The sequence below is a fragment of the Pseudomonas sp. RIT-PI-a genome (assembly GCF_001187875.1).
GTDB classification, from domain to species: domain Bacteria; phylum Pseudomonadota; class Gammaproteobacteria; order Pseudomonadales; family Pseudomonadaceae; genus Aquipseudomonas; species Aquipseudomonas coleopterorum.
Map to the genome: position 1 here is coordinate 55,950 of NZ_LGIR01000033.1, position 115,343 is coordinate 171,292.

Below are 115,343 nucleotides of genomic sequence, written 5' to 3' on the forward strand. Positions count from 1 at the left end.
GCCGGCAAGCGCCGCATCGGCAAGATCGAACACGCCGACCAGGGCACGCTGTTCCTCGACGAAGTGGAAAGCATGCCCATCCCCTTGCAGATCAAGCTGCTGCGGGTGCTGCAGGAACGCACCCTGGAACGCCTGGGTTCGAACCAGAGCATTGCCGTGGATTGCCGTCTTATCGCTGCCACCAAGTCGGATCTGGACGCGTTGAGCCGGCAGAACCAGTTTCGCAGCGACCTGTATTACCGCCTCAACGTGGTCACGCTGGAGTTGCCGCCGCTGCGCGAGCGCCGTGAAGACATTCTTGAGCTGTTCCAGCATTTTCTGCAGCTGGCCGCCTTGCGCTTCGACCGCGAGCCGCCGGAACTCGATGCGCAGACCGTGTCGCGCCTGATGAGCCATGAGTGGCCCGGCAACGTTCGCGAACTGCGCAACGTGGCCGAGCGCTATGCGTTGGGCCTGCCGGCCTTCAAGAAGAACGGTGCGGCCAGCGTGGTCAGCCTGGGCTTTTCCGAAGCGGTGGAGGCATTCGAGCGCAACTTGCTGACCGAGGCTCTGCAGCGAACGGGGGGCAACCTCAGCCAGGCCAGCCAGGAGCTGGGCATGGCCAAGACCACCCTGTTCGACAAGGTCAAGAAGTACGGGTTGAACTGATAGGTGTGGTTGGCTTGCCGACCTTTTCGCGGGCAGAGACCCGCTCCCACAGAGACCTGGTGAGCCTTTACTTGTGGGAGCGGGTCTCTGCCCGCGAAGAGGCCCTGCCCGACACCCCACAACCCACTACAACCCGGCCAACACCCCTTCCCGCTGCCGCTGCTGCGCCAGGTACGGCAGCACCGCCCCCAACAGCGGCGCCTTGAAGGCCTCCTGGAAGCGATGCGCCAACCCCGGTATCAGCCGCAACTGGCTGCCCTTGATATGCGCCGCCAGATGCACCCCGTGCATCACCGGCAGCAGCGGATCGGCCGTGCCATGCACCACCAGCGTCGGCACCCGCAGGCGGTTGAGCAAGGCCACCCGGCTGGGCTCGGCCAGAATCGCCATGATCTGTCGCTGCACCCCCAGTGGATTGAACGCACGGTCGTATGACACCTGCGCCTGATGCAGCAGCTCGGCGCGATCGTCGGCGATCTGCGGGCTGCCCAAGGCTGCCAGCAAGTCAGCCTGCTGCTGCAGCGCCAACTCCCGGCTCGGCGCGCTGCGCTTGGCCAGCAGCTGAAGCAAGGCCGGACGCGGCTCCGGCAGGCCCGGCGCGCCCGAACTCGACATGATCAAAGTCAGGCTCTGCACCCGCTGCGGCGCACGATCGGCCAGGTGCTGGGCGATCATCCCGCCCATGCTCGCGCCCAGCACGTGAAAGCGTTGCACCTGCAACGCATCCATCAAACCCAGCGCGTCATCGGCCATGTCGGTCAAGCTGTATGGCGCCGACACCGCCAGGCCCAGCTTGTAGCGCAGCACCTCGAAGGCCAGGTTGGCCGACGGCGGCGGCTGTGACCAGGTCGACAGGCCGACATCGCGATTGTCGTAGCGAATCACCCGAAAGCCTTGCTCACACAGGGCGCTGACCACTTCGTCGGGCCAGTCGATCAGTTGCCCACCCAGCCCCATCACCAGCAACAGCGCTGGGTCCTGGACGCGACCGATACTTTGATAGGCCAGGTTGACCTGAGCCAGTGGAGCGTGTTGAAGCGGAACATCGACATCGCAGCGTGCAGCTGCAAAAACCCACTGACCGCACAGCAGCGCGGTCAGAAACACCCATAGACGCATGACTTGCACCAGAACGCAGAACCCCATTGAGGCGCGAGTCTGATGACTTTTCGTACATCGCGCTGCCACACTTCTGTGACCGTTTGATGAACTCCGCTGTACGGTCTGTGGTTCGCGCTCAGGCCAGCCGCTGCCGGGCCTGGCGCGCGGCCGCGACCATGTTGACCAGCGCCGCTTCGGTTTCGGGCCAGGCGCGGGTCTTCAGCCCGCAATCGGGGTTGACCCACAACCGTTCGGCCGGGATACGCGCTGCGGCCAAGGTCAGCAAGCGCAGCATCTGCTCGGTGGCAGGCACCCGCGGCGAATGGATGTCGTACACGCCTGGACCAATGTCATTGGGATACTCGAACGCTTCGAAGGCCTGCAACAACTCCATGTCCGAGCGCGAGGTCTCGATGGTGATGACATCCGCGTCCATGGCGGCGATGGCCTCGATCACGTCGTTGAATTCGCTGTAGCACATGTGCGTGTGAATCTGCGTCGCATTGGCCACTCCACTGGCGCACAGCCTGAACGCCTGCACTGCCCATTCCAGGTAGGCCGGCCACTGTGCCCGACGCAGCGGCAGCCCCTCGCGAAACGCCGCCTCGTCGATCTGGATGATGCGGATCCCAGCGCGTTCCAGGTCCTGCACTTCGTCGCGAACCGCCAGGGCCAACTGCCGTGCCTGGACTTCCCGCGGCAGGTCTTCGCGGGCGAACGACCACATCAGCAGGGTCACCGGGCCGGTCAGCATGCCCTTGACCCACTTGCCGGTCTGTCGCTGGGCATAGGTGATCCAGTCCACGGTCATGGCGCGCTCGCGGCTGATGTCGCCGTAGATGACCGCCGGTTTGACGCAGCGCGAACCATAGCTTTGTACCCAGCCGAAGCGGGTGATCAGGTAGCCATCCAACTGCTCGGCGAAGTACTCGACCATGTCGTTGCGCTCGGCCTCGCCATGCACCAGCACATCCAGGCCCAGACGCTCCTGGACCTGGATCGCATGGCGAATTTCGACGTGCATCGCGTCGGTGTAGTCGTTGGCCGAGAGCTTGCCGGACTTGTACGCCTGGCGGGCCAGACGAATCGATGCGGTTTGCGGAAAGGAACCGATGGTAGTGGTAGGAAACGCCGGCAAGCGCAGGTGCGCCCGCTGTACGTCGATGCGCGTGGCGAAGGCCGAAGAACGTTGCGTATCGGCAGGCGTCACCGCAGCGAGACGCGCTTGCACGGCCGGCTTGTGAATGCGCGGTGAGTGCTCGCGACTGACCCTTACCGCCTGGCTCTGAGCAAGCGCCTGCTTTACCTGGAGTGCTTCGGGTGTGTTCAGGGCCTGCACGAGCACGGCGATTTCCTCGCACTTCTGCACGGCGAAGGCCAGCCAGCTCTTGAGTTCGGCATCGAGGCGGTCTTCGCGGCGCACATCGACCGGGCTGTGCAGCAACGAGCAGGAACTGGCCACCCACAGATTGGCGCCGAAACGCTCGCGGGCCTGCTGCAGGTGCGCAAGCGCCGCCTCCAGGTCGCAGCGCCAGACGTTGCGGCCGTTGACCACCCCGACCGAGAGGACCTTGTAGGTGGGCAGGCGATCGAGCACCGCCGGCAGCTGCTCGGGCGCGCGCACCAGGTCGACATGCAGGCCATCTACCGGCAGGCCCGCAGCCAGGCCGAGGTTGTCGTCCAGGCTGGCGAAGTAGGTCGCCAGCAGCTTCTTCAGCGGTGAGTATTGGAGAATGTGGTAGGCGCGCTCGAACGCATTCTTCCAGTCCTGGGGCAAATCCAGGCCCAGGATCGGTTCGTCGATCTGCACCCACTCCACCCCCTGCCAGGCCAGGCGCGAAAGGATCTCACCGTACACCGGCAACAGGCGTTCGAGCAGGTCGAGCTTGTCGAAGGCCGAGCCCTTGGCCTTGCCCAGCCACAAGTACGTGAGCGGCCCGATCAGCACGGGCTTGACCTTGTATCCGAGCGCGACGGCCTCGTCGACCTCTTCGAACAACTGCTCCCAACTGAGCACGAAGCGCTGGTCGGCAGAAAATTCAGGCACCAGGTAGTGGTAGTTGGTATCAAACCACTTGGTCAGCTCCAAAGCATGCTGGGTCTCGCCCGCTGCACCGCCGCAACAGCTTCCGGCACCACGCGCCATGGCGAACAACGTGTCGAGCGTGGGCCTGCCATCGGCACCCAGGGCATCGGCGAAACGGCTGGGCACCACGCCGAAGGCAGCCGAGTGCGCGAGCATCTGGTCATACCAGGCGAAGTCGCCCACCGGCAGCAACTCGATGCCGGCCTGCGCTTGCAACTGCCAGTGGCGGGCACGCAGCTCGCGGCCGGTCTGGCGCAGGGCTGCCTGGTCGAGATCGCCTTTCCAATACGCTTCGAGCGCCTTCTTGAGTTCGCGGTCGGCGCCGATGCGAGGAAATCCGAGGGTGTGGGCCAGTGCCATGAGTGCAGCTCCTTGTAAATGATGGCGCCATTGTCGACAACCACACCAACATGAGACAAACTCAATCTTTTCGTGTTGATCACAAGTTCTACTCATGGAGACCAAGGTGCTCGAAATCCGTCACCTGAAAACCCTGCACGCCCTGCGCGAGGCCGACAGCCTGGTGGAAGCCGCGGAGCGCCTGCACCTGACCCAGTCAGCGCTTTCCCACCAGTTCAAGGAACTGGAGGAGCGCCTGGGCATGCAACTGTTCGTGCGCAAGACCAAACCGATTCGCTTCACCAGCGCCGGGCTGCGCCTGCTGCAGCTGGCCGATGCGACACTGCCGTTATTGCGCGGCGCCGAGCGTGACATCGCTCGTCTGGCCGGCGGCACCGCAGGCCGGCTGCACATGGCCATCGAATGCCACAGCTGCTTCCAATGGCTGATGCCGACCATCGACCAATTCCGCGATGCCTGGCCGGAAGTGGAACTGGACCTGGCCTCCGGCTTCGCTTTCGCGCCCTTGCCGGCCCTCGCCCGTGGCGACCTGGACCTGGTGGTGACCTCCGACCCGCTGGAGCTGCCGGGCATTACCTATGTCCCGCTGTTCACCTACGAGGCCATGCTGGCGGTGGCCAACCAGCACGCACTGGCGAGCAAACCCTTCATCGTGCCCGAAGACCTGGCCAGCGAAACCCTGATCACCTACCCGGTGGAGCGCGACCGCCTGGACATCTTCACGCGCTTCCTGGAGCCGGCCGACATCGAGCCGGCGCAGGTGCGCACCTCCGAGCTGACGGTGATGATGATGCAACTGGTGGCCAGCGGTCGCGGCGTCTGTGGCATGCCTCACTGGGCGCTGCACGAATACAGTTCGCGCGGCTATGTGAAGGCCAAACGCCTGGGCGACAAGGGCCTGTTCGCGACGCTGTATGCAGCGGTGCGCACCGACATGCTCGACGCGCCCTACATGCGTGACTTCCTGCTGACTGCCAAGGACACCTCGTTCTCGACCCTGGACGGCGTCAGCGCGGTACGCTGAGTCCGGCAGACGAGGCACTATCTAAGTAGCGCCCTGGCGCCTCGCTCACGGTTCGTAATGGCGAGCGCGATGACCCTGCCGGTCATCGCCTCGACATCAGGAAACCGTCTACATGAACGATGCCCCTACCCCCTTCGTTGCCCGTGCGCTGACCTACCTTACCTATCCGATGCGCCACGACAACCTGTTGCAGGAGGGCTCCCTGCTCTGGGAACGCGCCCGCACTCGCCTGCAGACACTGCTTGCGCACGCGCCGCGCGCGAGCGACGCCCTCCCGGCGCAGCAGCCACCGCTGGACGATCAGGCGCTGGAGGATCGACGCAGGCAACACTGGATCGACTATTGGAACGGCCGTGCGCCCGATTCGGCGGTCTCGCGTCGAGCGATGGCCGAGCAAGCCTTCCTCGACCACCTGCAGGCGGCTGCGCAGCTCGCCTACTATCATGGCCAGCTGAACCACACCCAGCTCCTGCCGCTGTTGACCCTGCTCGAAGGCGGTAGCGAAACACACTCGCGACAGATCTATGTGGAAACCGTCGCCTTGCAGACGGCCGACGGCACCCGCTTGAAAACTGCCGGAGCCCTGCTGCTGACCCCGGACAGCGATGCGCCTGTCGCGCAGTTGCTCTATCTGCCCTCACACGATCCCGCATTGCTGGCTTTTGCCGATCGCCAGGCGTTGCAGACCTACCTGCTGCAGAATCGTTCTCAGGTCTGGCCCCCCGCACCCCCGCCCGCCGATGCCGCCGTGAAGCTCAGCTACCAACCCGCGCAGCTTTCCAGCGCCTGCAAGCAATGGTTGAGCCACAGCCGCACGCGTTATCTGGAAGCGGCGCGCACCTTGCCGCGTTCCGACGATGAGGATCCGTCTGCAGAAAAAACCGACGCTGCAAGCCTGCCCGCAACCGCACTGCCGTTCGCCAACCTGACCGCCTTCGACCCCCCCGAGCCGACGCACAGTGTCGACAACTTCACCACGTTCGGCAGTCTCAGCCCTGACATTCCGCAGAGCCATCGCTGGGCCGAGCTCAAACGCCAGTATCAAGCAATGCTGAAGCTGCTCGGGGACGAGCTGCCAGCCGGCTCCGACAGCCCAGGTTGGGTGCGCCTCAAGGGCCTTCTCGTCGCCTTGACCGCCGCCCAGCAGCGCGCGGCCCAGGCAGCGGCCGGGCTGCTGGGCGCCGAACGGCTGGAAGACCTCTACCGCCTGCGCTATTTGCCCAACGCGCATTATTCGTCCCTGTACCAGGCGCGCCTGGAAGGCTTGCGCGCCGAAGTGGCCGTGCAACAGGCGCTAGGGCTGCTGACCCTGCCCCAAGTACAATTGATGCACGCGCTGCTCGCTCACCCGCAAGCAAGCACGCGCGGCACCGAGAGCGGCCTCGCTTGCGCGCTGGCACTGTCCGTCGCCAGTCTGAGCGGTACCACCACCACGACCCTGACTCAGGAACTGCCCGGCGTGGTGGCGTTCATGCCCACGCAAACACCAGCGAGTGACGGCTCCGTGCTGGTGTATTGGCCAGGCGTCGGCGGCGGCCTGGAGCCGTTCGAATCCGTGGCCCACCTCAAGCGCACACTGTTGCGCCTGAGCGCGGGTACCCACGACGTCACCCTGCACCTGTCCCCGGTGGCCGGCGACTTCTTCGACTATGGCCTGCAGAATCAACTGTCCGCGTGCGAGCAACAGGCCAGTGAGCTCATCGAGCGTCTGCCGGCCGCCACTCATGCGCCGGAGCGCCTGGAAGCCCTGCAGCAACTGACTGCATCCACCTACGAGCAATTGCTGGTACCTGCCCACGCCGCACGCGACCGTGCCTATGTGCAACTGGCCCAGGAAGGTTTCAGCGAGCGCCTGGAAGGTGAACTGCCCGGTTGGTTGAAAACCCTTGCACCTGAGGACCGTGGGCGCCTGAAGGCTTTACTCAGCGACTACGCGCGCGCGGCGCGTGCAACCAATCGGCAACTGGAACGGGATCTGCCGGACCTCGATCGCTACGCCCATGTGCTGCTGCAGCAGCGACTGCGCACCGACTTCAAGCTGACCGACGACGTGGAAGTGGTGATCGACATCCCCGACCGGGTCATCCATCGCAAACAACCCGTGTCCGGTTCCGGCGCGCCTGGCACGCCGCAGCAGACCGTCGCCAGCGCGGGCCCGGAACGCACGCCATGGCCGCTCGCCCGGCTGGCGCAGCACAACATCGACGACGACATGCTGCAACGCCTGGGCTTCATGCAGGTCAAGGTCAGCGGCGCCGATGCCGAGCAGCGCGCTCGGGTCGTGGCGGGCATCGACCTCGACTACCTGCGTCGAACGGTGCGCGACCTGGACCTGGCGCAGGCATGCGAAGACAAGATCCGCCAGGCGTTCCTGGGTCGCGTTGGACAGCCTGCCTATGCCCAGGCCCATCAGCGCGAATGCCTGCTCGAACCCGTGCGGCTGATGCTGCACATGCAAAGCGACTATGCCCGTCATCGGGGCTGGATCAGCACCCGTGGCCACGCCCTGGCCGTACTCGCCATCGACGCCAGCGCAGCATCGGCCTGGCGCGCTGGCGGGCAAGACGTGCAGTTACTGCCCGCGCGGTTCACGGTCGGCGGCAGCGATACCGATGACCGACCCACCACGCTGTCCGGGCTGACCTTCATTCACGATCGCAGCGGCGGCCCAACCCTGCTGTACCTGCCCGACGCTCCCGACCATCGCTGCCTGCGCGAATACCCAAGCCTTGAAGCCGCACGCCTGGGGCTGTTCAACCTGAGCTTCGACAGCACGATGGCCGACTACCTGGCCGATCGGGCCATTGCCGGCAGCGCCGCCAGCCACAAGGCGCGAATCGATCAGGCAGGGTTGCGCAACTTCGACGCGTTGATTGGCGTCGGCCACCCTTGGCCAGCCACCACCTCGCTGGCCAGTCATCTGCTCGACGCGCACATGGGTCGGCTCATCGAAGCCCAGCGCCGGCGAGGGCGCAGCAATGATGCCCTGTACCTGCAGCAAGCAGCCCTGGCCCACGGCAACGTATTCAACTACCTGAAAATGGCCCTCGGCGTCCTGCCCTTCGTCGGCACCGCAGTGGCTTTGCTCGATGCCTGGACGGCCGCCAACGCCGCAGTCGGTGCGTGGCGTGCTGGCCATGTGAGCGAAGGGTTGGACCAGCTGGAAGCCATGCTCGGTGCCCTGATCGATGCGGCCATCGATATCGTCCCGGGCGCCGTTTCGCTCCCCGCCGGCGGCCGCTTGCGGGCCCGCGCAAGACAGTGGTCGATGCTGGCCAGGCGCGCAGGCGGCCCCCGCGCAGTGCAGTCATCCTCGGCAGGCAGACCCGACCCTTTCATCGGCTATGGCTATACCTTGCCGCTGGACCTGAGTGACCTGCAACCGGCCACACAGGGTCTGTACCGTGGTATCTACCGCCATGCCGACGGCGATTTCATTCTGCGCGACGGCCAACCCTACCGCGTCACGCTTCACGCCAGCCCGCAGACCTGGCGCCTGCACGGCACGGCCAGCAAGAGCTACGCGCAGCCCATTGCACTGGATCCCAGCGGGCGCTGGCAGACCCATGGCGCGCTCTACGGCACGTTGATCAAGGAGGGGCTGGCGGGCGGCGGTGGCGTGCTGGGCTATCTGGGCCATCGCGCCGCCGATGGCTTGCAGCCGCTCTGGCCTGCCGCGGTCCGCGAACGACTGCCGCGCTGGCTGGTGGATCGCCAGTACCGCCGTCACTTCGAACTCTCCGGTAGCATCGAGCACCAGAGCAGACAGCTGCACGCGCAGTTGGACCGCCATGAACCGCTGATCATGACGCAAGCCGCCGACCCGCAGCGGCGCGCCAGTGCCGAAGCGGCGTGTGCCAGCGACATCCAGCGCGCCGAAACGCTCTACCTGCTGTTGCAGGAACACGAAGGCCTGGTCTCCCGTGACTTCCTCAAGCGCAACAAGCAATTCCAGAGCGAGGTCGCCTATATCGTCGCAGGACGCAAGATCAACCATGCCAACCTGGCCCGACGCACGATCAACGAGCTGATCGAAGCGCTCGACCAGGTCCGTACCCCGGGGGAGCTGTTCGATCTACCCGTGGCGAAAATGCTCGAACAACGCCGCATGCGCCTGGCCATGGACCAACAGTTCGAACTCATGAGGCAGCGCCTGCAGCAGGCCGAGACCTGGACCGGCCGGGTGACCCAGCGTAGCGACCGCGCCCAGTTGCGCGAAGTGCTGGACGCCTTGACAGACGCGGACCTGGAAATCGGCCGCGCCTCCAACCTGACGCAATTGGCGCACAGAACTGCGGACGTCAGCGATGTATCGCAGATGTATCACCTGCTTGATACCCGGCCGTTGAGAAACCGCTTCCATAACGGTCTGGAGAGCCATTATCAGCTGCTCGAGACCGCAGCCGACCTGCGCGAGCGACAGAGCGTGCTTCGCAGCTCGCGGCAGATCTACGTCGATTATCGCAACCAGATGAACATCTGGCGGCGCAATCGGCCGGATCGCTTCGACCTGGAAGCGTTCGAGCGGATGATGCAGTCTCTGGACCGTCTGATCGACCATGCCGACCGGATGATGCCGCAACTGGGCAGCATCGCCCGGCGGCCCAAACGACCCGGCCCTTCGAGCCGCAGGGTGTTCGAAACCCACGAGCATGATTTCTTCATCGGCAACCAAGGCCGCGGGGCGGACGGAGAACAGATCTTCACCCTGACCGGCGCTGGCGGCAGACAGGAAACCTACCGACGGGTGGGCAACCAGTGGCGTCTGCAGGACGATGCACCGGGCACCACGTTGCCGGGCCCTGCGCAGCCCCTGAGTGAACTGATCGCCGAAGGCCGGAAATGGCTGGATGCCAGCGATGCCCACGAACGACGAGTGGCCCGCTACGCCGTCCCAGGCGAAGCACCGGCCAATCTCGAAGACTTGATGGTCAACCAGGGCAGGCAACTGGAGTTGCGTGCCTCGGCCATCGAGCAGCGCCAGCCTGAGCATGAACTGGCACAGCGCCTGCGCACGCGGGCCAGGGAGCTGCGGGCCAAGGGTCGGGCCTTGCGCATCCAGCAGGCGATGAGCAGCCAGACGCCCACCGAGGGATACCTGGACTATCTGCTCGAACAACGCCAGGTGGACATCGTCAAAGTGGGAAATCGCACCCCCATCGGCACCGGACGGGCCGAACCCGATTTTCTTCAGGAGTACGTCATCCGTGACCTCACCGCCGAGCCACCCGTCCCGCTGTGGTACGCACACTTTCACTACCGTCGGGAGCGGGCGAGGTTCGAGCAGTTCGAAAAAGCCCACATCAAGCGGCCGGATCAACGCATGCAGGGCTTGCGCTGGCAGCAGGAGCAGGGTGACGAAGCGCAACGCATCTGGCGCGGGCCCATCGGCAAGCCGCTGGCGATGAAACACTTCGAGGGGGTGCAGGCGTAGAGTAAAGGGCACGCAAGCACGCGCCCTACCCCGTTACCGGATGCGAGGCGATCCGACGACAGGGTAACGGGCCTACATCAGGAACAGGGTGGCCAGGCCAAGGAAGATGAAGAACCCACCGCTGTCGGTGACGGCGGTGATCATCACACTGGCGCCCATCGCCGGGTCGCGACCGAACCTGGCCAGGGCCATGGGAATCGACACGCCCATGAACGCGGCGAGCAGCAGGTTCAGGGTCATCGCCGCGGTCATCACCACGCCCAGTGACCAGCTGCCATACAGCAGATACGCCACGACCCCGATCACACCGCCCCAGACCACGCCATTGACCAGCGCGACGCCCAGTTCCTTGCGCATCAGGCGCTTGGTATTGCCATTGCCGGGGCTGACCTGGTCCAGGGCCATGGCGCGCACGATCATGGTGATGGTCTGGTTGCCGGAGTTGCCGCCGATACCGGCCACGATCGGCATGAGCGCCGCCAAAGCCACCAATTTTTCGATCGAGCCTTCGAACAGGCCGATCACCCGCGAAGCCATGAACGCAGTGATCAGGTTGATCGCCAACCATGACCAGCGGTTGCGCAGCGAACGCCATACCGAGGCGAAGATGTCTTCTTCCTCGCGCAGACCGGCCGTACGCAATGCTTCGCTTTCGCTTTCTTCACGAATCAGGTCGACCATGACATCGATGGTCAGACGCCCGATCAACTTGCCGTGCTTGTCCACCACGGGCGCGGAAATCAGGTCGTAGCGCTCGAACGCCTGAGCGGCTTCGTAGCCGTCTTCGTCGGGATGGAAGCTGACCGTGTCGCTGGCCATCACCGCGGCTACTTGTTTTTCCGGATCGTTGACCAGCAGGCGCTTGATCGGCAGCACGCCCTTGAGAATGCCGTCGGAGTCGACCACGAACAATTTGTCGGTGTGGCCAGGCAGCTCCTTGAGACGGCGCAGATAACGCAGCACCACTTCCAGGCTGACGTCTTCGCGGATGGTGACCATCTCGAAGTCCATCAGCGCACCGACCTGGTCGTCCTCGTAGCTCAGGGCCGAACGCACGCGCTCGCGCTGCTGGGCATCCAGGGTTTCCATGAGCTCGTGAACCACGTCGCGCGGCAGTTCGGAGGCCAGGTCGGCGAGTTCGTCGGCGTCCATTTCCTTGGCCGCAGCGAGGATCTCGAAATCGTCCATGTCCGCAAGCAAGGTTTCGCGTACCGAGTCCGATACTTCGAGCAGGATGTCGCCGTCGCGCTCGGCCTTGACCAACTGCCAGACCGTCAGGCGCTCTTCCAGGGGCAAGGCTTCGAGGATGTAGGCGACGTCGGCGGAGTGAAGATCGTCGAGCTTGCGTTGCAACTCGACCAGGTTCTGCCGGTGAACCAGATTTTCGACCAGATCGTTGTGCTGGCCTTCCTGGCGATGAGCCAGGCTTTCGACGATACGCTGGCGCTGCAACAGGTCGATGACCTGGGCCAGACGATCCTGCAGGCTTTCTTGCGTTTTTTTTGCTTCTACTTCAGACATAGGCGAACTCCACTCCCAGCAGTGGGCCCGCCGGGAGAATCAATCGGTCGATTCTTGATGTGTATACAGCTTTAGCGAGTAACTACTGGGTAAGTCCATGGAGGTTTTCCAAAGCCCCGGCGGGGCTGACGGGCGCAATCATACACAAGTTGTACGGATTCATAGCGAAAAAAACAGGGTGAAACAACTGCTTGCGTGCAACGCTCGCAAATCATGCCTCAACGGGGGTGGGACGACGCATTCGGTAAACAAAGCACAAAGCGTGCGTCGCCAGGGCTGACTAGTCTGCAAGCCAACACGATCCACAACCCAGGACGGACACCGGTGTACAGATCCTTCTCCACGCTTGTGCTGCTGGCTTCGCTGGCGCACCCGGGCGACGCCGCCGTCGTGCAGCGCTGCCAAGGCCCGCAGGGGCACATTACCTTCACCCACTCGAACTGCCCCGAAACCCAGCCCTGGGTGCGTCAGCGAGCGCTGAACCCGGCATCCGGAAGAAAGCCCATGGCGCGCAAGGCGGCGCCCCGGCGGTTGCCGGTCACGATCGTCGAGGACGGCACACGTACACGGTTGGCAGCGCCACCCACGCCGCCCGTCAAGGCACCGAAAAAAGCCAGTCGCATGAAGAAAAAGAGAAGACCCAAGTACCTGGCTGAGGAGCAGACGCCGTCTTCCAGAACACTCAAAACGCAGAAAGCAAAAAGCCCGCAATAAATGCGGGCTTTTCACTTGTATGGTGCACTCGACAGGATTCGAACCTGTGACCGCTCGGTTCGTAGCCGAGTACTCTATCCAGCTGAGCTACGAGTGCAGGTGGCATTTTGTTGGACCAGGTTACCACTGGTTGAAGCAGAAGCTGCAGACATTGCTGAAAACAGCTTCTTGTATGGTGCACTCGACAGGATTCGAACCTGTGACCGCTCGGTTCGTAGCCGAGTACTCTATCCAGCTGAGCTACGAGTGCATTTGTTGCCGCGCATTATAGGCCGTCGATTTCTTTTGTAAAGCGCTTTTTTCAGTAATTTCAACAACTTACAGAAAAAGCCAGATTCAACGTACTACGCAAATAATGGCGGAGAACGGGGGATTCGAACCCCCGACACCCTTTTGAGGTGTACTCCCTTAGCAGGGGAGCGCCTTCGGCCACTCGGCCAGCTCTCCGCAACACGGGGCGTATATTAACCACCTTCTTCCCCGTTTGCAAACATAAAAAACGATAAAAATTAATGGCTTGGTTCGTCGTCCTTCTCGTTCTTGATCCGCAGGTAGATTTCTTCGCGGTGGACGGCCACTTCCTTGGGTGCATTCACCCCGATTCGTACCTGGCCACCTTTCACGCCAAGCACCGTGATGGTGATTTCACCGTCGCCAATGATCAGGCTTTCCGCGCACCGACGAGTCAGAATCAGCATACCTTTCTCCTTACGCTTTCATTTCAGGGACAACACAGTCTGCAAAAAAAGGCACTCACCCATGGTGGGAAGCCATGGACATCGCCCGAAAACAAAGAAGGGCGCGGTTAGCCGCGCCCTTCTTTCACTGCACGTTACTCACCCTGTCGGGCGGCATCGAGCTCGAAGGCCGTGTGCAGCGCACGCACGGCCAGCTCCAGGTACTTCTCCTCGATGACCACCGAAACCTTGATTTCGGAAGTGGAGATCATCTGGATGTTGATGCTTTCCTTGGCCAGGGCCTCGAACATGCGGCTGGCTACACCGGCGTGCGAGCGCATGCCGACACCAACGATGGACACCTTGGCGATCTTGGTATCGCCCACCACCTGACGCGCACCGATCTCGCTGGCGGTCTGCTCCAGCACGGCCAGAGCGGCCTGGTAATCGTTGCGGTGCACGGTGAAGGTGAAATCGGTGGTGTTATCGTGAGAAACATTCTGCACGATCATGTCGACTTCGATGTTCGCCCCGCTGATCGGGCCGAGGATCTTGAAGGCCACGCCGGGGGTGTCTGGCACGCCACGGATGGTCAGCTTGGCTTCATCGCGGTTGAAGGCGATGCCGGAAATGATCGGCTGTTCCATGGATTCCTCTTCGTCAATGGTAATGAGGGTGCCCGGACCCTCCTGAAAGCTGTGCAGGACGCGCAGCGGGACGTTGTACTTGCCGGCGAATTCCACCGCGCGAATCTGCAACACCTTGGAACCGAGGCTGGCCATTTCCAGCATTTCCTCGAAGGTGATCTTGTCCAGGCGCTGAGCCTGGGCAACCACGCGCGGATCGGTGGTGTAGACACCATCGACGTCGGTGTAGATCTGGCATTCGTCGGCCTTCAGCGCAGCCGCCAGGGCAACGCCGGTGGTGTCCGAGCCGCCGCGCCCCAGGGTGGTGATGTTGCCGCTTTCGTCGACCCCCTGGAAACCCGCCACGACCACCACTCGGCCGGCCTTGAGGTCGGCGCGGATCTTCTGGTCGTCGATCTGCAGGATGCGCGCCTTGTTGTGCGCGCTGTCGGTGAGGATGCGCACCTGATTGCCGGTGTACGACACCGCATCGACGCCGCGCTTGATCAGGGCCATAGCCAGTAGCGCGATGGTGACCTGCTCGCCGGTGGAAACGATCACGTCCAGCTCGCGTGGTACCGGCTGGTCGCTGATCTGCTTGGCCAGGGAAATCAGGCGATTGGTCTCGCCACTCATGGCCGACAGCACGACCACCAGGTCATCGCCAGCATCGTGGAATTTCTTCACTTTGTCGGCGACCTGTTCGATACGCTCGACAGTGCCCACCGAGGTGCCGCCAAATTTCTGTACGATCAAAGCCATTTCAAAGCCGCCTCAGCCCGTGAAGGGCGCCCATTAAATACAACACCGGGCTCGTCGCGAAAGGCACGAGCCCTGGCGAGGGTTGAATCAGTTCGCGTTTTCCACGAACGGCACGGCCAGGGCCAGTGCAGCGTCCAGGGCGCTGGCGTCGACGCCGCCGCCCTGGGCCATGTCCGGACGACCACCGCCCTTGCCGCCGACGGCTGTCGCCGCCTGCTTCATCAGGTCGCCGGCCTTGAGCCGGGCCGTCAGGTCCTTGGTCACGCCGGACACCAGCACGACCTTGTCGTCGTGCACGCCGCCGAGCAGGATCACGGCCTGGCCCAGCTTGTTCTTCAGTTGGTCGACCAGCGCAAGCAGTGCCTTGCCGTCCTGACCGTCGATGCGTGCAGCAAGGACCTTCACGCCCTTGACCTCGACCGCCGAGGCGGACAGGTCGTCGCCGGCAGCGCTGGCGGCCTTGGCCTGCAACTGTTCCAGCTGCTTTTCCAGGGCACGGTTGCGCTCGATGACTGCCGAGAGCTTGTCGATCAGGTTGTCGCGGCTGCCCTTGACCAGCTGCGCGGCTTCCTTGAGCTGCTCTTCGGCCTGGTTCAGGTAGTTCAGGGCGGTCGCGCCGGTGACCGCTTCGATGCGGCGCACGCCCGAAGCCACACCGCCTTCGCTGGTGATCTTCAACAGGCCGATGTCGCCGGTGCGCTTGGCGTGAATGCCCCCGCACAGCTCCACCGAGAAATCGCCACCCATGGTCAGCACGCGTACGGTGTCGCCGTATTTCTCGCCGAACAGCGCCATGGCGCCTTTCTTGCGCGCCTCGTCGATCGGCATCACTTCGGTCTGCACCGGGGTGTTCTTGCGGATCTCGGCGTTGACGATGTCTTCCAGCGCCTTGATCTGCTCGGGCTTGATCGCCTCGAAGTGGCTGAAGTCGAAGCGCAGGCGCTGACTGTCGACCAGCGAGCCTTTCTGCTGCACGTGATCGCCCAGCACCTGGCGCAGAGCCGCGTGCAGCAAGTGGGTCGCGGAGTGGTTCAGGCCGGTGGCCCGCTGCAGGGTTTCGTCGACCACGGCACTGACTTCGACACCGACCGCCAGGTCGCTGAGCACGGCCACGCCGTGGTGCACAAAGGCGCCGCTGGTCTTGGTGGTGTCGCGCACGTCGAAGCGCGAACCGCCGGCCAGCAGGTAGCCACGGTCACCGACCTGGCCACCGGATTCGCCATAGAACGGCGTCTGGTCGAGGATGACCACGCCCTCCTCGCCCTCTTTCAATACGTCGACCGCGACACCGTCCTTGTACAGCGCAATGACCTTGCCATTGCCGTGATTGGCGTCGTAGCCCAGGAACACGGTGGGTACATCGACCTTGATCAGGCTGTTGTAGTCCATGCCGAACGAGCTGGCCGAACGGGCGCGTTCGCGCTGTGCGTTCATTTCGCGCTCGAAACCGGCCTCGTCCAGGGTCAGCTCGCGTTCGCGGGCGATGTCACCGGTCAGGTCCATCGGGAAGCCGTAGGTGTCGTAGAGCTTGAACACCACATCGCCCGGCACGACGCTGCCCTTGAGCTCGGCCAGATCCTGTTCGAGGATCTTCAGGCCCTGCTCCAGGGTCTTGGCGAACTGCTCTTCCTCGGCCTTGAGCACGCGTTCGATGTGCGCCTGCTGGCTTTTGAGTTCCGGGAAGGCATCACCCATCTCGGCCACCAGGGCGGCGACGATCTGGTAGAAGAAGCTGCCTTGGGCACCCAACTTGTTGCCGTGACGGCAGGCCCGGCGAATGATGCGGCGCAGCACGTAGCCACGGCCTTCGTTGGACGGCAGCACGCCGTCGGCGATCAGGAAGCCGCAGGAGCGGATGTGATCGGCCACGACCTTGAGCGAGGCCTGGCCCTGGTTGGCGCAGCCGATGGCGCTGGCCGAGGCTTCGAGCAGGCTCTGGAACAGGTCGATTTCGTAGTTGGAATTGACATGTTGCAGGACCGCGCTGACCCGCTCCAGGCCCATGCCGGTGTCCACCGACGGCGCCGGCAGTGGGTGCAGAACCCCGTCGGCGGTGCGGTTGAACTGCATGAACACGTTGTTCCAGATCTCGATGTAGCGATCGCCGTCTTCCTCGGGCGAGCCGGGTGGGCCACCCCAGATGTCGGCGCCGTGGTCGTAGAAGATCTCGGTGCAGGGACCGCAAGGGCCGGTGTCACCCATGGTCCAGAAGTTGTCGGACGCATAGGGAGCGCCCTTGTTGTCGCCGATGCGAACCATGCGCTCGGCCGGCACGCCGATTTCCTTGGTCCAGATATCGTAGGCTTCGTCGTCGCTGGCGTAGACCGTGACCCAGAGCTTTTCCTTGGGCAGGTTCAGCCACAGCTCGGACGTCAGGAACGTCCAGGCATAGGTGATCGCGTCACGCTTGAAGTAATCGCCAAAGCTGAAGTTGCCCAGCATCTCGAAGAAGGTGTGGTGGCGGGCGGTGTAGCCGACGTTTTCCAGGTCGTTGTGCTTGCCACCGGCGCGTACGCACTTCTGGCTGCTCACGGCACGGGTGTAGGCGCGCTTCTCCTGGCCCAGGAAGCAGTCCTTGAACTGGTTCATCCCCGCGTTGGTGAACAGCAGGGTTGGGTCGTTGCCCGGGATCAGGGAGCTGGAGGCGACTCGGGTGTGGCCTTGCTCCTCGAAGAAGCGAAGGAAGGCTTCACGGATTTCTGCGCTTTTCATAGGTTCTTCCACGACAGGCTGCGGCCAGAGGCCAGTGCGCACGCCCGACGGGCGATGCGACGGCAAAGGGCCGCATTATATAGGCCCTGCGGCCTGGGTACAGTGTGTTTATACGATTGGTCCACTCAATTGGACAGCAAAGCGTTCAGCTGCGCGCGAAATCGGCGAATACACCGACGACCTGCTCGATCTGCTGCGCATCGACACCCAGATGGGTGACCATGCGCAGCCGCGGTGCGGCCGTCACAGTGACGCCACGGGCGGCTGCGAATTCCTTGAACGCGCCGGCGCGCGCATCCAGGTGCACGTAGACCATGTTGGTCTGCACCGGCTCGACGGTGTAACCCTGTCCCTGCAGTCCCTCGGCCAACCGCGCGGCATGGGCATGATCCTGCGCTAGGCGCTGTACCTGGTGATCCAGTGCGTAGAGCCCGGCCGCGGCCAGGACCCCGGCCTGACGCATGCCGCCGCCGACCATCTTGCGCAGGCGCCGCGCCTTGGCGATGTAGGCTTGCGAACCGCACAGCACCGAACCGACAGGTGCGCCAAGCCCCTTGGACAGGCACACCGAGACCGAATCGAAATACTGAGTGATCTCACCGGCCGGCACACCCAGCTTGACCGCAGCGTTGTACAGCCGGGCGCCGTCCAGGTGCAGTTGCAGGCCCTGCACGCGGGTGAAGTCGCGGGCCTGGGCCAGGTAGCTCAGCGGCAATACCTTGCCCTGCATGGTGTTTTCCAACGCCAGCAAGCGGGTGCGGGCGAAATGGAAATCGTCGGGCTTGATCGCCGCCTTGACCTGATCCAGGTCCAGCGTGCCGTCAGGCTGGAATTCCAGGGGCTGGGGCTGGATGGAGCCGAGCACGGCAGCCCCGCCGCCTTCGTATTTGTAAGTGTGGGCCTGCTGCCCGACGATGTACTCTTCGCCACGTTCGCAGTGGGCCATGAGGGCGAGCAGGTTGCTCATGGTGCCGCTGGGCACGAACAGCGCCGCCTGGAAACCCAGACGGGTTGCCAGCTCGGCTTCGAGGCGGTTGACCGTCGGGTCTTCGCCATAGACATCATCGCCGGTCGGTGCTGCGTGCATGGCCGCGAGCATGCCGGGCGTGGGCTGAGTAACGGTGTCACTGCGCAGGTCGATGATGGACATGATGGCCTCGGGTTCGTGTCAGCTTCTATTACTGCGGGTTGCGCGGCCACGAATCAAGCCTTGTCGAAACAATTGTCCAGGCCGCTGTTCAGCGCGTCCGCAAGTATGTTACAAAACTCGCGCCGCCCCATGGGGGGGTGGCAAACGTTCTCAGGGCGGGGTGCAACTCCCCACCGGCGGTGATGACGCGCAACGCGTCGAGCCCGCGAGCGCTTGTGAGCCGGTAACGGCCTGCAAGGTCAGCAGACCCGGTGTGATCCCGGGGCCGACGGTCATAGTCCGGATGAAGAGAGAACGGGATTGCGACACCTTCAAAAGGCCAACGCAGGGCCGTGCCATACGCATGTACCCACAGATCCCCTTCGATCCACATGCCCTGTTTTTTTCTTGAACAGGAATGAACCGATGCAACCCACTGCAATTGATAGCAAGAGCCACACCCACGAACGGATCGCTTTCGTCCAGGCTTGCTGGCACAAGGATATTGTCGATCAGAGCCGCAAAGGTTTCGTCGGAGAAATGCGCGCGCTGGGTTATCAGGAAGCCGATATCGACTTCTATGAAGTCGGCGGCGCCTTCGAAATCCCCCTCCACGCCAAGCTGCTGGCCAAGACCGGCCGCTATGCCGCCGTGGTCGGCGCGGCCCTGGTGGTGGACGGCGGTATCTACCGTCACGAGTTCGTCGCCCAGTCGGTGGTCAGCGCGCTGATGCAGGTGCAGCTGGAAACCGAAGTACCGGTATTCTCGGTGGTGCTGACCCCGCACCATTTCCACGACGGCGAGCAGCATCACACCTACTTCTTCAACCATTTCCTGCACAAGGGCGCGGAAGCCGCGCGCACCGTGGCCGATACCGTGCAGAAGGTACGGGCCCTGCGTCGCCTGCAGCAGCAACAGAAAAGCGCTTGAGGCTCAGGCCTGCGCCGTCGGCACGATGAGAATGCCGGCGCGCAGGCCATTGGCAACCTTGGGGTTGGGGAAGATGATGCGCGCCCCCTGCTCTTCCACGACCCAGCGCTGCTCACGACCGTCCTCGGCCAGCAGATAGCCGGGGGCCAGTTCGGTGAAATTCTCGATATCGTCGTCCAGATGCAGACGGAAGGCATCCGTGTGCTTGATGATTTCGCGCGAAACCGAAAACAGCGCCAGCTCATCCAGAGGCTGTTCGAGGTCCGTCTCGACCCCCTCGATCAAGTGCCGCAAGCTGGCCTCCAGACGACTCAGATCAACCTCGGCGTTGTGCCCGAACGGCCTGGCCTTGCCCAGCTCCAGGGTGAAGGCTTCGGCGTCGAGCTGCTCGTAGGTGAACGCGCTGAACGTGATGGAAGGCTTGTTCTGCAGTAACACGGCGCGCATGCCTGCCGTCTGCAGGCGCGCCAGTTCCTGCCGGGAATGCTCACGGCCCTGCTTCCAGGGATAGAGGGCGAACTGCTCGATCCGGGAGCCACGGATGGCGGTGTGCAGGTCGTAGTGCAGACGCGTGCGCTGCGGCAGGCTGAAGAAGGTCGTGGCCAGGCGTTCCAGTTCGCAGGCACGCAGGGCTTCGTTGCCGCTGACAGCATCGTGTCGGCCGTTGAACAGTCGGTTGACGTCGCGCTCGATGTAGCGGACGCCACGGCGCATCGCTTCGGGATTGCCGAACAGGAACAGGATGCGTGCGCGGGGAACCAACTGGCCGCGGGCGATGGCCTGAACAAGCGTGTCGAGCAATTCGATGGGCGCGGTTTCATTGCCGTGCACACCGGCCGACAGCAGCAAGTCGAGGCCGCTGTCGGTGTTGGCCGCGGGGCGCACTTCCAGGGCGCCTTCCCCGAGCCAGCGCAGGCTGACGCCGCCGGTGGTCAGCTGGATCTTCTGCGCCGGCTCGCGGCCGGCCAAGGTCAAGTCGAGCAGTTTGCCAAGAGCGAGCATGGGGCGGCGTCCCTGAAGGATGGAGTTTTAGTGGTTGCAGTCCGGACCGTGAACGTGACCGTCCTCTTCTTCGGCGCCCGCATCGGCCGGTTCCATTTCCAGCTGCAGGCTGACCAGGTTGGTCGCCAGGGGTCGCAGCAACAGGTTGGCGTATTCGGCATCGCCTTCTTCGACGTCCACGCCGATCAGCAGCTGGCCACGGCCGTCGTGCTGGATCCAGACTTCCTTGCCCTGCCAGACCACGCAGAAGCGGGTGCAGGAGGTTTCCAGTTGGGTGCCGTCGGTGTCTTCGAGAATCAAGCGCAGGGCGTCGGACATACAGTTACCTCAATGATATTCAGTGTTGAAAAAATGGTCAGCGCTGGAAAGGATAGACCGAACCCAGTGCCAGGATCCGAGTCAGCTCGTCCAATGCCTCGCGGCATTCGATCAGCAGTTGCGGGTCAGCCATGTCGGCCTCGACCAGGCGGTCGCGGTAATGCCGCTCGACCCAGTCGTTCAGCGTTTCGTACAGCGCAGGCGTCAGGATCACGCCAGGGTTGACCGCTGCCAGCTCCTCGGGCTTGAGCGCCACGCGCAGTCGCAGGCAGGCCGGCCCGCCACCATTGCGCATGCTTTGCTTGAGGTCGAACACCTTGACCTCAGCAATGCCGGTGCCTTGCCCGGTCAGGCGCTCCAGATAACTCCAGACCCGCGGGTTGGCGCGGCATTCTTCCGGGACCACCAGCAGCATGCTGCCGTCGGCACGGCTGAGCAACTGGCTGTTGAACAGGTAGGTGCGCACGGCGTCGTCCACCGAGACCTCGGCGCGGGGCACGCCGATCGCCTGCAAGCGCCCGCCACGCGCAGCGAGCTTGGTCTGCAGTTCGGCCAGCACGCGGTCGCTGTCGAGGAACGCGTCCTGGTGGTGGAACAGCAACTCGCCATTACCGACCGCGATCACGTCGTTGTGAAACACGCCCTGATCGATGACGTCCGGGTTCTGCTGGGCGAACACCACGCCCTCCTCGCCCAGCCCATGCAGCCGGGCCACGGCCTGGGACGCTTCCAGGGTCTGGCGCGCGGGGTACTTCTGCGGCGCGGGCAGGCGCGCGTCGAAGGCACTGCGACCGTAGACGAAGAATTCCACCCCGGCCTCGCCATAGTCCCGGCACAGGCGGGTGTGGTTGGCGGCGCCCTCGTCGCCGAACTGGGCAACGGCAGGCAGCGCCTGGTGATGAGCGAAATAGGTCGGGTTGGCGAACATCGCCTGCAACACACGGCTTGTGGTGGGGTGCTCGATGCTGCGGTGGAACTTGCAGTTGAGGTTGGCGGCGGTGAAATGCACGCGGCCATCGGCGGTGTCCGCGCTGGGGCTGACGGTCGCCGCGTTGGCAACCCACATGCTCGACGCCGAGCAACTGGCCACCAGCAGCGGCATGGCGTCGCGCGCGGCTTGGGCGATCACCTCGGCATCGCTGCCGGTGAAGCCCAGGCGCCGCAATGCGGCCACATCGGGACGCTCCTGAGGCGCCAGCACACCCTGGGTGAAGCCCAGCTCCATCAGCGCCTTCATCTTGGCCAGGCCCTGACGCGCCGCTTCGCGCGGGTTCGAGCCTTGCTGGCTGTTGCTCTGCGACGCCACGTTGCCGTAGGACAACCCACCGTAGTTGTGGGTCGGCCCCACCAGGCCATCGAAATTCACTTCACAGGGTTTCATCGGTTCGGCTCCGTGGATCTGTTCTTGTACGCAACGTTGCAACGACGTTCTACAGCGTGATGCCCGGACTCAGGGTCGCCGGCAGACTGAGCGCAGGGGTTTCCAGCGAGGCCACCGGATAGGCGCAATAGTCGGCGGCGTAGTAGGCGCTGGCGCGGTGGTTGCCGGACGCGCCGACACCGCCGAACGGCGCGCTGCTGGCGGCGCCGGTCAGTTGCTTGTTCCAGTTGACGATACCCGCCCGGCTGCGCAGCCAGAATTCACGATAGCGTTGTTCGGAATCCGAGAGCAGCCCTGCGGCCAGCCCGTATTGGGTGGCGTTGGCCTCGGCGATGGCGGCATCGAAATCAACGTAGCGCACCACTTGCAGCAGCGGGCCGAACAGCTCTTCGTCCCGTCGACCGTGGGCTTGGGTGACGTCGAGGATACCGGGGGTGAGCAAGGCCGCGTCGGCCCGTGGCTGGGTCATGCTCAGCAGGCTGACCGCGCCGCTGTTCAGCAGGTGTTCCTGCGCCTCGAGCAGCGCCTGCGCCGCTTGCAGCGAGATCACCGAACCCATGAAGGGCGCCGGCTGACGGTCGTATTCGCCGACTTCGAGGGTGGCGCAGACCTCTACCAGACGCTCGAGCAACCGGTCGCCCCACGCCCCGGCGGGTACCAGCAAGCGCCGCGCGCAGGTGCACCGCTGCCCGGCGGAAATGAACGCCGATTGGATAATGGTATAGACCGCCGCATCCAGGTCCTGGACCTGCTCGATCACGAGCGGGTTATTGCCACCCATTTCCAACGCGAGGATCTTGCCTGGCTGGCCAGCGAACTGCTGATGCAGCAGATTGCCGGTGGCACTGGAACCGGTGAAGAACAGCCCGTCAAGCCCGGCGTTGGCGGCCAGCGCCATACCCGTCTCGCGACCACCCTGCAGCAGGTTCAGCACGCCCGCTGGCAGCCCGGCTTCGGCCCAGCAACGCACGGTCAGCTCGGCCACCTTGGGCGTCAGCTCGCTGGGTTTGAACAGCACGCAGTTGCCGGCCAGCAGCGCAGGTACGATGTGGCCGTTGGGCAGGTGACCGGGGAAGTTGTACGGGCCGAACACCGCCACCACACCGTGGGGCTTGTGCCGCAGGGCCGCCGTGGCATCGGCCAGGGGTGCGCTCTTCTCACCGGTGCGCTCGGCGTGACTCTGAATCGAGATGGCGACCTTGTTGACCATGCTGGTCACTTCGGTGGCCGCTTCCCACAACGGCTTGCCGGTTTCTTCGCCAATGCACCGCGCCAGTTCGTCGGCGCAGGCCTTGAGCCGATCGGCGAACGCATGCAGCACGGCGATGCGCGCCGACAGCGGCTGGCTCGCCCAGTTGAAAAAGGCATGCCGCGCGGCCAGGACGGCTTGATCCACCTGGCTGGCGCTGGCACTGCGCCCTTGCCAGACCACGGCCTGGCCCACGGGATTGAGCGACGTCAGTTGTTCACCTTCACCTGCCAGCCACTGGCCATCGATGTACAGGGTATTCATCAGAGCACCTCCCGTGCTGGCGGGGTCATGGGCACTGCGCGCACCTGATCGCCCGCGCTCAGTTGCAGGCGGCGGGCGGTCAACGGATCGACCACCAGGGTGCCGGAGGCGAAACGCGCAGGGGCTGCGGTGATGCGGCACGCTTCGCGCTCGCGGTTGTAGATCAGGAACGGTGGCGCATCGTCACCTGGAGTGCCGATGGCCAGGACCAGGCTCTTGCTGTCGTGGACCGCGCGGATCTTGCTGGTTTCGCATTCCACGGCCGGGCCTGCGTCGAAGATGTCGACGTAACCCTGGTAACTGAAGCCTTCGGCCTTGAGCATGGTCAGCGCCGGCTCGGTGTCCGGGTGAACCTTGCCGATCACCTCCCGCGCCGCCGGTGACAGAAAGCAGCTGTACAGCGGGAACTTGGGCATCAGCTCGGCGATGAAGGCGCGGTTGCCAACGCCAGTGAGGTAGTCGGCCTGGCTGAATTCCATTTTGAAGAAATGCCGACCCAGGCTTTCCCAGAACGGCGAGCGTCCGTCGGCATCTGAAATGCCGCGCATCTCGGCAATCACCTTGCGCCCGAACAGCTCCGGAAACTGGGCGATGAACAGCAGCCGCGCTTTTGCCAGCAAACGGCCGTTCAGGCCCTTGCGGTAGCCCTCGCGCAGGAACAGCGAACACAGTTCCGAATTGCCGGTCAGGTCGTTGGCCAGGAACAGCGTGGGAATCTCGCGATAGATGTTCAGTTCCTTCGAGGCGCTGACCGTCAGCCCCACCCGGTAGTTGTACCAGGGCTCGCGCTGACCCACGGCGCCGGCGATGGCCGAAATGCCCACGACCGTGCCGTCGTCGTCTTCAAGGACGAACAGGTAATCGGCATCACCCCGCTCGGCTTCGCCACGGAAGGTTTTCTCGGCCCAGCCGACGCGGTGCGCCAGCCGCTCTTCGTTGGCTGGCAGGGTGGTCAGGCCGGGGCCGGTGCTGCGGGCCAATTCGATCAGCGCTGGCAGGTCGCTGCTGCGTACGGGACGAACGATCATGCTTTCTCCTCGAGCAGGCACCGCACGGCACCCGCAGAACTCGGCCTGTTCAACCAGGTATCAAACTGCAACCAGGCGCACGCTGGCGCCCTCGCCCACACCCAGCGCTTCGGCTGTCGCCAGATCCAGGCCGACCGGCTTGCCGGGCACCCAGTCGAGCTCCAGCAACACCGCGCGATAATCCTGCAGCAGCCCGTTGGAGACCAGATAGGGACGGCCCGGACCACCACGTTCATCGCTGGCCGCGACCAGCTTGACCGGGACCACCCGGCTGTGGGCGATGGAGCGAATGCCCGACACACGGGCATGCAGGGTCGGCCCGCCGTCGAAGATGTCGATGTAGTGATCGGTCTCGAAGCCTTCGCGCATCAGGATGTCGAACGTCACCTGGGCCCGTGGATGCACCTGGCCCATGGCCTCCTGGGCCTGGTCGGGCAGCAGCGGCACGTAGATCGGGTAGTGCGGCATCAGTTCGGCAAGAAACGTGCGACTCTTGATGCCGCAAAGGCGTTCGGCCTCGGCGTAGTTGAGGTCAAAGAAATTGCGGCCGATTGCGTCCCAGAAGGGCGAATCACCCTGCTCGTCGCTGTAGCCGACGATCTCGGTCACCACCGAATCGGCGAAGCGTTCCGGGTGGTTGGCCATGAACAGCAGGCGGGCGCGGGAGTTGAGTTCGGCCCAGATACTGCCCACCAGCTCGGGCACCACGTAGAAGCTGGTCAACAGGCTGTTGCCGGTCAGGTCGTGACACTGCGAAAGCACGTGAATCTTGTTGTGGATCTTCAGCTCGCGCGAAGCGTGCACGAAGGTTTCGTTGCGAAAACTGTAGAACGGTTCGGAGTAGCCGGCAGAGGCGACGATCGCCGAGCACCCCACCAGACGCTGGGTGGCCAGGTCTTCCAGCACGAAGAAATAGCTTTCTTCACCGTTGAAGCTGACTTCGGCGGCAAAAGAGGCTTCGGACTTGGTGATCTTGTCACTCAGCCGACCAGCATCGTCCGGCAGGGAGGTGACACCGATGGGGCTGTCGGCGGCCAGCCGCTGAACCTCGGCCAGGTCAGCCATTTGCGCAGGGCGCATTACCAGCATGGTGTCACTCCTTGTCCATTGAAGCAGGCGATTGAAGCGGTCGATTGCAGCGGTCGATTGCCAAGGCAGCGCCGGCCTGGGGCCAACGCTGCGAACAGGCCATTCAGGCCTGGGTCAAGTGCGCCACGGCGCGCTCGAAACGGTCCAGACCTTCATCGATGTCGGCTTCCTCGATGACCAGGCTTGGGGCAAAGCGCACCACGTCGGGACCGGCTTGCAGGATCATCAGGTCGTGCTGCTCGGCAGCATTGAAGAAGTCCTTGGCGCGTCCCTTCCAGGCGTCGCTCAAGGCGCAGCCGATCAGCAGGCCCAGGCCGCGCACCTCGGTGAACACGCCGTAGCGCTGGCCGATCTGCTCCAGGCGCGTCTTGAAGCGCTGGTGCCGGGCCTTGACGCCGGCCAGCACTTGCGGGGTGTTGACCACGTCGAGCACCGCCTCGGCGACGGCGCAGGCCAACGGGTTGCCGCCATAGGTGGTGCCATGCACGCCGACGGCGAAATGCTTGGCCAGGGCGTCGGTGGTCAGCATCGCGCCGATGGGGAAGCCGCCCCCCAGGCTCTTGGCGCTGGAGAGGATATCCGGGGTCACGCCGTAGTTCATGTAGCTGTACAGCTCGCCGCTGCGACCCATGCCGCTTTGCACTTCGTCGAACACCAACAGGGCATTGAACTGGTCGCACAGGGCGCGCGCGCCTTGCAGGTAGGCCGGGTCGGCAGGCACCACGCCGCCTTCGCCCTGAACCGGCTCCAGCACCACGGCGCAGGTCTTCTCGGACACCGCCGCTTTCAGCGCTTCGAGGTCGTTGTACGGAACGTGACGGATGCCGGTGATTTTCGGACCGAAGCCATCGGAGTATTTCGGCTGACCGCCGACGCTGACGGTAAACAGCGTGCGACCGTGAAAGCTATTGATGGCCGAAACGATCTCGTATTTCTCGGGACCGAATTTGTCGTGCGCCACACGCCGGGCCAGCTTGAAGGCGGCCTCGTTGGCTTCGGCGCCGGAGTTGCAGAAGAACACGCGGTCGGCGAAGGTGGCGTCGACCAGCTTCTTGGCCAGGCGCAGGGTCGGCTCGTTGGTGAAGACGTTGGACACGTGCCACAGCTTGTTGGCCTGTTCGGTCAACGCGCCGACCAATGCCGGGTGCGCGTGGCCCAGGACGTTGACGGCGATGCCACCGGAGAAATCGATGAGCTCGCGACCGGCCTGATCCCATACCCGGGAACCGGCACCGCGCACGGGAATGAAAGCGGCCGGCGCATAGTTGGGAACCATTACCTGGTCGAAATCGGCACGTTGCACGGGGGCTTGCTCAACGGACATCGGAGTCTCCTGTCAAGGAACGCTCAGCGCAAAATGGGCGAGCGATGGGGAATTGTAAGGACTGGTGCACGCGCGGCATTGCCGCCATGCGACAACTTGTTACAGCGCCAAACCGCCATTCTACGGGGGTTGTCGCGAATGCGACAAATAGGGATATAAAGATGCTCGCCTCGCGGTTCAGCCTTATATACGGCAGCGCGCCCTTCGCGGGCAGAGCCCGCTCCCACATGCTGGTGGGAGGGCACCCTTCGCGGACAGAGCTTGCTTCTGCTTCCCTGTAGGAGCGGGCTCTGCCCGCGAAAGCCGCGCCGCGCTTCATCTGACACAGCGCACCCCAGAGGCAGGGTCAGCCGCGTTCGGCCGGCACCGAAGACAGTTCGAACGGGCTGCTGCTGCGGCGCTGGTTGCGGTCTTCGCGGGGGGTGGCGCCGAAGAAATTGCGGTAGGCACTGGAGAAGTGCGGCCCGGAAGAAAACCCGCACGACAGGCCGATCTGGATGATCGATTTGCTGGTCTGCATCAGCATCTGCCGAGCCTTGTTCAGGCGCAGCTCAAGGTAGTACTGGCTTGGCACGCGATTGAGGTACTGCTTGAAGATGCGCTCCAGCTGACGCCGCGACACACATACATGCTGGGCGATCTCGTCGGTGGTCAACGGCTCTTCGATGTTGGCCTCCATCAACAATACCGCCTGGGTCAGCTTCGGGTGGCTGGAGCCCAGGCGATTCTGCAGGGGAATGCGCTGGCGCTCCCCGCCTTCGCGGATACGCTCCACCACCAGTTCCTCGGAGACCGCCCCGGCCAGTTCGGCGCCATGATCGCGGGCCAGCACCGCCAGCAGCAGGTCGAGCACCGACAGACCGCCGCAGGCCGTCATGCGGTCGCGATCCCAGTCGAACAAATGGCTGGTGGCGATGACCTTGGGGAAGCGCTCGGCGAAATCATCCTGCCAGCGCCAGTGCACCGCCGCACGGTAACCGTCGAGCAGCCCCAACTGCGCCAGCGGGTACACCCCGGCGGACAATCCACCGACCATGCAGCCGGCTCGGACGGTCTGCTTCAGCGCGGTGGACAGTGCCGGCGCCAACGCCGCCGGTGGCTCGTCGGCCAGCAGAAACAGCTTGTGGCACCCTTCCAGGCGACCGTTCCACGCCTCCCCTGGCAGTTGCCAACCACCCGGCACGGGCGGCTCGGCCTGCAGGAACAGCAACTCGTAGGTCACGTCCGGGTGCACCTTCTGCGCCACTCGCAGGGCCTCCTCGGCCAGCGCCAGGGTCAGGGCTCGCGTGCTGGGCCAATAGAGGAAACCGATTCGTTGGGCTGTCATCTGATGCGGACCGAAACCTTAAGTATCAAAAACCGAATGGGACATGGTACTGCGCCGGGTCAGGCATGCCTGCCCTGCACACACGAAAACACTCGGCAAAATGTTTCAAGCAAGGATCACTTGAGGCTGCCGGACAAAAACTGCTGCAACCGCTCGGAGCGCGGATTGGCCAGCACCTCGCGGGGATCGCCGGTCTCCTCGACCAGCCCCTTGTGCAGGAACACCAGCTGGTTCGAGACTTCGCGGGCAAAGCCCATCTCATGAGTGACCACGACCATGGTCCGCCCTTCCTGGGCCAGGGCCTGCATCACCTTGAGCACGTCACCGACCAGCTCGGGATCCAGCGCCGAGGTCGGCTCGTCGAACAGCATCACCTCAGGCTCCACCGCCAGCGCGCGGGCGATGGCCACACGCTGCTGCTCACCGCCGGACATGTGCCCCGGATAGGCATCCTTGCGGTGCGCAACACCAACCTTGGCCAGATAGTACTCGGCTTTCTCCAGGGCTTCCTTCTTCGAAACACCCAATACGTGCACCGGTGCTTCGATGATGTTTTCCAGGGCGGTCATGTGCGACCACAGGTTGAAATGCTGGAACACCATCGACAGCCGCGAGCGCAGGCGCTGCAACTGCTTGGGATCGGCGGCCTTGAGCGCGCCGTCCTTGCCGGGGACCAGCTTGAGTTCTTCGTCATTGAGCAGGATCTTGCCCGCATGGGGCTGCTCGAGCAGGTTGATGCAGCGCAGGAACGTGCTCTTGCCCGATCCGCTGGAGCCGATGATGCTGATCACATCGCCCGCCTTGGCAGCCAGCGAGACACCCTTGAGCACCTCGTGCGAGCCGTAGCGCTTGTGCAGGTCCTGAACTTGAAGTTTGTACATGATCGGGGGTCTCGCAGATCGGTCAGTCACGGCTCACTGGCTCGCGACGAAAGGGTTTTCGCTGCACGCGGTCAGTGCCTGCGTGGAGCGAGGTAGGCCAGCCAGCGGCGCTCGGCCAGCTTGAACAGGCGCACCAGAATGAACGTCAGGCACAGGTAGCAAACGCCCGCCGTGATGTAGGCTTCGAACGGCAGGTAGTACTGGGCGTTCACCGTACGCGCCGCGCCGGTGATGTCGATCAGCGTCACGATCGAGGCCAGACTGGTGGTCTGCAGCATCATGATCACTTCGTTGCTGTACTGCGGCAGCGCCCGACGCAGCGCCGAAGGCAGCAGGATGCGTCGATACATCCCGGCCTTGGACATGCCCATCGCCCGCGCCGCTTCGATCTCGCCCGGGGGCGTGGCGCGCAGGCTGCCGGCGATGATCTCGGCGGTGTAGGCGCTGGTGTTGATGGCAAATGCCAGGCAGGCGCAGAACGTGGCACTCGACAACCAGGGCCAGAGCACACTGTTGCGCACGACCTCGAACTGGGCCAGGCCGTAGTAGATCAGAAACAGCTGCACCAGCATGGGCGTGCCGCGGATGACATAGGTGTAGAGCCACGCGACACCGTTGACCAGTGGCTGCCGGGACACCCGCATCAAGCCCAGCGGCAGCGCCGCCAGAAGGCCGAAGAACAGCGAGATGGCCAGCAGTTTCAAGGTTTCCAGCATGCCGCTCATGTACAGCGGCAGGCTGTCCCAGACGACGTTGTAATCGAAGATCATAGTTCAGCCGCCTTGATGCCCACCGAATAGCGTTTTTCGACGGCGCGCAGCAACAGCAGCGACACGCTGGTGATCACCAGATACATCGCCGCCACTGCGAGGAAGAAGGTGAACGGCTCGCGGGTCGCATCCGCCGCCTGCTTGGCCTTGAACATCATGTCCTGCAGACCGACCACCGAAATCAGGGCCGTGGCCTTGGTCAGCACCAGCCAGTTGTTGGTCACACCGGGGATCGCCAGGCGAATCATCTGCGGTACCAGTACCCTGAAGAACACCTGCAGGCTGCTCATGCCATAGGCCATGCCAGCCTCGGCCTGGCCCTTGGGAATGGCCATGAACGCACCACGGAAGGTTTCCGAGAGGTACGCCCCGAAGATGAAGCCCAAGGTGAAGATACCGGCGAGCAGCGGATTGAGGTCGATGTAGTCGTCGTACCCCACCAGCGGCGCAACGCGGTTGATGATGTCCTGGCCGCCATAGAAGATCAGCAGGATCAACACCAGATCGGGAATGCCACGAATCACCGTGGCGTACAGATCGCCCAGCCAGGCCAGCCAGCGTACCGGCGACAGGCGCAGGGCCACGCCGAACAGACCCAGCACGACGGCCAGCGCCATGGACGACAAGGCGAGCTGCAGCGTCAGCCAAGCGCCATCGAGAATGACGGCCCCGTAGCCTTTCAACATGTAGAGATCCTCGCCCGGAGAATGAAAAATGGTGCGAACCGCGGTTCCCCGCCGTTGGCACCATCAGTCAGGTAACGCCTGCCGGCTTATTTGCCGTAGATGTCGAAGTCGAAGTACTTGTCCTGGATCTTCTTGTACTCGCCATTGGCACGAATGGCGTCGATGGCCGCGTTGATACGCTCCACGTTGGCCTTGTCACCCTTGCGCACGGCGATGCCGATACCGTCACCGAAGTATTTCGGATCGTTGACCGACGGGCCGACGAAGGCGTAGCCCTTGCCGGCGTCGGTGTTAAGGAAACCGTCCTGCAACAAGGTGGCATCGGCCAGCGTACCGTCCAGGCGACCGGCAGCCACGTCCAGGTAGATCTCGTTCTGCGAGCCATACGGCATCACTTCCACGCCCAGCGGCTTGAGCACTTCGGTGGCATAACGGTCATGGATCGTGCCGCGCTGCACGCCGATCTTCTTGCCCTTGAGCTCGCTCATGTCGTCACTGACCGTGGTGCCCGCCTTCATGACCAGGCGCGCCGGCGTGGCGTAGTACTTGTTGGTGAAATCGACGGATTTCTTGCGGTCATCGGTGATCGACATCGACGACAGAATGGCGTCGATCTTGCGCACCTTGAGGGCTGGAATGAGGCCGTCGAATTCCTGCTCGACCCAGGTGCACTTGACCTTCATCTCGGCACACAGCGCGTTGCCGATGTCGTAGTCGAAACCGACGATGCTGCCGTCCGGCGCCTTGGAGGCGAACGGTGGGTAAGCGGCCTCGATGCCGATCTTCAGCGGCTTTTCATCGGCGAACGACGCCGCCGACAGCACGGACAGTGCCAATGCGCCAAACAGTGCGAGTTTCTTCATTGGGTGAGCTCCAGCGAAAAGGGCAGTAAGGGCAAAGTGAGCGCAGGCCCAGAATGCGAAAAAATAAGGCTGAACAGGCGACGCCGCAGGGTCCGGCGAGTGAGCGCATTCTAACGGCACTGTGCCAGTCGATATTTCGTCAATGCGACAAGTAGTTACAGAAGCAACGAGACACCCAGACCAGGGGATTGACAGCCCTCATCGAGTGTGATTTGGAAAAATGAGAGGCAATCTGAGACTGAAGCAATTAGCGCGCCCATTATTGGCAAAGCCTTCTGGGACGGCAAGTGTGGCGTTGCAGGTGGAAGCAGGTAGGCGTTGCAGTGGGGTATTGAGTGGCAGGTAGTGTGTGCTAGACCCTCATGCAGTAACACAGGCAATCTTCGGCGAGTCTTGAGGCGCCTTCGCGGGCAGAGGGCTCGGCCGCCCGCCCCCGCTCCCACATGTGCGCGTCAATGCACACTCATGTGGGAGCGGGGCTCTGCCCGCGAAGAGGCCCTCAAGATCACATCACATCACCTCAAATCACGCAGAAGCCCGATGCATATCCTTGTGGGTATCGATCAACTGCTGCACCACCCCCGGATCGGCCAGGGTGGAGATATCGCCCAGCGCGTCGTACTCGGACGTGGCGATCTTGCGCAGGATGCGCCGCATGATCTTGCCCGAACGCGTCTTGGGCAGCCCCGGCGCCCACTGGATCACATCCGGCGACGCGATGGGACCGATCTCCTTGCGCACCCAGTTCTTGAGTTCCAGACGCAATTCCTCGCTGGCCTGCTCGCCACCATTGAGCGTGACGTAGACGTAGATGCCCTGCCCCTTGAGGTCGTGAGGCACACCCACCACAGCCGCTTCGGCCACCTTGGGATGGGCGACCATCGCACTTTCGATCTCGGCCGTGCCCATGCGGTGCCCGGAAACGTTGAGCACGTCATCGACCCGCCCGGTGATCCAGTAGTAGCCATCTTCGTCGCGACGGGCACCGTCGCCGGTGAAGTACATGCCGCGAAAGGTCTTGAAATAGGTGTCGACGAAGCGATCGTGATCGCCGTACAGGGTGCGCGACTGGCCCGGCCACGAATCGAGGATCACCAGGTTACCCTCGGCGGCGCCTTCGATGATGTTGCCCAGGTTGTCCACCAGCGCCGGCACCACACCGAAGAACGGCTTGGTCGCCGAGCCTGGCTTGAGGCCGATCGCACCCGGCAGCGGGCTGATCAGAATGCCGCCGGTTTCGGTCTGCCACCAGGTGTCGACGATCGGGCAGTTCTGCTTGCCGACCGTGTTGTAGTACCAGTTCCAGGCTTCCGGGTTGATCGGCTCGCCGACCGAACCGAGCAGGCGCAGGCTCGAGCCATCGGCGCCCTCGACCGCCTTGGAGCCCTCGGCCATCATCGCACGGATCGCCGTGGGCGCCGTGTAGAGGATGTTGACCTTGTGCTTGTCGACGATCTTCGACACCCGGGTGATGTCCGGGTAGTTGGGCACGCCCTCGAACAGCAGCGTGGTGGCGCCGTTTGCCAAGGGGCCATAGACGATGTAACTGTGGCCGGTGATCCAACCCACGTCTGCGGTGCACCAGTAGACGCCGCCAGGCTTGTAGTCGAACACCCGCTCATGGGTCAGCGCGGCATACACCAGGTAGCCGCCGGTGGTGTGCAGCACGCCCTTGGGCTTGCCGGTGGAGCCGGAGGTGTAGAGGATGAACAGCGCTTCCTCGGCGCCCATTTCCTTCGGCGCGCAGGTGCTCGAAGCCACTTCCAGCAGGGAGTGGTACCAGATGTCGCGGTGACGGTTCCACTCGATGTCGCCGCCTGTGCGCTTGCATACGATGACCTTTTGCACGCTGCTGGTTTCAGGGTTGGTCAGGGCCCGGTCGACGTTGGCCTTGAGCGCCGTCTTGCGCCCGCCGCGCAGACCTTCGTCGGCGGTGATCACCACCTTGGACTGGCAGTCGATGATGCGCCCTGCAAGCGCCTCGGGCGAGAACCCGCCGAACACCACCGAATGCACCGCGCCGATGCGCGTGCACGCAAGCATGGCCACCACCGCTTCGGGGATCATTGGCATGTACAGGGTCACCACGTCGCCACGGTGCACGTCCTGGCCGCGCAGGGCATTGGCGAACTTGCACACTTCGGCATGCAGCTCACGATAAGTGATGTGACGGCTCTCGGAGGGATCGTCACCCTCCCAGATGATCGCGAACTGATCGCCGCGCTCGGCCAGGTGCCGGTCAAGACAGTTGTAGGAAACGTTGAGGGTGCCGTCGGCGAACCACTTGATGTCGACATGGTGGTCGTCGAACGAGGTCTGCTTGACCTTGGTAAAGGGCTTGATCCAATCGAGACGCTGCGCCTGCTCGCGCCAGAAACCGTCCGGGTTGACCACGGACTGCTGGTACATCGCCTTGTAGGTCGCCTCATCGGTCAGCGTGGACGCCGCCACTTCGGGACGAACGGGATACAGGGAAGCCGCACTCATCATTCTTACCTCGGTTGAATAGTTGTTGTTGTATGGACCTGTTTTAAGGGTATCTGCTCCAGGCAGCCATTCGACGATGGTAGTACCGGGACCCGTGCCGATGCCTGCTCGGCGATGCGCGATTAATGCAGATTCGGATAAAACTGTTTATCCAAACCCGCTCTGTTTACCACAGGCACCGGGGCCTAGAATCGATTTCGCCAGCAACGGCACTGCGATCGACAAAGACTGTATCCCCCACGAAGGCTGTCGATCGCAACTTTCCCACTCTCAAGTTTCACACGTGACCTCACAAGGGCCGCGTGCCCCCTGACGACTGTAAAACAGGAAAATCGAAATGAAAGCTTTGTTGATTCTTGCGCTGATTGGCTCGAGCGGTATCGCCCTGGCCGATGAGACGACCACTGCCGCCACACAGAAACCCGTGGTAGAACCCTATGAGTATTCACAGCACCCGGACATCGCCCATGTCATTTCTAACTCGGCGATCCCCAATGTCTGCGCCGTGGTTCCAGCGCGCCTGACCTACGAGGACTCGCAGGGCAAGCGCCACATCATGGAATACCACGTCATGGGCAACGGCTGCACAAACAGCTGAGTACCTTTCAGCGCCGGGGCCAAGGCCCCGCTGCTGGCTCCTGCCACACGCCACTGGCGCTGCACGCAAACCAAGCCTTTCCTCTCCCGACCTCTCTTTTTGTGCCTCGTGCCTCTATCATGAGCGTCACGTAAGCCTGTCCATGCTTTCCCGCGCATCGAGCACTCCACCTGCCTGGCGGTGCCTGCGCCTACTTTCTGCTTTTGCGACGGATCTACCCATGCCCCACTCCCAGCGCCCCATGACGGTCACGCTGCAAGTCGTCTCCATCGTACTGTTCACCTTCATCGGCTACCTGAGCATCGGCATTCCCCTGGCGGTATTGCCCGGCTTCGTCCACAGCGATCTGGGCTACGGCGCGGTGATCGCTGGCCTGGTGATCAGTGTTCAATACCTCGCCACCCTGCTCAGCCGCCCCCAGGCGAGCAAGATCATCGACAACCTGGGCAGCAAGAAGGCTGTGATCTACGGGTTGGTCGGCTGCGGCATCAGCGGGTTGTTCATGCTGTTGGCCGGCTGGTTGCAAAGCTGGCCGGCACTGAGCCTCACCAGCCTGCTGCTGGGTCGGGTGTTGCTCGGGTCGGCGGAAAGCCTGGTGGGCTCCGGTTCCATTGGCTGGGGGATCGGTCGCGTCGGGGCGGCCAACACGGCCAAGGTCATCTCCTGGAACGGCATCGCCAGCTACGGCGCGCTGGCCATCGGTGCGCCACTGGGTGTTTTGATGGTCAAGCATCTGGGCTTGTGGAGCATGGGCGCGAGCATCATCGTACTGGCGGGCGTGGGCATCGCCCTGGCCTGGAACAAGCTGCCTGCGCCAGTGGTGGCCGGCGAGCGCCTGCCGTTTCTGCACGTTCTGGGTCGGGTGCTGCCCCACGGCACCGGGCTGGCCCTGGGCGGCATTGGCTTCGGCACCATCGCCACGTTCATCACCCTGTACTACGCCAGCAATGCCTGGGACAACGCAGCGCTGTGCCTGAGCCTGTTCGGTGCCAGCTTCATTCTCGCGCGGCTGTTGTTCGGCAACCTGATCAACCGTCTGGGTGGCTTTCGCGTGGCGATCGTCTGCCTGAGCGTGGAGACCCTGGGCTTGCTGCTGCTATGGCTGGCACCCAGCCAGGAACTGGCCATGGCCGGTGCGGCGTTGACCGGTTTCGGTTTTTCTCTGGTATTCCCGGCACTCGGCGTCGAAGCGGTCAATCTGGTGCCAGCGTCGAGCCGCGGTGCTGCAGTGGGGGCCTACTCGCTGTTCATCGACATGTCGCTGGGCATCACCGGGCCGGTGGCCGGCGCCATAGCCGCCGGCTTCGGCTTCAGTTCGATCTTTCTCTTTGCAGCCGTTGCTGCGTGCACGGGCCTGGGCCTGACCTTCTATCTGTACCGCCAGGCCGCTCGCCTCCCGCCACCGGAAGACAAGCTGGTCTGAGGATAACGCCCTTCAGAAGTCGATCTTGCCGCGCCCGGCCTTGATCGCGCCACGCTTGGTCTTGCCTTCCAGGCGGCGGGTCTTGGAGCCCAGCGTGGGCTTGGTCGGCCGCCGCTTCTTCTCGACCTTGGTGGCCATCAGAATCAGCTCACGCAAGCGCTGCAACGCATCGGCCCGGTTCTGCTCCTGCGTACGGAACTGCTGCGCCTTGATCACGATCACGCCGTCACCGGTGATCCGGCTGTCACGCAGTGCCAGCAGCCGCTCCTTGTAGAACGGCGGCAACGACGAGGCGCCGATGTCGAAGCGCAGATGCACCGCACTGGAAACCTTGTTGACGTTCTGCCCACCCGCGCCTTGCGCGCGGATGGCGCTGAGTTCGATTTCAGCGTCGGGCAGATGGACGGCGTTGGAGATCTCCAGCATGCAGCACTCCGCTCAGGACAGTGGCTTGGGCTTGAGGCGATAGCACAGGTACATCCCGCCGACCCACAGTGGAATGGCATACACCGAAATGCGAATACCCGGAATCATCAGCATGATGATCAAGATGAACGCCACGAACGCCAGGCACAGGTAGTTTCCGTACGGATACCACAGCGCCTTGAACAACGGCACCTGGCCCTGGCGCTGCAGGTGCTGGCGGAACTTGAGGTGCGAGTAGCTGATCATCGCCCAGTTGATCACCAAGGTCGCGACAACCAGCGACATCAACAGCTCCAGCGCCTGCTGTGGCACGAAGTAGTTCAACGCCACGGCCACCAGCGTGATTGCCGCCGACACCAGCAGCGCACGTACCGGTACGCCGCGCGCATCCACCTTGGCCAGCGCGCGCGGCGCATCGCCCTGCTCGGCCATGCCCAGCAGCATGCGGCTGTTGCAGTAGGTACCGCTGTTGTACACCGACAGGGCTGCGGTCAGGACCACGAAGTTGAGCACATGCGCCGCCGTGTCGCTGCCCAGCATCGAGAACACCTGCACGAACGGACTGCCGCTGTAGGCGTCGCCCGAGGCATTCAGGCTGGCCAGCAGGCCATCCCACGGGGTCAGCGACAACAGCACCACCAGCGCGCCGATGTAGAAGATCAGAATACGGTAGATCACCTGATTGATGGCCTTGGGGATCACCGTCTTCGGGCTGTCCGCCTCGGCCGCGGTGAAACCGAGCATTTCCAGGCCGCCGAAGGAGAACATGATGATCGCCAGGGCCATGACCAAGCCGCCGACGCCGTTGGGGAAGAAGCCGCCATGCTCCCAAAGGTTGCTGACACCTGCCTGCGGGCCGCCATTGCCGCTGACCAGCAGGTAGCTGCCCAGGGCGATCATGCCGACGATCGCCGCCACCTTGATGATGGCGAACCAGAACTCGGCTTCCCCGAACACCTTGACGTTGGTCAGGTTGATAGCATTGATCATCAGGAAAAACACCGCGGCCGACACCCAGGTGGGTATCTCCGGCCACCAGTAGTGCACGTACTTGCCGACGGCGGTCAGCTCCGACATGCCCACCAGGATGTACAGCACCCAGCAGTTCCAGCCCGACAGGAACCCGGGAAACCGGCCCCAGTAGCTATGGGCGAAGTGACTGAAGGAACCGGCGACCGGCTCCTCGACGATCATCTCGCCCAGCTGGCGCATGATCAGGAAGGCGATGAAGCCGCAGATGGCGTAACCCAGGATCATCGACGGTCCGGCCGATTTGAGCACGCCCGCAGACCCCAGGAACAACCCGGTGCCGATGGCTCCGCCCAGGGCGATCAATTGGATGTGGCGATTCTTCAGCCCACGCTTGAGCTGGTTTGGTTCAGTCATCAGGGAGAAGTCACTTCTTCGACGTTCAAGGTATCAAGAGTGCAATGGTCCGCCGCAGGCAGACCTTGTGGGAGCGGGTCTCTGCCCGCGAAGAGGCCCCACCGACACCCCACAAAAAAACGCCAACCCTGGAAGGTTGGCGCACGTGGACATCAGCTGTCCTTACTCAGGCTTGGGCTTGCGACGGCCGAAGCCTGGACGCTGACCCGTGCCCGCTGCCGGACCGCGACGATTGCCCGAAGGCGCGTCGTCCACCAGCTTGATGCCTGGACGCTTGGCCGCAGGCTTGGCACCTGGCTTGCCCGCAGGCTTGGCCGGGCGCTTGTTCATGTCCGCCGGACGCTCGGCCACAGGCGTGCCACGGCCACTGTCCTTGCGCGAAGCCGGCGCCGAATCGCCACGCGGCTGGCGAGCCGGGCGCTGTTCGGTGGACGGCGCGCCGTCGTGGGCCGGACGCAGGGTGCGCACACGCTCGCCCCGGCCCATGGGACGTGAGGACTTGCGCTGCATGCGCTCCAGCTTGTCCTTGGTCTTGGTGGTCATCGACGGCATGGCGACCGCAGCCAGACCCACCTCGGCACTCAGGGTATCGACCTCACCCTGGGTCAGCTCACGCCACCGGCCCATCGGCAGGTCGGAGTTGAGGAACACCGGACCGAAACGCACACGCTTGAGGCGACTGACCACCAGGCCTTGGGATTCCCACAGGCGACGCACTTCACGGTTACGGCCTTCCATGACCACGCAGTGGTACCAGTGGTTGAAGCCTTCACCGCCCGGTGCTTCCTGGATGTCGGTAAAACGCGCAGGACCGTCTTCCAGAATCACGCCGTTCTTGAGGCGCAACAGCATGTCTTCGTCGACTTCGCCGCGTACACGTACGGCGTACTCGCGGTCCATTTCGAACGACGGGTGCATCAGGCGGTTGGCCAGCTCGCCATCGGTGGTGAACATCAACAGCCCGGTGGTGTTGATGTCCAGGCGGCCGACGTTGATCCAGCGGCCTTCGCGCGGGCGCGGCAGGCGGTCGAAGACGGTGGGACGGCCCTCAGGGTCGTCGCGGGTACAGATTTCGCCGTCAGGCTTGTTGTAGATGATCACGCGGCGCACGGTTTCCGAGGCTTCTTCGCGCTTGATCACCTTGCCGTCCACGGTGATGGCGTCGTGCAGATCGACGCGCTGACCGAGGGTGGCGACCTTGGCGTTGACCTTGATCCGGCCTTCGCTGATCCACGCCTCTACGTCACGGCGCGAACCCACGCCGATACGGGCCAATACTTTCTGCAGTTTTTCGCCGGCGGGGCCTATTTCCTGGCTGCCGTCTTGCTGATCGAGATCTTTCATCGTAAGCACCTCCCGGTGGGTCGAATGGAATACTGCTCGGCGCAGGCGCGCCGGAGGGCCGCGAATGATACGCGCAACACGGGTGTTGCGCATCCAAGGCTAGCCGATTTTTTCAGCCTTTCTTCTTTTTCCGCTTGGCGGTGCCCTTCATGTCCTTCAACCGCTGCGCGGCCTGCTCGTTCACCTCGCGGCGCTCATCCTTGTCCATCTTCTTCCAGGCCTTGCACTCAGGCTTGGTCCGTCCGCAGGCGATGCAGGTGTCATCGGTGAACTTGCAGACGCTGATACAGGGGTTCTTGCTGCTCATGGATAACGGTACTCGAGGATGGCCGAATCGTTTGGACAACGGCCCCGCCAAATCGCGCCCACAAAAAAAGCGACCCTAAGGTCGCTTCCTTTGTTCGCTTCGAGGAGTTCAAGGGCCTCGGAGCTATGTATGGCGCAGCGGACGGGACTCGAACCCGCGACCCCCGGCGTGACAGGCCGGTATTCTAACCGACTGAACTACCGCTGCGTATCGCTCGGACTTGCGTCCGTTTGAAACCTGTTGACCGAGAACTCTCGAGTTTCTCGATCACTGACCCGGAAAACCGAATCAGTACAAAAAATGGCGCAGCGGACGGGACTCGAACCCGCGACCCCCGGCGTGACAGGCCGGTATTCTAACCGACTGAACTACCGCTGCGCAGTGTGTGCTCTCGAACTTCAGCACGTGTTGCTCTCTGTTGCGTTCTCAGCTGCATTTCAACGAAATGGTGGGTGATGACGGGATCGAACCGCCGACCCTCTGCTTGTAAGGCAGATGCTCTCCCGGCTGAGCTAATCACCCTTTGCTTCGCTGAGGCCGCGAAATTTACGCAGGTACCGAACCTAAGTCAATACCCTGTATGAAGTTTTTTTGAAAAAGGTGTCAAACCCCAGAGCTTGTGAAACCTTGCGGGCCTCTTCGCGGGCAGAGCCCGCCCCCACAGTAACCCAGCTCAACTGAGAACTCTGTGGGAGCGGGGCGGGCGGCGAGCCCTCTGCCCGCGAAGAGGCTCTCAGCGCTTACAGCGCAGCCAGCCCGCGCGCGAGATCGGCCTGCAGGTCGCCCACGTCTTCCAGGCCTACTGCCACCCGGATCAGGCTGTCACGAATCCCTGCCGCTTCGCGCTCGGCTGGCGACAGGCGCCCGTGCGAGGTGGTGGCCGGGTGGGTGATGGTGGTCTTGCTGTCACCCAGGTTGGCGGTGATCGAGATCAGACGCGTGGCATCGATGAAACGCCAGGCGCCCTCCTTGCCTCCCTTGACCTCGAAACTGACCACTGCACCGAAACCCTTGGTCTGACGCTTGGCCAGCTCGTGCTGCGGATGGCTCGCCAGACCCGAGTAATGCACCTTCTCGATCCCGTCCTGCGCTTCCAGCCACTCGGCCAGCGCCTGGGCACTGGCGCAATGGGCACGCATGCGCAGGCTGAGCGTTTCCAGACCCTTGAGGAAGATCCAGGCGTTGAAAGGGCTCAGGGTCGAACCGGCGGTGCGCAGGTAACCGAGCACCTCGTTCATCTCCTTGCTGCGCCCACACACCGCGCCGCCCATGCAACGGCCCTGGCCGTCGATGAACTTGGTCGCCGAGTGCACGACGATGTCGGCACCCAGAACCAGCGGCTGCTGCAAGGCCGGCGTGCTGAAGCAGTTGTCGACCACCAGCATCGCACCACCGGCCCTGGCCACTGCGCTCAGGGCGGTGATGTCGACCAGCTCGGCCAATGGATTGGACGGTGACTCGACGAACAGCAATTTGGTATTGGCCTTGATGGCCCGCTCCCAGCCGCCGACGTCAGCCAGTGGCACGTAGTCCACCTCGATACCGAAGCGCTTGAAGTACTTCTCGAACAGGCTGATGGTCGAGCCGAACACGCTCTGCGAAACCAGCACATGGTCGCCCGCGCTGCACAGGCTCATGACCACCGCAGTGATCGCCGCCATGCCGGTAGCGAAACCGACGGCCTGCTCGGCGCCTTCCAGGGCGGCCAGGCGCTCTTCGAAGGAGCGCACGGTGGGGTTGGTGTAACGCGAGTAGACGTTACCCGGCACTTCGCCGGCAAAACGCGCCGCGGCATCGGCCGCGGTACGGAAAACGTAGCTGGAAGTGAAGAACAGCGGATCGCTGTGTTCGCCTTCCGGCGTGCGGTGCTGGCCGGCGCGAACGGCCAGGGTGTCGAAGGACACCCCTTCCAGATCGCTATCCAGTCGCCCGGCATCCCATTCCTGTGTCATGCCGTTGCTCCCAATCAGTTGTTGTAGAGGTCTATGATCGCGCTGACCGCCTGAGACTTGCTCTTGTTGGAGTCATTGCGCGCCTGTTCGATCTTGCTCAGGTAGAACTCGTCGATATCGCCGGTGACGTACTTGCCGTCGAACACCGCGCAGTCGAAGTTCTCGATCTTGACCTTGCCGCCACCGACCGCGTCGATCAGGTCGGGCAGGTCCTGGTAGATCAGCCAGTCGGCACCGATCAGATCGGCCACTTCCTGGGTACTGCGGTTGTGCGCGATCAACTCATGCGCACTCGGCATGTCGATGCCGTAGACGTTCGGGTAGCGCACGGCTGGAGCAGCCGAGCAGAAATAGACGTTCTTGGCGCCCGCTTCGCGCGCCATCTGGATGATCTGCTTGCAGGTGGTGCCGCGTACGATCGAATCGTCCACCAGCATCACGTTCTTGCCGCGGAATTCCAGCTCGATGGCATTGAGCTTCTGGCGTACCGATTTCTTGCGCGCGGCCTGGCCAGGCATGATGAAGGTACGGCCGATGTAGCGGTTCTTGACGAAGCCTTCGCGAAACTTCACGCCCAAATGGTTGGCCAGTTCCAGGGCTGCGGTGCGGCTGGTGTCCGGGATCGGGATGACCACGTCGATGTCGTGCTCGGGACGCTCGCGCAGGATCTTGTCGGCCAGCTTCTCGCCCATGCGCAGGCGCGCCTTGTACACCGAGATGCCATCGATGATGGAGTCCGGACGTGCCAGGTAGACGTGTTCGAAGATGCACGGCGCGTATTGCGGATTGGGTGCGCACTGGCGAGTGTGCAGCTTGCCGTCTTCTGTGATGTACACCGCTTCGCCCGGTGCGAGGTCGCGGATCAGGGTAAAGCCGAGCACGTCCAGGGACACGCTTTCGGAAGCGATCATGTACTCCACGCCTTCGTCGGTGTGCCGCTGGCCGAACACGATCGGACGGATCGCATGCGGGTCGCGGAAACCGACGATACCGTAGCCGGTGATCATGGCCACCACTGCGTAACCGCCGGTGCAGCGCTTGTGCACGTCGGTGACGGCCGCAAACACGTCTTCCTCGGTAGGCTGCAGCTTACCGCGCACCGCCAGTTCATGGGCGAAGACGTTGAGCAGCACTTCGGAGTCGGAGTTGGTGTTGACGTGACGCAGGTCCGATTCGTAGATCTCCTTGGCCAGCTGCTCGACGTTGGTCAGGTTGCCGTTGTGCGCCAGGGTGATGCCGTAGGGCGAGTTGACGTAGAACGGCTGGGCCTCGGCCGAGGTCGAGCTGCCTGCCGTGGGATAGCGCACATGGCCAATACCCATGTGCCCGACCAGCCGCTGCATATGGCGCTGCTGGAAAACGTCCCGTACCAGCCCGTTGTCCTTGCGCAGGAACAACTTGCCATCGCTACTGGTAACGATACCGGCAGCATCCTGGCCGCGGTGTTGGAGGACCGTTAGCGCGTCATACAGCGCTTGATTGACGTTCGACTTACCGACGATACCGACGATGCCACACATGCGACGCAACCCCTACTTAATGAATCTGAACTGAGCACCACTCACTGCGCTTTCGCGGCAGGCAAGAGGTGTTCCTTGAACGGAATGTCAGCCGGTGCGCTGATTCCGCTGGCGAGCCACTGACTGGACATCCCCAGGATGAGGTTTTTCGACCAATCAGCAACCAAAAGAAATTGCGGCAGCAGGCGTGATTCCTGCCACCAGGCATCCTGTTGAACCGGCCCCAGGCTCAGCAGTCCGGCGGCCACCACCACCAGCAAGCCACCGCGCGCGGCGCCGAAGACCATGCCCAGAAAGCGGTCGGTGCCCGACAGTCCGGTGACGCGAATGAGTTCGCCGATCAGGTAGTTGACCATGGCGCCAACCAGCAAGGTGGCCACGAACAGCACGGCACAGCCTGCGATGACACGTGCCGATGGCGTCTGGATGTAATTTTCGAAGTAACCGGCGAGCGAACCGCCGAACAGCCAGGCCACGCCACCTGCGACTATCCACGTGACCAGCGACAGGGCTTCCTTGACGAAGCCGCGTGTCAAGCTGATCAGTGCGGAGATGGCGATGATCGCAATGATCGCCCAGTCGACCCAGGTAAATGCCACGGTGCGGCCTGCATACGGATAAGGCGGCGCATTTTAGCAGAGCGCGGGCGCGGTAGTAAGCGGCGATTGTCGCCTGCACCGCAGCGCGCCCCTTCGCGACGGCTGACCGCTCCCATAGCTTCCCGTAGGAGCGGTCAGCAGCCGCGAGGAAAGCGACACGATCCCACAGCGAACCAAGTCCTCAGCCGCGCTCAGGCTCGAAGCGCACCACGAAACCCTGCAGCTTCTGCTGGCGATTGATCACGTCACGCAACCGTTCGGCCTCGGCGCGTTCGACCAATGGCCCGACGAATACCCGGTTCTTGCCATCGGCCGAGCGCACGTAGGCGTTGTAGCCCTGGGTACGCAAGCTCTTCTGCAGAGCGTCGGCGCCGGCACGGTTGGACAGACTGGCCAACTGCACCGACCAGCTGACCGGCAACCCGTTGGGGTCGATCTTGCTGGCGGTGTCCGGCTTGGCAGCCGGTGCCACCTTGGCGGCTGCAATCGGTGCCGAGGGCTGCACCGATTCCACTGGCTTCTTCGCAGCTGCGGCAGGCGCTGTGGGCACCGGCTGGATGGGCTGGCTCGGCGCGCTCGCCTGCACCGGGGCCTGCTGAGGCACTGGCTCGGACTCGATGATCTGCGGCTCGGGCACGGCAACCGGCTCGACCTGTACCTGTGGCGCGGCCGGCGCCTGGGGTGCTGCCGGGGCCTGCACCTGAACCTGGCGCACGGTGTCGTCCTGCCGCGAAAACAGCATCGGCAGGAAAATCACCGCCAGCGCGATCAGCACCAACGCGCCGATCATGCGCTGCTTGAACACCTTACTGGGCAATGCCATCCACGTTCTCCCGTTCTACGTTGCCATACATCCATTTCAAGGCCTGGGCGACACAGTGGAACGAGCCGAACACCAGAATCTCGTCACCCTCGCCCGCTGCTTCGCACTGCGCTTCGAGCGCATCGGCGAGGCTGCCATGAGACGTCGTGGTGGCGCCAAGGTTCAGGAGTGCAGCATTCAACTCGGCGGCTGGCCGGGTGCGAGGCGTTTTCAGCGGTGCCACCGCCCACTCGGCGATGACAGGAGCCAATGGCTCGACCACACCGGCCAGATCCTTGTCGGCAAGCAGGCCGAACACGGCCAGACGCCGGCCCGTCAGAGGCTGGCGCGCCAGACGCTCGGCCAGGAAGCGCGCAGCGTGCGGGTTGTGACCCACGTCCAGGAGAATATCGAGCGTCTTGCCTGCCACGTTCACCCGGTGGCGATCCAGGCGACCGGCCACTCGGGTATGGGCCAGTGCCCACCCGATGCGCGCGGCGTCGCGCGGCAGATCCAGGGCGACGTAGACCTGCAGGGCCAGCGCCGCGTTCTCCAGTGGCAGGCTGGGCAGCGGCAACGACAGCAGCTCGACCGGGTAGCCTTCGACGTCCACGCCTCGCCACGACCAGTGATCGTCATGCTCGGTGAAATCGTAGTCGCGGCCACGCAGATAGAGCGGACAGCCCAAGGTGGCCACCTGATCGAGCAATGGCTGTGGAGGATCGATATCGCCGCACAAGGCCGGCACGCCGGCACGCAGGATACCGGCCTTCTCGAAGGCCACCGACTCGCGGGTATCGCCCAGGTATTCGGCATGATCCAGACCGATGCTGGTGATCACGGCGAGGTCGGCATCCACCAGGTTGACGGCGTCGAGCCGACCACCCAGGCCGACTTCCAGAACCACGGCGTCGAGCTCGGCACGCTGGAACAACCAGAACGCGGCCAAGGTGCCCATCTCGAAATAGGTCAGGGTGGTCGCACCACGCGCCGCTTCAACGGCCGTGAACGCTTCGCACAACTGGGCGTCGGTGGCCTGCTGGCCATCGATCACGACCCGCTCGTTGTAGCGCAACAGATGCGGCGAGGCATAGACCCCGACCTTCAGCTCGCGGTCCTGCATCAGTGCAGCGATGTAGGCGCAGGTCGAACCCTTGCCGTTGGTGCCGGTGACCGTCACCACACGTTCGGCCGGCCTGCCCAGGCCCAGGCGTTGCGCGACTTCGCGGCAACGGTCCAGGCCCATATCAATGGCCGCCGGATGCAACTGCTCCAGGTAGGCGAGCCACTGGCTCAGGCTACGCTCGGTCATACGTTGGCAGGCGCCGGTGGCACCACGATGGGCTCGATCGGAGCGGCCACGTAGGTGGGCGTCGGCAGGCCCATGAACTGGGCCAGCAGGCTGCCCAGGCGCGGACGCAGCTCCTGGCGCGAAATGATCATGTCGATGGCGCCATGTTCGATGAGGAACTCGCTGCGCTGGAAGCCTTCGGGCAGCTTCTCGCGCACGGTCTGTTCGATCACGCGCGGGCCGGCGAAACCGATCAGCGCCTTGGGCTCGGCAACGATTACATCACCCAGCATGGCCAGGCTGGCGGAAACGCCACCGTAGACCGGGTCGGTCAGCACCGAAATGAACGGAATGCCCTCCTCGCGCAGGCGCGCCAGGACCGCCGAGGTCTTGGCCATCTGCATCAGCGAGATCAGCGCTTCCTGCATGCGCGCACCACCGGAGGCGGCGAAGCAGATCATCGGGCAGCGATTTTCCAGGGCATAGTTGGCAGCGCGCACGAAGCGCTCGCCAACAATGGCGCCCATTGAGCCACCCATGAAGGAAAATTCGAATGCGCTGGCCACCACCGGCATGCCCAACAGGGTGCCGCTCATGGAGATCAGCGCATCCTTTTCACCGGTCTGCTTCTGCGCGGCGGTCAGGCGATCCTTGTACTTCTTGCCGTCGCGGAATTTCAGGCGATCGACCGGCTCCAGATCGGCGCCCAGCTCGGCACGGCCCTCTTCGTCGAGGAAAATGTTCAGGCGCGCACGTGCACCGATACGCATGTGGTGGTTGCACTTGGGGCAGACGTCGAGGGTCTTCTCCAGCTCCGGACGGTACAGCACTGCTTCGCAGGACGGGCATTTGTGCCACAGGCCTTCGGGCACCGAGCTTTTCTTCACTTCCGATCGCATGATCGAAGGGATCAGCTTGTCTACCAACCAGTTGCTCATGCTTTATTTCTCCAGTACCGGGGACTGCTGGCCTGGCCAGGTCCCGCGCATGCTCTTGAGCGTGTTCAGATATGAAACGAATGCGTGGGCGAGCGTGGCGCAGGCTTGATACCTGCGTGCCGCGCGTTTCGCGAAACGTATGGACGGTGCCGGGCAGCGCGCCGTCACATGCCGCTCCCACGCACTGCCTTGATGAAAGCGTCGATCTTGCCGTGGTCCTTGATACCCTTGCTCGACTCGACCCCGCCGCTGACATCCACCGCCCAGGGTTTGACCTGAGTGATGGCCTGGGCGACGTTGCCCGCATGAAGTCCGCCGGCCAGCACGATTGGCTTGTCCAGGTGCTCGGGCACCAGCGACCAGTCGAAGGCTTCGCCAGTACCGCCGGGCACGCCGGCCACGAAGGTGTCGAGCAGAATGCCGCTGGCGTTGCGATAGGCGCGGCAAGCTGCCTGCAGATCGTCGCCGGGGCGCACGCGCAGGGCCTTGATGTACGGACGGTGGTAACCCTCGCACTCGGCCGGCGTTTCGTCGCCATGGAACTGCAGCAGATCCAGCGGCACGGCATCGAGGATTTCGCCCAACTCGCAGCGGCTGGCGTTGACGAACAGGCCCGTGGTGGTCACGAACGGCGGCAGCGCGGCGATGATCGCGCGGGCTTGCTGGACGTTCACCGCCCGCGGACTTTTGGCATAGAACACCAACCCGATCGCATCGGCACCGGCGTGCGCAGCGGCCAAAGCATCCTCTATGCGGGTAATACCGCAGATTTTGCTGCGAACGGCTGACATGTCGGCGAGTACCTCGACTTGGCTAGGGAACGGCGGATGTTAGCAAATGCTGTCGGTAACGTCAGCCAGTGTGTCGAACCCGGTCAGGAAGTGCGGGCCAATGTAGCGTTCGGGCAAGGGAAACTCGTCACGGTACTCGACCTGCACCAGGTACAGCCCGAACGGATGGGCAGTGACACCGCCAGTCCTGCGCACCCGGCTCTGCAACACTTCCGCGGCCCACTCGATGGGCCGCTCGCCGGTGCCGATGGTCATCAGCACGCCGGCGATGTTGCGCACCATGTGGTGCAGGAAGGCATTGGCGCGCACGTCGATGACGATCATCTTGCCGTGCTGGGTGACCCGCAGGTGATGCAGCTGCTTGATCGGCGACTTGGCCTGGCACTGACCGGCGCGGAAGGCGCTGAAATCATGGGTACCGACCAGTGCCTGCGCGGCGGCGGCCATGCGGGTGACGTCCAGCGGGCGGTGATTCCAGGTGATTTCCTCGCCCAGGTGCGCGGGCCGGATCTGGTCGTTGTAGATGACGTAGCGGTAGCGTCGGGCGATGGCCTTGAAGCGCGCGTGGAAATTGGGCGGCATGACCTTGGCCCAGGTGACGCTGACGTCGTGGGGCAAGTTGATGTTGGCGCCCATCACCCAGGCTTTCATGCTGCGTTCGGCCTGGGTGTCGAAGTGCACCACCTGGCCGCAGGCGTGAACCCCGGCGTCGGTGCGGCCGGCGCACATCAGCGAGACAGGCGAGGCTGCGACCTTGCCCAGAGCGTCTTCGAGGGTTTCCTGGACGGTGCGCACGCCCGACGCCTGGCGCTGCCAGCCGCGATAGCGCGAACCTTTGTACTCCACGCCCAGCGCGATACGGTAAAAGCCGTCGGCCGCCGATTCGGCGGCCGAGTTGTCGATGTTTTGCACGAAGTTGCAGCCTGTTGGTTAAGCGATGGCGGCGATTATACCGGATCCTGAAATTGCGGCGCCTGGCCCGCCGCCTTCGCGGGCAGAGCCCGCTCCCACAGGGGGCCGGCGACGGCACCCCCGGATTATCGGCTGATACGCCCCAGCATTTCGCGTGCCTCGCCCTGCTGCCCGGCGCTGCCTTCCTTGAGCACTTCACCCAGGATGTCGCGCGCGCCGTCGTTGTCGCCCATTTCGATGTAGGCACGGGCCAGGTCCAGCTTGGTGCCGGCCTCGTCGCCACCGTCGAGGTAGTCGAAATCATCTTCGCCTTCGATCGGCGGGAGGTCTTCGGGTTTGGGTGGCGTGGCGAACGGTTCGGCCATAGGTGTGCGCGCAAAGCCGTCGGAGAGTTTTTCCAGCTCCGCGTTGATCTCGGTCAGGCGCGACTCCGGCGTTTGCGGCTCTTGAGCATCTTCGGCCAGAGACAGGTCGAAATCTTCCGGCAACGTGGTGTCGTTGTCGTCGGCCGGGCTCGCGGCTGCCGCTTTCTGTTCGGCCAGCAGGGTGTCGAAATCGATGTTGCTGTCCGTGGTGGGCGCGGTGTCCTGAGTGTCGTCCAGGTTCAGATCGAAATCGGTGTCGAAGGTACCGTCCAGCGAATCGGCCGCGCCAGGCTCGTCCTGCAGCAGCTGCTTGACATACTCCGCATCCATTTGCGCAGCAACCGCCGCCGCACCGGCAGCTGCCGCAGCGGCGCCGAGCATGGCCGGGAAGCGGGTCTTCAAGCGCTCGACATCGGCGTGGTTCTGGCCCGTGGCAATCAGCTGTCGCTCCTGACTGACGAAACCATCGCGGTCACCTTGCAAGCCGTAGACTTCCATCAGCTTCAAGCGCAGGTCGCTGCGCTTGGGTTCACGTTCGGTCGCAGCTTCCAGCAGTTCGGCGGCGTGATTGAGACGGCCCCGCGCAATGCTCTGTTCCACTTCCGCGAACAGACCTTCATCGGTGTCGATGCTGGGGCGCAGTGGTGGCGTGGGCAGTACGGTCTGCTCAGGCGCCGCAGCGAACGTGGAAGGCGCGGCGCTGGCTCGGGCGCCGGCTACCGAGGCGGCGACCATGGCCGGGGTCAGGTGCACGGTCGCGGCCGGGCGCTCCAGCCCTTCGAAGCTGTTGGGCGGCAGGTCGAGGTCCGGGCCGTGCTCCGGCTCTTCGGCCAGGGCACGGGCCATGCGCATGTGCTTTTCGGCTTCCTGCTGCGCCTTGCGGCGGCGGGCCAGCAACAGCAGCAGCAATAGCAGCGCGGCCAGGGCGCTGGCACCGACCACCATCAGCAGGGTGGAATTGTCGGCGGGCTGGTCGGAGGCGGCGTCGTCGGCCGGATCGTTGACGGCGTCCAGCGGCTCACCCTGAGGCGCTACCGGCGTACTGGCGGCAGCGTCCGGGTTGACCTGTTCGGTGGCACCCGGCACGGTCGGTGCCGGAACCAGCTCGGCGTTGGTTGTCGCAGTGGGGTCACCGGTGGCAGGCGCGCTGCCATCGGCTGTGGGCGCCAGCGCCTCGGCCGGGACCAGGGCTTCGGCAGGCACCGGCACATCGGCGCCCGCCGCCTGCATCTTGGCCGGTTGGGCGTTTTTGAGCTGGATCAGCTTCTGCAACTTGTCGAGCTGGCTCTGCAGGTCGGCGTTGCGGCTGCGCAGCTCTTCGTTGTCACGCCGGGTGGCATCCAGCGCTTCCTGGGTCACGGCAAGCTTCTGGTCCAATGCCTTGGCATCGCCTGCCGGACCGTTGGCCTCGCTGGCACCCGACACCAGGCTGAGGTTGTCCTGCGGTGGCGCAGCAGCCGGGGCTGGCGTGCCATTGCCGCGCCGCGTGGCGTCGACCTGCTGGGCACGCGGGCCCAGCCGACGGCCTTCGCGCCACGCAGCATTCTGTCGCGCGACTTCGGCCACTGCCGGCCCAGGCGCAGTGGCCGATGTCTGCTGCACGTCAGGCATGCGCAGGACCTGCCCGGTCTTGAGACGGTTGATGTTACCGTCCAGGAACGCGTCGGGGTTGAGCGCCTGAATGGCCAGCATGGCCTGCTGGACCGAACCGCCCTGGCGATTGCGCGCGGCGATCTCCCACAGCGTATCGCGCGAACCGGTTGTGTAGGACGCCTGGTTGACGGTGGCCGCCGGCGCACTCACGGCGGGTCGAGGAGCGTTCTGCGCGGCTTGCGCGGCCTGAGGTGCAAACTGCGCCGGATCGAGCAGCATGCTGTAGTCGCGCAGCAGACGACCGCTGGGGAAGTTGACCTGAACCAGGAACTTCACCAGCGGCGCGGACAAGGGTTGGGTCGAGGTCACACGGATGACGCTGCGGCCATTGGCGTTGATCACCGGCGTGAAGCGCAGGCTGTCCAGAAACGCCTGGCGCTCGACGCCCGCCTTGCTGAACTCCTCGGCCGGAGCCAACACAGGCTGGACCTCGGCGGCGCTCAGGCCGCGCACGTCGAGCAGTTCTATCTCGGCCAGCAGAGGCTGGTTCACCGCGGACCTGAGGGTCAATTCCCCCAGCTCCAGGGCGTTGGCGATACCGGAGGACAACGCCGAAGCGGCAGCCATTGCTAACACCAGTTTGCGAACTTGAACCATGGCCTAATCCTTGTTTGAACATTCCTCGGCAAGCGAGAAGAAGCTTGCACTGTCGCACGAACGACTGTTACACGCGATCAGCTGGGCAAAGCGTGCCAACTCTCTGCAAATTGTCGGCAAGTATCTTTTAGCCATGACCTTTAATCAACAACTCGGCCACTTGTACCGCATTCAGGGCTGCACCCTTGCGCACGTTGTCCACCGTGGCCCACAGGCTCAGCGCCTGAGGATCATCGATGCCGGTACGCACACGGCCCACGTACACCACGTCCTGGCCCACCGCATCGCCCACCGCTGTAGGGTAGTCGTCTTCCACCGTTTCGATACCCGGCGCTGTCGCCAGGACCTGGTTGACGGCGGCAAGGTCGAGCGCGGTGCCGCTCTGCACGGCGATGCTGTAGCTGTCGCCGAAGAACACCGGGGCCTGCACGCAGGTCACCGAAATCTTCAAGGTCGGCATGCCGAGCAGCTCACGCAGTTCGCTCACCAGACGGCGTTCCAGCGGCACATGGCCCTGCGCGTCGGGCGTGCCAACCTGCGCCAGCAGGTTGAAGGCCATCTGGCGGTCGAAGAAGCGCGGCTCCAGCGGCCGTACATTGAGCAGTTCGGCAGTCTGCCGGGCCAGTTCGCTGACCGCTTCGCGACCAAGGGCCGACACGGCCAGGCACGCCGTGACGTGGACCTGCTGGAGATCCAGCACAGCGCGCAGGGGCGCCAGGATCACGGCCAGGGCAATGGCGGCGGCGCTGGGGCTGGCCACCTGCACGGGCACCGGTAGATCGGCAAGTATGGCGGCGTTGGCTTCCGGCACCACATTGGGCGCCTCGTTCACCGGCAGGCCGCCCGAAAGATCGATGATCGTGCAACCGGCCGCCGTCGCACGCGGGGCGAAGCTGCGGGTCACTGCGGGACCGGCCGCGAAAAACACCCATTTGACCAGACTGAAATCGAACTGATCGACTTCACGCACACGCACGTTCTTGCCGCGATACGCGACCGACGCGCCAGCCGATTCGCTGCTGGCCAGCAGATGCAATGCCCCGACCGGAAAGTCCCGTTCTTCCAGCAGCTGCACAAGCGTTTCGCCGACCGTACCGGTGGCGCCGATCACGGCGATGTCGAAAGTCTGGGGCATGGGCAGGGTCCTCGAAGTATGAACAGGCCGCGCACTCTATCGGTTATCGACCGTTTTGTCCGCGTCGCATCCCGTAGCAGCGGTCATCGGCGCGAAACAGACGCCGTGGCTCGCCTGAACGAGCGCAGCGCACTCTTCGCGGCCACGGACCGCTCCTACGAACATGCGCACGCCAGAAGTAGGAGCGGTCATCGGCCGTGAACGGTGCGATGCGATCGCTCAGTCCTTTTTGTCTCTTTTGAACGCCGCTTCGAGTGCGTCGTTGATCGTGCGCAGCACCTTGACCCGTGCCCAACGCTTGTCATTGGCCTCCACCAGCGTCCAGGGTGCCACTTCGCTGCTGGTGCGGTCGACCATGTCGCCCACGGCATCGCGATAGGCGCCCCATTTCTCACGGTTGCGCCAATCGTCTTCGGTGATCTTGAAACGCTTGAAGGGGATCTGCTCGCGCTCCTTGAAGCGCTCGAGCTGGGTCTGCTCGTCGATGGCCAGCCAGAATTTGACGAGCACCACGCCCGCCTCGGTGAGTTGTTCTTCGAAGTCGTTGATTTCGCTGTAGGCACGCATCCAATCAGACGCACTGCAAAAACCCTCGACCCGTTCCACCAGCACGCGGCCATACCAGGAGCGATCGAACACGGTGAATTTGCCGCGCGCCGGCAGCTGGCGCCAGAACCGCCACAGGTAGGGCTGGGCCAGTTCGTCCTGAGTGGGCGCGGCGATGGGCACGATGTGGTACTGGCGCGGGTCCAGCGCAGCGGCGACGCGTTTGATCGCACCGCCCTTGCCGGCCGCATCGTTGCCTTCGAACACGGCCACCAAGGCATGACGGCGCATGCGCTTGTCGCGCATCAGCCCGGCCAGACGCGCCTGCTCGGCGATCAGTTGGCGTTCGTAATCGTCTTTTTCCAGCCGCTTGCTCAGGTGCAGGCTGCCGATCAGGCTGCGTTTGTCGATGCTCTCGCCCAAAGTGGCCACAGCCTGAGCCTTAGGCTCGACGGGCGTCTTCAGCGCCGCCTGCAAACCTTCGAGAATGATCTGTCCCACCGCCAGGCTGCGGTAGTGGGCATCGGCACCTTCGATCACATGCCACGGCGCATAGTCGCGGTCGGTCCTGCGGACCACGCGTTCGCCGAAGCGTACGAAGCGGTCGTAGGTCTTGGACTGTTGCCAGTCCAGCGGGCTGATTCGCCAGCTGTGCAATGGATCGTCACGCAGCGACTTGAGCCGCGCCTTCATCTGCTGTTTGGACAGATGGAACCAGAATTTGAAGATCAGCGCGCCTTCGTCGTAGAGCATCCGCTCCAGCCGCTGCGCACCGTTGATGGCCTGTTCCAGACGGCCGTCCTTGATATCGCCATGGACGCGATCCTGGATCATCTGGCTGTACCAGTTGCCGAAGAACACGCCCATGCGGCCTTTGGCCGGCAGCTGACGCCAGTAGCGCCAGGCCGGTGGGTGGGCGAGTTCTTCGTCGGTCTTGTCGTCGAAGGTCCGCACCTCGATCAGGCGCGGGTCCATCCATTCGTTGAGCAACTTGACCGTCTCGCCCTTGCCGGCCCCTTCGACCCCATTGATCAGCACGATCACCGGAAAGCGCGCCTGCTCCTTGAGCTCGTACTGGGCCTCGAGCAGCGCTTCGCGCAGGGCTGGCAAGCGCGCTTCATAGGTGTCCTTGTCGATGGCATGACCAATTTCGGCAGATTCGAACATGGGGCAGGCATTCCTCGTCGGTTAGCTTGACTGAACCTCGCTGGGCTCGGGGCTACGCTGTGTATCACTATTGAAGCCGACCTGTTCGAGCAGGGTTAGTTCGGCAAGCAAGGTGTTCTCGGCGTCCTGGCGACGCCGGGCGATGTCGTTGGCGCGACGCAGGTAATCACCACTGCTGCCCGGCTCCTGGCTGTCATCGAGCGCAGTGAGTTCGTCGGCGAAGGGCGCCAGGCGCACCTCCAGGGTTCGTGCGTAGCGTTCGCGCAGGTAGTCGGCCCAGAAGGTCTGACGCGGCATGAACGTCGCGAAGGCCGATCCGTTTTCGGCTTGCAGGACCTCGGTCTGCGCCGCGTCGTAGATCTCGACACCAATGCCGGCAGTCGCCGCATACGCCATGCTGTGCGGCTGCCCGGGCAAGCTCAGACGACGAGCCAGGTAGGTCCGCAAGGCCATGCGCACTTCCGCTTCATCGACGACGATGCCCCGGCGTCGGCGCTCGGTGATGATACGGCGGGCGATGGCTTCGAGCTGGTCGAGCCTGAACAACCCACGGGCCAGTTCATAAAGGCGCTGGCCACGCTGCGCCCAAGTGGCACCTTGCAGGGCGTCGTGCTGCAGCACCTGCACCTCCATGTCGCTGAACATCAGCCGCTCGCCATCCACGCAGGTGTCCAACTGCTCGGCCATGGTGTAGAGACGCTGGCGCAACTGACGATTCGCGGAGGCACCGACGATGACGTTCCACACGCGCCGCGTCATTTCGGCCGCATTGCTGATGAAATCCGGCGTACGGCGCAGATTGTCGATCAGGTCGATGAAGGCCGCCGACCCCTCTTCTTCGGTCAGTCCCTGCCAAAGCTGCGCCCGATGGCGTCGCTCCACTTCACTGGCACCCTGCAGCCAGGGGTCGACCGAAGGCCGTCCCACCCGAGTCGGACGGACGTCGTTGGTGCGGTGGGTATAAAACTGGAACCGTCGTTGCGGCCGTGCGCTGCCCAGCTGACGCAGCGTTTGAGTGTCCAACGAATTACGATCGAGAAAGACATCGACACTGCGCTCCTCGGCCATTTCGGTAAATACTGCATCGGGGATGTGACGCAGTCGAGTGCGGTACAGGTTCAAGGTACGCAACGCTGGCAGGCGCGAAGCCCACTGCGGCCAATGAGGCAGAGCCAGGCCTGCCAGGTTCAGTTGCTGAAGCTGGGCGAAGCCGCTGGACGAAGCGATCTGGCCCACGGTGTTGCCGCTCAGGTTCAGCATGCTCAGATTGGGCAGGCGGCCAAGCCGGTCGAGTAACGCCTGATCCAGGGTCAGATTGCATAACGTCAAGTCCAGCTCGGTCAGTTGAGTCAACCGATCGACCGCTTCGGGTAGATGGCCGAGGGCGCATTCACGCAGCGTCAAACTGCGCAGTTGCGCAAAGCTGCCCAATAGGTTGGTCAGCGCCTGAGCATCTATCGTGCTGCCGGTCAGGTTCAGGTGTGTGACGAAGCGCAGGTCAGCGCTCAGGGCGGGAAAGTCGAGCAGCGGCACGTAGGTGAGGTTGAGGTAATAGTTGAAGCCATGGGCGGCGCGCTCGGAGGGCAGTTGGCGGCGCCAGGCAATGTCCAGGCGTGCCGTGACGTCGGCGCGGTAGTACACCAGGTCGCCGCTGCTGGCGTTGTACCGCGCCGGTAGATTGGCCGGCGCCGGTCGACGGGACCAGGCTTCCAGTTGAGCGTGCATTTGCCCGCGCTCGTAGGTGAGGTTGTCCAACCCCTGCATGATGCCGGCGCGACTCATGCCGGTCTCCTCGTACAATCCCAACAATTCGCGCGCGGCCCGTTCGCTGGTGCCGGGGTAGACACGACGAATGCGCGCCACCAGCACTCGGCGCGACAGGGCCACCTCGCGCCGGCCGCTCATGGGGTAACCCGCGCGCCCGTACCTATCGCGCATCGGTGCTCTGAAGCGATCCGGCGACGGCGTCTGCCCCAGCCAGCGGGCACAGTCGTCGCGATGGGCGAAAGCGTAGTCACGCACCGCATCGGCCTGGGCGGTTTCACCCAGCACCACCTTGATGGCCTGCTCCAGCTCGAGGCTGTCCACCGACTGCGCGACGCTGAAGCACAGGCCTTCGAACGCGCGGTTCAGGCGTTGGCACTGCTGATAGATGCGGGCACGTTCGGCCAGTTTCAGGGGAATGCGGCGGTTGGACAGCATCTGCGCCTGTTCGCCCGGCGGTACATCAAGCAACACCTCTTCGGCGGCTGCCACGCTCAGGGCAGGAAAATCGCGACGAATCAGTTGGCTGGCAGGGCCGCTGCCGAAATGGGTGGCGTCGTAGAGTGCTTCGAACCGGGCCTGAGCGGCGTCGTCGGCCAGTCCGGCCCTTTGCATTTGACGATGCAGGGCGAAGCGTTGCAGCGCGTCGGTCAGCAGGGCGGCGGGTTGATCGGCCTGGGCATGGATGTCGTCCAATGCGGCCTGTGGCAGACCGGTGCTGGCCAGGGCATGGTGAAGATCCTGCGGCTCCATGCCTGACAGCCGCCAGCCCAGGCGGTCACGTAGCGTAGTGCCAGGTGCCTCGGGTTGCTGCTCGGCGGCCAGTCGCCAACCCGTACTGGTTTCTTCAATAAGGGGCTCATAGGCCTGTGTGTCGCTTGGGTGAGTGATGCGCCATTGCCGGTAGCGATCGTCGAAGCGCAGGTCGTGGACGCGACCATCGATGACTACGCTGTCACGCGTTTCATCGTGGTAGAGGCGATCGGTTTCTGGCAGCAAATCGGCAGGCAGGGCCTGAACGGCGACGTATTCGTCCAGGTTGGGATGCCAGAGATGATGGCGACCGTCAGTGAGCGTTACCGGTATCAGCTCTGCCAACTGGGTCTGGGCAGCCACTTCGGGCACTTTGGGCGCTATCCATGTCCGGCCGGCGTGCACGGCGCCTGCGAAGACCGCCATGGTCGCCAGGTTCTCGGCCACGCCCATGACGTGGGTGAACGCGGCGTGGTCATCGCCCCGGCGCCAATCGTCGATGCCGCTGAGCACCTCATGCAGCAACTGTGCAGCAGCGCAGGCGAGCATCGCCGTACCCAGTGCCGGGACCAGCAGCCCGGCAATATTGAGCAGAGTCATGCCAGCACCCAGGTACCGTCGACGCTCACGCTCCAGGGCAATGGCGTCTTCATCGGCGGTCGGCACCGCCATCACTCGGGCATCCTGGTAGACCTTGATCAAGCGATCGCTGTGCTGCAACTCGAAAAGATCGCCCAGCACCGGGCGCTTTTCCAGGTTCAGGTGCTGTTGCCAATCGCCAGCCGGGTTGTCGAGCCGTTGCAGCAGACGCTGGATGAACGGTGCGGCGAACTTCTCGCCAGCCAGTGCGCCGAAATAGCTTCGGAAATCGGTCTGCTTCAGCTTCTCTCCCAATGCTGCGGCAAAGGCCTTGAACGACGGGTATTGCTTGACCGGATGATCCGGCTCGCCCGGCATCAGCACCACGCAGCGGCCATCCACGGTCGATTCGATCAACTGCACGCCGTAGAGCGCCACGGCGGCGAAATCGGCGCTGCCCAGCAGACGCAGCCAGTGATAGCGCACCGCGTTGCCCGCCCAGGCCGGCGTTGCACCTTCGGCAACCTGCAGGAGCATGCGGTAGGCATCTTCGTCGATATCGTCACGCAACCGGGCGATGTGGGTCAGCACCGCAAAGTGGGCGCGATCATTGCGCTTGAACAGTGCCGCCACGTGTTCGGGTTTGAACACCGTATCCAGATGAGCCTGGTACTGCTTGCCCAAGTCCAGGCTGCGGCACATCGTGGTGAATCGCTTCGGATCGATGGCGATCGCCGGCTTGTCGCTGCGGGCGCGGAAATCGATGTCCTTGTCGGCCGTGACGTACTCGACCCCGCCGACCGGCAGCACCATCGAACCCTGCGCAAACTGCAGGTTCGCCTCGAAGTTCTGCATGGCGGCAACCAGCAGGTTCTGCTCGATGGGCCAGCGGTGGCTGAACCCCATCCCAACGTTGTGCATGGCGCGCACCAACGAATAACGACGCGGGTCGATGTCGAGTTGAAACTGCTCGCGGATCGCTTCGCTCACCAGGTCGGCGCAGAACTCGGTGACATCGCGCAACTCGGCCAGCACTGGAGCAAGGGCCAGCTTGGCGGCATGGCTCTCGTTCTGACTGGCGCTCAAGGCCTGGCGCATCGCCGGGCTGGCCTGGGTCAACCAGGTGGGCAGCCGCTGCGCGACGATGCGTGCGTGGCGACTGTCTCGGGCACTGGCCGCTTCACTCATTGGGGGGTAGATCGTGTGCATGCTCGGCTCCTTGCCGAAAGAGGAAGCGTGCACGGTAGCCAGTGCGGAACCTGCCGGGACGTGTATTAATCACCACCTGAAGACGGCCAAGAGCTGCGCTGCGGCCCAAGCGTCCTTGCGCTCGCGAACCCAGGCCTGCGCGTTACAATGCCCGCTTGCCCATTGCCGAAGCCGTCATGAAAACCCCGAGCCTTCTCGCCCAGCTGGACTGGACCGACACCGGTCACCCTCGATCGCGCGCCTTTGGCGACGTGTATTTCGCCGCCGACGGCCTGGCCGAAACCCGCCATGTGTTCATCGAGCAGAATCAGTTGGCCGCACGCTTCGCCGCCCTTCCGGACGACGGTCGTCTGGTGATCGGGGAGACCGGCTTCGGCACCGGGCTGAGTTTTCTCTGCGCCTGGCAATGTTTCGCCGCCTCGGCCGCACCGGGCGCCCGTCTGCATTTCATCAGCGTGGAAAAATACCCCCTGAGCGCCGCAGACCTGACCCGTGCCCTGGCCCTGTGGCCGGAACTGTCGGCCTACAGCGACGCATTGCTGAGGCAGTATGTGGCCGTGCATGAAGGCTTCCAGCGGCTGATCTTCGACGGCGGCCGGGTCACCCTGACGCTGCTGATCGGCGATGCGCTGGAGCAGCTGCCATGCCTCGAGGGCCAGGTCGACGCCTGGTTTCTGGATGGTTTCGCCCCGGCGTGCAACCCCAACATGTGGACCCCCGAGCTGTTCGCCGAGCTGGCGAGGCTGGCGGCGCCCGGGGCGACGCTGGCAACGTTCACCAGTACCGGCTGGGTGCGCCGCGGTCTGGCGGCGGTCGGCTTCAAGATGAAACGGGTGCCGGGCATCGGCAACAAATGGCATGTGTCCCGAGGCGTATTCCTGGGCGATAGCGGCGCGCCTGCGCCTGCGGCCAAGCCCTGGTTCGCCCGCCCCGAGCCGCTCACGGGTGAGCGCCACGCGCTGGTCATCGGTGCCGGCCTGGCAGGGTGCGCCACCGCAGCCAGCCTGGCGGCGCGCGGCTGGCGCGTGTCGTTGCTCGAACGGCATGCCGAGGTCGCCCAGGAAGCGTCGGGCAATCCCCAGGGCGTGCTGTACTTGAAGCTGTCAGCCCACGGCACGGCGCTTTCGCAGTTGATCCTGGCCGGCTTCGGCCACACCCGTCGCCTGCTCGAACAACTGCAACGCGGGCACGACTGGGATGCCTGCGGCGTGCTGCAACTGGCCTTCGACGACAAGGAAGCGCAGCGCCAGCAGCAACTGGCCGATGCATTCCAACCCGAACTGCTGCACCGACTGGATCGTCTCGAAGCCCAAGCGCTGGCGGGTGTCGAACTGCCCAGCGGCGGTCTGTTCTACCCCGAGGGTGGCTGGGTCCACCCGCCTGCGCTCTGCGAGCATCTGGCCCGCCATCCGCGCATCACCTTGCTGCGCCATCATCACGTGGCCGAACTGCGCTACCTCGACGGTCAATGGCAGGCCTTCGACGGTGACCACCACCTGGCCAGTGCGCCGGTGGCCGTGCTGACTTGCGCCGCCCAGGTCCGGGCCTTTGCCCAGACCGCCACGCTGCCGCTCAAGCGCATTCGCGGACAGATCACCCGCCTGCCCGAAACGGCGCGCAGCGCTGCGCTGTCGACGGTGGTCTGCGCCGAAGGCTACGTTGCCCCTGCCCGTTCGGGCGAACACACGCTGGGCGCCAGCTTCGATTTCCACAGCGACGACCTGACACCGACCCAGGCCGACAACCTCGACAACCTGACGCTGCTCGAAGCCATTTCCCCGGATCTGGCGAGTCGCATCGACAGCGCCTCAATGCCTATCGAGCAACTGCAAGGCCGGGCCGGATTTCGCTGCACCAGCCCTGACTACCTGCCCATCATCGGGCCGGTAGCCGACGCTCAGGCCTTCGCCGAGCGCTTTGCGATCCTGGCCAAGGACGCCCGTCAGGTGCCCGAGCAGTCTTGCCCGTGGCTGCCGGGGCTGTACGTGAACAGCGGGCATGGCTCGCGGGGGCTGATCACTGCCCCGCTCTCGGGGGAACTGATCGCTGCCTGGTTGGACAACGAACCTCTGCCGCTGCCACGCGAGGTGGCCTGGGCGTGTCATCCAAACCGCTTCGCGCTGCGGCGCCTGATACGCAACAAAGCTTGAACCTGCTTGGGGGCCGGTACTCACAGTCACAGCCCCTTCCGCTGCCGAGGCGTGAGCGTCGCGGCTTCACCGTCATGAAGAAACCAGCCCATGTTGCGTATCCAGGGTTTGCACAAGACCTACTCCACACCGCAAGGCCCGCTGCCCGTGCTGCAAGGCATCGACCTGCACCTGGAGCGTGGCGCCAGCCTGGCCCTGATGGGTGAATCGGGCAGCGGCAAAAGTACCCTGCTGCATCTGGTGGCCGGTTTGGATGTCGCCGACAGCGGACGAATCGAAGCCGCCGGGCAGGTGCTTACCCAGATGAGCGAACGGGAACTGGCGCGCTGGCGGCGCTGCGACATCGGTCTGATCTTCCAGCAGTTCAACCTGATCGGCAGCCTCAGCGTGGCCGATAACCTGGCCTTCCAGGCCCGTCTGGCCGGACGCCTGGACCCCGCCTGGCAGCGCGAGCTTGCCGAACGGCTGGGCCTGTCGGCCCTGTTGCAGCGCTACCCCGAGCAACTGTCCGGCGGGCAGCAGCAGCGCGTGGCCCTGGGCCGCGCCCTGGCCTCGCGCCCGCCGCTGTTGCTGGCCGACGAGCCCACCGGCAACCTCGACGAGGCCACCAGCGAACAGGCGCTGGACCTGATGCTGGAGCTGCTGCAAGCCACAGGCAGCACGCTTTTGATGGTGACCCACAGCCCGCTGGTGGCCGAGCGCCTTGAACATCGCGTGGTACTCAAGGCCGGCCGCATCGTCGCCGGGGCGGATCGCTGACGTGGCGGTGCTGTACTGGACCCTGCGCTGCCTGCTCAGCCGTTGGCGCCGGCATCCGGCCCCGGGCGTGGCACTGATCCCCGGCCTGTGGCTGGCCACTGCGTTGTTTACCGGCGTACTCGCGCTGAACAGCCAGGCGCGGCAGAGCTATGCACTGGCCAGCCAGATGATCGGCGGGCAGGCCCAGGCGAACATCGTGGCACGCGACGGCGCAGAATTGGCGCAATCGACCTTCGTTGACCTGCGCCTGCAGGGTTGGCCGGTCTCGCCGGTGCTCGAAGGTCGAATCACCCTGCCCTCCCACCCGCAACTGCGCCTGCAAGTGGTTGGGATCGAACCCTTGACGTTGCCGGTGGGCAGTCCCGTGGCGGGCACGGTGCCCAGTGTGGATGAGCTGAGCGCCTTCATCGGCGCACCCGGCCGAACCTGGGTGGCACCACAGACCCTGCGCGAACTGGGCGCAGAGGAAGGCGCACGCCTGCAGACCAGCAACGGCAGCACGCTGCCTCCCTTGCAGACACGCGCCCAGGCGGCACCCGGGGTGTTGCTGATGGACATCGGTGCGGCGCAGACGGTCCTGCAGATGCCCGACCAGTTGAGCCGACTGCTGCTGCCCGGGACGTTCCAGCACGCTCTTCCCGAGGCTTACACAGAGCGCCTGCAGATCAACCGCAGCGACGCCGATGGCGACCTTGCCCGTTTGACCGACAGTTTCCACCTGAACCTGACCGCCCTGGGCCTGCTGGCCTTCGTGGTCGGTCTGTTCATCGTCCATGCCGCTATCGGCCTGGCGCTGGAGCAACGCCGCGCCCTGCTGCGCACCCTGCGCGCCTGTGGCGTGAGCGCGGCCTTGCTGGTGCTGGCTCTGGTGCTGGAGCTGGGCTTGCTGGCGCTGCTCGGTGGCCTGGCCGGCATTGCCAGTGGCTACGGACTGGCCAGCCTGCTGCTGCCGGACGTCGCCGCCAGCCTGCGCGGTCTGTATGGTGCGGAAGTCGCCGGGCAATTGAACCTGAGTCCGTCGTGGTGGCTGGCAGGCCTGGCGCTGAGCCTGGGCGGCGTACTGCTGGCCGGTGCCGACAGCCTGTGGCGCGCCGCACGCCTGCCGCTGCTGTCTCTGTCGGGTGGCGAAGCCTGGCATCAGGCCCATCGCCAGTGGCTGCGGCGTCAGGCCTTAGTGGCTGCGGCGGCAGCTGTATTGGCGCTGGCGTGTGCCGTGTTCGGCAACGGTCTGGCCATTGGCTTCGTGCTGATGGGCAGCCTCTTGCTGGCGGCGGCACTGGCCCTGCCGGTCCTGCTCAGCACTGTCCTCGCCCTGCTCGCCCGGCGCCGTTGGGGCGTACTGGGGCAATGGTTCCTTGCCGACTGCCGCCAGCAGTTGCCAGGCCTGAGCCTGGCGCTCATGGCATTGCTGTTGGCCTTGGCCGCCAACATCGGCGCCGCGAGCATGACCGAGGGTTTTCGGCAGACTTTCAGTGGCTGGCTGGAACAGCGCCTGAGCGCCGAGCTGTACCTGCGCCCGCAACACCCCGAGCAGGCTCAGGCGCTGCAGCACTGGTTGCAGCAACAGAATGAAGTGCGACAGGTGCTGCCGGGCTGGGAAATGCAGATCCGTCAGCAAGGCTGGCCAACCGAATTGGCCGCTGTGATCGATGCACCTCTCTATCGCCAGCACTGGCCGCTGCTCGAACAGGCCGCCGGCAATCCGTGGGATCAATTGTTTTCCGGCGACAACCTGATGCTCAGCGAGCAACTGGCCCGCCGCTTGGGCGTGGGCATCGGAGCACGGCTGGCACTGCCTGCTGCTCAGGGGCAATGGAACCCGACCGTAGTGGGTATCTACGCCGACTACGGCAACCCAAAGGGGCATATCCTGGTCAGTGCCGAGCAGTTCCAGCGTCACTGGCCCGGTACCCCGCCCGCGCGCTTCGCATTGCGCATGACCGAGGCTGATACTGCCTCGCTGAAAAACAAAGTGCAGCAAGCGTTCGGCCTGGACGACAGCCATGTGGTGGAGCAGCAGCAACTCAAGCGATGGGCCTCGCAGGTTTTCGAACGCACCTTCAGCGCCACCGCCGCGCTGAATGCGCTGACCCTGGGTGTGGCCGGGGTCGCCCTGTTCATTGGCTTGCTGACCCAGAGCCAGAGTCGCTTGGGCCAGCTCGCGCCGCTGTGGGCGATGGGTGTCGGCCGTCGCCAACTGATCCTGTTGAGTGTGGCGCAGACCTTGATCCTGGCCCTGCTGACCTTGCTGCTCGCCGTGCCGCTGGGCATTCTGCTCGCCTGGTGTCTGGTCGCGGTGATCAATGTACAGGCCTTCGGCTGGCGCCTGCCGTTGCAAGTGTTTCCCTTGCAGATTCTGCAACTGTGCGGCTTGGCACTGATCGCCGCGATGCTGGCTTCGGCCTGGCCCATGCGGCGTCTGCAACGCAGCCAACCCACCGACCTGCTGCGAGTGATGGCCAGTGAACGCTAAGCTGATCCAAACCCTGTTGCTGACTGTATTGCTCGCATTGAGCGGGTGCGACCCGACGCCGCCGCCGGCCGGTTTCGCCGGTCTGGGCGGACAGGCTGGCGACTTCGCCCAGGTCAAACCGGGCAAGGTCTTCAGCTTTCCGGCCGATCATGGCGCCCACCCGGACTTCCGCATCGAATGGTGGTACCTGACCGCCAATCTCGAAGACGACCAGGGCCAGCGCTTCGGTGTGCAATGGACCCTGTTCCGCAGCGCCCTGGCGCCGGGCAGCACGGCGTCCGGCTGGAACAGCCGCAATCTGTGGATCGGTCATGCCGGGCTCACTTCGGCGACTGACCACTACAGCGCGCAGACCTTGGCCCGAGGCGGTATCGGCCAGGCGGGTGTAGAGGTCAAACCCTTCAACGCCTGGATCGACGATTGGCACCTGCGCAGCCAGCCGGGCGCCGCGGACAGCCTCGCGGCCATGGACGTGCAGGCCAAAGGCCAGGGCTTCGCCTACCAATTGACCCTGACCAGCGAGCGTGCGCTGGTGCTTCAGGGCGAGCAGGGCTACAGCCGCAAATCCGATGCCGGACAGGCTTCGTATTACTACAGCCAGCCATTTTTCAGCGCAGCCGGGCAGGTGCAGATCGAAGGCAAGCGCTATCAGGTCAAGGGCCGTGCCTGGCTCGACCGGGAATGGAGCAGCCAACCGTTGGCCGCCGATCAGTCCGGCTGGGACTGGTTTTCCCTGCACCTGGACGACGGTCAGCAGTTGATGGTGTTTCGTCTGCGTGGCGCCGGCGAACAACATTTTCTCAGCGGCAACTGGATAGACGCGCAAGGCCATAGCACGCCGTTGGCACCGGGCAGCATCAGCCTGCGCCCACTGCAGGACACCCTTGTGGCCGGCAGGCAGGTGCCCACGCGCTGGGCCATCGACATCCCCAGCCATGCTTTGCATGTGGAAACCACGGCATTGAACCCCAAGGCCTGGATGGCTGTAGGCACGCCCTACTGGGAAGGCCCGGTGACCCTGACCGGGAGCCACGGCGGCGAAGGCTATCTGGAAATGACCGGATACTGATACACGCACGGCTTTTTGTACAAATATCAAACCAACCGGCGTCGCAGCGGTCCTTGTACAAATACCTCAGGACGCTCCGTCAAGGCATGCCGACCCCCAGCGCTTTTGCCAAACACTGGTTCGCCAGCCGTCAATGGAAGCCGTTTCCTTTCCAGAAGGACGTCTGGGCCGCCGTCAAACGCGGCGAGTCGGGCATGCTTCACGCCAGCACCGGTGCCGGCAAGACCTACGCGGTCTGGTTCGCCGCCCTGCAACGTTTCGCCAAGGCCGGTCCCGTCATACCCAAGGGTAAACGCAAGCCCGTCATGGCACCCTTGACGGTGTTGTGGATCACCCCCATGCGCGCCCTGGCCGCCGACACCCTGCGCGCCCTGCAGGTACCGGTAGACGAATTGCAGATCGGCTGGAGCCTGGGCCTGCGCACCGGCGACACCAGCAGCAGCGACCGTGCTAAGCAAACCCGTCGGTTGCCGTCGGCGCTGGTGACCACACCGGAAAGCCTGACGCTGCTGCTGGCCCGCGACAAGGCCTGCGAAGAGTTGAGCAGCGTTGCTATGGTTGTCGTCGATGAATGGCATGAACTGATCGGCAACAAGCGCGGGGTGCAGTTGCAACTGGCCCTGGCGCGGCTGCGGCAGTGGAATCCGCAACTCATCGTCTGGGGTATTTCCGCCACCTTGGGCAACCAGGCTCATGCGCAGGAAGTTCTGCTACCCGGCCAACCGAGCGTCAGCGTACAGGGAGCCCAGGCCAAGACCATCGAGGTCGACACCCTGTTGCCCGCAGCCATCGAACGGTTTCCCTGGGGCGGTCACATGGGCCTGCGCATGCTCGATCAGGTGGTGGCCGAAATCGATCGCAGCAGCAGCTGCCTGGTGTTCACCAACACCCGCGCGCAGTCCGAAATCTGGTTCCAGGCGATCCTCGACGCGCGTCCGGATTGGGCGGGCATCATCGCCCTGCACCACAGTTCGTTGTCGCGTGAGGTGCGCGAGTGGGTCGAGCGCGCGCTCAAGGATGGCCAGCTCAAGGCGGTGGTGTGCACTTCGAGCCTGGACTTGGGGGTCGACTTCCTGCCGGTGGAACGGGTGCTGCAAATCGGGTCGGCCAAGGGCATTGCGCGCTTGATGCAACGGGCCGGCCGCTCCGGACATGCCCCGGGCCGTGCTTCGCGGGTCACCCTGGTACCGACCCACAGCATGGAACTGGTGGAAGCGGCGGCCGCCCATGATGCGGTCGCACAGCGGCGCATCGAGCCGCGCGAATCACCGGAAAAACCGCTGGATGTGCTGGTTCAGCATCTGGTCAGCATGGCCCTGGGCGGCGGCTTCCTGCCCGAACGACTGCTGGCCGAGGTGCGCACGACCTGGGCCTACCGCAACCTCAGCGATGACGAATGGCAATGGGCCTTGGCGTTCGTCCGTTACGGCGGCCACTCGTTGACGGCCTATCCGGATTACCGCCGAGTCGAGCCGGACGAGCACGGCCTGTGGCGCGTGCCCGACGCGCGCCTGGCCCGCCGTCACCGCATGGGCATCGGTACCATCGTCAGCGATGCCAGCCTGCAGCTCAAATACTGGAGCAAGGGCGGCGGCGGACGCTCCCTGGGCAGTGTCGAGGAAGGTTTCATCGCCCGCCTCAAGCCGGGCGATGGTTTCCTCTTCGCTGGTCGCCAACTGGAACTGGTGCGGGTCGAGGACATGACTGCCTACGTCAAGCGCAGCACCGCCAAGAAAGCTGCCGTGCCGCGCTGGAATGGCGGCCGCATGCCGCTGTCCGGCGAATTGGCCGACGCGCTGGTGGCGAAACTGGGCGCGGCGGCTCGTGGTGAGTACGACAGTCCCGAGATGCGCGCCGTACGCCCGCTGCTCGATGTACAGCAGCAATGGTCAGCGCTGCCCAGCGAAACCACGCTGCTGGCGGAAACCCTCAAATCGCGCGAGGGCTGGCATCTGTTCCTCTACCCCTTCGGCGGTCGTCAGGTGCACCTGGGGCTAGGCAGTCTGCTCGCCTGGCGCCTGGCCCAACGCCAACCCCTGACCTTCTCCATTGCCGTGAACGACTACGGCCTGGAGCTGCTAAGCGCCACGGAAGTGGACTGGGCCACCCAACTCGACCCGGCGCTGCTCAGCGCCCAGGGTCTATTGAACGACGTGCTGGCCAGCCTCAACGCCGGCGAGTTGGCCCTGCGACGCTTTCGCGAGATTGCGCGGATCTCCGGGCTGGTCTTCGGCGGCTATCCCGGATCGCAAAAAAGTACCCGACAGGTGCAGGCCTCCAGCGGTCTGTTCTTCCAGGTATTCAAGCAATACGACGCCGGCAACCTGCTGCTGACCCAGGCCCAGGAAGAGGTTCTGAAACAGGAGCTCGAAGTCGAGCGACTGGAGCACGTGCTGGAACAGATCGCCAGCCGTCGACTGGATCTGCACGCCGTCAAGCGCCCCACACCGCTGGGCTTTCCGCTGCTGGTGGAACGCTTCCGCGAAAGCCTGAGCTCGGAGAAGCTGGCCGATCGTATCCGCCGCATGGTCGGCGACCTGGAGAAAGCCGCAGGATGAGTGAGTATTGCAGCGTACAACTGGCGGGTGCCGAACTCTGGTTGCTGGCCGAAAAGGCCATCTACTGGCCTGAACGTGAAGTCCTGCTGATCGCCGACGCGCACTTTGGCAAAGCGGCCGCCTACCGCAAGTTGGGGCAACCCGTGCCCCATGGCACCACCGCCAGCAACCTGCAGGTGATCGATCGGATCATGGGAAGATACCCAACCCGGCACCTGATCTTCCTGGGCGATTTTCTTCACGCACCGGGGTCGCACTCGGCAGGAACGCTGGGCGCGCTGGCCGCCTGGCGTGCGGAAGTCGCACATCTGCGCATCACGTTGATTCGAGGCAACCACGACAAGCGCGCAGGCGACCCGCCGCCCGAGCTGCGTTTCGACGTGGTGACAGAACCTCTGGAAATGGGCCCGTTCGCACTGCAACACGAGCCGGATGCGCATCCGGCGCTGCACGTGCTTGCCGGACACATACACCCGGTGTACCGACTGCATGGGCGGGGCCGACAGAGCTTGCGGCTGCCGTGTTACCTGCTGGGCGCAAAGGTCAGCCTGCTACCAGCCTTCGGCGCGTTCACCGGCGGATTCAACATGAACAACGACGCCGACCAGCGCGTGTACGTGGTCGGCGACGGTGGCGTCTGGCAGGTCGCCTGAGCGGTCAGGCCACAGGCGCGGGCGGAGGCTCGTCGGGGATGGTTGGGCTGCCGGGTTCGGTCGGCTGCGGGGTATCAGGATCGGGTTGGCCGGGCACTCCACCGGCCATGTGGCCGTAAGAGTCGGCCAGAAGCGACCAGGCAAGTATGCCAATCTGGTTGGGTTGCAGCTGAGCCAGTTGAGCACTGATAGTCGGGTCGATTTTCATAGACACTCCTGAGCGATGGCCCGGCCTACGGTAAGCAAGCCGGGGAGTTCACTCATATGGAGTGGGAAATGGGCAACTAGTTCGCCCATCGCCGGTTTCAGGTGCGCGGCAGGGTGACGCCGCGCTGACCTTGATACTTGCCACCGCGGTCCTTGTAGGAGACTTCGCACTCCTCGTCGGACTCCAGGAACAGCATCTGCGCCACCCCTTCATTCGCATAGATCTTGGCCGGCAACGTCGTGGTGTTGGAGAACTCCAGGGTCACGTGCCCTTCCCATTCCGGCTCCAGCGGCGTGACGTTGACGATGATGCCGCAACGCGCGTAGGTGCTCTTGCCCAGGCAGATGGTCAGCACGTTGCGCGGGATGCGGAAGTACTCGACGGTGCGCGCCAGGGCGAAGGAGTTCGGCGGAATGATGCAGACGTCGCTCTTGATGTCGACGAAGCTCTTCTCGTCGAAATTCTTGGGGTCGACGGTGGCCGAATTGATGTTGGTGAACACCTTGAATTCGTCGGCGCAGCGCACGTCGTAACCGTAGCTGGACACCCCGAAGGAAATCACGCGCTCGGCGCCCTCGCCGCGCACCTGGCGTTCGACGTAGGGTTCGATCATGCCGTGTTCTTGCGCCATGCGGCGAATCCACTTGTCCGATTTGATGCTCATGGCGGGTGTCCTGAATAGCGAGGTGAATAGAATCCGAGCGGCATCTTACCGGGCCTCGCGCCAGGGTTCAAAGACTGCCTCGCCCAATGCCCGTCCAACCTGCCACAGGTCGACGCGAGGCCGCCGATCAACATTTGCAAGAAACCCTCAAAAGACCATTGGCACGTTCCCGAAAAAGGGTTAAGGTGGCGTCACTGTGTTGCTTGTGTCACTGAGAATCTCTACCCGATGTCCAACATCTTCATGAATTTTCCTGCTCTTTGCACTCAGTCTCGGCCAGGGCTCTTCCCGAACCGCAGTTAACTTTGTCCAAGGAGATACACCATGTCCAATCGCCAAACCGGTACCGTTAAGTGGTTCAACGATGAAAAAGGCTTCGGCTTCATCACTCCACAATCCGGTGACGACCTGTTCGTACACTTCAAAGCCATCCAGGCTGACGGCTTCAAGAGCCTGAAAGAAGGCCAGCAGGTCTCTTTCATCGCTACCCGCGGTCAGAAAGGCATGCAAGCTGAAGAAGTTCAAGTTGTCTAACTTGAGCTGAACAGCTTCTAAAAGACCCCGCCCTCACCGGCGGGGTTTTTTTATGCCCGCGATTCGTCGGCTTTCCGCGAAAGCGGCGAGCGCACCCCAGTGCACTCGCCGCCCATTCGACGGTAATCAGTCGTCAGTCATGGTAATGCTGGGCATCGCCGGTGCATTGGCTTCCTGCAGGACGATCCGCGCGCCGACGTGCCGGGCCAGTTCCTGATAGACCATGGCAATCTGGCTTTCCGGCTCGGCCGCTGCAGTCGGTTTGCCGCCGTCGGCCTGCTCGCGAATCAGCATCGACAGCGGCAACGATGCCAGCAGCTCGACCCCGTATTGCGACGCCAGCTTCTCGCCCCCGCCTTCGCCGAACAGGTGCTCGGCATGGCCGCAGTTGGAGCAGATGTGCACGGCCATGTTCTCGACCACGCCGAGCACCGGGATGTGCACCTTGCGGAACATCTCCACACCCTTGCGAGCATCCAGCAAGGCCAGGTCCTGGGGCGTGGTGACGATCACTGCACCCGCCACCGGCACCTTCTGCGCCAGGGTCAGCTGGATATCGCCGGTGCCGGGCGGCATGTCGATGACCAGGTAATCCAAGTCGTCCCAGGCGGTCTGGGTGAGCAGTTGCAACAGCGCGCCGGACACCATCGGACCACGCCAGACCATGGGCGTGTTGTCATCGGTGAGGAAGGCCATCGACATCACTTCCACGCCATGGGCCTGGATGGGCACGAACCATTTCTGATCCTTGACCTTGGGCCGGGTGCCCTCGGCGATGCCGAACATCACGCCCTGGCTGGGGCCATAGATGTCGGCGTCGAGAATCCCCACCCGGGCGCCTTCGCGGGCCAGGGCCAGGGCCAGGTTGGCCGCGGTCGTCGACTTGCCGACCCCGCCCTTGCCCGACGCCACGGCCACCACGTTCTTGACGTTGGCCAGGCCGGGAATCTGCGCCTGCGCCTTGTGCGCCTGGACCACGCAATCGATCTGCACGCGGGCACGGTCGACGCCGGCGATGTTTTCGACGGCGGTCTGCAACACCTGGGCCCAGCCGTTCTTGAACAGGCCGGCGGCGTACCCCAGTTGCAGGCGCACCTGCACCTGCCCGCCGTCGATATCGATGGCCTGCACACAGCCGGCGCTGACCGGGTCCTGGTTCAGGTAAGGGTCGGTGTACTGGCGAAGGACGGCTTCCACCGCTGCGCGATTCACGGTGCTCATGGCTACTCCCGATCAAAGACTGAGCAAAACAGGCGGCTATCCTAACGCGTCTGCCCAGGCACCGGCAGATTGGATTTGCGCGCGCGCCGGCAGGCCGTCCACGGCATCGGTGCCCGGCGCCCAGATTATTCAGCATACCTTTGGCCCTGCGCCCCCCAATCCGTTAGAATCAGCGCCTTTTCAAAAGCGGGAGACAGGCAGCATGGCGCAGCAGTATCAACCGGGGCAACGCTGGATCAGCGACAGCGAAGCGGAACTCGGCCTGGGCACCGTCCTGGCCCAGGACGGTCGCTTGCTCACCGTGCTCTACCCGGCCACCGGCGAAACCCGCCAGTACGCATTGCGCAATGCCCCATTGACGCGCGTGCGTTTTTCCCCGGGCGACGTGATCACCCACTTCGAAGGTTGGAAACTGACCGTACGCGAAGTCGACGACGCCGACGGCCTGCTGGTCTACCACGGCCTGAATGCGCAGAACGAGCAATGCACGCTGCCTGAAACCCAGCTGTCCAACTTCATCCAGTTCCGCCTGGCCAGCGACCGCCTGTTCGCTGGGCAGATCGATCCGCTGCCGTGGTTCTCGCTGCGCTACAACACGCTGGAACACACCAGCAAGCAGTTGCAGTCCTCGCTCTGGGGCCTGGGCGGCGTGCGTGCGCAACCCATCGCGCACCAGTTGCACATCGCTCGCGAAGTGGCCGACCGGATCGCCCCCCGCGTATTGCTGGCCGACGAAGTGGGCCTGGGCAAGACCATCGAAGCCGGCCTGGTGATTCACCGCCAGCTGCTGTCTGGCCGCGCCAGCCGCGTGCTGATCCTGGTGCCGGAAAACCTCCAGCACCAATGGCTGGTGGAAATGCGTCGACGCTTCAACCTGCAGGTGGCGCTGTTCGATGCCGAGCGCTTCATCGAAAGCGATGCCAGCAACCCGTTCGAAGATGCGCAACTGGCGCTGGTCTCGCTGGAATGGCTGACCGAAGACGAGAAGGCCCAGGATGCGCTGTTCGCCGCTGGCTGGGACCTGCTGGTGGTCGACGAGGCGCACCACCTGGTGTGGCACGAGGAAAAGGCCAGCCCGCAGTATTCGCTGGTCGAGCAACTGGCCGAGGTCATTCCCGGGGTGCTGCTGCTCACCGCTACCCCCGAGCAATTGGGCCAGGACAGCCATTTCGCCCGCCTGCGCCTGCTCGATCCGAACCGCTTCCACGACCTGGCCGCCTTCCGCGCCGAAAGCGAGAATTACCGCCCGGTCGCCGAGGCCGTGCAGGAGCTGCTGGACAAGGGTCGGCTATCGACCACCGCGCAGCAGACCATCCATGGTCTGCTTGGCGCTGATGGCGACACCCTGGTCGCGGCGGTCAACGCCGGCGACGAGGAAGCCGGCCCGCGCCTGATCCGTGAACTGCTCGATCGCCACGGCACCGGGCGCGTGCTGTTCCGCAACACCCGTGCGGCGGTGCAGGGCTTTCCCGAGCGCAAGCTGCACCCCTACCCGCTGCCGAGCCCGGACCAATACCTGGAACTGCCTCTGGGCGAACACGCCGATCTGTACCCGGAAGTCAGCTTCCAGGCCCAGGCCGAGGACGCAGAAGCCGAGCGCTGGTGGCGTTTCGATCCACGGGTGGAATGGCTGATCGACACCCTCAAGATGCTCAAGCGCACGAAGGTGCTGGTCATCTGCGCCCATGCCGAAACCGCGATGGACCTGGAAGATGCACTGCGCGTGCGCTCCGGCACCCTGGCCACGGTCTTCCACGAAGGCATGAGCATTCTGGAACGGGACCGTGCGGCGGCCTACTTCGCCGACGAGGAATTCGGCGCACAGGTCCTGATCTGCTCGGAAATCGGCAGCGAGGGGCGCAACTTCCAGTTCGCCCACCACCTGGTGCTGTTCGACCTGCCTGCGCACCCCGACCTGCTGGAGCAGCGCATCGGTCGTCTCGACCGGATTGGCCAGAAGCACATCATCGAGCTGCACGTGCCGTACCTGGAAAACAGCCCGCAGGAACGTCTGTTCCAGTGGTACCACGGCGCGCTCAATGCCTTCCTCAACACCTGCCCGACCGGCAACGCGCTGCAGCATCAATTCGGTCCGCGTTTGCTGCCGATGCTGGAAAACGCCGACGACGGTGAATGGCAAGCGTTGATCGACGAAGCCCGTGGCTGTCGCGAAGCGCTGGAAAGCGAGCTGCACACCGGGCGTGACCGGCTGCTGGAGCTCAACTCCGGCGGCGACGGCGAAGGTCAGGCGCTGGTGGCGGCGATCGAGGAGCAGGACGACCAATTCGCCCTGCCGATCTACATGGAAACCCTTTTCGACGCCTTCGGCATCGACAGCGAAGACCATTCCGACAACGCGCTCATCCTGCGCCCCAGCGAAAAGATGCTCGATGCCAGCTTCCCGCTGGGCGACGACGAAGGCGTGACCATCACCTACGACCGCGAGCAGGCGCTGTCGCGTGAAGACATGCAGTTCATCACCTGGGAACACCCCATGGTGCAGGGCGGCATGGACCTGGTGCTGGCGGGTTCCATGGGCAACACCGCAGTGGCGCTAATCAAGAACAAGGCGCTCAAGCCTGGCACCGTGCTGCTGGAGCTGCTCTACGTGAGCGAAGTGGTGGCACCGCGCTCGCTGCAGTTGGGGCGTTACCTGCCGCCCGCTGCCCTGCGCTGCCTGCTCGACACCAATGGCAACGACCTGGCGTCGCGCGTGTCGTTCGAAACCCTCAACGACCAGCTCGAAAGCGTGCCCAAGGCCAGCGCCAACAAGTTCATCCAGGCCCAGCGCGATGTGCTGGCACCGCGTATCACTGCCGGTGAAAGCAAGATCGCGCCACGCCATGCCGAACGCGTGGCCCAGGCACAACATCGCCTGGCCGCCGAGACGGATGAAGAACTGGCACGCCTGACCGCTCTGCAGGCAGTCAATCCAACCGTGCGTGACAGTGAACTGGTCGCCCTGCGCAAGCAGCGTGAGGAAGGCCTGGCGATGCTCGAGAAGGCCGCCCTGCGCCTGGAAGCGATCCGGGTTCTGGTAGCAGGCTGATCCATCACTTGCCCCGCAGGCCCAAGCCTGCGGGGCAAGGCGTTACGGTTTCACCCCACCTGTTACTGAGCGTGTCGCCCGCTCACTCTCATGCCCTGCGCTTGTCTCGCCATCGGATGCAGCGCTGAACAGCCCCCAGCGAAAATGATTCAGCGCCGCACCAGTGCGGTGCAGCTTTTACTGCGATGCCCTTTCCTGGATCACCACCCAGGGCGAAACCACCACCGCCCATAGCGTCGGATCGCGCTCGCAGAAATCCAGAGCCCGCGGCGCAGACAGCTTCTCGACCTGCCCATCGGCCAGCCATTGAGCTACCAACGCGTGCGCGTCTTCCGCCAACGCTTGCGCCACCGTGATCAGATCCAGCGCAGGATCGACCCACAACAGGGCACCCTTGGCGAAAAAGGGTTGCAGCGCCTGCCATTCGATAATTGCAGTCTCGCCCAGCAGCTTGGCATAGAGGGTGCTAGCGTTTTCAGTCATGGGTTCTACCGTCAGGAAAAAAATCGGCGCCATGATAGCCGTCCGAATCACCTGGAAAAACCCGGTTGCAATATACAGCTTCGAGTTTTGCCCTTGTAATCGGGGCGTTCTGGCGCTGTCACCCGCCGAAATGTACTCGAATCTGTAACTTTATGTCGATTTAGCGACAACCGATCGATTTCGCTGCAAACGCCAGCTTTCCAACGGATAAAGCGGCGCTCTACACTGTACCGGTACAGTTGTCGGGTGCAGATTCGGATGTCGTCTGCCATGTCTCGCCGAGGGGGTAAAGCGGTGGGCATGGCCAAGATTCGGTCCGTCGCCTGTTCGGCCAGGACTATAAAAAATACAACGCAAAAAGGGAGCACTAATGAATAAGCAGATTTCCAAACTGTTTGCCGCTCTGGTTCTGGCCGGCGTCGCCAGCCACTCGATGGCGGCCGACACCATCAAGATCGGTATCGCCGGTCCCAAGACCGGTCCGGTCGCCGAATACGGCGTGATGCAGTTCAACGGCGCGAAGATGGCCATCGAGCAGATCAACGCCAAAGGCGGCGTCGACGGCAAGAAACTCGAAGCGGTCGAATACGACGATGCCTGCGATCCCAAGCAAGCCGTTGCAGTCGCCAACAAGGTGGTCAACGACGGCGTCAAGTTCGTCGTCGGTCACCTGTGCTCCAGCTCCGCCCAGCCTGCATCCGACGTCTACGAAGACGAAGGCATCATCATGGTCACCCCGGCGGCCACCAGCCCCGAGCTCACCGCGCGTGGCTACAAGCTGGTCTTCCGTACCATCGGCCTGGACAGCGCCCAGGGCCCTGCCGCCGGCAACTACATCGCCGACGTGGTCAAGCCCAAGACCGTGGCCGTGATCCACGACAAGCAGCAGTACGGCGAAGGCATTGCCAGCGCGGTCAAGACCACCCTGGAAGGCAAAGGCGTCAAGGTCGCCGTGTTCGAAGGCATCAATGCCGGCGACAAGGACTTCTCCTCGCTGATCGCCAAGCTCAAGCAGGCCAATGTCGACTTCGTCTACTACGGTGGCTACCACCCGGAACTAGGCCAGATCCTGCGCCAGTCCAAGGAAAAAGGCCTGAACGCCAAGTTCATGGGCCCTGAAGGCGTGGGCAACGACTCGATTTCGCAGATCGCCGGCGAAGCCTCCGAAGGTCTGTTGGTCACCCTGCCCAAGTCGTTCGACAAGGACCCGACCAACGTCGCTCTGACCAAGGCCTTCCAGGACAAGAAACAGGATCCTAGCGGTCCGTTCGTGTACCCGTCCTACTCGGCCGTGCAAGTGATTGCCGACGGCATCACCGCCGCCAAGAGCGAAGACACCGACAAGGTGGCCGAAGCCATCCACGCCGGTACCTTCAAGACGCCAATGGGTGAATTGAGCTACGACGCCAAGGGCGACCTGAAGAACTTCCAGTTCGTGGTCTACGAGTGGCACTTCGGCAAGCCGAAGACCGAAGCCGCCCAGTAAGCCTGGCAACACCCCCACAAAGCCCACTGCACCGCAGTGGGCTTTGTTTTACGAGTGACGGGTACAGCCGGTGCAATCCACCGCCTGGCCCCCTGAAAATCTTGAAACCGTGACCAGCGGTTCACCTGCCCTGCCCGGCAACACTGCGCCAAGGAGAGCGCTCGGACATGGCCGGAGAAATGCGAACAGGTTTTTAGGAGCGCGGTAAATGCCTGAACTATTCCACTACATGCAGCAGTTGGTGAATGGCCTGACCATCGGCAGCACCTATGCATTGATCGCCATCGGCTACACGATGGTGTACGGCATCATCGGCATGATCAACTTCGCCCATGGCGAGGTGTACATGATCGGTTCGTATGTCACCTTCATTGTCCTGGCGGGCCTGGCCATGCTGGGCATCCACAGTCTTCCGATCCTGATGATCGCCGGCTTCGCCGCCGCCATCCTGGTCACCAGCGCCTATGGCTACAGCATCGAACGAGTCGCCTATCGGCCGCTGCGCAACAGCAACCGGTTGATCCCGCTGATCTCGGCGATCGGCATGTCGATCTTCCTGCAGAACTCGGTGCAGCTGTCCCAGGGCTCGGGCAACTTCGCCATTCCCAACCTGCTTCCCGGCAGCCTGACCTTCGGCCCCGGTGGCGCCGAGGAAGTGCAGATTTCCTACATGCAGATCCTGGTGTTCATGGTGACGCTGGCCGCGATGTACGGCCTGACCCTGTTCATTTCCCGCTCGCGCATGGGCCGTGCCTGTCGCGCCTGCGCCGAGGACATGAAGATGGCCAACCTGCTGGGCATCAATACCAACGCGATCATCGCCCTGACCTTCGTCATCGGCGCGGCACTGGCGGCCGTCGCAGCGGTGCTGCTGAGCATGCAGTACGGCGTGATCAACCCCAGCGCCGGCTTCCTGGTCGGGCTCAAGGCCTTCACCGCTGCTGTTCTGGGCGGCATCGGCAGCATTCCAGGTGCCATGCTCGGCGGCCTGGTTCTGGGCGTGGCCGAAGCCTTCGGCGCGGATATCTTCGGTGACCAGTACAAGGACGTCGTTTCGTTCGGCCTGCTGGTCCTGGTTCTATTGTTCCGGCCGACCGGCATTCTGGGCCGCCCGGAGGTTGAGAAAGTATGAGCAAGTCTCTTCGATCCGCGCTCTTCAGCGCGGCACTGGTGTGGGCCGTGGCCTACCCGGTACTGGGCCTGAAACTGGCCTTCTCCGGTGTCACCCTGGTCGTGCAGAACGCCAGCACCGGCACCCTGCTGATCATCGCTGGCTGTTCGGTGCTGATGTTCCTGCGGGTGCTGTTCGCCGAGCGCATCGGCGGCTTGCGCCGCGATTCGAGCCGCCCGTTGATACCGGCCAAGGCCTCGAACTTCCTGACCCTGCCCAGCACTCAGCGCTGGGCCATCTTGGCCCTGGTGGTGCTGGCGTTCATCTGGCCGTTCTTCGGCTCCCGCGGCGCGGTCGACATCGCGACCCTGATCCTGATCTACGTCATGCTCGGCCTGGGGCTGAACATCGTGGTCGGTCTGGCGGGCCTGCTCGACCTGGGCTACGTCGGCTTCTACGCGGTCGGCGCCTACGGCTACGCCCTGCTGTCGCACTATTTCGGCCTGAGCTTCTGGGAATGCCTGCCGCTGGCAGGCCTGCTGGCGGCCACCTTCGGCTTCCTGCTGGGCTTCCCGGTGCTGCGTCTGCGCGGTGACTACCTGGCTATCGTCACGTTGGGCTTCGGCGAAATCATCCGGATCTTCCTGCGCAACCTCACCGACATCACCGGTGGCCCGAACGGCATCAGCAACATCGAGAAACCGACGTTGTTCGGCCTGACGTTCGAACGCCGCGCCGCCGAGGGCAGCCAGACCTTCCACCAGTTCTTCGGTCTGGAATACAGCCCGATCAGCAAGGTCATCTTCCTCTACCTGATCGCCCTGCTGATGGCCCTGGCCGCGCTGTTCGTCATCAATCGCCTGTTGCGCATGCCCATTGGCCGCGCCTGGGAAGCCTTGCGCGAAGACGAGATCGCCTGCCGCGCGCTGGGCCTGAACCCGACCGTGATCAAGCTTTCCGCGTTCACCCTGGGCGCAGCCTTCGCAGGCTTTGCCGGTAGCTTCTTCGCCGCGCGCCAAGGCCTGGTTACCCCGGAGTCGTTCACCTTCATCGAGTCGGCGATCATTCTCGCCATCGTCGTGTTGGGTGGCATGGGTTCGCAGCTGGGGGTGATCCTCGCCGCCATCGTGATGATCCTGCTGCCCGAGTTGATGCGTGAATTCAGCGACTACCGCATGTTGATGTTCGGCGCCCTGATGGTGCTGATGATGATCTGGCGTCCGCAAGGCTTGCTTCCGATGCAGCGTCCCCACCTGGAGCTGCGCAAATGAGCCAGAACATTCTGCAAGTCACTGACCTGAGCATGCGCTTCGGCGGCCTGCTGGCGGTCAACGGTGTGGCCCTGAGCGTGAAGGAAAAGCAGGTGGTGGCCCTGATCGGCCCCAACGGCGCCGGCAAGACCACGGTGTTCAACTGCCTGACCGGTTTCTACAAGCCCAGCGGCGGAACCATCTTGCTCGATGGCCAGCCGATCCAGGGTCTGCCAGGCCATCAGATCGCCCGCAAGGGCGTGGTGCGCACCTTCCAGAACGTACGCCTGTTCAAGGAAATGACCGCGCTGGAGAATCTGCTGATCGCCCAGCATCGGCACTTGAACACCAATTTCTTCGCCGGTCTGTTCAAGACGCCGAACTTTCGCAAGAGCGAAAGGGACGCCATGGAGTACGCCGAATACTGGCTGGAAAAGGTCAACCTCAAGGAGTTCGCCAATCGCACTGCGGGGACGCTCGCCTATGGCCAGCAACGCCGCCTGGAAATCGCTCGCTGCATGATGACGCGACCGCGCATGCTGATGCTCGACGAGCCTGCAGCCGGCCTCAACCCGCGTGAAACCGATGACCTGAAGGCCCTGATCGGCGTTCTGCGTGAAGAACACAACGCCACCGTGCTGCTGATCGAGCATGACATGAAGCTGGTGATGAGCATTTCCGACCACATCGTCGTGATCAACCAGGGCACCCCCCTGGCCGATGGCACGCCCGAACAGATCCGTGACAATCCTGACGTCATCAAAGCCTACCTGGGGGAAGCGTAAATGCTGCAGTTCGAAAACGTTTCCACCTTCTACGGCAAGATCCAGGCGCTGCACGGGGTCAACGTGGAGGTCCGCCAGGGCGAGATCGTCACGCTGATCGGCGCCAACGGCGCGGGCAAGTCGACCCTGCTGATGACCCTCTGCGGCGCGCCAAGGGCGCACTCGGGGAGCATTCGCTACATGGGCGAAGAGCTGGTGGGCAAGGAATCGGCGGAAATCATGCGCAAGAGCATTGCCGTGGTGCCCGAGGGCCGACGGGTGTTCGCGCGCCTGACCGTCGAGGAAAACCTGGCCATGGGCGGGTTCTTCACCGACAAGGGTGATTATCAGGAACAGATGGACAAGGTCCTGGCGTTGTTCCCGCGGCTCAAGGAGCGCTTCAGCCAGCGCGGCGGCACCATGTCCGGCGGTGAACAGCAGATGCTGGCCATCGGTCGCGCGCTGATGAGCAAACCCAAGCTGCTACTGCTCGACGAACCCTCGCTGGGCCTGGCGCCGATCATCATCCAGCAGATCTTCGACATCATCGAACAGTTGCGCCGCGACGGCGTGACCGTGTTTCTGGTGGAGCAGAACGCCAACCAGGCCCTGAAGATCGCCGACCGCGCCTATGTGCTGGAAAACGGCCGAGTGGTCATGCAGGGAAGCGGCGAAGCCCTGCTGACCGATCCAAAGGTGCGCGAGGCCTATCTGGGCGGTTGAGTGGGCGCCAGGCTCATACATGGGAGTTGCCGCCCCGCTACCCGTAGGAGCGGTCTGCGGCCGCGAAGGCATCACCGCGGCCCGACTGACAGACCGCGGTAGGGCCTTCGGGGCCGCGGACCGCTCCCACGGTAGACCGTTAAATGGAGTGAGCGGCGTAGCCCAATCCCCGTGAACACGCTTTTCACGCCCCCTGTGCTACCGTGCCCTCCATTGTTCAGGAGACCCACGATGCACCTGCCCCGCTCCCTTGCCATGCTCGCCCTGCTGCCGCTGCTCGCCAGTTGCCAATCCTTCTTCAATCGCGCACCTGACGCGCCCTCCACCGCCGGTCTGACGCGCATGCAAGGCGCACTGCAAGGTGACAACGGCCGGCTGTTCTTCCAGCCCTGCGGCGATCCGCGCCGCTACGCGGTCATCGACAGCAACGACACCGGCGTGCTTCAGGAGGCCTCGCAGCTGGCGGGCAATCGCCCTGTGATCTACGCCGACCTGCGCGGGCGTTTCGATGCCAGCACAAATGGCGGCACTGATGGCCAGTTGCGCCTGCATCAACTGTATCGACTCGACCGCTCGCTGGCCGCGTGCAAGGATCCTGACTTCAAACTGTCCAGCCTGAGCGCCGGTGGCGAGTCTCCGCGCTGGCAGGTCAGGGTCACGGGCCAGGGCATGGTCGTGGACCGTGAAGGTCAGGCCCCCCTCGCGTTGCCCTACGTCGAAGAGCAGGTCGGCGGCGGTCGCTTCAACCTGTCCACCGAAGCCAACAACCAGCGCATCGAGCTGTGGGTGGCTCCCCAGCGCTGTGTCGATTCGCGCAACAACGGTGTGCAGTTCCTCTCCGCCGAACTGCGCGTGAACGGCGAGGTACAGCGTGGCTGCGCCACCTTCGGCGGAGCGCGCAACCAGTAACCCGCACCGTCCGGCGTTTTTTACCTGACGTCGGGCGGCGCATCGCGTTTATAATGCCGGGTTCTGTTATGCCCCCGGGGCGCGCCCGGATTTTTGGACCTGTCATGCTACGAATCACCGAACTCAAGTTGCCCCTGGACCACTCCGACGACGCCCTGCGCCCTGCCATCGTGCAGCGCCTGGGCATCGCCGACGCCGACCTGCTGGACTTCACCCTGTTCAAGCGCAGCTACGATGCGCGCAAGAAGAACAGCGAACTGCAGTTCATCTACACCATCGATCTGCAGGTGAACGGCGAAGCCGGCGTGCTCGAGCGCTTCGTCGATGACCACAACGTCAACGTGGCTCCGGATGTCAGCTACAAGGTCGTCGGGCATGCACCGCAGGACTATGCCCAGCGCCCCCTGGTGGTAGGTTTCGGACCTTGCGGTATCTTTGCCGCCCTGCTGCTCGCGCAGATGGGCTTCAAGCCCATCGTGCTCGAGCGTGGCAAGGAGGTGCGTCAGCGCACCAAGGACACCTGGGGCCTGTGGCGCAAGAACGTGCTGAACGCCGAATCCAACGTACAGTTCGGCGAGGGTGGCGCCGGTACCTTTTCCGACGGCAAGCTCTACAGCCAGATCAAGGACCCGTACCACCACGGGCGCAAGGTCCTGCATGAGTTCGTCAAGGCCGGCGCGCCCGAGGAAATCCTCTACGTCAGCAAGCCGCACATCGGGACGTTTCGCCTGACCGGCATGGTCGAGAACATGCGCCAGCAGATCATCGCCCTGGGCGGCGAGATCCGTTTCGAGCAAAAGGTCACCGATCTCTTGATCGACGGCGAGCGTCTGCAGGGTGTAGTCCTGGAAAGCGGCGAGCAGCTGCATTCCAATCACGTGATCATGGCTCTGGGGCACAGCGCCCGCGACACCTTCCGCATGCTGCACGCGCGCAACGTGTTCATGGAAGCCAAGCCTTTTTCCATCGGTTTCCGTATCGAGCATCCGCAAGGCATCATCGACCGGGCGCGGCTGGGCAAATACGCCGGGCATCCGAAGCTGGGCGCAGCTGACTACAAGCTGGTGTACCACGCCAAGAATGGCCGGTCGGTCTACAGCTTCTGCATGTGCCCGGGCGGTACCGTGGTGGCAGCGACGTCTGAACCGGGTCGCGTGGTCACCAACGGCATGAGCCAGTACTCGCGCAACGAGCGTAATGCCAACTCCGGTATCGTCGTCGGCATCACACCCGAGCAGGATTATCCAGGTGGCCCGCTGGCCGGGATCGAGCTGCAGGAGCAGCTCGAATCCACTGCGTATCTGCTGGGCGGCAGCAACTACCAGGCGCCCGCGCAACTGCTGGGCGACTTCGTGGCCGGCAAGCCGTCCACCGCACTGGGCAGCGTCGAGCCTTCCTACAAGCCCGGCGTCACTTTGGGCGACCTGGCGCTGTCGTTGCCGGAATTCGCCATCGAAGCGATCCGCGAAGCGCTGCCGGCCTTCGAGCGCCAGATCAGAGGCTTCTCGATGCACGACGCCGTACTGACCGGTATCGAGACCCGTACGTCCTCGCCGCTGCGCATCACCCGCGGCGTCGACTACCAGAGCCTCAATCTCAAAGGCCTGTTCCCAGCCGGTGAAGGCGCAGGCTATGCCGGCGGGATTCTCTCCGCCGGTGTCGACGGCGTACGCATCGCCGAAGCCGTGGCCCGCGACATTCTCGGCCTGCAACCGGCCTAGGTTGCCGATCGGCAAGCATGAAAAAACCGGCCGAGGCCGGTTTTTTCATGACAGGGTTCGCTTAGTGAGCGACGCGGCTGGTGCCGTCTACCGTCATGATGCGGACACGTTCGCCAACGCGGAAAATCTCGTTCTCCTGCACGGCCTGAACGTAGGCACGCATGCTGCCGTCATCCTCGCGCACGGTGATTTCCACGCCTTGAGTACGGGTGAAACCTTCCTCGGTCGCCGAACCCAACAAGCCACCGGCCACGGCGCCGATCACGGCCGCGACGATGCTGCCACGGCCACCGCCTACCGCGCTGCCGGCAACACCACCGACCACCGCGCCAGCACCGCCACCGATTGGCGTCTTGGTGCCTTCGATCTTGACCGGACGCAGCGACTCGATGGTGCCCATGCGCACGGTTTGCACGCGGCGCGCTTCATCGCGCGAATAGGAGTCGCCCGACAGATTGGAGGCGCATCCGCCCAGCAACAGGGACATCGTGGTGAAGCAGGCAACTAACAGAACTGACTTGCGCATTTTGGCAGGACTCCATGGGACGTGTGTTCATTAGACGCCGCAGGGCAACGGCTGTCACGACACGGTCTATAAAAATTTAAGTCATGTTGGCGTCAGACGGGGCTGATGCAGGCCAGAAAGCTCGACCGGCCACTGAACGTCTGGACAACGTTGAGTGGCAAAAGGTCAGAGCAGGGTCAGGGCGCCAGGCGTTCGCGGATCCACGAACCGGCGTCGAGGCGGTAGTTCAGGCGGTCGTGCAGGCGACTGGGTCGCCCCTGCCAGAACTCGATGCGATCAGGAACCAGACGGTAGCCGCCCCAGTGCGCCGGGCACTGCGGTTCGGTACCGCTGAAACGCTGCTCTGTCGCTTCAAGCAACGCTTGCAGTTCGCCACGATCGGCAATGACTTGGCTCTGCGGCGACGCCCAGGCACCCAGGCGACTGCCCAGTGGGCGGACCTGGTAATAGGCGTCGGACTCGGCCGCACTCACCTTGCTCACCCTCCCCTCGATGCGGACCTGCCGCTCGAGGGTCGGCCAGAAAAAAGTCATGGCCGCGAACGGCCGTTCCGCCAACTGCCGGCCCTTGGCGCTCTCGTAGTTGCTGAAGAAGGTAAAACCCTGTTCATCCAGGCCCTTGAGCAGCAACACGCGGCAGTGCGGACGACCGTCGGCATCGACGGTCGCCAGCGTCATCGCGTTGGCTTCCACCGGCGCCTGTTCGGTGTTGACCGCATCGCCGAACCACTGGCGAAACAGGCTGAACGGCTCGGACGGCGCCTGGGCCTCGTCCAGGCCATCGCGGGTGTAGCTACGGCGCATATCGGCCAGGGCTTGCGTCATGGCATCGATCCTTGCATCAGTGCGCCTTGGCCTGGTCGTTGTTCACGGCTTTCTTGGCGACAGCTTTCTTGGCCTCGGTTTTCTTGGCAGCCGGTGCAGCTTTCTTGGCCACGGCGGGCTTGGCTGCGGTCTTCTTGGCGGTAGCAGCCTTGGCTGGCGCCTTGGCGGCTGGCTTGGCAGCCGGCGCCGGCACAGCCTTGACGTCCTGGGTCGCCAGCATTTCAGCGGCGGTGAAGGTCGGCTGGTTGTACTTGGCCAGCAGCGCCAGCATGGTGTTCTGCGGGGTCAGGAGAATTTCCACGCGGCGGTTCAGCGACCGGCCTTCGACGCTGTCGTTGGCGGCGCGCGGCATGACCGAGCCCATGCCACGCAACGTCAGGCGGTCACGCTGCAGACCGCTGAGACGGAAGATCGAGGCGATCGACTGCGCGCGTTCCTGACTCAGTTTCTGGTTCAACGGTGCGGCACCACTGGTGTCGGCGTGGCCCAGAATCAGGACGGCGGTCTTGTGGTCGGCATCGATGGCCTTGGCCACACGGGTGATCGGGCCGAGGCTGATCGGCAGCAACATCGAAGGGCGGTCCGGGTTGAACGAAGAGTCGACCGGCGCGGTGATCACCAGCAGGTCTTCGCGACGCTCGAGCTCGAACTTGCTGTCCTTGATGGCTTCGCGCAGCTTCGGCTCATAGGCGTCGAGCCAGGCCTGGGTAACCTTGGGATCAACCTTGGGCACTTCGGCGACCTTGGCCTGAGCAGGCGTGCTGCTGGCACCGAATGGCCACCACCAGCGGCTTTCGCTGTCGGACTTGGAGTCGGCCTTGGCCACCTTTTCGTTGATGGCCTGCTCGACGTCCTTGTCAGCCGTCTTGCTGGCGACTGCGTCACGGCCAAATGGCCACCAGCTATGCCCGCCCTGGGCCGAGGAATCCTGGGGAGTTTGAGCACAACCGGTAGCGGCCAGGCACAAGGCAAACGCGATGGATTTATTCGGTGACATGGTGGTTCCACAAGGTGTTGGTAAATACAAACCGGTTTAACAAACCGGCCTAAATTATTGATTGATAGAGTAGTGCAGGCATAGCCCAACGGACGACCGCTGGTCGATTTCTGATCAATTGCTTCAGAGGCAAGCGCGCAGAACGCGGACCAGGTGCTGCGCTCGCGGGTCCATCAGTACATAGGGGCCCAGTGTATTCACGGCAAAGCCCAGGGCAACATCGTGCTCCGGATCGGCGAAGCCGACCGACCCCCCTGCTCCGGGATGACCGAAGGCACCGGCGCCAAGGCCGAAGGTGGCGTTGGCCACTGTCGGCTGATCGAGCATGCAGCCCAGACCGAATCGAGTTGGCGTCATCAGGGTCTTGTCCATGCCCAAGCTGTGTTCACGGGTCAGCTCTGCCAGCAGCTCGGGCTCGAGCAGGCTGCCATCGAGCAGGCCGGCGTAGAAACCGGCCAGACTGCGGGCATTGCCATGACCGTTCGCCGCAGGCTGCTCCATGCGGCGCCATTCCAGCTTGTTGGTGCTGGTCAGCACCGATGGCGGATTGGTGAAGGCGCGGGTGGCCATGGCTTCGGGTTCGCGCATGGTGACCTGCAACAGACGCTGGGCCGCTTCGTCGCCGACATTGCCCTTGCCACGGGCGATGTGTGCAACGCGATGAAACTCCTCGTCGGACAGCCCGACATGGAAGTCCAGCCCGAGAGGCCGGGCTACCCGCGCCATGATCGATTCGCCGGGGCCGCGATGATCGGCCCGGCGCAGCAGCTCGCCGACCAGCCAGCCGTAGGTGATGGCGGCATAGCCATGGCCCGTGCCCGGCGGCCACCACGGCGTTTCCGCGGCCAGTGCGGCGGTCATGCGTGGCCAGTCGTAGAGCGCTTCGGGCGGTAACAGGTCACGCAGGGCCGGCAGACCGGCCTGATGGCTGAGCAGATGACGCAGGGTGATCGATTGTTTGCCGGCTGCGGCGAACTCCGGCCAGTACTGTGCCACCGGCGCGTCCAGCGCCAGCTTGCCCTCGGCGACCAGCTGCAGGGCGGTCACGGCGGTGAAGGTCTTGGTGCAGGAGAACAGGTTGAGGATGGTATCGCTGTGCCAGGCCTGGGCACCGTCCTTGTCGGCGGTGCCCGCCCACAGGTCGACGACCGTTTCCCCACCGATCTGGATGCACAGTGCGGCACCGCGCTCCTGAGGGTTGTCGAACAATGCCGCGAACGCCTCGCGCACGGCTTCGAACTGCAGCTCGAAGTGACCTTGTATCTGCACCCTGACTCCCATCGACCGCGCGGCAAAAAATGAAGGGTATTGTTTCAGCGATTCAGCGCTTTGGGAACCGCTCTGCCAGGGAGAATTATTTCATCTGGCCAGCACAGGCCATCACGAAATTTCGCGGCGGAACGGTGGCAAGGCATTGAGGATCGCCTTGCCGTAGCGCTGGGTCACCAGGCGCCGATCGAGCAGCGTGATGGTGCCGCGGTCCTGCTCGGTACGCAGCAGCCGCCCGCAAGCCTGGATCAGGCGCAGAGAGGCATCGGGCACGCTGATCTCCATGAACGGGTTGCCGCCACGCGCTTCGATCCATTCCGCCAGCGCCGCCTCGACTGGGTCATCGGGCACCGCGAAGGGGATCTTGGCGATGATCACGTGCTCGCAGTAGGCGCCTGGCAGGTCGACCCCTTCGGCAAAGCTGGCAAGGCCGAACAGTACGCTGGAGTCACCGCCATCGACCCGCGCCTTGTGCTTGTTCAGGGTTTCCTGCTTGGACAGGTTGCCCTGGATGAACACCTGCTTGCGCCAGTCGCGGTCCAGCCCGTCGAACACGTCCTGCATCTGCTTGCGCGAGGAAAACAGCACCAGCGAGCCGCGGTAGCCTTCCACCAGGTCCGGCAGGTCACGGATGATGGCCGCCGTGTGCGCCGCCGCATCGCGGGGATCGGCACGCAAATCGGGAACCCGCAGCACGCCTGCCTGCTCATGGTGAAAGGGGCTGGGCACGATGGCAGTCACCGACGCTTTCGGTATACCGGCGCGCATGCGGAACCGATCGAACTTGCCCAAGGCAGTCAGGGTGGCCGACGTCACCAGGGCGCCGTAGGCAACGTTCCACAGGTTGCGACGCAGCATTTCCGCCGCCAGGATCGGGCTGGCATTGACCTCGATGTCATAGAGCGCACTGCTGTCGGCCAGGGTCAGCCAGCGGGCCATGGGCGGGCTGTCTTCGGGGTCTTCCGCGGTGAACGCGGTCCACAGCTCCCAGCTGCCCTGTGCGCGTGCCAGCAGGCTGCCGAACAGGGGGTACCACTCTTCGGCCTGGTGACTGGCGATGCCGACGTTCTTCTCGCCGTCCATGCCTTCCTTGAGCAGCTCGCTCAGGCGGGTGAACAGATCGGTCAGTTTGGAGAAGCCCTTCTTCAGCTCGATGCCCATTTCCCGCATGTGTTCGGGAATCACACCGCCCACGAAGCGATGGCGTGGCCGTTCGCGGCCTTCCATATCCTCACCCGGTTTGAAGTCCGCCAGTTGCTCGCAGGCGCTGAACATGAACTGCTGCTGGGTCTTGATCTCGCGGGCCAGCTCCGGAACCTGCTCGATCAGGCGCCCCAGGTCGCCGGGCAGCGGATGCTGGGCCAATAGCTTGGTCAGGTTCTTGGCCGTGGTTTCCAGCCAGTCGGCCGTGGAGCGCAGGCGGCTGTAGTGGGCGAAATGACCAATGGCCTTGTCGGGCAGGTGATGACCTTCGTCGAACACATAGACGGTGTCACGCGGATCGGGCAGTACTGCGCCGCCCCCCAACGCCAGGTCGGCGAGCACCATGTCATGGTTGGTGACGATCACATCGACCTTGCCCATCCCTTCACGCGCCTTGTAGAAGGCGCATTGCTGGAAGTTCGGGCAATGGCGGCTGGTGCACTGGCTGTGATCGGTGGTCAGGCGTGACCATTGCTGGTCTTCCAGGGCCACCGGCCAACTGTCGCGATCGCCGTCCCATTTATTGCCGGCCAGTTTCTCGATCATGCTGGTGAACAGTTTCTGGCTCGCCTCGTCGACCTCGATCTTGAAGCCTTCCTCTTCGAACAACTGCGCGGTCGCGCTCTGCGCATGACCCTCCTGCAGCAGCACGTCGAGCTTGGACAGGCACAGATAGCGCCCACGGCCCTTGGCCAGGGAGAAGGTGAAGTTCAGACCACTGTTGCGCATCAGGTCGGGCAGGTCCTTGAAGACGATCTGCTCCTGCAGCGCCACCGTGGCCGTGGCGATCACCAGGCGCTTGCCGGCTGCCTTGGCGACCGGAATGGCGGCCAGGCTGTAGGCTACCGTCTTGCCCGTACCGGTACCCGCCTCGACCGCCACCACGGCCGGATCGCCACTGCGACGACCTTCTTCATCGCAGGCGATGTCGCCCAATACCTTGGCGATTTCGGCAATCATCAGACGCTGGCCGTAGCGCGGCTTGAGGCTCTTGGCTTCGAGAAAACGCGTGTAGGCGCCCTGGATCGTGGTTTTGAGTTCGTTACTGATCATCGACTGGTCATGGCGAAAGGCTGGATATATTTTCAGTGTTTCTCATCGGGTCGCTATCATACCCTGCTCGACTTCGATGTGCTGGCTGGAGATAACCATGAGCGCCGACGGCGTCTTCCAAACCCTGCACGGGCTCGCTGCACTGATGTGGCTGGGCGGCATGCTCGCGAGCTGGATGATCCTGCGCCCCGCCGGGCTTGCAGCGGCTTCGCGAGCTCGGCGCTTGACGCGCCTGGCGGATATTTTCCCACAGGTATTCGGCTGGATCTGGGCAGCCGTGCTGATTCTTCCGATCAGCGGCGTCGCCTTGGTGCGCCTGCACTTCACCGGCTTCGAGACGGCACCACGCGATGTGCAGATCATGATGGGCCTGTACGTGATCATGGCGGCGCTGTTCCTGCGCATGCAGGGGCTGCAACTGCCCGCGCTGCGCAAAGCCGTCGCGGCCCAGGAATGGGCGGACGGCATGGCTGCCACGAAAAAACTGCGACGCCTGGCCATCGCAGGTCTGCTGCTGGGTCTGGCCGTCGTGGTGCTGGCCATGGCCAGACAGCTCAACGGCGTTTAAAAGCGCTGGACGCTCAAGGTGCCCGCTGCGCCCGCCTCGCCGACACGTCCCGGCAAGCCCTCACGGCCCGACTTGCCGCCTTCGGCGCGGTAAACCACGCAGCCCTTGGATTTGCCGCCGGCGCCTGCACGTCCCGGTACACCGGCTGCACCGCCCTGGCCGCCATCGGTGCGGACCTTGATCGATTCGCTGGCAAAGGTGGCCGGTACGCGCAGACGGACGTTGGCGCCAGACGCCCCCGGCAGGCCATCGCCACCATTGTCGCCATTGCCACCGCGTCCCGCCGAACCCCAGGTGCAGCCGGGCGCCTCGCCATTGCCGCCATCGAGACCGGCATAGCCATCGGCGCCCGCGCCGCCGCGCGCATCGATGTTCAATTCCTGAGCGTTGAGCGATTGCAGCTGTACGTCGAGATTACGCCCCGCGCGCGCCGCCTTTTGATGAGTGCCCGGTGCCCCACGGGCCAGAATCTGGCTGCCACTGCCCAGTTCGGCGTGCTGCGCCCGCAGGCGCAGTTCCTGCTCGCCCGGCACCACAGCGATGCGTGCCTCATGTCCCAGGCGCAATTGCTCGACACTGAGGTCGGTCAGGTTAGCCGGAATCAACAGGGTGCCGTAATCCGCCACGTCCAGCCGTTGCAGCTGCAGCACGCTGGAGCTGGCCGGCAGGCGCAGCAGGGAATGAGGTTCGACACTGACCGACTCGGCCAATGCCAGCGGCGCAAACAGTACTGCCAACAGACCCAGCTTACGCATGGCTAGCCTCGGTATCGAGCGGTGCAGGAATGGATTGGATATGAAAGATCCCGGCCAGCAGGATCTGCACGCGATCGAGCCAGGGATGGCTGCGCCCGCGCAGGCGCTTGTTGAAAGCGACGACTTCGATCACATGCAGCAGCAACAGCGTGCCGCCGGCCAGGTTGATCAATGCATGAAACGGTTTGACCATCGGCATGAACAGGTTGAGCAGCACCACCCACCAGAACAGCAGCGTCAGACATTTACCCAGAATCAGAAATCCTTTCATGTGCCCCCCACGGCATCGGCTAGGCGCACATTAACGGCTGGGGGGTGGCGGTGACCAGAGGCCGGCAGGAAAAAGCTCTGTCGGCCTCTATTCGTCAATGCGTCAGATGGATTTCCACGCGACGGTTCTTGGCCCGTCCGGCGTCGGTGTCATTGCTGTCGACCGGCTCGCTTTCGCCGCGGCCTTCGCTGCTCAGCTTGTCTGCCGCAACGCCTTGCGACAGAAGAAAGGAGACCACGCTGGCAGCACGCTGCTCGGACAGCTTCTGGTTGAAGCCATCGCTGCCGACGCTGTCGGTATGGCCGACGATCCTGACCGTGGCCACTTGGGAGGCCTTGATGCGCGAGGCCAAGGAAGTCAGCTCTGTACGAGCACTGCCGGTGAGTTCGGCGCTGCCGAATTCGAACGGCACATCGCCGGCATCGCTCAAGGTCACGACCTCGGGAATGTCCGCCACGGGCGGCTCAGGCGCCTTGGTAACCGCCGGATACACGGGCAACGGGCAGCCGTTGTGCTTGACCGGGGTGTTGGCCGGGGTATCGGGGCAACGGTCGCGGCGGTCGAACACGCCGGCTTCGTCTTTGGCGCCCTCCTGGGCATAGCAGACCAGGCCAGCGGCCCCGGCGCCCGCCCGACCGCCCCCGGCGGCCCCCGCGCCCCCTTCGATGGCACCCAGGCCACCACCGGCCAGACCGCCCAGCACGCTGCAAACCGGCCAGGTACGCGAATTCAGTGGAGATGCGCCATCACGGGTGGTACTGCAACCGCCCAGCACACCAGCGACCAGCAGAGCGGGAAGTACGGCCCGCGATAGATCTTTCAGCATCATTGAAGGCTCCTGAGTCGCCGGCGGGTGCCGGCAACTGAGAAGTAAAGCGTGCCGCCGGTCGATGTACAAGGCGACTGGCGGTCACTGGCAAAGGTTCAACGCTGGATGAGAATCTCGGTACGCCGGTTCATGGCGCGACCGTCTGCGGTGTTGTTGTCGGCGACCGGTTGAGCTTCGCCCATGCCTTTGACCGATACCACGCTGGCACGTGGCACGCCGCTGCTCACCAGGTAGTCAGTCACCGCCTTGGCGCGCTGCTCGGACAAGCGTTGGTTGTAGGCGTCTCTGCCAACACTGTCGGTATGACCGCTGACGCTCAGGCGCGCCGTGGTGGCCTCGGTTTTCAAGCGGGTAGCGACGGTATCGAGTTGCGCCCGGTCGGCGGCGGTGAGGGTGGCCTTGTCGAATTCGAAATGCACGTTGCGGATGACGATCGTTTCCTCCTTGGGCAGCGGTGCCGGTTCGGCGGCCACGGGCATCGGCGCTGGAGCGGGCGGTGGGCAACCGTTGGCGTCGACCGGGGTGCCTTTGGGCGTGCCGGGACACTTGTCGCGGCTGTCCGGTACGCCATCACCATCCTCGTCGCCATCGCCATGCACCCAGCAATAGGCGGCACCGACACCGGCCGCCGCTGCGCCGACACCGGCGGCCAGCGATCCGCTTTCGATGGCACCCAGCGCCGCGCCGGTCACGCCGCCCACGGCTGCACACATCGGCCAGTCGGTTTTCTGCAAGCCTGCGCAACCGGTCAGCACGCTGCTGACCAGGATCAAGGGTAACGCCGTCCGAACTATGCTCATCTAGGTTTCTCCTCAGGGAAATCGGCGACAGGGGCCGATGTTCAGGGAGTAAAGACTGCCCAGGCCATATGCGCCAGCAATAAGCCATGTCGGGACGGCTCAATCAGTGCTGGGCCATCAGGCCGAGGCCCTATAATGTGACGGCCAAGACCGAGGAGTAGCAATGACCGACGCATTTTCTGCCCGCACCCCGCAACAGGCCCTGGCGGCCCTGCTCGAACGCCATGCGCCCCAGCGCCTGCTGCTGATCGGCGCCAGCGACTTCCCCGCCCTGGCGGCGTTCGAGGCGGCGCACCCCGAAACCCAGGTCTCCAGAGCGGCACCCGGCCCCCTGCCCGCGCATCTGGCCGGACAGCGCTTCGACCTGGCGCTGGCGCTGGATTGCCTGGAACACCTGAGCAAGCCCGAAGGCACGCGCCTGCTGGCCGGCATCCGCAACCTCAATGCGAGCTGCATTGCCGTACTGGCCGACCCGGTCGCCAGCGGGTGGAACGACACCGACTTCTACGCCCTGGCCCTGCAGGCCAGCGAACGCTTTGCCCGCGACCAGCAGGTGCTCACGCTGTACACCTATGATGTGCGCGAATACAAACAAGTCCCGGATTGGCTCAACGCCAAGTTCTGGGCCAACCCGGAAAACTTCGGCAAGTATTGGTGGTGATATGAGCGTTTCGATCTGTCCGTGCGCAAGCGGCAATCTGCTGCCGGCCTGTTGTGGCCGCTATCACGAAGGCCAGCCGGCCCCCGACGCCCAGAGCCTGATGCGCTCGCGCTACAGCGCCTACGTGCTGGGCCTGGTCGATTATCTGGTGGCCACCACCCTGCACGCCCAGCAGGCCGGTCTCGACCGCCAGGCCATTGCCCAGTGGAGTTCTCAAAGTACCTGGCTGGGCCTGGAAGTCGTCGCGGCGGAAGTCTTCGGCGGCCAACCCGAACATGCCTTCGTGACCTTCAGCGCCCGCTGGCACGACAGCGCTGGCGAACACTGCCACCGCGAGCGCTCCGCCTTCGTGCAGCACGACGGCCGCTGGTACTTCATCGACCCGACCGTGCCGCTCAAGGCCAGCCGCAACGACAGCTGCCCCTGCGCGAGCGGGCAGAAGTTCAAAAAGTGCTGCCACAATTACCTATAAGCCAATTCTGTCCTGTAGGAATCACCATACCCAAGGCTTTCGCTGATGAGCACGGGTACGAACTTGCAGCCCCTAAGGAGTAGCTGTTCTTTGACATCGTCCTCAGCCTCAGCGACTAGTTCATCGCTGAGCTTGGTTTGGAGCCGACGGAATGAATCGTCAGCGTCGCTGACGGGATAGAATACCAAAGCAGGCGCTTTGAGCGTATGCACGAAAGCGGTCAGCTTTCAGCGTGGTTGCACGTCTCAGCGAATCAGTCGCCAGCGGCAACGCCATCACCCTGCCGGGCGTACTCCATCCAATACCATGAATACCAAAAACTCGCTTTTGCTCTGCTCTGGCTTCTGTCTATGGATAGACGAGGGTTGAAGCCGTTGGAGATCTCAATAGGCACGGCGGTGTGGGCGTCATCATCGATCAAGGTCATTCACGGGTGATAGGCGGTTCACGTCCACGGCCAACAAAGGCTGTAGCCAATCAGAGCCAGCAAACTCACAAAATACTCACAAGTTATCCACAGACGTGTGTATTGCAATACTCAATACACCGCATTATCTTGTATGCCAAGCGCAGCAAAGGCACTACATGTAGGGTTTTTGCTGCGTCAGGTGCCGATCCTGAGTGGATCGTGCGGAAGGAAAGACTGCGGATGAACACGAGACGTTTGGCGACAGAACGTGCTCACCCGCATCACCCCAAGGCAGGCATTCGAAGACGCATGACTCTGGAGAGAGCGGCCATTAAGCCAACACAGTGACATTGTCGTCAACTGTCAGCGGTCGGCGTCGTTCGCTCCAGATGATTGCACTAAGCAATCATATTGGAGATATCCCCTATGGGTACTCAGCTTCGTCGGCGCCATCGCGCGTCGCCCCCCCCTGTAAAAAATGTTTTCGTTCACGACTACCCCCGGTGGCGCTTCGGGCGGTGGGAGCATGTACGGCAACATTACCGCAGTATGCCGCACCAATTGATGCTCGACCTCTGAAGTAGCAGCTCCCACCCTGTAAGGGGTGGGGCTTTCTTCAGCACATTCTACAAAACCGCGCCTTTCAACTCCCCTGAACAAGGATGGTGATTATGAAATTGCACATAGCGGCGGCTGCACTGGCAGGAATGATCGGTAGCGTCACTGCTATGGCCGTCCCAATGGTTTACGGTCAAGGCTCCCAAAGCTGCGGGGAGTATGTTGCAGCTACGGACCGGGCAAGAAATGGGGATCAGTCCGCTGTCTATCCATTCACTGTTTGGATGTCCGGCTACGTGAGTTACGCGAGCGCCGTCTCGGGCGTCGAGTATTTCACAGGTCTGGACAACAAAGGTGTGCAGCTATCCATGGAGAACTACTGTAGAAGACACCCTCTGGACCGATTCGTGTCCGCTGTCACAAACCTGATGACAGAAATTATCGATCGAGATTCGTAGGTTGATTCTGCCCATGCTATATACCCCCTCGCTGGGAGCAAAGTTGCGCATCGAAGTATGATTGCTTGAGATGGCTGGAAAAGTAAACTGGGCGCTGTCATCTGTACCAGAACGGCTAAGCGCCCGGCAACACCTCGCTGTGGGAAGCTGACTAATTCCGTAAGAACTTCTTGGGGTTCAGTAGCCACGATAGGTGCTGGAATCATCGCTGAGGTAGGATGTAAACAACAAAAACCCGCAATTGGCAGGCTGTAGTGAGCATCTAGAGGCTATCAGACCTTGTTCCAGTGACGCTTCACTGTTCCAATACGGATACCAAATTCAGCGGCCACCTGAGCCTGTGTCATGTCATACGCCATCTCAGCGTGCACGGAACGCGTGATATCAGTGGCTTCGGGACGGCCAAGCTTCTTGCCTTCGGCCTTGGCACGTGTCAGTCCCTGGGTACGCTCGATAAGCAAGTCACGTTCGAACTCAGCTATAGCCCCTAGCACTTGCATGGTCATCGTGTCTGCTGCACTGGTGAGGTCCACACCTCCAAGGGCGAGGCAGTGAACACAAATGTCACTTTCTTTAAGGCGCTCGACAGTCTGACGCACGTCCATGGCGTTACGGCCCATGCGGTCAAGCTTGGTTACGATCAACACATCCCCTGATTCCATACGATCCATCAGTTTCTGAAAGCCGGGGCGTTCGCTGGTGGCGATGCTGCTGAAATGGATTCTTCGACTACCCGGCTCGCCTGTACGTCAAAGCCCGCGACTTTCGCCTCCTGCACATTGTTGGTGGTGAATTGCCCGGCAGTAGAAACGCGGCAGTGCAGGAAGGTGCATGACATGGTGAAGCCTCCGTATCCTTTAACGTAATATTGTTGTATCAACAATGCACGGGCCCTATTTTGTCGGTACTGGATACCGCCTGTCTGGAAGGGATCGTTTAACGTACGATTGATGATGCTACTTAACGAGTGGCACCTTGATATGAGCCAGCGGTAGCATGCAGGAACATCCCAATGGAGGCGCAGATATGAATTTATTCTCTCCCGCAGGCGGGCAAGACACGATCTACATCGAGCGGAATGGAGAGCGTCGGGGGCCTTTCAAATGCAACTTCGGCCACCCTAAGCAAACATCGTTGTTCTACAAAGAGTTTGATGTTGAAGAAGGCGATACGATTTTCCGACCTATACCGGGAAAGGAGGAGGTGTACACCGTTACAGCCGCTGGCTACAGCCCCGGCTTGGGCGGGCATAGCGGTATTCCGCCCCACTGGACAATCAAAACGGTGAAGAAGACAGCATATACGCCGCCGTCACTTGAAGCTTCACATGTGATCAATATCCACGGCTCGACTGGCATTCAAATTGGTAACCACAACGTTCAGCACCTTGAAGCAGGGCTAAAAGAGTTGCTTGCAGCAATCGACAAGTCAGAAGGCGAGCCGGGGGCCAAGGAGGAAGCAAAGGGTCGGCTGAAAGTGTTCCTTGAACACCCGCTCACAGCAAGTGCGGTGGGTGCCGGGCTGCCAGCCTTGATGGGCTTGCTTGGGGTTGGAGGCTGATCATTCGCTAAGGCTTGGGCTGGAGAGACCATTTCGGCGCTCCGCTGCTGAAAACGATGATTCTGGCCCAGCTCGAACGTTTTTTGCCGTCTGAAATCGTTCGGAAACTATCTTTCAACGCGTCACGCTTATCCATATAAGGCCAAAGGCCCCGGAAATACTGAGCTACAGGCGTGCTACAAATTTCAAAGCAGGTGAATACACCCGCCGCTGGCAGCGTATTGGCCGTATTTGAGGGCGTATTATAGGGTTTAAATCGAATTACGCTGCACGGGAAGCACTGCCATAATGGCCCAATCACACCGAGAACGAGCCCCATTATTCCACAAATAGACACGGGAAAAGGACACGACGCGCCTGTTACGGCGATGCAGATGATCCCACTACCGGCATCGACGCCATACGGCAACTTCCTGCTGAAGCACATGACTATCATGGGCAGGCTAGACGAGGCGAATCGCCAAATTGAAGTTGCTTACACCGAATGGGGGAGATTCATAGCTCAACAATTCCAGCCGAGCGTGGAACTGTCAAAGGCGTACGACCTGCATAGATTCGCCATGGAATATGCCACTACCTAACTCCGACGCGTTGCAGATGAACTCATCGCCCTTCTGTGGTGCCTCGATTCCTACCGTCAACAAGGACAGTACCCGGAGCGGATAGAAATTGATTCCATCGGAATGATGTTTAGAAAAAAAGACTATCCGGGACCAGATGGCTTGCTTCAGCCCCACTACAATATGCTTCGGGCGTTGAACGACATCAGCAATGCTAAGAAGCACTCTTTTATCGACTCGGATGTCACCGTTGCTGGTGTCGATGAGCCAGCCATATCAGCTTTGGCTCAAAAAAATAGTGCCCATGCGAACGAACCGAAATTCTACGTTGTGGCACTGTCAAAGCGGTAGCTGACTACAACCCCTTCCTGCACGATTGCAACAAATGGCTGCGAGCGCACGCTGAACCACCTGCTCCCATCGCCCCGGGCCGCGCTATTTGATCCAGTTACCTCATGGAAGTAAATCGACTCATACGTTGCCGTATCGGCTTGTAGCGGCGTGGGAGCGACATCTAACACGCATCCATCAGGCTCATCACGAGACTTGTGAATGTCATTGAGCACGTATAGAAGCGCTGCTGGTGTCACTGTAGCTACCACGACAGAAGCCAGCGATAGCACCTGAAGCGTTAATTTGCCCAATGTGGCCATATATTAAAGGGTTGGCACGAGTGCTTCGGCTATGCCTGCCAGTTCTTTGCCGTAAAACACGGCGAAAAAGTCGGGTAATAGGCCTGATTCGAGGATGAAGAATCACGATGGTGTACCCGTTTTTGTGCACTTGGTGATGAATGCTGCCAACTGGTCAAGGTCTGGACGAATCACAGCATGACGCTGTAGCTCAGCAGCGAAGATATCCATCGGATACACATCCTGTGTCAGCAGCTTGAATCCTTTCCCCTCCTTGCCCAGAAGTGCTGCCTTGAATGCTGACAGCGCTTTGGTCGACATACCATCCAGATTAGCAAGGTATTCGGCGTGTTCTGGCACGCCTGGGTCAAGATAGTCGTGAAACCAAGACAGCGTTTTATGGCGTGTAGAGGGCTAGAGTTTCACGGCTTTGACGAACTCGGTGATCACACCTTCGCCTAGGAACTGAATGATTCGGGCGACTGTGGACAATCGGCTGTCGCCCTTGTGTATCATGTAGTGGAATTCCGGCTGTGCACGGGGAATGCTTACGCTATGGCCAAAATGCTTTGTGCAGTGGGAGCGGTTCATGTTCAATGGAGCGATTAACAGATTGTTAGCGTGGAACAGGCCGATGGCCGATTGGCCCTTCATAAAGTGGATATGGCTCATGGCGTATTTGCGTATATCGCCGTACTGATTTGCACTAAAGGTAGCGCTTGTACAGGACGTACAGGGTTGCATAACATCAGAAGTGCTGCGCCAGCTACATCAGCCAATGACCCTGAGATGGGAAATGTCCGGCACCTGAATGCTTTCCTCGTGCCGCAACTGCCCCATGTCGCTGCCTGCGGGCGCCAGGCTGAACTGCTGCAGGTTGAGGTTCGGCGCACGTACTGCGGGCTTTTCCTCCTGCAGATCGGCGCCCACCTCGGCGATGGCGAAATCGGGGGCGTCGACGGCCACGAACGCCGCCATGTAGGCATCGCGCGGCACGACCTCGGCGCGGCGTGCCACGGCCATGGGTTTCTGGCCGAAGTCACCTGCCGCGGCGGGCGCGGTCATGATGATTTCCTCGATCTCCTGGGCCATCTCGTCGATGCTCGCCACCGCGCCTGCGCGCGCCAGGGCTGCGCGGTACTTTTCCGCCGCCTGGGCGTCAAGGTTGTTCTTGAGCACAAGTCGGCGCCCGGAAAACAGCAGCTCGATACGCTGGGCATCGGCCTTGAACAGGGTCGCCAGGTTGCTCTTGACCTGATCCAGCGACGCGCCAGGCACGCATTCACCGCTGAAAACGATCTCGTACAAGCTCATGGCAACTCTCCTGGCGTGACACCGTTGCCGGCAGTGGGGATGGGCAGCTAGATGCCGAAGGGCCAGCACCGTGACGGTGATTATGGACCACGATGTTTCGGCGCAACAAGCTCGCCCTTGTCATGCGCACGGGCCTTGTTAGACTCAGGGCAAATCCAGAGGTCCGCGCCATGTCCGCTTGCACTCTCGTTCTGCGCAGCATCGGCTTGCTCTCAGTGCTGGCGCTCACGGGATGCGCAACCTGGTTCACCGGCAACTACGAGGACCCCAAGGTGCACCTGGTCAAGGTCGAAGTGGTCAAGGCCAACCTGCTGCAGCAGCGCTTTATCCTCCGGTTTCGCATCGACAACCCCAACCGCCGCAGCCTGCCCGTACGTGGCATGAGCTACAACGTGCGCCTGGAAGACATGCTGCTCACCGAGGGCGAGACGAGCGACTGGTTCAGCGTGGCCGGCAGAAGCGGCGAATACTATGAAGTGCCGGTGCGTACCAACCTCTGGCAACACGTGCGCGAGTTGTCGAAGCTGCTCAAGCATCCGGATCGACCGATCCGCTACGAGCTTCGCGGTGAACTGCGTACCGGGGTGCTGTTCGGTCACGATGTGGTGTTGAATCACACCGGTGAAATCAACGCCCGCGGCCTGCCCGGCCACTGACCATCGCAAAGATTCTTGGCGCAGCCCTTCTATTCCAGACCCAGGGTGAGATAATTCCGGCCAATTTCAATCACGGAGCTCCCCCGATGTCCCAGCAACCTCACGTGCACGGTCCTGACTGCAACCACGATCACGACCATCACCATGAGCACGACCACGGTCACGTGCATGGCCCGCACTGCAATCATGCTCCGCAGGAGCCGGTGCGCAATGCCCTCAAGGACGTCGGCCGCAACGATCCGTGCCCGTGCGGCAGCGACAAGAAATTCAAGAAGTGCCACGGCGCCTAAGCCGAGCCTCTGCGTGAAGGGGCTGCGTTCCGGCAGTCCCCTCTGTAACCCGAGACCTAGCCCGAGGCTGACCGCATCGCATACTGTCCGCAAGCGGCTCGACCCAGGCAAAAATAACCCCCGCCAGACGCTTGCGCGCTTCCTTCTCCCTCTCTAACGTAGCGCCTTTTACGCCAGCCCCCGCAGGAGCTTCGCCATGGCCTCGCCCGCCCGTTCTTTCTTCATGCCCAAGTTCGGCTGCGCCGCCGTGGTGACAGGCATGCTTAGCCTGACTGGCTGTCAACAATGGCTGGGCGGCTCTGCCGAACAAAGCCTGCCGCCCAGCGTGGGCGTACAGCCGCTCAAGGGTCTGGCGCAGAACGTCTCGGTGCGGCGCAACGGCCTGGGGATGCCGCTGATCGAGAGCAACACCTTCCACGACGCCCTGTTTGCTCAAGGGTATGTCGCCGCCAGCGACCGTATCACTCAGATGGTACGCATGCGCCTGTTGGCTCAGGGGCGCCTGGCCGAGCTGGACGGTGCCGATGCACTGGACAGCGACCGCCTGCTGCGCAGGATCAACCTGAAGAAGAACGCCGACCAGCTGTACGCCGCTGCATCACCGCGGCTCAAGCGCTTCTTCGATGTCTACGCGCGGGGCGTGAACGCCTACCTGTTCCGCTATCGCGGCAAGCTGCCGGCACCGCTCAGTGGCTACACCCCCGAATACTGGAAGGCCGAAGACTCGGCGCTGATGTTCGCCCTGTGGTCGTTCAGCCAGTCGCTCAACCTGCAGGAAGAGCTGGGCTCGCTGGCACTGGCGCAGAAAGTGGGCACCGACAAACTGGCCTGGCTGCTGCCGGTCTATCCGGACGAGAGCCTGCCGTTCACCGAGGCCGAGAAACTCAAGGGTGTGTCTCTGGGCAACTCGCTGACCCATGTGGCGGGGCTCGGCACTTTGAACCATGAACTCGAGCGACTCGGCACGGCCAGCTCCAGCAACTGGGCCATCGCCCCGCAACGCGCGCGGTCCGGAAAAAGCCTGTTCGCCAACGATCTACATGCCGCCACTGCGGTACCCTCCGCCTGGAGCTTCGTCCAGCTGCGGGCACCGCGTTATCAGGCCGCGGGCGTCGCCCTGGCCGGTCTGCCGGGCGTGCTCACAGGCTTCAATGGTCAAGTGGCCTGGGGCATGTCGGCCGTGATGGGCGACAACCAGGATCTGTTTGTGGAAAAGGTCAAAAGCGAAGGCGGCCGCGTGCTTTATCAGTCTAACGGCAAATGGCTACCGACGCGGGTACGTCAGGAAACCTTCCTGGCCAAGGGGCAGCGGCCACTGCGCGAAGCCGTGTACGAAACCGGACATGGTGCCCTGCTCAACGACCTCGCCGGCCTGTCGGCCAGCGGTGGCTATGGCCTGGCCTTGCAACTGCCGGACCTGACCGAAGACAAGAGCCTGGACGCCCTGTTCGATCTGTCGCGCGCCAGCAATGTCGAGAAGGCCTCGGATGCCAGCCGGCAGATCCGCGCGGTGGCTACCAACCTGCTGTTCGCCGACGCCAACAGCATCGGCTGGCAAGTCACCGGCCGTTTCCCCAATCGCCTCGAGGGCAAGGGCATGCTGCCCTCCCCCGGCTGGGATGGCCGGTATGACTGGGACGGCCTGGCCGACCCGATGCTGCATCCCTACGACCAGGACCCGCCGCAGGGCTGGCTGGGGACCGCCAACCAGCGCATCGTGCCGCCGGGTTACGGTATTCAGCTCTCCAACGGCTGGTACTACCCTGAGCGCAGCGAGCGCCTCGCGGAACTGGCCGGCGCCGGCAAGCATGACACCCGCAGCATGATCGCCATGCAGTCCGACCAGACCACCCCGTTCGCCGCCAAACTGAAGAAGATGTTTCTCGCACCCGGCATGGTGCAACCGCTGAAGAGCGCCATCGACGCCCTGCCCGACGCCGATCGCACCAAGGCCCGGGAGGCCTACACCCGGCTGATGGCCTTCGATGGCCGGCTGAGCGCGCAATCCGCTGACGCCGCGTTGTACGAGCTGTTTTTGCAACAAAGCATGCAGCGCACCTTCCTCGACGAACTGGGGCCGATCGACAGCGCCGCCTGGAAGGCCTTCGTCGCTCAGGGCATGGCTTCCTACTCGGCCCAGGCCGATCATCTGCTGGGCCGCGACGACAGCCCGTTCTGGGACGACGTGACCACGCCTCAGAAGGAAGACAAGCCTGCCATCCTGGCTCGCAGCCTGGCTGCGGCGGTTACTGCTGGCGAGACACAACTGGGCGCCGACCGCAGCAAATGGCAGTGGGGCCGCCTGCACCGCACCAGCTGGACGGACGCCGCTGGCCAGACAGTACGCGGTCCGGTGGCCACTGGCGGGGATCACACCACGCTCAATGCCGCAGCCTACCGGTGGGGCGACAGCTTCGACACCGCGTCGATACCGGCCCTGCGCATCGTCGTCGACTTCGCCCAGACCGAACCCATGATCGGCCTCAACAGCAGCGGGCAATCCGGTAATCCGGCCAGTGCCAACTACGCCGATGGCATCGATGCCTGGCTCAAGAATCAGTACGTCAGCTTTCCAATGCAGCCGCAGAACTTCGAGAAGGCCTATGGCATCAAGCGACTGACGCTGACGCCGCAGAAGTAACCACCTCGACGGCCCATGACGGTCCCCCGCCACTCGGACGGGGGCTGGTCATCGCCCGGGATCCCGGCCTATGGGGAAGAACACCCCACCGCTCCACACCCCCAGCCAACCGTCACGCACCACCGCCAACTCGACGAGACGATAGAACACGTTGCGGTGGATGCGCGCTTCCAGGTTGGTACGCACCCGTACGTAGGGCGAAGGCTCCTGGCTGCAGGGGTCGATGTCCACCCGCAGCGGATGCTCCTCACCCGCATCGAAACTGTCTTCGACATTGCTGGTGAAGCGCAGCGTCTGCTGCTCGCCTGCACCCGATACCTGCATGTCGACGGCCACGAACGGCGCGTCATCGACGACGATGCCCACCTTCTCCACCGGGGTAACCAGGACGTACTCGTCGCCATCGCGGCGCAGGATGCCCGCGAACAACTTGACCATCGCCGGCCGACCGATCGGCGTGCCCTGGTAGAACCAGGTGCCGTCGCGGGCAATGCGCATGTCGATGTGCCCGCAGAAATCGGGATTCCACAGGTGCACGGGCGGCAAACCCTTTTCGTGAGTGGGGATGTGCGCCAGCAAATCGTCGGCCTTGCCCGTCATGCCTGTCTCCTCAGCGGCTTACGCCCAACAGGCTACGAGCGTAGTCCTCCAGGGGCGGGCCAAGCAAATCTTCCGGTTTGTTGTCATGCATCGTCAGCAGTCCGCCACGGCTGCGGATGGTGGCGGTATCGATGAGGTAGTGAGTGCTGGTTTCGATGAGCATGATCTGGATCACGCTGCTGTCCACGCCGAGTCGATCCAGGGCCTCCTGGTCGGCCCACTCGTCCGTGTTGCCGATGCGGTCGTCGGCACGGGCAAAACGGGCATAGAGCAGGTAATGCGCACCGGCATTGCGGGCTTCGCCCATGGCTTGTTCCAGGCCCAGCGGTGCCGGGGCACGGCGTACCAGGGGAAAGTACTCGACGAAGGCTTCGAACGCTTCTTCGGCGACCACGTTGGGCCTGGGGTAGGCGCCGCCGGGAGGCACGAACGAGCCTTGGGCGATGTAGATGAACGAGTCGGGCTGCACGCGCAGGTTATTGAAGCGGCGGGTTTCGCTGTGATTCAGCACGCCTGCATCGCTCAAGTGGTAGCGAGCGCCCTCGCCCAGATCACTGACCTTCATGCAGCCGCTCAACGCCAAGAGCGCCAGCAGCACGACCAGGTTACGCATGCATCCTCCAGAGCCGGCGACAAGATCCCGGCGATTGCCTGGCTGATGCAGCTTCTGCGCCAGTTCGCGAAGCTGGGGAGTGCCCAGGCTCAGGATTCCTTGGGACCCGGCAGTTCCGGATCGCGCTTGCGCTTGTTGCCCATGCGCACGCCGATGTCCATCAGGAACTGGAAAAAGCCTTCCTGATCTTCCAGCACATTGCTCCAGAACGGCGAGTGATACAGCGCCACCGCGCCGTGCACCAGAGCCCAGGCTGCGCAATAGTGGAAGTACGGCGGCACATCCTCCAGCTTGCCTTCGCTGATCCGTCCCTCGATGAGGAAGGTCAGTCGCTCGAAATTGGACGCGCGAATCGTATGCAACTGCTCGACGAGTTCGGGCACCTGATTGCCTTTGACGACCTTCTCTTCGAGCCTGTCGAACAGTCGGTAGCGCTGCGGATCGCGCATGCGGAATTCGAAATAGGCGCGGGACAAGGCTTCCTTGTCGCGATCGATGTCGGCCGAATGCAGCAGTGCGTTCAAATCGCGCTCGTAGTCGAGCATCAGGCGCAGGTAGATCTCGGCCTTGGATTTGAAGTGCTTGTAGATGGTGCCTTTGCCGATACCGACGGTGTCGGCGATCAACTCGACCGTGACGCTGTCTTCGCCCTGCTCGAGAAAGAGCGCAAGCGCGGTGTCGAGGATTTCCTGCTCACGGCGGCGAAACTCACGGACCTTACGAGGTTCTTTTTGCATAGGAAGGACTGGATCGAAAGCGAAGGCCGTCATTATGCCTGTATGAGGTCAAAATGCACGGATCATCCGAAATCTCTGGCGTTATGGCGGATATGCCACACAACCCCGAAATCGGTGCTGAGCAACCTTGCACGTATTCCAAATACGTTTAAGAAAACCCGCATGGGCACTGGCGCCCGACCGGCGCTCGACGATACTCAAGGAGTCGTCGCGTCATCTCCCCCAATGACGCGTCGGCAAGGCGTCGATGGACCACGCGCCTGTAGTGACTCCTAATGGTCTTGACCCGGGATTCTCCCCCCAGAGCCCGGGTTTTTTTTGCCTGCGCAACGCTCAGGCCTGACGACGAACCCGTGCCAGTGGGAACAGCCGGCAAAAGTTGTCGGTGGTGCGCTCGGCCAGGCTTTCGAACGTCTCGCCCCGGACCGTGGCGATGCACTGCGCCACTTCACGAACGTACTGCGGCAGGTTGGACTTGCCACGGTAGGGAATGGGCGCCAGGTAAGGCGAATCGGTCTCGACCAGCAGGCGATCGGCAGGCACCTGGCGGGCGACTTCGCGCAGGGCATCGGCATTGCGGAACGTCACGATACCGGACAGCGAAATGTAGAAGCCCAGGTCGAGGGCAGCCTTGGCCATGTCCCAATCTTCGGTGAAGCAGTGCAGTACGCCGGCCTGGGGCAACTGCGCCTCGCGCAACAGGGCCAGGGTGTCGGCACGCGCGCCGCGGGTATGCACGATGACCGGTTTGCCGGTCAGGTTGGCCGCCTGCAGGTGCAGGCGGAACGATGCCTGCTGCAACTCTGCGGCCTCGGGTTCGTAGTGGTAATCCAGGCCGGTTTCGCCGATCGCCACGACGCGGGGATCATCGAGCTCGCCTAGCAGCCAGTCCAGGGCCGGTGGCTGCCCGGGTGCCAGGTCCAGGGGATGAATGCCGACCGAGCAATCGACATCGTCGTAGCGGCCGGCCAGGGCCTTGACCGCTGCAGCATTGTCGGCGCTCACGCCGATGCACAGGAAGTGGCCGACACCGCAGGCGCGCGCGGCATTGAGCGCGGTGTCCAGGCAGCCGTTGTGTTCGGCGAGGTCGAGGCGATCCAGGTGACAGTGGGAATCTACAAGCATGAGGATAGGACAACTACATCGTGTGAGTGGGACGGTCGGACTTCAAGGCACCGGCCAGGTAGGTTTCGATCTTGTTGCGCGCCGTGTTGTCGCCATCGTTGAACTGCACGCCGACTCCGGCAGCGCGGTTGCCCTGGGCGCCCTTGGGGGTGATCCAGGCCACGCGGCCAGCGACCGGAATCTTTTCCGGCTCGTCCATCAGGTTGAGCAGCATGAACAACTCATCGCCCAACTTGTAGCTCTTGCTGGTGGGGATGAACAGGCCACCGTTCTTGATGAACGGCATGTAGGCGGCATACAGGACGGCCTTGTCCTTGATGGTCAGGGACAGAATGCCGTTGCGCGGTCCGGGACTGACGGGTTGATTCATTCGTGCTCCCTTACTGGTGGTCGATTTTTGCGGCCACGGTTGGCAGTGCCGCGTTGTATCGGAAAAATCCCTTGCGCCGCTGCTACACATTCACATGCAGGCTGCATTTGGCCGCCCCTGTAGCAGCGGTGCAAGCCGCCTCCGGCGTCGGCAGCGTCCGATCACAATGCACCCATCACCGCTGCCCCGGCAAGGCCATCCAGGACACCAGCAGCGCTTCGATCAGCAACACCCTGTTCAAGTTGGCCTTGGCCAGAACCTTCTGGCGCTGCATCAGCACCCAGTCCTGAATGGCCAGCACCTTGTCCTGAGTGCTCTTGTCGGCCAGATATTGCAGCACCTTGCGCATGTCGCTCAAGCCCAGGCCCTGCTCGTCCGCCGTCAGGCGATAGCGCAGCAGCAGGTTCGACCACTCGCAGAACCAGTCGAACAGCAGCAGCAACGGTACACCGCTCCAGGCGTCGGCCAACTGGCTGGGCGTCTGCTGCCCTTTCAACAGCTTCTTCACCCCATCGACGACCAGTGCCCGCTGCTCGACGATCCCGGCAGCCTGCAACCTGACGGCGGCCAGAGGCGAGCCGGCAGCCAGGGCCAGCAGATCGGCGCGCGCGCCTTCGTCCACGTCCGGCAGCGCCGTGGCCAGCCATTGCAGGCTGACTGCCTGGCTCGGCAGCGGGCAGGCCTGCTGCACGCACCGGCTCTTGACCGTGGGCAGCAGGCGGCTGGGCTGATGGCTGACCAACAGCAACACGGTATTGCCCGAAGGCTCTTCGAGACTCTTCAGCAAGGCATTGGCGGCGTTGATGTTCATGGCCTCGGTGGGCTCGATCAGCACCACCTTGCGCCCACCCAGCTGCGCCGTCTGCACCACGAACGCCACCAGTTCGCGGACTTGGTCGACCTTGATCGCCTTGTCCGCTTCCTCGGGTTCGAGGATGAAGTTGTCCGGATGGCTGCCGGCGTGCAGCAGCAGACAGGACTTGCAGGCGCCACAGGCCTGCTGCGCGGCGGGACGCTGGCACAACAGCAACGCCATCAGCCGCTCGGCCAGGGCACGCTTGCCGATACCCTGTGGCCCGTGCAGCAGATAGGCGTGGGCATGCTGGGTGCGTCCGGTGAGCTTGTGCCACAGGTCGTCTTGCCAGGGGTAGGCTTCAGCCACGCAAATGCCCTCGCAGTTCGGTCGACAATCCTTTGCCCGAAAGCAATGCAAACCAGACGTCAACGCCGGGCAAAATCACTGGAAACGTCATCGAGCCTACAATTTTCAATGAGGAGAATAATCCCATCGCTGGCGAAATGGGCATTTTCAAAGCGGGAACAGGCAGACCCGCCAGCCGTGAAGCCTGGTGATTGTATAGGGTCTTGTGGGCCATGTCTGGACAGGGTGAATGGCGCGTGCAGGCCAGGCATGTCCCCAATGGTGACGTCAGAACAGGCAGATAGGTAACGCCGCTCGCCTTACTGTCGTTTCAGTAACGTACTGGGCGAAACGCCGAACGCTTTCTTGAAGGCATGGCTGAAATGCGAGAAATCGGAAAAGCCATAGTCCAGTGCCACCTGCGACACGGAACGGGCCTGGCCGCATTCGATCGCTTCGCGGCTGCGTTGCAGTCTCACCTGCCAGAGCGCTGCCATGGGTGTTTTCTGGTGGCGGGCGAAAGCACGGGTGACCGTTCGTGGTGACACATGGTGGGCCTGTGCGATGCGCTCCACGCTCAAGTCTGTCTCGGCCAGATGACGCAACATGTAGTTCATGGCACGGGCATACAAGCCGCGCTCAATACTGGCGGTGTTGCTGTCCTGCAACTCCAGACTCAGCACCAGCAGATCCAGCAGCGTTTGCGAGAACCGTCCGGCCACCTCCGGCGGCTCCAGGGCCGCAGGCTGGGTAGCGGCCTGGCGCAGCATTTCGCGCAGCGGCACTACGCCAGGACGCCCTTCGTCGAGGACGGTAGAGGTCAAACGCTCTACCTGCGGTAAGCGGCTGCTGAGCAGGTGCCGGGGAATGCGCATGAGATGGTTGTCGCGACCTCCCAGGCTGAAACGAAAGGTCTGCGCGGCGTCGTAAAGCACCAGGCTGCCGGGCTGCAACAACGCGTTACGCCCGCCTTGCTCCAACTTGCCATGGCCATGCTCGATAAAACCCAGCCACAGGTCGTCATCCGGACCGGTTCGCAGGTCGCCGGGCTTGCGCTCCCACTCATGCAGTGCGGCGCTCAGCGAGCAGATATCCAGCGGGCCGAGGCCTTGCACGCGTAATTGGCCCTCGAACGGCGTGTCCTCCAGAGCTTTACTGGAAGCCGGAATGCAGTGTCGGCAGATCACTTCCTTCCAGTAATCGAAACGCTGCGGGGCGGCGACGGCCAGGGTGGTGTAAGCGGCTTGGCTCATGACATCGATCTCGCGGTAACGGGCTCACGCCCCCTTCACGAAGCCCCGGAGGGCCTGTTCGGCAGTTCGCCCAGCAACTATCGGGCCAGTGCCTGTGATGCCGCATGATACGTACCGCGGGCCGAAAGTACGGGTATGGACGTGCGCTGAAATGGCGCCAGCGACCACGACCCTGCCAATCGATGAGGCACATCGGACCCTCGATCGCGCACTGTCCTTTTCAACCAAGCCGACGTCCGCCCGAATCAAGCGGCACTCGCGAAGCTTGCCTTAACGTGAGCCCCATCGAGGTCGCCACTCACGGTGACCGTTGGAGGCCCCATGCCCAGCCTGCGTCCGTCCCCCTTTGCCGAATGCCTGCTGGCCCTCAAGGGCCGTGATCTGGCGCCGGAAGAGTTCGTATCGGTGCTGATCGAACTGGGTTGCCTGGCCTACCAGCTTCGCCGACGTGGACGTGCCTCGTCCAACTGCCTCGATACCTCAGCCTGATCGTCTCAAGGAGTGCCCATGGAATCTGCAATCGACAAGCATCTGAAATGCCCACGCACGCTGTCCCGCCGTGTGGACGACGACTACCAGCCACCGTTTCCCATGTTCGTCGGCCGTGCCGACCCCAAGCTCGAGCAGGTGGTCATGGCTTATCTGGGCGTGCAGTTCCTGCCCGTCCACCACGCCATCGCGGTCCAGGCCATGCAAAAGATCGTCGCGCAGTTCGCTGGCGATGATGCCCCGGGCAATCACGACATCACCTATCACGAGGACAACCAAGGCTACGGCAATTTCATCGTGGTCGGTTACTGGGCCGACCCTGCCGCCTACTGTCGCTGGCTGCGCAGCCCTGCGGTCGAGTCATGGTGGGCCAGCGACGAGCGCCTGAGCGAGCACCTGGGCTACTTCCGAGAAGTAGTGGCACCGCGCGCCGAGCAATTCGAAACCTTGTACGCCTTTACCGATGACTTGCCCGGCGTGGGCGCCGTCATGGACGGCATCAGCGGTGAAATTCAGGAGCATGGCTATTGGGGGTCTGCGCGAGACCGATTTCCTGTGTCGCAAACCGACCGGATGCGACCCGACGCGTCCCTGCAGGTCATCTCGGGCGATCCGGCAAAAGGCGGACGAGTACTGGTCCGCGGCCACGACAACCTGACCCTGATCCGCTCCGGGCAAGACTGGGTCGAGGCCGGTGAGGAAGAGCGCGCGCTGTACTTTCAGGAAATGCTCCCACCGCTCCAGGACGGCATGGATTTTCTGCGCGACCAAGGCCAGGCCCTTGGCTGCTACAGCAACCGTTTCGTGCGCAACGTCGACCTTGACGGCAATCTGCTGGACATCGCCTACGACATTGGCCATTGGCGTTCGCTCGATCGCCTGGAGCGGTGGGCCGAATCGCACCCGACCCACCTGCGCATCTTCACCACGTTCTTCAGGGTGATTGGCGGGCTCTCGAAACTGCGCCTGTACCACGAAGTATCGGTCAGCGACGGTCGCAACCAGTTGTTCGAGTACATCAACTGCCATGCCCAGACCGGCATGCTGCGCGACGCCCAACCCCTGCCCGCCTGACCGGCGGCAACCCTCTGCGCTCAAGCCCACATCCCGCCTGGCGGGGTGCTGGCCCCCGTTTGTCCATGAAAAGGTGCTCGGCCATGGCCACGATTCGTTACCCCATCACGCTCGCCTCACTGTGCTGCTCGCTTACCGCTCAGGCCGCTGAAGTGGCTCCGGGCGATTACGACCAGTTCCCCACCAACGCCACCATTGGCTTGCTCTATTACCAACACGCCCGCACCGACAATCTGTATGCCAATGGCCACAAAGCCAGCTCGGATTTCGATGTGCGCTCGGACATCGGCATCCTGCGACTGCTGCATGTCTATGCGCTGACCGACCGACTCACGGTCGACCCGCAGTTCCTCTTGCCTTTCGGTCGCGTCGCCGGCCATGGCGATGCCTCGCTCCTCGGGGACAGCAATGGCATCGGCGACCTGATCCTGGCGCCCGCTTTCAAGTACCGGCTCAATGACGCCGGCGACGTGCTTGCCTTCACGCCCTACCTGTACGTACCCACTGGCGAATACGACAATGAAGAAGGCCTGAACCTGGGCGAGCATCGCTGGAAACTCGATTTGCAATCTGCCTATGTCAAACGATTTGGAGAGAAATGGGCCGTCGACATGGTCGGCGACGTCATCTGGTACGGCGACAACAACGACTACGGCGCCGACTCGGTCCGACGCGAGCAGCAGGTGTCCTACAGCGTCCAGCTCATGGGCCGCTACATGCCCACACCACAGACCGCCTTCGCCGTAGGCGTCGGCCATAACTGGGGCGGTGAAAACAGCGTCGACGGCGTGCATCAGGACGATGAAACCCGCACCACGTATTTGCGCCTCAGCGCCACCACCTTTGTCAGCCCGCGCGATCAGCTGCAGCTGCAGCTGGGCCGGGACCTGTCCGTGGAAAACGGCCCGCGCGAAGACATGCGGGTGAACCTGCGCTACGCCCATGTGTTTTGACGGCCTGACCGTCTCAGCCAAGCCGCTGTCCGCCACAGCCAAGCCATCGGCCGGCGGACGCGCCACTCTTGACTCCACCCGACCGTGACCCAGCGCACCCCGTGCGCCGTACCGAAACAGGACACTCCATGGCCATCGAACGCCCCACTCCCGAACAACTCGACGCGCTCGCGCAGCGCCTGCACATGCACCTGACGACAGAGCAGGCGAGCGAGTATCTGGCCCTGATGCAACCGAGCTTCGACGCCTACGACCTCATCGATGCCCAGCCCGACGAAATCCCGCCGGTGCGCTACCCGCGTGACGCAGGCCTGCGCCCCAGCAAGGCCGACAACCCGCTCAACGCCTGGTACTACCGCACCGAGGTCTGCGGCGCCGCTCAAGGCAAACTGGCCGGACGTACCGTTGCGCTGAAGGACAACATTGCCTTGGCCGGGGTACCGATGATGAACGGTGCCAGCACCCTGGAGGGCTTCGTGCCCTCCTTCGATGCCACCATTGTCAGCCGGCTGCTCGATGCGGGCGCGACCATTACCGGTAAAGCCACCTGCGAGCATTTCTGCCTGTCCGGCGGGAGTCACACCTCCGACCCGGGGCCGGTGCACAACCCGCGCCGACACGGCTACATCGCCGGAGGGTCCTCCTCCGGCAGCGCCGCACTGGTAGCGTCAGGGGCGGTGGATATGGCCATCGGTGGCGATCAGGGCGGCTCGATCCGAATCCCGTCAGCGTTTTGCGGCACCTACGGCATGAAGCCCACCCATGGCCTGGTGCCGTACTCCGGGATCATGCCCATCGAGGCGACAGTCGACCACGCAGGGCCCATCACCGCCAACGTGTACGACAACGCGCTGATGCTCGAAGTGATTGCCGGTGCCGACGGTCTTGATCCGCGCCAGTATGCCCCGGTGGTCGAGCCCTACACCCAGGTGCTGGATCGCGGCGTGCGCGGGCTCAGGATCGGCGTCCTGCTGGAGGGTTTCCAACTGCCGAACCTCGATCCGCGGGTGGCCGACAAGGTCCGCTTCGCGATCAATCATCTGCAGCAACTCGGCGCTCAGGTCAGCGAAGTGTCGATAGCCGAACATGGCCTGGCCGGCGCGCTCTGGCAACCGATCGGCTGCGAAGGGCTGACGGCGCAGATGATGCACGGCAATGGCATGGGCTTTAACTGGAAAGGTCTGTACGACGTCGCGCTGCTGGACAAGCATGCCCAGTGGCGTGAAAACGCCGACGCGCTGTCGGCGACCCTCAAGCTGTGCATGTTCGTCGGCCAGTACGGTCTGGAGCGCTACCACGGTCGCTACTACGCCAAGGCACAGAACCTGGCCCGCCGCGTCCGCGCGGCCTATGACCAGGCGCTGAGTGACTACGACGTCCTGCTCATGCCCACCGTGCCGATTCTGGCCCAACCACTGCCCTCGGCGACCGTCTCGTTGACCGACTATGTGGCACGCGCATTCGAGATGATCGGCAACACCGCGGCATTCGATGTCACCGGCCATCCGGCGATGTCGATCCCCTGTGGCCAAGTCGAGGGGCTGCCAGTCGGCATGATGCTGGTGGCGCGCCATTACGGCGAAAGCACGCTGTATCAAGCCGCCGCCGCCTTCGAGGCCAGTATCGACTGGCAACACCTGTGAGGATCCAGCAATGAGCCACGACCACGACCACGACCACGATCATCATCACGACCACACCGAACCGCCCGCCACCGCAGAGCTGCGCATCAAGGCCCTGGAGTCGCTGCTGCTGGATAAAGGCCTGGTCGACCCTGCCGCCCTGGAGGCGCTGATCGACACCTACGAGCACCAGATCGGCCCGCGCAACGGCGCGCGCGTAGTGGCAAAGGCCTGGGTCGACCCGCAGTACAGACGTCGCCTGCTGGAAAACGCCACCGCTGCCATCGCCGAGCTGGGCTTTTCCGGCGTGCAGGGCGAGGAGATGGTGGTAGTGGAAAATACCCCTCAAGTGCACAACGTCACCGTGTGCACGCTCTGTTCATGCTACCCCTGGCCCACGCTCGGCCTGCCGCCTGCCTGGTACAAATCCGCCCCTTACCGCTCGCGCGTGGTGATCGACCCGCGTGGCGTGTTGGCTGAATTCGGACTACAGATTCCTGCCCATCAGGAGGTACGCGTCTGGGACAGCAGCGCCGACCTGCGTTACCTGGTACTGCCCGAACAGCCCGCAGGCACACAGGGGTGGAGCGAAGAGCGCCTGAGCGAACTGGTCACCCGCGACGCCATGATCGGCACCGGGCTGCCCATCGCACCCGTCGCCTCAGAGGAGGTCGTCGAATGAATGGAATACATGATCTGGGTGGTTTGCATGGCTTCGGCCCGGTACTGGCTGAAGAAGATGAACCGGTCTTTCACCATGACTGGGAGCGCCGGATCTTTCCGCTGTTTGCCGCGCTGTTTGCCGGGGGGCATTTCAATGTCGACGAGTTCCGCCATTCCATCGAGCGCATGGACCCGATCCACTACCTGGAAAGCAGCTACTACGAACACTGGCTACACGCCTTCGAGACACTGCTGGTGGAAAAGGGTGTGATCAGCACAGCCGAATTGCACGGTCGGGCTGCACCGACTCCAGCGCCACAACCGGTTCAGGTGCTCACTGCAGATCTGGTGGAGACAGTGATTCTCGGCGGCGCCTCGGCACGTGCCAAGCACGAGGTGTCCGGCCGCTTCAAGGTCGGCGACAGGGTGCGGGCGAAGAACCTCAACCCCACCACTCATATCCGTCTGCCTCGCTATGCGCGGGGCAAGGTCGGCGTCATCGAACTAGCCCATGGTGCGTTCGCAACGCCCGACAGCATGGCCCACGGCCTGGATGAGCAACCGCAACAGGTCTACACCGTACGGTTCAGCGCCGAAGAACTGTGGGGCACAGCCACCCCGGACTCGGTGTGCATCGACCTGTGGGACAACTATCTGGAGGCGGCATGAACACGACCCCGCACAGCGATTACGCAACCCTCGGCCTTCCGCTGGATACCGAAGGATCGGTTTTCGAGCATCCCTGGCAGGCTCAGGCCTTTTCCCTGGTGGTGCACCTGCACCAGGCAGGCCATTTCAGCTGGGCCCAATGGGTGCAAGTCTTCAGCGATCAGATCAAGGCAACCCCTGCTCAGCCGGGCGAAAGCGTCAACGATGCCTACTTCCGACAGTGGTCCGATGCCATGGAAACACTGGTGGAGACGCTCGGCCTGTGCGGGCGGGACACCATTTCCCAGCGTGCCGACGAGTGGTGTCGAGCCTACCTCAATACGCCCCATGGAGAGCCCGTGAACCTGCTGAACGCAAGTTGTCCGCCAGCCCATGCCCACCCTCATTCACGGCGCACCGGACCGGTCACGGTCAGCCCGGCGGGCTGAGATGAAATGAGGGGTGCAGAAACGTCTGCATCAGCCGATTGGATCGCTTTGCTGTCGAGAGGTGTCGCGTGTCGTTTCTCTTTGGTTCTATCCGTAGTGCGCTGACGGCCTTGGCGAACCGCTTGGAAGGCGGTGACGCGCCCCTGCCAACGGCACCCACCCCCTGTTACAGCGACTATTCAGGGCCAGCGAGCAACTGCTTGCCGAGCAAACCCACGCCAGGGAGCGGATCGCCGAGTGCGGCACCACGGTGCACCAGCAATCTGCCGGCAGTGAACGCGGCGATCGAAGCGGCTCGTGCCGGGGAGGCCGGCAAGGCCGGGCGTGGATTCGCCGTGGTCGCCGACGAGGTACGGAAACTGGCCATGCGGACCAGCGAAGCGACCCGGGAGGGAGCCGGAATGATCGCCAGCTAACGTCTGGGGCGTGCCTTGCCGAGGCAATAGGCAGGCGGCGATACACTTTTTTGGGGAGGTATCGCCTAACCGATCCCTTTTTCAGTCAGCAGATTTGCAACGACGGCCAGAACGTTACCGCTCACCACGTCGAACGGCTCTGACGCATCGATGACCACGAAGGTGTCCGGCGCCTCCTCTGCCTGCCGCAGGAATCCGTCCCGGGCCCTGGAAAGAAACTCGAGCTTCTGCCTCTCCATCCGGTCCAGCCCCTGGCCGCGGGAAGCGACGCGCTTCATGCCGATCTCGGGATCCACATCCAGGATGATGTTTAGGTCCGGTGCAAAGCCCTCCAGCGCAAAGCCGTTGATGCTTCGCACCAGGTCCAACGCAATGCCCCGTCCGTAGTGCTGGAACGCCACGGTCGCAGGGGTGAAGCGATCGCACACCACGACCTCGCCTGCCGCTATCGCAGGAATGATCTTTTCCTTCAGATGCTGTGCTCTGGCAGCGGCGAACAGCAAAAGCTCAGTGGTATCGCAGAGTTCTGGCGTCTCCGGATCAAGGACCACCTCGCGAATCTTCTCGCCGATCCGTGTACCGCCAGGCTCGCGGGTAATGACCACCGGGTGGTTCCTGGCGGTCAGGAATTCTTCGATGGCGCGAATAACGGAAGACTTGCCCGCCCCGTTATTTCCGTCGCATACGATGAGGCAACCTTTTGCCATGTGCTTGTCCTGGTACCTGAAAGTGTTGTTTGGTATGCGGCGGCTGGTTTTGCAGCAAGGTAGACGAATGCGTTCCGCGAACGGCCTACCTCTGCACCGTCATTGAGCGGGCGCCTCGGCGGCGTCCGGCTTCTCTTGTGGCTCGCGCGTGCCGGTCTCGCTCGGCGCCGCCGCGGGCGCGGGGCTTGATCGATAATCGGCGCGTCGTTTGAGCTGGTACTCACGCACGGCAGCGTTGTGGGCATCCAGATCGTCGGAAAAGACATGGCTGCCGTCGCCGCGCGCAACGAAATACAGGCTGCTACCGGAAACTGGGTTGAGCGCGGCGTGAATCGCTTCGCGGCCCACCATGGCGATGGGTGTAGGCGGCATTCCGGCGATCACGTAAGTGTTGTAGGCCGTCGGCTCGCGCAGGTCGGCGCGGGTCAGCTTGCCGTTGTAGCGTTCGCCCATGCCGTAGATCACGGTCGGGTCGGTCTGCAGCAACATGCCCGCCTTGAGGCGGCGCACGAAGACGCCGGCGATCTCGCCACGCTCCTGGGGCACACCTGTTTCCTTCTCCACCAGAGAAGCCATGATCAGCGCCTGATAGGGTTCGCTGTACGGTGCGCTGGCGGCGCGCTCGGCCCATTCGCTGGCCAGCACCTCTTCCAGTCGCCCGTAGGCCTGCTGCAGCAGCTCGACATCGCTCATGCCACGCACGTACTTGTAGGTGTCGGGGAAAAACCGGCCTTCGGGAAACACCTTGGGGTGGCCGATGCGCGCCATGACTTCACTGTCACTGAGGCCTCCCAAGGTCTGCTCGAGCTTTTCCTGGCGCGCCAACGCGGCGCGCACCTGACGGAAATTCCAGCCCTCGACCAGGGTCAGGCTGTACTGCACCACTTCGCCGCGCTGCCAGACATTGAACAGCTCGTTCACGGTCATGCCCGGGGTCAGGCG

At 63.3% G+C, this 115,343-nt stretch carries 98 protein-coding genes, 6 tRNA genes, 2 pseudogenes and 1 riboswitch (2 of these 107 cut by a window edge); of the genes and pseudogenes, 37 read left to right on the plus strand and 69 right to left on the minus strand.

Features of this window, described 5'->3' with window-relative positions; genetic code table 11:
- On the plus strand, positions 1 to 648 hold the end of the coding sequence (locus tag AC788_RS19195; protein ID WP_049862146.1) for a sigma-54-dependent transcriptional regulator. 672 nt of this gene lie to the left of the window's left edge; only the last 648 of its 1,320 coding nucleotides appear in the window; its start codon lies beyond the left edge, outside the window; its stop codon occupies positions 646 to 648.
- Between the two features lie 126 nt (positions 649 to 774).
- On the opposite strand, the gene AC788_RS19200 is transcribed toward AC788_RS19195, so the two are convergent.
- Together AC788_RS19200 and metE are read right to left on the minus strand one after the other, a co-directional pair.
- Positions 775 to 1,794, minus strand: coding sequence for an alpha/beta fold hydrolase (locus tag AC788_RS19200; RefSeq protein WP_082223725.1), 1,020 nt, complete (start codon positions 1,792 to 1,794; stop codon positions 775 to 777).
- 91 nt (positions 1,795 to 1,885) lie between these two features.
- Positions 1,886 to 4,195, minus strand: coding sequence for a 5-methyltetrahydropteroyltriglutamate--homocysteine S-methyltransferase (metE, locus tag AC788_RS19205; RefSeq protein ID WP_049862147.1), 2,310 nt, complete (start codon positions 4,193 to 4,195; stop codon positions 1,886 to 1,888).
- 106 nt (positions 4,196 to 4,301) lie between these two features.
- Here metE and metR point away from each other — a divergent pair, with 106 nt between their 5' ends.
- Both metR and AC788_RS19215 read left to right on the plus strand, forming a co-directional pair.
- Positions 4,302 to 5,219, plus strand: coding sequence for a transcriptional regulator MetR (gene metR / locus AC788_RS19210; RefSeq protein WP_049862367.1), 918 nt, complete (start codon positions 4,302 to 4,304; stop codon positions 5,217 to 5,219).
- 112 nt (positions 5,220 to 5,331) lie between these two features.
- On the plus strand, positions 5,332 to 10,653 hold the full coding sequence (locus AC788_RS19215) for a dermonecrotic toxin domain-containing protein (protein WP_049862148.1): 5,322 nt from the start codon (positions 5,332 to 5,334) through the stop codon (positions 10,651 to 10,653).
- Positions 10,654 to 10,725: 72 nt separating this feature from the next.
- On the opposite strand, the gene mgtE is transcribed toward AC788_RS19215, so the two are convergent.
- On the minus strand, positions 10,726 to 12,174 hold the full coding sequence (mgtE, locus tag AC788_RS19220; protein WP_049862149.1) for a magnesium transporter: 1,449 nt from the start codon (positions 12,172 to 12,174) through the stop codon (positions 10,726 to 10,728).
- Positions 12,175 to 12,498: 324 nt separating this feature from the next.
- Between mgtE and AC788_RS21655 the strand changes: the two genes are divergently transcribed.
- Positions 12,499 to 12,888 carry a hypothetical protein gene (locus AC788_RS21655; protein ID WP_152965772.1) on the plus strand — a complete coding sequence of 130 codons (390 nt, stop codon included), beginning with the start codon at positions 12,499 to 12,501 and terminating at the stop codon, positions 12,886 to 12,888.
- 20 nt (positions 12,889 to 12,908) lie between these two features.
- On the opposite strand, the gene AC788_RS19225 is transcribed toward AC788_RS21655, so the two are convergent.
- From AC788_RS19225 to ltaE, 7 genes are all read right to left on the minus strand, one after another.
- Positions 12,909 to 12,985, minus strand: a tRNA-Arg gene (locus AC788_RS19225).
- Positions 12,986 to 13,061: 76 nt separating this feature from the next.
- Positions 13,062 to 13,138 (minus strand) — tRNA-Arg (locus tag AC788_RS19230).
- A 106-nt stretch (positions 13,139 to 13,244) separates the two neighbouring features.
- Positions 13,245 to 13,335, minus strand: a tRNA-Ser gene (locus AC788_RS19235).
- 62 nt (positions 13,336 to 13,397) lie between these two features.
- Entirely contained in the window at positions 13,398 to 13,586 is a 189-nt protein-coding gene (gene csrA / locus AC788_RS19240; RefSeq protein WP_043185394.1) for a carbon storage regulator CsrA, read from the minus strand.
- Between the two features lie 134 nt (positions 13,587 to 13,720).
- On the minus strand, positions 13,721 to 14,953 hold the full coding sequence (locus AC788_RS19245; RefSeq protein ID WP_049862150.1) for an aspartate kinase: 1,233 nt from the start codon (positions 14,951 to 14,953) through the stop codon (positions 13,721 to 13,723).
- A gap of 87 nt (positions 14,954 to 15,040) precedes the next feature.
- Complete coding sequence (gene alaS, locus AC788_RS19250) at positions 15,041 to 17,665, minus strand: alanine--tRNA ligase (protein WP_049862151.1); 2,625 nt, start codon at positions 17,663 to 17,665, stop codon at positions 15,041 to 15,043.
- A gap of 145 nt (positions 17,666 to 17,810) precedes the next feature.
- Positions 17,811 to 18,815 carry a low-specificity L-threonine aldolase gene (ltaE, locus tag AC788_RS19255; protein ID WP_049862152.1) on the minus strand — a complete coding sequence of 335 codons (1,005 nt, stop codon included), beginning with the start codon at positions 18,813 to 18,815 and terminating at the stop codon, positions 17,811 to 17,813.
- Between the two features lie 142 nt (positions 18,816 to 18,957).
- Positions 18,958 to 19,115, plus strand: a riboswitch (FMN riboswitch).
- A 105-nt stretch (positions 19,116 to 19,220) separates the two neighbouring features.
- Here ltaE and AC788_RS19260 point away from each other — a divergent pair.
- Positions 19,221 to 19,724, plus strand: a complete 504-nt coding sequence (locus tag AC788_RS19260) for a 6,7-dimethyl-8-ribityllumazine synthase (RefSeq protein ID WP_049862153.1) — start codon at positions 19,221 to 19,223, stop codon at positions 19,722 to 19,724.
- A 3-nt stretch (positions 19,725 to 19,727) separates the two neighbouring features.
- On the opposite strand, the gene astE is transcribed toward AC788_RS19260, so the two are convergent.
- The 13 genes from astE to acs all read right to left on the minus strand — a co-directional run bounded on the left by astE (position 19,728) and on the right by acs (position 34,393).
- Positions 19,728 to 20,726 (minus strand): succinylglutamate desuccinylase, encoded by a 999-nt coding sequence (gene astE, locus AC788_RS19265; RefSeq protein WP_049862154.1) that lies wholly within the window; start codon positions 20,724 to 20,726, stop codon positions 19,728 to 19,730.
- Between the two features lie 27 nt (positions 20,727 to 20,753).
- Positions 20,754 to 21,044, minus strand: a complete 291-nt coding sequence (locus AC788_RS19270; RefSeq protein ID WP_043185377.1) for a hypothetical protein — start codon at positions 21,042 to 21,044, stop codon at positions 20,754 to 20,756.
- A gap of 37 nt (positions 21,045 to 21,081) precedes the next feature.
- On the minus strand, positions 21,082 to 22,425 hold the full coding sequence (gene astB / locus AC788_RS19275) for an N-succinylarginine dihydrolase (protein WP_049862155.1): 1,344 nt from the start codon (positions 22,423 to 22,425) through the stop codon (positions 21,082 to 21,084).
- Between the two features lie 49 nt (positions 22,426 to 22,474).
- Positions 22,475 to 23,941: a succinylglutamate-semialdehyde dehydrogenase gene (gene astD / locus AC788_RS19280; protein ID WP_161804307.1), complete on the minus strand. Its 1,467-nt coding sequence runs from the start codon at positions 23,939 to 23,941 to the stop codon at positions 22,475 to 22,477.
- A complete protein-coding gene (gene astA / locus AC788_RS19285; protein WP_049862157.1) occupies positions 23,938 to 24,966 on the minus strand; it encodes an arginine N-succinyltransferase in 1,029 nt (342 codons plus the stop codon). The genes astD and astA overlap by 4 nt, the downstream gene beginning before the upstream one ends.
- A 60-nt stretch (positions 24,967 to 25,026) precedes the next feature.
- Positions 25,027 to 26,055, minus strand: a complete 1,029-nt coding sequence (gene aruF / locus AC788_RS19290) for an arginine/ornithine succinyltransferase subunit alpha (protein WP_049862158.1) — start codon at positions 26,053 to 26,055, stop codon at positions 25,027 to 25,029.
- Positions 26,056 to 26,158: 103 nt separating this feature from the next.
- On the minus strand, positions 26,159 to 27,379 hold the full coding sequence (locus AC788_RS19295) for an aspartate aminotransferase family protein (protein WP_049862159.1): 1,221 nt from the start codon (positions 27,377 to 27,379) through the stop codon (positions 26,159 to 26,161).
- Positions 27,380 to 27,725: 346 nt separating this feature from the next.
- Positions 27,726 to 28,706, minus strand: coding sequence for a transcriptional regulator ArgR (gene argR, locus AC788_RS19300; protein ID WP_049862160.1), 981 nt, complete (start codon positions 28,704 to 28,706; stop codon positions 27,726 to 27,728).
- Between the two features lie 116 nt (positions 28,707 to 28,822).
- Entirely contained in the window at positions 28,823 to 29,587 is a 765-nt protein-coding gene (locus AC788_RS19305; protein ID WP_049862161.1) for an ABC transporter ATP-binding protein, read from the minus strand.
- Between the two features lie 71 nt (positions 29,588 to 29,658).
- On the minus strand, positions 29,659 to 30,357 hold the full coding sequence (locus AC788_RS19310; protein WP_049862162.1) for an ABC transporter permease: 699 nt from the start codon (positions 30,355 to 30,357) through the stop codon (positions 29,659 to 29,661).
- Complete coding sequence (locus tag AC788_RS19315) at positions 30,354 to 31,043, minus strand: ABC transporter permease (protein WP_049862163.1); 690 nt, start codon at positions 31,041 to 31,043, stop codon at positions 30,354 to 30,356. The genes AC788_RS19310 and AC788_RS19315 overlap by 4 nt, the downstream gene beginning before the upstream one ends.
- A gap of 86 nt (positions 31,044 to 31,129) precedes the next feature.
- Positions 31,130 to 31,906 carry an ABC transporter substrate-binding protein gene (locus tag AC788_RS19320; RefSeq protein WP_049862164.1) on the minus strand — a complete coding sequence of 259 codons (777 nt, stop codon included), beginning with the start codon at positions 31,904 to 31,906 and terminating at the stop codon, positions 31,130 to 31,132.
- Between the two features lie 525 nt (positions 31,907 to 32,431).
- Positions 32,432 to 34,393, minus strand: a complete 1,962-nt coding sequence (gene acs, locus AC788_RS19325; RefSeq protein ID WP_049862368.1) for an acetate--CoA ligase — start codon at positions 34,391 to 34,393, stop codon at positions 32,432 to 32,434.
- Positions 34,394 to 34,730: 337 nt separating this feature from the next.
- On the opposite strand from acs, the gene AC788_RS19330 reads away from it, so the two are divergent.
- The gene (locus AC788_RS19330) at positions 34,731 to 34,991 is read left to right on the plus strand and encodes a DUF2790 domain-containing protein (protein ID WP_049862165.1); all 261 of its coding nucleotides are present in this window, start codon (positions 34,731 to 34,733) and stop codon (positions 34,989 to 34,991) included.
- A 220-nt stretch (positions 34,992 to 35,211) separates the two neighbouring features.
- The gene (locus AC788_RS19335; protein ID WP_049862167.1) at positions 35,212 to 36,414 is read left to right on the plus strand and encodes an MFS transporter; all 1,203 of its coding nucleotides are present in this window, start codon (positions 35,212 to 35,214) and stop codon (positions 36,412 to 36,414) included.
- A gap of 12 nt (positions 36,415 to 36,426) precedes the next feature.
- Here AC788_RS19335 and arfB read toward each other — a convergent pair whose 3' ends face one another.
- From arfB to AC788_RS19430, 19 genes are all read right to left on the minus strand, one after another.
- On the minus strand, positions 36,427 to 36,840 hold the full coding sequence (gene arfB / locus AC788_RS19340) for an alternative ribosome rescue aminoacyl-tRNA hydrolase ArfB (protein WP_049862168.1): 414 nt from the start codon (positions 36,838 to 36,840) through the stop codon (positions 36,427 to 36,429).
- A 12-nt stretch (positions 36,841 to 36,852) separates the two neighbouring features.
- Positions 36,853 to 38,226, minus strand: coding sequence for an amino acid permease (locus tag AC788_RS19345; protein WP_049862169.1), 1,374 nt, complete (start codon positions 38,224 to 38,226; stop codon positions 36,853 to 36,855).
- Positions 38,227 to 38,388: 162 nt separating this feature from the next.
- On the minus strand, positions 38,389 to 39,570 hold the full coding sequence (gene rluB, locus AC788_RS19350) for a 23S rRNA pseudouridine(2605) synthase RluB (RefSeq protein ID WP_049862170.1): 1,182 nt from the start codon (positions 39,568 to 39,570) through the stop codon (positions 38,389 to 38,391).
- Between the two features lie 112 nt (positions 39,571 to 39,682).
- Positions 39,683 to 39,877, minus strand: a complete 195-nt coding sequence (locus AC788_RS19355) for a DUF1289 domain-containing protein (RefSeq protein ID WP_049862171.1) — start codon at positions 39,875 to 39,877, stop codon at positions 39,683 to 39,685.
- 130 nt (positions 39,878 to 40,007) lie between these two features.
- A tRNA-Asp gene (locus tag AC788_RS19360) sits at positions 40,008 to 40,084 on the minus strand.
- A gap of 94 nt (positions 40,085 to 40,178) precedes the next feature.
- Positions 40,179 to 40,255 (minus strand) — tRNA-Asp (locus tag AC788_RS19365).
- 68 nt (positions 40,256 to 40,323) lie between these two features.
- Positions 40,324 to 40,399, minus strand: a tRNA-Val gene (locus AC788_RS19370).
- A gap of 218 nt (positions 40,400 to 40,617) precedes the next feature.
- Complete coding sequence (locus AC788_RS19375; protein WP_049862172.1) at positions 40,618 to 41,829, minus strand: O-succinylhomoserine sulfhydrylase; 1,212 nt, start codon at positions 41,827 to 41,829, stop codon at positions 40,618 to 40,620.
- Positions 41,830 to 41,843: 14 nt separating this feature from the next.
- Positions 41,844 to 43,349 (minus strand): amidophosphoribosyltransferase, encoded by a 1,506-nt coding sequence (purF, locus tag AC788_RS19380; protein ID WP_049862173.1) that lies wholly within the window; start codon positions 43,347 to 43,349, stop codon positions 41,844 to 41,846.
- 41 nt (positions 43,350 to 43,390) lie between these two features.
- Positions 43,391 to 43,948, minus strand: coding sequence for a CvpA family protein (locus AC788_RS19385; RefSeq protein ID WP_049862174.1), 558 nt, complete (start codon positions 43,946 to 43,948; stop codon positions 43,391 to 43,393).
- 181 nt (positions 43,949 to 44,129) lie between these two features.
- On the minus strand, positions 44,130 to 44,771 hold the full coding sequence (locus AC788_RS19390) for an SPOR domain-containing protein (protein WP_049862175.1): 642 nt from the start codon (positions 44,769 to 44,771) through the stop codon (positions 44,130 to 44,132).
- The gene (folC, locus tag AC788_RS19395; RefSeq protein ID WP_049862176.1) at positions 44,755 to 46,062 is read right to left on the minus strand and encodes a bifunctional tetrahydrofolate synthase/dihydrofolate synthase; all 1,308 of its coding nucleotides are present in this window, start codon (positions 46,060 to 46,062) and stop codon (positions 44,755 to 44,757) included. The genes AC788_RS19390 and folC overlap by 17 nt, the downstream gene beginning before the upstream one ends.
- The gene (gene accD, locus AC788_RS19400; RefSeq protein WP_049862177.1) at positions 46,059 to 46,979 is read right to left on the minus strand and encodes an acetyl-CoA carboxylase, carboxyltransferase subunit beta; all 921 of its coding nucleotides are present in this window, start codon (positions 46,977 to 46,979) and stop codon (positions 46,059 to 46,061) included. The genes folC and accD overlap by 4 nt, the downstream gene beginning before the upstream one ends.
- A gap of 164 nt (positions 46,980 to 47,143) precedes the next feature.
- On the minus strand, positions 47,144 to 47,770 hold the full coding sequence (locus AC788_RS19405; RefSeq protein WP_049862178.1) for a phosphoribosylanthranilate isomerase: 627 nt from the start codon (positions 47,768 to 47,770) through the stop codon (positions 47,144 to 47,146).
- A gap of 39 nt (positions 47,771 to 47,809) precedes the next feature.
- Positions 47,810 to 48,682, minus strand: a complete 873-nt coding sequence (truA, locus tag AC788_RS19410) for a tRNA pseudouridine(38-40) synthase TruA (RefSeq protein ID WP_049862179.1) — start codon at positions 48,680 to 48,682, stop codon at positions 47,810 to 47,812.
- A gap of 125 nt (positions 48,683 to 48,807) precedes the next feature.
- Entirely contained in the window at positions 48,808 to 51,297 is a 2,490-nt protein-coding gene (locus AC788_RS19415; RefSeq protein ID WP_049862180.1) for a FimV/HubP family polar landmark protein, read from the minus strand.
- Positions 51,298 to 51,424: 127 nt separating this feature from the next.
- The gene (locus tag AC788_RS19420; protein ID WP_049862181.1) at positions 51,425 to 52,432 is read right to left on the minus strand and encodes an aspartate-semialdehyde dehydrogenase; all 1,008 of its coding nucleotides are present in this window, start codon (positions 52,430 to 52,432) and stop codon (positions 51,425 to 51,427) included.
- Between the two features lie 219 nt (positions 52,433 to 52,651).
- The gene (pap, locus tag AC788_RS19425) at positions 52,652 to 54,145 is read right to left on the minus strand and encodes a polyphosphate:AMP phosphotransferase (protein ID WP_049862182.1); all 1,494 of its coding nucleotides are present in this window, start codon (positions 54,143 to 54,145) and stop codon (positions 52,652 to 52,654) included.
- Between the two features lie 21 nt (positions 54,146 to 54,166).
- Complete coding sequence (locus AC788_RS19430) at positions 54,167 to 58,450, minus strand: NEL-type E3 ubiquitin ligase domain-containing protein (protein ID WP_082223726.1); 4,284 nt, start codon at positions 58,448 to 58,450, stop codon at positions 54,167 to 54,169.
- A 176-nt stretch (positions 58,451 to 58,626) separates the two neighbouring features.
- Between AC788_RS19430 and mnmC the strand changes: the two genes are divergently transcribed.
- From mnmC to pdeM, 6 genes are all read left to right on the plus strand, one after another.
- Entirely contained in the window at positions 58,627 to 60,600 is a 1,974-nt protein-coding gene (gene mnmC, locus AC788_RS19435; RefSeq protein ID WP_049862184.1) for a bifunctional tRNA (5-methylaminomethyl-2-thiouridine)(34)-methyltransferase MnmD/FAD-dependent 5-carboxymethylaminomethyl-2-thiouridine(34) oxidoreductase MnmC, read from the plus strand.
- A gap of 90 nt (positions 60,601 to 60,690) precedes the next feature.
- Positions 60,691 to 61,359: an ABC transporter ATP-binding protein gene (locus AC788_RS19440; protein WP_049862185.1), complete on the plus strand. Its 669-nt coding sequence runs from the start codon at positions 60,691 to 60,693 to the stop codon at positions 61,357 to 61,359.
- 1 nt (position 61,360) lies between these two features.
- Positions 61,361 to 63,832: an ABC transporter permease gene (locus tag AC788_RS19445; RefSeq protein WP_049862186.1), complete on the plus strand. Its 2,472-nt coding sequence runs from the start codon at positions 61,361 to 61,363 to the stop codon at positions 63,830 to 63,832.
- On the plus strand, positions 63,822 to 64,901 hold the full coding sequence (locus AC788_RS19450; protein WP_049862187.1) for a lipocalin-like domain-containing protein: 1,080 nt from the start codon (positions 63,822 to 63,824) through the stop codon (positions 64,899 to 64,901). Before AC788_RS19445 ends, AC788_RS19450 begins: the two co-directional genes overlap by 11 nt.
- 86 nt (positions 64,902 to 64,987) lie before the next feature.
- The gene (locus AC788_RS19455; RefSeq protein WP_049862188.1) at positions 64,988 to 67,459 is read left to right on the plus strand and encodes a ligase-associated DNA damage response DEXH box helicase; all 2,472 of its coding nucleotides are present in this window, start codon (positions 64,988 to 64,990) and stop codon (positions 67,457 to 67,459) included.
- On the plus strand, positions 67,456 to 68,112 hold the full coding sequence (pdeM, locus tag AC788_RS19460; RefSeq protein WP_049862189.1) for a ligase-associated DNA damage response endonuclease PdeM: 657 nt from the start codon (positions 67,456 to 67,458) through the stop codon (positions 68,110 to 68,112). Before AC788_RS19455 ends, pdeM begins: the two co-directional genes overlap by 4 nt.
- A gap of 4 nt (positions 68,113 to 68,116) precedes the next feature.
- Here pdeM and AC788_RS19465 read toward each other — a convergent pair whose 3' ends face one another.
- On the minus strand, positions 68,117 to 68,320 hold the full coding sequence (locus tag AC788_RS19465) for a hypothetical protein (protein ID WP_049862190.1): 204 nt from the start codon (positions 68,318 to 68,320) through the stop codon (positions 68,117 to 68,119).
- A gap of 97 nt (positions 68,321 to 68,417) precedes the next feature.
- The gene (gene dcd / locus AC788_RS19470) at positions 68,418 to 68,984 is read right to left on the minus strand and encodes a dCTP deaminase (protein ID WP_049862191.1); all 567 of its coding nucleotides are present in this window, start codon (positions 68,982 to 68,984) and stop codon (positions 68,418 to 68,420) included.
- A 324-nt stretch (positions 68,985 to 69,308) separates the two neighbouring features.
- Between dcd and AC788_RS19475 the strand changes: the two genes are divergently transcribed.
- Positions 69,309 to 69,518, plus strand: coding sequence for a cold-shock protein (locus AC788_RS19475; RefSeq protein WP_049862192.1), 210 nt, complete (start codon positions 69,309 to 69,311; stop codon positions 69,516 to 69,518).
- A gap of 126 nt (positions 69,519 to 69,644) precedes the next feature.
- Here the strand turns inward: AC788_RS19475 and apbC are convergent, their stop codons facing one another.
- A complete protein-coding gene (apbC, locus tag AC788_RS19480) occupies positions 69,645 to 70,739 on the minus strand; it encodes an iron-sulfur cluster carrier protein ApbC (RefSeq protein WP_049862193.1) in 1,095 nt (364 codons plus the stop codon).
- Positions 70,740 to 70,941: 202 nt separating this feature from the next.
- Here apbC and rapA point away from each other — a divergent pair, with 202 nt between their 5' ends.
- Positions 70,942 to 73,788: an RNA polymerase-associated protein RapA gene (gene rapA, locus AC788_RS19485; RefSeq protein ID WP_049862194.1), complete on the plus strand. Its 2,847-nt coding sequence runs from the start codon at positions 70,942 to 70,944 to the stop codon at positions 73,786 to 73,788.
- A 177-nt stretch (positions 73,789 to 73,965) separates the two neighbouring features.
- Here rapA and AC788_RS19490 read toward each other — a convergent pair whose 3' ends face one another.
- Positions 73,966 to 74,271: a DUF2288 domain-containing protein gene (locus AC788_RS19490; protein WP_049862369.1), complete on the minus strand. Its 306-nt coding sequence runs from the start codon at positions 74,269 to 74,271 to the stop codon at positions 73,966 to 73,968.
- Between the two features lie 370 nt (positions 74,272 to 74,641).
- Between AC788_RS19490 and AC788_RS19495 the strand changes: the two genes are divergently transcribed.
- The 7 genes from AC788_RS19495 (at position 74,642) to AC788_RS19525 (ending at position 82,235) form a co-directional block, all read left to right on the plus strand.
- Entirely contained in the window at positions 74,642 to 75,757 is a 1,116-nt protein-coding gene (locus AC788_RS19495) for a branched-chain amino acid ABC transporter substrate-binding protein (RefSeq protein WP_049862195.1), read from the plus strand.
- Positions 75,758 to 75,965: 208 nt separating this feature from the next.
- Entirely contained in the window at positions 75,966 to 76,889 is a 924-nt protein-coding gene (gene livH, locus AC788_RS19500; RefSeq protein WP_049862196.1) for a high-affinity branched-chain amino acid ABC transporter permease LivH, read from the plus strand.
- Positions 76,886 to 78,139, plus strand: coding sequence for a high-affinity branched-chain amino acid ABC transporter permease LivM (locus tag AC788_RS19505; RefSeq protein WP_049862197.1), 1,254 nt, complete (start codon positions 76,886 to 76,888; stop codon positions 78,137 to 78,139). The genes livH and AC788_RS19505 overlap by 4 nt, the downstream gene beginning before the upstream one ends.
- On the plus strand, positions 78,136 to 78,903 hold the full coding sequence (gene livG / locus AC788_RS19510; RefSeq protein ID WP_049862198.1) for a high-affinity branched-chain amino acid ABC transporter ATP-binding protein LivG: 768 nt from the start codon (positions 78,136 to 78,138) through the stop codon (positions 78,901 to 78,903). Before AC788_RS19505 ends, livG begins: the two co-directional genes overlap by 4 nt.
- Positions 78,904 to 79,605 (plus strand): ABC transporter ATP-binding protein, encoded by a 702-nt coding sequence (locus tag AC788_RS19515; RefSeq protein WP_049862199.1) that lies wholly within the window; start codon positions 78,904 to 78,906, stop codon positions 79,603 to 79,605. It begins immediately after the preceding gene.
- A 231-nt stretch (positions 79,606 to 79,836) separates the two neighbouring features.
- Entirely contained in the window at positions 79,837 to 80,514 is a 678-nt protein-coding gene (locus AC788_RS19520; protein WP_049862200.1) for a hypothetical protein, read from the plus strand.
- Between the two features lie 104 nt (positions 80,515 to 80,618).
- On the plus strand, positions 80,619 to 82,235 hold the full coding sequence (locus AC788_RS19525; RefSeq protein WP_049862201.1) for an NAD(P)/FAD-dependent oxidoreductase: 1,617 nt from the start codon (positions 80,619 to 80,621) through the stop codon (positions 82,233 to 82,235).
- A gap of 61 nt (positions 82,236 to 82,296) precedes the next feature.
- Here the strand turns inward: AC788_RS19525 and AC788_RS19530 are convergent, their stop codons facing one another.
- The 5 genes from AC788_RS19530 to dinG form a co-directional block, all read right to left on the minus strand.
- Positions 82,297 to 82,761, minus strand: a complete 465-nt coding sequence (locus AC788_RS19530; RefSeq protein WP_049862202.1) for a glycine zipper 2TM domain-containing protein — start codon at positions 82,759 to 82,761, stop codon at positions 82,297 to 82,299.
- A gap of 176 nt (positions 82,762 to 82,937) precedes the next feature.
- Positions 82,938 to 83,585, minus strand: a complete 648-nt coding sequence (pdxH, locus tag AC788_RS19535) for a pyridoxamine 5'-phosphate oxidase (protein ID WP_049862203.1) — start codon at positions 83,583 to 83,585, stop codon at positions 82,938 to 82,940.
- 16 nt (positions 83,586 to 83,601) lie between these two features.
- Complete coding sequence (locus tag AC788_RS19540) at positions 83,602 to 84,582, minus strand: OmpA family protein (RefSeq protein ID WP_049862204.1); 981 nt, start codon at positions 84,580 to 84,582, stop codon at positions 83,602 to 83,604.
- 123 nt (positions 84,583 to 84,705) lie between these two features.
- Positions 84,706 to 85,851, minus strand: coding sequence for a serine hydrolase domain-containing protein (locus AC788_RS19545; protein WP_049862205.1), 1,146 nt, complete (start codon positions 85,849 to 85,851; stop codon positions 84,706 to 84,708).
- A 111-nt stretch (positions 85,852 to 85,962) separates the two neighbouring features.
- The gene (dinG, locus tag AC788_RS19550) at positions 85,963 to 88,107 is read right to left on the minus strand and encodes an ATP-dependent DNA helicase DinG (protein ID WP_049862206.1); all 2,145 of its coding nucleotides are present in this window, start codon (positions 88,105 to 88,107) and stop codon (positions 85,963 to 85,965) included.
- A 97-nt stretch (positions 88,108 to 88,204) separates the two neighbouring features.
- On the opposite strand from dinG, the gene AC788_RS19555 reads away from it, so the two are divergent.
- Positions 88,205 to 88,675, plus strand: a complete 471-nt coding sequence (locus tag AC788_RS19555; RefSeq protein WP_049862207.1) for a DUF2269 family protein — start codon at positions 88,205 to 88,207, stop codon at positions 88,673 to 88,675.
- Here AC788_RS19555 and AC788_RS19560 read toward each other — a convergent pair.
- From AC788_RS19560 to AC788_RS19575, 4 genes are all read right to left on the minus strand, one after another.
- Positions 88,672 to 89,430, minus strand: coding sequence for a hypothetical protein (locus AC788_RS19560; protein ID WP_049862208.1), 759 nt, complete (start codon positions 89,428 to 89,430; stop codon positions 88,672 to 88,674). The two genes, AC788_RS19555 and AC788_RS19560, sit on opposite strands and share 4 nt — an antisense overlap.
- A complete protein-coding gene (locus tag AC788_RS19565) occupies positions 89,423 to 89,701 on the minus strand; it encodes a DUF1145 domain-containing protein (RefSeq protein ID WP_049862209.1) in 279 nt (92 codons plus the stop codon). The genes AC788_RS19560 and AC788_RS19565 overlap by 8 nt, the downstream gene beginning before the upstream one ends.
- A gap of 94 nt (positions 89,702 to 89,795) precedes the next feature.
- Complete coding sequence (locus AC788_RS19570) at positions 89,796 to 90,524, minus strand: OmpA family protein (protein ID WP_236690550.1); 729 nt, start codon at positions 90,522 to 90,524, stop codon at positions 89,796 to 89,798.
- A gap of 101 nt (positions 90,525 to 90,625) precedes the next feature.
- Positions 90,626 to 91,330: an OmpA family protein gene (locus tag AC788_RS19575; RefSeq protein WP_049862210.1), complete on the minus strand. Its 705-nt coding sequence runs from the start codon at positions 91,328 to 91,330 to the stop codon at positions 90,626 to 90,628.
- A 163-nt stretch (positions 91,331 to 91,493) separates the two neighbouring features.
- On the opposite strand from AC788_RS19575, the gene AC788_RS19580 reads away from it, so the two are divergent.
- Together AC788_RS19580 and AC788_RS19585 are read left to right on the plus strand one after the other, a co-directional pair.
- Positions 91,494 to 91,991: a DUF6231 family protein gene (locus tag AC788_RS19580; protein WP_049862211.1), complete on the plus strand. Its 498-nt coding sequence runs from the start codon at positions 91,494 to 91,496 to the stop codon at positions 91,989 to 91,991.
- A 1-nt stretch (position 91,992) separates the two neighbouring features.
- Entirely contained in the window at positions 91,993 to 92,463 is a 471-nt protein-coding gene (locus AC788_RS19585; protein ID WP_049862212.1) for a YchJ family protein, read from the plus strand.
- A 1,697-nt stretch (positions 92,464 to 94,160) separates the two neighbouring features.
- Here AC788_RS19585 and AC788_RS19600 read toward each other — a convergent pair.
- Positions 94,161 to 94,726, minus strand: a pseudogene (locus AC788_RS19600) (recombinase family protein).
- A 188-nt stretch (positions 94,727 to 94,914) separates the two neighbouring features.
- On the opposite strand from AC788_RS19600, the gene AC788_RS19605 reads away from it, so the two are divergent.
- Positions 94,915 to 95,448 carry an RIP homotypic interaction motif-containing protein gene (locus AC788_RS19605; RefSeq protein ID WP_049862215.1) on the plus strand — a complete coding sequence of 178 codons (534 nt, stop codon included), beginning with the start codon at positions 94,915 to 94,917 and terminating at the stop codon, positions 95,446 to 95,448.
- A 1,315-nt stretch (positions 95,449 to 96,763) separates the two neighbouring features.
- Here AC788_RS19605 and AC788_RS19620 read toward each other — a convergent pair.
- The 3 genes from AC788_RS19620 to AC788_RS19630 all read right to left on the minus strand — a co-directional run bounded on the left by AC788_RS19620 (position 96,764) and on the right by AC788_RS19630 (position 97,954).
- Complete coding sequence (locus AC788_RS19620; RefSeq protein ID WP_152965773.1) at positions 96,764 to 97,000, minus strand: hypothetical protein; 237 nt, start codon at positions 96,998 to 97,000, stop codon at positions 96,764 to 96,766.
- A gap of 54 nt (positions 97,001 to 97,054) precedes the next feature.
- A complete protein-coding gene (locus AC788_RS19625) occupies positions 97,055 to 97,312 on the minus strand; it encodes a hypothetical protein (protein ID WP_152965774.1) in 258 nt (85 codons plus the stop codon).
- Positions 97,313 to 97,411: 99 nt separating this feature from the next.
- A complete protein-coding gene (locus tag AC788_RS19630; RefSeq protein ID WP_049862220.1) occupies positions 97,412 to 97,954 on the minus strand; it encodes a hypothetical protein in 543 nt (180 codons plus the stop codon).
- A gap of 170 nt (positions 97,955 to 98,124) precedes the next feature.
- Between AC788_RS19630 and AC788_RS19635 the strand changes: the two genes are divergently transcribed.
- The 3 genes from AC788_RS19635 (at position 98,125) to AC788_RS19645 (ending at position 101,541) form a co-directional block, all read left to right on the plus strand.
- Positions 98,125 to 98,610, plus strand: coding sequence for an LEA type 2 family protein (locus AC788_RS19635; protein ID WP_049862221.1), 486 nt, complete (start codon positions 98,125 to 98,127; stop codon positions 98,608 to 98,610).
- Positions 98,611 to 98,696: 86 nt separating this feature from the next.
- Positions 98,697 to 98,900, plus strand: a complete 204-nt coding sequence (locus AC788_RS21495) for an SEC-C metal-binding domain-containing protein (protein ID WP_082223728.1) — start codon at positions 98,697 to 98,699, stop codon at positions 98,898 to 98,900.
- A gap of 196 nt (positions 98,901 to 99,096) precedes the next feature.
- A complete protein-coding gene (locus tag AC788_RS19645; protein WP_049862222.1) occupies positions 99,097 to 101,541 on the plus strand; it encodes a penicillin acylase family protein in 2,445 nt (814 codons plus the stop codon).
- Between the two features lie 48 nt (positions 101,542 to 101,589).
- On the opposite strand, the gene AC788_RS19650 is transcribed toward AC788_RS19645, so the two are convergent.
- From AC788_RS19650 to AC788_RS19680, 8 genes are all read right to left on the minus strand, one after another.
- Positions 101,590 to 102,141, minus strand: a complete 552-nt coding sequence (locus AC788_RS19650) for a DUF1285 domain-containing protein (RefSeq protein WP_049862223.1) — start codon at positions 102,139 to 102,141, stop codon at positions 101,590 to 101,592.
- 10 nt (positions 102,142 to 102,151) lie between these two features.
- Positions 102,152 to 102,754 (minus strand): DUF4823 domain-containing protein, encoded by a 603-nt coding sequence (locus AC788_RS19655; RefSeq protein WP_049862224.1) that lies wholly within the window; start codon positions 102,752 to 102,754, stop codon positions 102,152 to 102,154.
- An 89-nt stretch (positions 102,755 to 102,843) separates the two neighbouring features.
- Positions 102,844 to 103,491 (minus strand): TetR/AcrR family transcriptional regulator, encoded by a 648-nt coding sequence (locus AC788_RS19660; RefSeq protein WP_049862225.1) that lies wholly within the window; start codon positions 103,489 to 103,491, stop codon positions 102,844 to 102,846.
- A gap of 333 nt (positions 103,492 to 103,824) precedes the next feature.
- Entirely contained in the window at positions 103,825 to 104,616 is a 792-nt protein-coding gene (locus tag AC788_RS19665) for a TatD family hydrolase (protein WP_049862226.1), read from the minus strand.
- Between the two features lie 13 nt (positions 104,617 to 104,629).
- On the minus strand, positions 104,630 to 104,986 hold the full coding sequence (locus AC788_RS19670; protein ID WP_043185228.1) for a PilZ domain-containing protein: 357 nt from the start codon (positions 104,984 to 104,986) through the stop codon (positions 104,630 to 104,632).
- 175 nt (positions 104,987 to 105,161) lie between these two features.
- A complete protein-coding gene (locus tag AC788_RS19675; protein WP_049862227.1) occupies positions 105,162 to 106,148 on the minus strand; it encodes a DNA polymerase III subunit delta' in 987 nt (328 codons plus the stop codon).
- Positions 106,141 to 106,362: a hypothetical protein gene (locus AC788_RS21660; protein WP_152965775.1), complete on the minus strand. Its 222-nt coding sequence runs from the start codon at positions 106,360 to 106,362 to the stop codon at positions 106,141 to 106,143. The genes AC788_RS19675 and AC788_RS21660 overlap by 8 nt, the downstream gene beginning before the upstream one ends.
- A gap of 85 nt (positions 106,363 to 106,447) precedes the next feature.
- A complete protein-coding gene (locus AC788_RS19680; RefSeq protein ID WP_049862228.1) occupies positions 106,448 to 107,380 on the minus strand; it encodes a helix-turn-helix domain-containing protein in 933 nt (310 codons plus the stop codon).
- A gap of 321 nt (positions 107,381 to 107,701) precedes the next feature.
- On the opposite strand from AC788_RS19680, the gene AC788_RS21880 reads away from it, so the two are divergent.
- The 8 genes and pseudogenes from AC788_RS21880 to AC788_RS21500 form a co-directional block, all read left to right on the plus strand.
- Positions 107,702 to 107,869: a hypothetical protein gene (locus AC788_RS21880; RefSeq protein ID WP_167375950.1), complete on the plus strand. Its 168-nt coding sequence runs from the start codon at positions 107,702 to 107,704 to the stop codon at positions 107,867 to 107,869.
- 18 nt (positions 107,870 to 107,887) lie between these two features.
- A complete protein-coding gene (oxdA, locus tag AC788_RS19685; protein ID WP_049862229.1) occupies positions 107,888 to 108,943 on the plus strand; it encodes an aliphatic aldoxime dehydratase in 1,056 nt (351 codons plus the stop codon).
- Positions 108,944 to 109,026: 83 nt separating this feature from the next.
- Positions 109,027 to 109,896: a transporter gene (locus AC788_RS19690; protein ID WP_049862230.1), complete on the plus strand. Its 870-nt coding sequence runs from the start codon at positions 109,027 to 109,029 to the stop codon at positions 109,894 to 109,896.
- 128 nt (positions 109,897 to 110,024) lie between these two features.
- Positions 110,025 to 111,539: an amidase gene (locus AC788_RS19695; RefSeq protein ID WP_049862231.1), complete on the plus strand. Its 1,515-nt coding sequence runs from the start codon at positions 110,025 to 110,027 to the stop codon at positions 111,537 to 111,539.
- Positions 111,540 to 111,549: 10 nt separating this feature from the next.
- Positions 111,550 to 112,200 (plus strand): nitrile hydratase subunit alpha, encoded by a 651-nt coding sequence (gene nthA, locus AC788_RS19700; RefSeq protein ID WP_049862232.1) that lies wholly within the window; start codon positions 111,550 to 111,552, stop codon positions 112,198 to 112,200.
- Positions 112,197 to 112,850 (plus strand): nitrile hydratase subunit beta, encoded by a 654-nt coding sequence (gene nthB, locus AC788_RS19705; protein ID WP_049862233.1) that lies wholly within the window; start codon positions 112,197 to 112,199, stop codon positions 112,848 to 112,850. The genes nthA and nthB overlap by 4 nt, the downstream gene beginning before the upstream one ends.
- A complete protein-coding gene (locus AC788_RS19710) occupies positions 112,847 to 113,278 on the plus strand; it encodes a nitrile hydratase accessory protein (RefSeq protein ID WP_049862234.1) in 432 nt (143 codons plus the stop codon). Before nthB ends, AC788_RS19710 begins: the two co-directional genes overlap by 4 nt.
- A gap of 257 nt (positions 113,279 to 113,535) precedes the next feature.
- Positions 113,536 to 113,694, plus strand: a pseudogene (locus AC788_RS21500) (methyl-accepting chemotaxis protein); the annotation flags it as partial.
- A gap of 65 nt (positions 113,695 to 113,759) precedes the next feature.
- On the opposite strand, the gene tmk reads toward AC788_RS21500, so the two are convergent.
- Both tmk and mltG read right to left on the minus strand, forming a co-directional pair.
- Positions 113,760 to 114,401, minus strand: coding sequence for a dTMP kinase (gene tmk, locus AC788_RS19715; protein ID WP_049862235.1), 642 nt, complete (start codon positions 114,399 to 114,401; stop codon positions 113,760 to 113,762).
- 99 nt (positions 114,402 to 114,500) lie between these two features.
- Positions 114,501 to 115,343, minus strand: partial view of an endolytic transglycosylase MltG gene (gene mltG / locus AC788_RS19720; RefSeq protein ID WP_049862236.1) — the 3' portion only. The gene runs 264 nt beyond the window's last position; the window shows 843 of its 1,107 coding nt (coding positions 265–1,107); its start codon lies off the right edge, out of view; the stop codon is at positions 114,501 to 114,503.

Excerpts from the sequence above, each read along its gene's own strand:
- AC788_RS19200 (WP_082223725.1), bottom strand. The coding sequence starts at position 1,794 with ATGGGGTTCTGCGTTCTGGTGCAAGTCATGCGTCTATGGGTGTTTCTG.
- metE (WP_049862147.1), bottom strand. The coding sequence starts at position 4,195 with ATGGCACTGGCCCACACCCTCGGATTTCCTCGCATCGGCGCCGACCGC.
- AC788_RS19215 (WP_049862148.1), top strand. The coding sequence starts at position 5,332 with ATGAACGATGCCCCTACCCCCTTCGTTGCCCGTGCGCTGACCTACCTT.
- mgtE (WP_049862149.1), bottom strand. The coding sequence starts at position 12,174 with ATGTCTGAAGTAGAAGCAAAAAAAACGCAAGAAAGCCTGCAGGATCGT.
- csrA (WP_043185394.1), bottom strand. The coding sequence starts at position 13,586 with ATGCTGATTCTGACTCGTCGGTGCGCGGAAAGCCTGATCATTGGCGAC.
- AC788_RS19245 (WP_049862150.1), bottom strand. The coding sequence starts at position 14,953 with ATGGCTTTGATCGTACAGAAATTTGGCGGCACCTCGGTGGGCACTGTC.
- alaS (WP_049862151.1), bottom strand. The coding sequence starts at position 17,665 with ATGAAAAGCGCAGAAATCCGTGAAGCCTTCCTTCGCTTCTTCGAGGAG.
- ltaE (WP_049862152.1), bottom strand. The coding sequence starts at position 18,815 with ATGTCCATCATCGACCTGCGCAGTGACACCGTTACTCAGCCCACGCCC.
- AC788_RS19260 (WP_049862153.1), top strand. The coding sequence starts at position 19,221 with ATGCAACCCACTGCAATTGATAGCAAGAGCCACACCCACGAACGGATC.
- astE (WP_049862154.1), bottom strand. The coding sequence starts at position 20,726 with ATGCTCGCTCTTGGCAAACTGCTCGACTTGACCTTGGCCGGCCGCGAG.
- AC788_RS19270 (WP_043185377.1), bottom strand. The coding sequence starts at position 21,044 with ATGTCCGACGCCCTGCGCTTGATTCTCGAAGACACCGACGGCACCCAA.
- astB (WP_049862155.1), bottom strand. The coding sequence starts at position 22,425 with ATGAAACCCTGTGAAGTGAATTTCGATGGCCTGGTGGGGCCGACCCAC.
- astA (WP_049862157.1), bottom strand. The coding sequence starts at position 24,966 with ATGATCGTTCGTCCCGTACGCAGCAGCGACCTGCCAGCGCTGATCGAA.
- aruF (WP_049862158.1), bottom strand. The coding sequence starts at position 26,055 with ATGCTGGTAATGCGCCCTGCGCAAATGGCTGACCTGGCCGAGGTTCAG.
- AC788_RS19295 (WP_049862159.1), bottom strand. The coding sequence starts at position 27,379 with ATGTCCGTTGAGCAAGCCCCCGTGCAACGTGCCGATTTCGACCAGGTA.
- argR (WP_049862160.1), bottom strand. The coding sequence starts at position 28,706 with ATGACAGCCCAACGAATCGGTTTCCTCTATTGGCCCAGCACGCGAGCC.
- AC788_RS19305 (WP_049862161.1), bottom strand. The coding sequence starts at position 29,587 with ATGTACAAACTTCAAGTTCAGGACCTGCACAAGCGCTACGGCTCGCAC.
- AC788_RS19310 (WP_049862162.1), bottom strand. The coding sequence starts at position 30,357 with ATGATCTTCGATTACAACGTCGTCTGGGACAGCCTGCCGCTGTACATG.
- AC788_RS19315 (WP_049862163.1), bottom strand. The coding sequence starts at position 31,043 with ATGTTGAAAGGCTACGGGGCCGTCATTCTCGATGGCGCTTGGCTGACG.
- AC788_RS19320 (WP_049862164.1), bottom strand. The coding sequence starts at position 31,906 with ATGAAGAAACTCGCACTGTTTGGCGCATTGGCACTGTCCGTGCTGTCG.
- acs (WP_049862368.1), bottom strand. The coding sequence starts at position 34,393 with ATGAGTGCGGCTTCCCTGTATCCCGTTCGTCCCGAAGTGGCGGCGTCC.
- AC788_RS19330 (WP_049862165.1), top strand. The coding sequence starts at position 34,731 with ATGAAAGCTTTGTTGATTCTTGCGCTGATTGGCTCGAGCGGTATCGCC.
- AC788_RS19335 (WP_049862167.1), top strand. The coding sequence starts at position 35,212 with ATGCCCCACTCCCAGCGCCCCATGACGGTCACGCTGCAAGTCGTCTCC.
- arfB (WP_049862168.1), bottom strand. The coding sequence starts at position 36,840 with ATGCTGGAGATCTCCAACGCCGTCCATCTGCCCGACGCTGAAATCGAA.
- AC788_RS19345 (WP_049862169.1), bottom strand. The coding sequence starts at position 38,226 with ATGACTGAACCAAACCAGCTCAAGCGTGGGCTGAAGAATCGCCACATC.
- rluB (WP_049862170.1), bottom strand. The coding sequence starts at position 39,570 with ATGAAAGATCTCGATCAGCAAGACGGCAGCCAGGAAATAGGCCCCGCC.
- AC788_RS19355 (WP_049862171.1), bottom strand. The coding sequence starts at position 39,877 with ATGAGCAGCAAGAACCCCTGTATCAGCGTCTGCAAGTTCACCGATGAC.
- AC788_RS19375 (WP_049862172.1), bottom strand. The coding sequence starts at position 41,829 with ATGACACAGGAATGGGATGCCGGGCGACTGGATAGCGATCTGGAAGGG.
- purF (WP_049862173.1), bottom strand. The coding sequence starts at position 43,349 with ATGTGTGGCATCGTCGGTATCGTCGGTAAGTCGAACGTCAATCAAGCG.
- AC788_RS19390 (WP_049862175.1), bottom strand. The coding sequence starts at position 44,771 with ATGGCATTGCCCAGTAAGGTGTTCAAGCAGCGCATGATCGGCGCGTTG.
- folC (WP_049862176.1), bottom strand. The coding sequence starts at position 46,062 with ATGACCGAGCGTAGCCTGAGCCAGTGGCTCGCCTACCTGGAGCAGTTG.
- accD (WP_049862177.1), bottom strand. The coding sequence starts at position 46,979 with ATGAGCAACTGGTTGGTAGACAAGCTGATCCCTTCGATCATGCGATCG.
- AC788_RS19405 (WP_049862178.1), bottom strand. The coding sequence starts at position 47,770 with ATGTCAGCCGTTCGCAGCAAAATCTGCGGTATTACCCGCATAGAGGAT.
- AC788_RS19415 (WP_049862180.1), bottom strand. The coding sequence starts at position 51,297 with ATGGTTCAAGTTCGCAAACTGGTGTTAGCAATGGCTGCCGCTTCGGCG.
- AC788_RS19420 (WP_049862181.1), bottom strand. The coding sequence starts at position 52,432 with ATGCCCCAGACTTTCGACATCGCCGTGATCGGCGCCACCGGTACGGTC.
- pap (WP_049862182.1), bottom strand. The coding sequence starts at position 54,145 with ATGTTCGAATCTGCCGAAATTGGTCATGCCATCGACAAGGACACCTAT.
- AC788_RS19430 (WP_082223726.1), bottom strand. The coding sequence starts at position 58,450 with ATGCACACGATCTACCCCCCAATGAGTGAAGCGGCCAGTGCCCGAGAC.
- mnmC (WP_049862184.1), top strand. The coding sequence starts at position 58,627 with ATGAAAACCCCGAGCCTTCTCGCCCAGCTGGACTGGACCGACACCGGT.
- AC788_RS19440 (WP_049862185.1), top strand. The coding sequence starts at position 60,691 with ATGTTGCGTATCCAGGGTTTGCACAAGACCTACTCCACACCGCAAGGC.
- AC788_RS19455 (WP_049862188.1), top strand. The coding sequence starts at position 64,988 with ATGCCGACCCCCAGCGCTTTTGCCAAACACTGGTTCGCCAGCCGTCAA.
- pdeM (WP_049862189.1), top strand. The coding sequence starts at position 67,456 with ATGAGTGAGTATTGCAGCGTACAACTGGCGGGTGCCGAACTCTGGTTG.
- AC788_RS19465 (WP_049862190.1), bottom strand. The coding sequence starts at position 68,320 with ATGAAAATCGACCCGACTATCAGTGCTCAACTGGCTCAGCTGCAACCC.
- dcd (WP_049862191.1), bottom strand. The coding sequence starts at position 68,984 with ATGAGCATCAAATCGGACAAGTGGATTCGCCGCATGGCGCAAGAACAC.
- AC788_RS19475 (WP_049862192.1), top strand. The coding sequence starts at position 69,309 with ATGTCCAATCGCCAAACCGGTACCGTTAAGTGGTTCAACGATGAAAAA.
- apbC (WP_049862193.1), bottom strand. The coding sequence starts at position 70,739 with ATGAGCACCGTGAATCGCGCAGCGGTGGAAGCCGTCCTTCGCCAGTAC.
- rapA (WP_049862194.1), top strand. The coding sequence starts at position 70,942 with ATGGCGCAGCAGTATCAACCGGGGCAACGCTGGATCAGCGACAGCGAA.
- AC788_RS19490 (WP_049862369.1), bottom strand. The coding sequence starts at position 74,271 with ATGACTGAAAACGCTAGCACCCTCTATGCCAAGCTGCTGGGCGAGACT.
- AC788_RS19495 (WP_049862195.1), top strand. The coding sequence starts at position 74,642 with ATGAATAAGCAGATTTCCAAACTGTTTGCCGCTCTGGTTCTGGCCGGC.
- livH (WP_049862196.1), top strand. The coding sequence starts at position 75,966 with ATGCCTGAACTATTCCACTACATGCAGCAGTTGGTGAATGGCCTGACC.
- AC788_RS19505 (WP_049862197.1), top strand. The coding sequence starts at position 76,886 with ATGAGCAAGTCTCTTCGATCCGCGCTCTTCAGCGCGGCACTGGTGTGG.
- livG (WP_049862198.1), top strand. The coding sequence starts at position 78,136 with ATGAGCCAGAACATTCTGCAAGTCACTGACCTGAGCATGCGCTTCGGC.
- AC788_RS19515 (WP_049862199.1), top strand. The coding sequence starts at position 78,904 with ATGCTGCAGTTCGAAAACGTTTCCACCTTCTACGGCAAGATCCAGGCG.
- AC788_RS19520 (WP_049862200.1), top strand. The coding sequence starts at position 79,837 with ATGCACCTGCCCCGCTCCCTTGCCATGCTCGCCCTGCTGCCGCTGCTC.
- AC788_RS19525 (WP_049862201.1), top strand. The coding sequence starts at position 80,619 with ATGCTACGAATCACCGAACTCAAGTTGCCCCTGGACCACTCCGACGAC.
- AC788_RS19530 (WP_049862202.1), bottom strand. The coding sequence starts at position 82,761 with ATGCGCAAGTCAGTTCTGTTAGTTGCCTGCTTCACCACGATGTCCCTG.
- pdxH (WP_049862203.1), bottom strand. The coding sequence starts at position 83,585 with ATGACGCAAGCCCTGGCCGATATGCGCCGTAGCTACACCCGCGATGGC.
- AC788_RS19540 (WP_049862204.1), bottom strand. The coding sequence starts at position 84,582 with ATGTCACCGAATAAATCCATCGCGTTTGCCTTGTGCCTGGCCGCTACC.
- dinG (WP_049862206.1), bottom strand. The coding sequence starts at position 88,107 with ATGATCAGTAACGAACTCAAAACCACGATCCAGGGCGCCTACACGCGT.
- AC788_RS19555 (WP_049862207.1), top strand. The coding sequence starts at position 88,205 with ATGAGCGCCGACGGCGTCTTCCAAACCCTGCACGGGCTCGCTGCACTG.
- AC788_RS19560 (WP_049862208.1), bottom strand. The coding sequence starts at position 89,430 with ATGCGTAAGCTGGGTCTGTTGGCAGTACTGTTTGCGCCGCTGGCATTG.
- AC788_RS19565 (WP_049862209.1), bottom strand. The coding sequence starts at position 89,701 with ATGAAAGGATTTCTGATTCTGGGTAAATGTCTGACGCTGCTGTTCTGG.
- AC788_RS19575 (WP_049862210.1), bottom strand. The coding sequence starts at position 91,330 with ATGAGCATAGTTCGGACGGCGTTACCCTTGATCCTGGTCAGCAGCGTG.
- AC788_RS19580 (WP_049862211.1), top strand. The coding sequence starts at position 91,494 with ATGACCGACGCATTTTCTGCCCGCACCCCGCAACAGGCCCTGGCGGCC.
- AC788_RS19585 (WP_049862212.1), top strand. The coding sequence starts at position 91,993 with ATGAGCGTTTCGATCTGTCCGTGCGCAAGCGGCAATCTGCTGCCGGCC.
- AC788_RS19605 (WP_049862215.1), top strand. The coding sequence starts at position 94,915 with ATGAATTTATTCTCTCCCGCAGGCGGGCAAGACACGATCTACATCGAG.
- AC788_RS19625 (WP_152965774.1), bottom strand. The coding sequence starts at position 97,312 with ATGAGCCATATCCACTTTATGAAGGGCCAATCGGCCATCGGCCTGTTC.
- AC788_RS19630 (WP_049862220.1), bottom strand. The coding sequence starts at position 97,954 with ATGAGCTTGTACGAGATCGTTTTCAGCGGTGAATGCGTGCCTGGCGCG.
- AC788_RS19635 (WP_049862221.1), top strand. The coding sequence starts at position 98,125 with ATGTCCGCTTGCACTCTCGTTCTGCGCAGCATCGGCTTGCTCTCAGTG.
- AC788_RS21495 (WP_082223728.1), top strand. The coding sequence starts at position 98,697 with ATGTCCCAGCAACCTCACGTGCACGGTCCTGACTGCAACCACGATCAC.
- AC788_RS19645 (WP_049862222.1), top strand. The coding sequence starts at position 99,097 with ATGGCCTCGCCCGCCCGTTCTTTCTTCATGCCCAAGTTCGGCTGCGCC.
- AC788_RS19650 (WP_049862223.1), bottom strand. The coding sequence starts at position 102,141 with ATGACGGGCAAGGCCGACGATTTGCTGGCGCACATCCCCACTCACGAA.
- AC788_RS19655 (WP_049862224.1), bottom strand. The coding sequence starts at position 102,754 with ATGCGTAACCTGGTCGTGCTGCTGGCGCTCTTGGCGTTGAGCGGCTGC.
- AC788_RS19660 (WP_049862225.1), bottom strand. The coding sequence starts at position 103,491 with ATGCAAAAAGAACCTCGTAAGGTCCGTGAGTTTCGCCGCCGTGAGCAG.
- AC788_RS19665 (WP_049862226.1), bottom strand. The coding sequence starts at position 104,616 with ATGCTTGTAGATTCCCACTGTCACCTGGATCGCCTCGACCTCGCCGAA.
- AC788_RS19670 (WP_043185228.1), bottom strand. The coding sequence starts at position 104,986 with ATGAATCAACCCGTCAGTCCCGGACCGCGCAACGGCATTCTGTCCCTG.
- AC788_RS21660 (WP_152965775.1), bottom strand. The coding sequence starts at position 106,362 with ATGGCCCACAAGACCCTATACAATCACCAGGCTTCACGGCTGGCGGGT.
- AC788_RS19680 (WP_049862228.1), bottom strand. The coding sequence starts at position 107,380 with ATGAGCCAAGCCGCTTACACCACCCTGGCCGTCGCCGCCCCGCAGCGT.
- AC788_RS21880 (WP_167375950.1), top strand. The coding sequence starts at position 107,702 with ATGCCCAGCCTGCGTCCGTCCCCCTTTGCCGAATGCCTGCTGGCCCTC.
- oxdA (WP_049862229.1), top strand. The coding sequence starts at position 107,888 with ATGGAATCTGCAATCGACAAGCATCTGAAATGCCCACGCACGCTGTCC.
- AC788_RS19690 (WP_049862230.1), top strand. The coding sequence starts at position 109,027 with ATGGCCACGATTCGTTACCCCATCACGCTCGCCTCACTGTGCTGCTCG.
- AC788_RS19695 (WP_049862231.1), top strand. The coding sequence starts at position 110,025 with ATGGCCATCGAACGCCCCACTCCCGAACAACTCGACGCGCTCGCGCAG.
- nthA (WP_049862232.1), top strand. The coding sequence starts at position 111,550 with ATGAGCCACGACCACGACCACGACCACGATCATCATCACGACCACACC.
- nthB (WP_049862233.1), top strand. The coding sequence starts at position 112,197 with ATGAATGGAATACATGATCTGGGTGGTTTGCATGGCTTCGGCCCGGTA.
- AC788_RS19710 (WP_049862234.1), top strand. The coding sequence starts at position 112,847 with ATGAACACGACCCCGCACAGCGATTACGCAACCCTCGGCCTTCCGCTG.
- tmk (WP_049862235.1), bottom strand. The coding sequence starts at position 114,401 with ATGGCAAAAGGTTGCCTCATCGTATGCGACGGAAATAACGGGGCGGGC.